Source organism: Nocardioides hungaricus (assembly GCF_054782915.1).
On sequence record NZ_BAAGRO010000035.1, the window covers coordinates 1 to 112329 of the forward strand.

At 70.3% G+C, this 112329-nt stretch carries 109 protein-coding genes and 4 pseudogenes (1 of these 113 only partly in view); 62 read left to right on the top strand and 51 right to left on the bottom strand.

Annotated elements, in window-relative coordinates:
- Positions 1-49: 49 nt before the first annotated feature.
- The 8 genes and pseudogenes from ACYVKX_RS15190 to ACYVKX_RS15225 all read right to left on the bottom strand — a co-directional run.
- A complete protein-coding gene (locus ACYVKX_RS15190) occupies positions 50-718 on the bottom strand; it encodes an IS3 family transposase (protein WP_460833980.1) in 669 nt (222 codons plus the stop codon).
- Complete coding sequence (locus tag ACYVKX_RS15195) at positions 718-1032, bottom strand: transposase (protein ID WP_460833983.1); 315 nt, start codon at positions 1030-1032, stop codon at positions 718-720. Before ACYVKX_RS15195 ends, ACYVKX_RS15190 begins: the two co-directional genes overlap by 1 nt.
- A 39-nt stretch (positions 1033-1071) precedes the next feature.
- Complete coding sequence (locus ACYVKX_RS15200; RefSeq protein WP_460833986.1) at positions 1072-1899, bottom strand: tyrosine-type recombinase/integrase; 828 nt, start codon at positions 1897-1899, stop codon at positions 1072-1074.
- Positions 1899-2816 (bottom strand): tyrosine-type recombinase/integrase, encoded by a 918-nt coding sequence (locus ACYVKX_RS15205; protein WP_460833988.1) that lies wholly within the window; start codon positions 2814-2816, stop codon positions 1899-1901. The genes ACYVKX_RS15200 and ACYVKX_RS15205 overlap by 1 nt, the downstream gene beginning before the upstream one ends.
- The gene (locus tag ACYVKX_RS15210) at positions 2813-4033 is read right to left on the bottom strand and encodes a tyrosine-type recombinase/integrase (protein ID WP_460833990.1); all 1221 of its coding nucleotides are present in this window, start codon (positions 4031-4033) and stop codon (positions 2813-2815) included. Before ACYVKX_RS15210 ends, ACYVKX_RS15205 begins: the two co-directional genes overlap by 4 nt.
- Before the next feature lie 49 nt (positions 4034-4082).
- Positions 4083-4934: a tyrosine-type recombinase/integrase gene (locus tag ACYVKX_RS15215; RefSeq protein ID WP_460833993.1), complete on the bottom strand. Its 852-nt coding sequence runs from the start codon at positions 4932-4934 to the stop codon at positions 4083-4085.
- Positions 4931-6025 carry a tyrosine-type recombinase/integrase gene (locus tag ACYVKX_RS15220; RefSeq protein ID WP_460833995.1) on the bottom strand — a complete coding sequence of 365 codons (1095 nt, stop codon included), beginning with the start codon at positions 6023-6025 and terminating at the stop codon, positions 4931-4933. The genes ACYVKX_RS15215 and ACYVKX_RS15220 overlap by 4 nt, the downstream gene beginning before the upstream one ends.
- A 186-nt stretch (positions 6026-6211) precedes the next feature.
- Positions 6212-7089, bottom strand: a pseudogene (locus ACYVKX_RS15225) (IS3 family transposase); the annotation flags it as partial.
- 59 nt (positions 7090-7148) lie between these two features.
- Between ACYVKX_RS15225 and ACYVKX_RS15230 the strand changes: the two are divergent.
- A complete protein-coding gene (locus ACYVKX_RS15230) occupies positions 7149-9569 on the top strand; it encodes a DEAD/DEAH box helicase (protein WP_460833998.1) in 2421 nt (806 codons plus the stop codon).
- Here ACYVKX_RS15230 and ACYVKX_RS15235 read toward each other — a convergent pair.
- Entirely contained in the window at positions 9530-9889 is a 360-nt protein-coding gene (locus tag ACYVKX_RS15235) for a hypothetical protein (RefSeq protein ID WP_460834000.1), read from the bottom strand. The two genes, ACYVKX_RS15230 and ACYVKX_RS15235, sit on opposite strands and share 40 nt — an antisense overlap.
- Before the next feature lie 116 nt (positions 9890-10005).
- Positions 10006-13521, bottom strand: a complete 3516-nt coding sequence (gene mobF, locus ACYVKX_RS15240) for a MobF family relaxase (protein WP_460834003.1) — start codon at positions 13519-13521, stop codon at positions 10006-10008.
- A gap of 367 nt (positions 13522-13888) precedes the next feature.
- On the opposite strand from mobF, the gene ACYVKX_RS15245 reads away from it, so the two are divergent.
- The 12 genes from ACYVKX_RS15245 to ACYVKX_RS15300 all read left to right on the top strand — a co-directional run bounded on the left by ACYVKX_RS15245 (position 13889) and on the right by ACYVKX_RS15300 (position 24878).
- Positions 13889-14521 carry a hypothetical protein gene (locus ACYVKX_RS15245; protein ID WP_460834005.1) on the top strand — a complete coding sequence of 211 codons (633 nt, stop codon included), beginning with the start codon at positions 13889-13891 and terminating at the stop codon, positions 14519-14521.
- A 248-nt stretch (positions 14522-14769) separates the two neighbouring features.
- The gene (locus tag ACYVKX_RS15250) at positions 14770-15465 is read left to right on the top strand and encodes a hypothetical protein (protein WP_460834007.1); all 696 of its coding nucleotides are present in this window, start codon (positions 14770-14772) and stop codon (positions 15463-15465) included.
- 24 nt (positions 15466-15489) lie between these two features.
- Positions 15490-16161 carry an SAF domain-containing protein gene (locus ACYVKX_RS15255; protein WP_460834009.1) on the top strand — a complete coding sequence of 224 codons (672 nt, stop codon included), beginning with the start codon at positions 15490-15492 and terminating at the stop codon, positions 16159-16161.
- Positions 16161-16928, top strand: a complete 768-nt coding sequence (locus ACYVKX_RS15260; protein ID WP_460834011.1) for a hypothetical protein — start codon at positions 16161-16163, stop codon at positions 16926-16928. Before ACYVKX_RS15255 ends, ACYVKX_RS15260 begins: the two co-directional genes overlap by 1 nt.
- Entirely contained in the window at positions 16925-18451 is a 1527-nt protein-coding gene (locus tag ACYVKX_RS15265; RefSeq protein WP_460834013.1) for a CpaF family protein, read from the top strand. Before ACYVKX_RS15260 ends, ACYVKX_RS15265 begins: the two co-directional genes overlap by 4 nt.
- Positions 18448-19317, top strand: coding sequence for a type II secretion system F family protein (locus tag ACYVKX_RS15270; RefSeq protein ID WP_460834015.1), 870 nt, complete (start codon positions 18448-18450; stop codon positions 19315-19317). Before ACYVKX_RS15265 ends, ACYVKX_RS15270 begins: the two co-directional genes overlap by 4 nt.
- The gene (locus tag ACYVKX_RS15275; RefSeq protein WP_460834018.1) at positions 19314-20219 is read left to right on the top strand and encodes a type II secretion system F family protein; all 906 of its coding nucleotides are present in this window, start codon (positions 19314-19316) and stop codon (positions 20217-20219) included. The genes ACYVKX_RS15270 and ACYVKX_RS15275 overlap by 4 nt, the downstream gene beginning before the upstream one ends.
- A 35-nt stretch (positions 20220-20254) precedes the next feature.
- Positions 20255-20443 carry a hypothetical protein gene (locus ACYVKX_RS15280; RefSeq protein WP_460834021.1) on the top strand — a complete coding sequence of 63 codons (189 nt, stop codon included), beginning with the start codon at positions 20255-20257 and terminating at the stop codon, positions 20441-20443.
- Positions 20415-20831: a TadE family protein gene (locus ACYVKX_RS15285; protein WP_460834023.1), complete on the top strand. Its 417-nt coding sequence runs from the start codon at positions 20415-20417 to the stop codon at positions 20829-20831. Before ACYVKX_RS15280 ends, ACYVKX_RS15285 begins: the two co-directional genes overlap by 29 nt.
- Positions 20828-21265 carry a TadE/TadG family type IV pilus assembly protein gene (locus ACYVKX_RS15290; RefSeq protein ID WP_460834026.1) on the top strand — a complete coding sequence of 146 codons (438 nt, stop codon included), beginning with the start codon at positions 20828-20830 and terminating at the stop codon, positions 21263-21265. The genes ACYVKX_RS15285 and ACYVKX_RS15290 overlap by 4 nt, the downstream gene beginning before the upstream one ends.
- Positions 21262-21699: a TadE/TadG family type IV pilus assembly protein gene (locus ACYVKX_RS15295; protein ID WP_460834028.1), complete on the top strand. Its 438-nt coding sequence runs from the start codon at positions 21262-21264 to the stop codon at positions 21697-21699. The genes ACYVKX_RS15290 and ACYVKX_RS15295 overlap by 4 nt, the downstream gene beginning before the upstream one ends.
- A gap of 182 nt (positions 21700-21881) precedes the next feature.
- Entirely contained in the window at positions 21882-24878 is a 2997-nt protein-coding gene (locus ACYVKX_RS15300; RefSeq protein WP_460834030.1) for a LysM peptidoglycan-binding domain-containing protein, read from the top strand.
- Between the two features lie 269 nt (positions 24879-25147).
- Here ACYVKX_RS15300 and ACYVKX_RS15305 read toward each other — a convergent pair whose 3' ends face one another.
- Both ACYVKX_RS15305 and nicT read right to left on the bottom strand, forming a co-directional pair.
- Complete coding sequence (locus ACYVKX_RS15305) at positions 25148-25333, bottom strand: hypothetical protein (protein WP_460834032.1); 186 nt, start codon at positions 25331-25333, stop codon at positions 25148-25150.
- Positions 25334-25395: 62 nt separating this feature from the next.
- A complete protein-coding gene (gene nicT / locus ACYVKX_RS15310; protein WP_460834035.1) occupies positions 25396-26532 on the bottom strand; it encodes a Nickel transporter NicT in 1137 nt (378 codons plus the stop codon).
- A gap of 401 nt (positions 26533-26933) precedes the next feature.
- Here nicT and ACYVKX_RS15315 point away from each other — a divergent pair, with 401 nt between their 5' ends.
- The 13 genes from ACYVKX_RS15315 to ACYVKX_RS15375 all read left to right on the top strand — a co-directional run bounded on the left by ACYVKX_RS15315 (position 26934) and on the right by ACYVKX_RS15375 (position 38413).
- Entirely contained in the window at positions 26934-27851 is a 918-nt protein-coding gene (locus ACYVKX_RS15315) for a bifunctional DNA primase/polymerase (RefSeq protein ID WP_460834037.1), read from the top strand.
- A 92-nt stretch (positions 27852-27943) separates the two neighbouring features.
- Positions 27944-28237, top strand: a complete 294-nt coding sequence (locus ACYVKX_RS15320) for a hypothetical protein (protein ID WP_460834039.1) — start codon at positions 27944-27946, stop codon at positions 28235-28237.
- 11 nt (positions 28238-28248) lie between these two features.
- Positions 28249-29094, top strand: coding sequence for a hypothetical protein (locus tag ACYVKX_RS15325; RefSeq protein ID WP_460834041.1), 846 nt, complete (start codon positions 28249-28251; stop codon positions 29092-29094).
- The gene (locus ACYVKX_RS15330) at positions 29087-30073 is read left to right on the top strand and encodes a ParB N-terminal domain-containing protein (RefSeq protein WP_460834043.1); all 987 of its coding nucleotides are present in this window, start codon (positions 29087-29089) and stop codon (positions 30071-30073) included. The genes ACYVKX_RS15325 and ACYVKX_RS15330 overlap by 8 nt, the downstream gene beginning before the upstream one ends.
- Position 30074: 1 nt before the next feature.
- Positions 30075-30623, top strand: a complete 549-nt coding sequence (locus ACYVKX_RS15335; RefSeq protein ID WP_460834046.1) for a putative immunity protein — start codon at positions 30075-30077, stop codon at positions 30621-30623.
- A 96-nt stretch (positions 30624-30719) separates the two neighbouring features.
- Complete coding sequence (locus tag ACYVKX_RS15340; protein WP_460834049.1) at positions 30720-31403, top strand: hypothetical protein; 684 nt, start codon at positions 30720-30722, stop codon at positions 31401-31403.
- A gap of 15 nt (positions 31404-31418) precedes the next feature.
- Entirely contained in the window at positions 31419-32660 is a 1242-nt protein-coding gene (locus tag ACYVKX_RS15345; RefSeq protein ID WP_460834051.1) for a M23 family metallopeptidase, read from the top strand.
- The gene (locus tag ACYVKX_RS15350; RefSeq protein ID WP_460834053.1) at positions 32657-32947 is read left to right on the top strand and encodes a DUF6112 family protein; all 291 of its coding nucleotides are present in this window, start codon (positions 32657-32659) and stop codon (positions 32945-32947) included. The genes ACYVKX_RS15345 and ACYVKX_RS15350 overlap by 4 nt, the downstream gene beginning before the upstream one ends.
- A 281-nt stretch (positions 32948-33228) precedes the next feature.
- Positions 33229-33546 (top strand): DUF6112 family protein, encoded by a 318-nt coding sequence (locus ACYVKX_RS15355; protein ID WP_460834055.1) that lies wholly within the window; start codon positions 33229-33231, stop codon positions 33544-33546.
- Between the two features lie 100 nt (positions 33547-33646).
- A complete protein-coding gene (locus tag ACYVKX_RS15360; RefSeq protein ID WP_460834058.1) occupies positions 33647-34936 on the top strand; it encodes a TrbL/VirB6 family protein in 1290 nt (429 codons plus the stop codon).
- A gap of 3 nt (positions 34937-34939) precedes the next feature.
- A complete protein-coding gene (locus ACYVKX_RS15365; protein WP_460834060.1) occupies positions 34940-36415 on the top strand; it encodes an SCO6880 family protein in 1476 nt (491 codons plus the stop codon).
- A 97-nt stretch (positions 36416-36512) separates the two neighbouring features.
- Positions 36513-36926, top strand: coding sequence for a hypothetical protein (locus ACYVKX_RS15370; protein WP_460834062.1), 414 nt, complete (start codon positions 36513-36515; stop codon positions 36924-36926).
- Positions 36923-38413, top strand: coding sequence for a VirB4 family type IV secretion system protein (locus ACYVKX_RS15375; RefSeq protein WP_460834064.1), 1491 nt, complete (start codon positions 36923-36925; stop codon positions 38411-38413). The genes ACYVKX_RS15370 and ACYVKX_RS15375 overlap by 4 nt, the downstream gene beginning before the upstream one ends.
- 161 nt (positions 38414-38574) lie before the next feature.
- Here ACYVKX_RS15375 and ACYVKX_RS15380 read toward each other — a convergent pair whose 3' ends face one another.
- The 6 genes and pseudogenes from ACYVKX_RS15380 to ACYVKX_RS15405 all read right to left on the bottom strand — a co-directional run bounded on the left by ACYVKX_RS15380 (position 38575) and on the right by ACYVKX_RS15405 (position 43630).
- Positions 38575-39093, bottom strand: coding sequence for a hypothetical protein (locus ACYVKX_RS15380; protein ID WP_460834066.1), 519 nt, complete (start codon positions 39091-39093; stop codon positions 38575-38577).
- Positions 39094-39141: 48 nt separating this feature from the next.
- Positions 39142-39612 (bottom strand): annotated as a pseudogene (locus ACYVKX_RS15385) (transglutaminase-like domain-containing protein); the annotation flags it as partial.
- A gap of 18 nt (positions 39613-39630) precedes the next feature.
- Positions 39631-40269, bottom strand: coding sequence for an AAA family ATPase (locus ACYVKX_RS15390; protein ID WP_460834070.1), 639 nt, complete (start codon positions 40267-40269; stop codon positions 39631-39633).
- Positions 40270-40288: 19 nt separating this feature from the next.
- Positions 40289-41839: a hypothetical protein gene (locus ACYVKX_RS15395; protein ID WP_460834073.1), complete on the bottom strand. Its 1551-nt coding sequence runs from the start codon at positions 41837-41839 to the stop codon at positions 40289-40291.
- 299 nt (positions 41840-42138) lie between these two features.
- Positions 42139-42483, bottom strand: a complete 345-nt coding sequence (locus ACYVKX_RS15400) for a helix-turn-helix domain-containing protein (RefSeq protein ID WP_460834075.1) — start codon at positions 42481-42483, stop codon at positions 42139-42141.
- Positions 42484-42529: 46 nt separating this feature from the next.
- A complete protein-coding gene (locus ACYVKX_RS15405; protein WP_460834077.1) occupies positions 42530-43630 on the bottom strand; it encodes a tyrosine-type recombinase/integrase in 1101 nt (366 codons plus the stop codon).
- Between the two features lie 226 nt (positions 43631-43856).
- Here ACYVKX_RS15405 and ACYVKX_RS15410 point away from each other — a divergent pair, with 226 nt between their 5' ends.
- The 3 genes from ACYVKX_RS15410 (at position 43857) to ACYVKX_RS15420 (ending at position 48294) form a co-directional block, all read left to right on the top strand.
- Positions 43857-44573: an ArdC family protein gene (locus tag ACYVKX_RS15410; RefSeq protein ID WP_460834079.1), complete on the top strand. Its 717-nt coding sequence runs from the start codon at positions 43857-43859 to the stop codon at positions 44571-44573.
- 116 nt (positions 44574-44689) lie between these two features.
- Positions 44690-45841 (top strand): tyrosine-type recombinase/integrase, encoded by a 1152-nt coding sequence (locus ACYVKX_RS15415; RefSeq protein ID WP_460834082.1) that lies wholly within the window; start codon positions 44690-44692, stop codon positions 45839-45841.
- A 152-nt stretch (positions 45842-45993) separates the two neighbouring features.
- Positions 45994-48294 carry a tyrosine-type recombinase/integrase gene (locus ACYVKX_RS15420; protein ID WP_460834087.1) on the top strand — a complete coding sequence of 767 codons (2301 nt, stop codon included), beginning with the start codon at positions 45994-45996 and terminating at the stop codon, positions 48292-48294.
- A 228-nt stretch (positions 48295-48522) separates the two neighbouring features.
- Here ACYVKX_RS15420 and ACYVKX_RS15425 read toward each other — a convergent pair whose 3' ends face one another.
- A complete protein-coding gene (locus ACYVKX_RS15425; protein ID WP_460834090.1) occupies positions 48523-48924 on the bottom strand; it encodes a heavy metal-responsive transcriptional regulator in 402 nt (133 codons plus the stop codon).
- 56 nt (positions 48925-48980) lie between these two features.
- On the opposite strand from ACYVKX_RS15425, the gene ACYVKX_RS15430 reads away from it, so the two are divergent.
- The 7 genes and pseudogenes from ACYVKX_RS15430 to ACYVKX_RS15460 all read left to right on the top strand — a co-directional run bounded on the left by ACYVKX_RS15430 (position 48981) and on the right by ACYVKX_RS15460 (position 56177).
- On the top strand, positions 48981-49295 hold the full coding sequence (locus tag ACYVKX_RS15430; RefSeq protein ID WP_460834094.1) for a DF family (seleno)protein: 315 nt from the start codon (positions 48981-48983) through the stop codon (positions 49293-49295).
- Positions 49292-50644: a dihydrolipoyl dehydrogenase family protein gene (locus ACYVKX_RS15435; protein WP_460834098.1), complete on the top strand. Its 1353-nt coding sequence runs from the start codon at positions 49292-49294 to the stop codon at positions 50642-50644. Before ACYVKX_RS15430 ends, ACYVKX_RS15435 begins: the two co-directional genes overlap by 4 nt.
- Before the next feature lie 199 nt (positions 50645-50843).
- Positions 50844-50990 (top strand): annotated as a pseudogene (locus tag ACYVKX_RS15440) (hypothetical protein); the annotation flags it as partial.
- 122 nt (positions 50991-51112) lie between these two features.
- On the top strand, positions 51113-53308 hold the full coding sequence (locus tag ACYVKX_RS15445; RefSeq protein WP_460834102.1) for a heavy metal translocating P-type ATPase: 2196 nt from the start codon (positions 51113-51115) through the stop codon (positions 53306-53308).
- 66 nt (positions 53309-53374) lie between these two features.
- The gene (locus ACYVKX_RS15450; RefSeq protein WP_460834104.1) at positions 53375-53827 is read left to right on the top strand and encodes a hypothetical protein; all 453 of its coding nucleotides are present in this window, start codon (positions 53375-53377) and stop codon (positions 53825-53827) included.
- Positions 53824-54417, top strand: coding sequence for a hypothetical protein (locus tag ACYVKX_RS15455; protein ID WP_460834106.1), 594 nt, complete (start codon positions 53824-53826; stop codon positions 54415-54417). Before ACYVKX_RS15450 ends, ACYVKX_RS15455 begins: the two co-directional genes overlap by 4 nt.
- Positions 54414-56177 (top strand): type IV secretory system conjugative DNA transfer family protein, encoded by a 1764-nt coding sequence (locus ACYVKX_RS15460; protein WP_460834110.1) that lies wholly within the window; start codon positions 54414-54416, stop codon positions 56175-56177. The genes ACYVKX_RS15455 and ACYVKX_RS15460 overlap by 4 nt, the downstream gene beginning before the upstream one ends.
- Positions 56178-56338: 161 nt before the next feature.
- On the opposite strand, the pseudogene ACYVKX_RS15465 reads toward ACYVKX_RS15460, so the two are convergent.
- Positions 56339-56653: pseudogene (locus tag ACYVKX_RS15465) on the bottom strand (DUF1272 domain-containing protein); the annotation flags it as partial.
- On the opposite strand from ACYVKX_RS15465, the gene ACYVKX_RS15470 reads away from it, so the two are divergent.
- The 6 genes from ACYVKX_RS15470 (at position 56540) to ACYVKX_RS15495 (ending at position 60931) form a co-directional block, all read left to right on the top strand.
- Entirely contained in the window at positions 56540-56968 is a 429-nt protein-coding gene (locus tag ACYVKX_RS15470) for a single-stranded DNA-binding protein (protein ID WP_460834113.1), read from the top strand. The pseudogene ACYVKX_RS15465 and the gene ACYVKX_RS15470 overlap by 114 nt on opposite strands.
- 13 nt (positions 56969-56981) lie before the next feature.
- Positions 56982-57584 (top strand): hypothetical protein, encoded by a 603-nt coding sequence (locus ACYVKX_RS15475; protein ID WP_460834117.1) that lies wholly within the window; start codon positions 56982-56984, stop codon positions 57582-57584.
- A gap of 120 nt (positions 57585-57704) precedes the next feature.
- A complete protein-coding gene (locus ACYVKX_RS15480; RefSeq protein ID WP_460834119.1) occupies positions 57705-58001 on the top strand; it encodes a hypothetical protein in 297 nt (98 codons plus the stop codon).
- Entirely contained in the window at positions 58001-59296 is a 1296-nt protein-coding gene (locus tag ACYVKX_RS15485; protein WP_460834123.1) for a hypothetical protein, read from the top strand. Before ACYVKX_RS15480 ends, ACYVKX_RS15485 begins: the two co-directional genes overlap by 1 nt.
- A 34-nt stretch (positions 59297-59330) precedes the next feature.
- Positions 59331-59657: a helix-turn-helix transcriptional regulator gene (locus tag ACYVKX_RS15490; RefSeq protein WP_460834125.1), complete on the top strand. Its 327-nt coding sequence runs from the start codon at positions 59331-59333 to the stop codon at positions 59655-59657.
- Positions 59658-59689: 32 nt separating this feature from the next.
- On the top strand, positions 59690-60931 hold the full coding sequence (locus ACYVKX_RS15495; RefSeq protein ID WP_460834127.1) for a tyrosine-type recombinase/integrase: 1242 nt from the start codon (positions 59690-59692) through the stop codon (positions 60929-60931).
- A gap of 186 nt (positions 60932-61117) precedes the next feature.
- Here the strand turns inward: ACYVKX_RS15495 and ACYVKX_RS15500 are convergent, their stop codons facing one another.
- A complete protein-coding gene (locus tag ACYVKX_RS15500; RefSeq protein WP_460834130.1) occupies positions 61118-62317 on the bottom strand; it encodes a class I SAM-dependent RNA methyltransferase in 1200 nt (399 codons plus the stop codon).
- Positions 62314-64359, bottom strand: a complete 2046-nt coding sequence (locus ACYVKX_RS15505) for an APC family permease (protein ID WP_460834132.1) — start codon at positions 64357-64359, stop codon at positions 62314-62316. The genes ACYVKX_RS15500 and ACYVKX_RS15505 overlap by 4 nt, the downstream gene beginning before the upstream one ends.
- A gap of 47 nt (positions 64360-64406) precedes the next feature.
- Between ACYVKX_RS15505 and ACYVKX_RS15510 the strand changes: the two genes are divergently transcribed.
- On the top strand, positions 64407-65069 hold the full coding sequence (locus ACYVKX_RS15510; protein WP_460834134.1) for a potassium channel family protein: 663 nt from the start codon (positions 64407-64409) through the stop codon (positions 65067-65069).
- A gap of 9 nt (positions 65070-65078) precedes the next feature.
- On the top strand, positions 65079-65750 hold the full coding sequence (locus ACYVKX_RS15515; RefSeq protein ID WP_460834137.1) for a potassium channel family protein: 672 nt from the start codon (positions 65079-65081) through the stop codon (positions 65748-65750).
- Here the strand turns inward: ACYVKX_RS15515 and ACYVKX_RS15520 are convergent.
- From ACYVKX_RS15520 to ACYVKX_RS15530, 3 genes are read right to left on the bottom strand one after another with little or no spacing between them, the layout of a single operon-like run.
- Positions 65733-66449, bottom strand: coding sequence for a DUF3159 domain-containing protein (locus ACYVKX_RS15520; protein WP_460834139.1), 717 nt, complete (start codon positions 66447-66449; stop codon positions 65733-65735). The two genes, ACYVKX_RS15515 and ACYVKX_RS15520, sit on opposite strands and share 18 nt — an antisense overlap.
- On the bottom strand, positions 66446-66814 hold the full coding sequence (locus ACYVKX_RS15525) for an OB-fold nucleic acid binding domain-containing protein (protein ID WP_460834141.1): 369 nt from the start codon (positions 66812-66814) through the stop codon (positions 66446-66448). The genes ACYVKX_RS15520 and ACYVKX_RS15525 overlap by 4 nt, the downstream gene beginning before the upstream one ends.
- A gap of 18 nt (positions 66815-66832) precedes the next feature.
- Complete coding sequence (locus ACYVKX_RS15530) at positions 66833-67465, bottom strand: DUF3710 domain-containing protein (protein ID WP_460834143.1); 633 nt, start codon at positions 67463-67465, stop codon at positions 66833-66835.
- A 121-nt stretch (positions 67466-67586) separates the two neighbouring features.
- Here ACYVKX_RS15530 and ACYVKX_RS15535 point away from each other — a divergent pair, with 121 nt between their 5' ends.
- Together ACYVKX_RS15535 and ACYVKX_RS15540 are read left to right on the top strand one after the other, a co-directional pair.
- Positions 67587-68048 carry a DUF3093 domain-containing protein gene (locus tag ACYVKX_RS15535; protein ID WP_460834145.1) on the top strand — a complete coding sequence of 154 codons (462 nt, stop codon included), beginning with the start codon at positions 67587-67589 and terminating at the stop codon, positions 68046-68048.
- Positions 68049-68070: 22 nt separating this feature from the next.
- Positions 68071-68367: a DUF4235 domain-containing protein gene (locus tag ACYVKX_RS15540; protein WP_460834147.1), complete on the top strand. Its 297-nt coding sequence runs from the start codon at positions 68071-68073 to the stop codon at positions 68365-68367.
- 103 nt (positions 68368-68470) lie between these two features.
- On the opposite strand, the gene ACYVKX_RS15545 is transcribed toward ACYVKX_RS15540, so the two are convergent.
- The 5 genes from ACYVKX_RS15545 to ACYVKX_RS15565 all read right to left on the bottom strand — a co-directional run bounded on the left by ACYVKX_RS15545 (position 68471) and on the right by ACYVKX_RS15565 (position 71898).
- Positions 68471-68836: a hypothetical protein gene (locus tag ACYVKX_RS15545; protein ID WP_460834150.1), complete on the bottom strand. Its 366-nt coding sequence runs from the start codon at positions 68834-68836 to the stop codon at positions 68471-68473.
- Positions 68837-68907: 71 nt separating this feature from the next.
- On the bottom strand, positions 68908-69393 hold the full coding sequence (locus ACYVKX_RS15550) for a hypothetical protein (protein ID WP_460834152.1): 486 nt from the start codon (positions 69391-69393) through the stop codon (positions 68908-68910).
- A 169-nt stretch (positions 69394-69562) separates the two neighbouring features.
- Positions 69563-69856 carry a DUF4193 domain-containing protein gene (locus tag ACYVKX_RS15555; protein WP_460834154.1) on the bottom strand — a complete coding sequence of 98 codons (294 nt, stop codon included), beginning with the start codon at positions 69854-69856 and terminating at the stop codon, positions 69563-69565.
- Between the two features lie 129 nt (positions 69857-69985).
- The gene (locus tag ACYVKX_RS15560) at positions 69986-70819 is read right to left on the bottom strand and encodes an inositol monophosphatase family protein (RefSeq protein WP_460834156.1); all 834 of its coding nucleotides are present in this window, start codon (positions 70817-70819) and stop codon (positions 69986-69988) included.
- On the bottom strand, positions 70816-71898 hold the full coding sequence (locus tag ACYVKX_RS15565) for a ferrochelatase (protein WP_460834158.1): 1083 nt from the start codon (positions 71896-71898) through the stop codon (positions 70816-70818). The genes ACYVKX_RS15560 and ACYVKX_RS15565 overlap by 4 nt, the downstream gene beginning before the upstream one ends.
- A 68-nt stretch (positions 71899-71966) precedes the next feature.
- Between ACYVKX_RS15565 and ACYVKX_RS15570 the strand changes: the two genes are divergently transcribed.
- Both ACYVKX_RS15570 and ACYVKX_RS15575 read left to right on the top strand, forming a co-directional pair.
- Positions 71967-73166 carry an MFS transporter gene (locus ACYVKX_RS15570; protein WP_460834160.1) on the top strand — a complete coding sequence of 400 codons (1200 nt, stop codon included), beginning with the start codon at positions 71967-71969 and terminating at the stop codon, positions 73164-73166.
- On the top strand, positions 73159-74457 hold the full coding sequence (locus ACYVKX_RS15575) for a D-arabinono-1,4-lactone oxidase (RefSeq protein ID WP_460834163.1): 1299 nt from the start codon (positions 73159-73161) through the stop codon (positions 74455-74457). The genes ACYVKX_RS15570 and ACYVKX_RS15575 overlap by 8 nt, the downstream gene beginning before the upstream one ends.
- A 45-nt stretch (positions 74458-74502) precedes the next feature.
- On the opposite strand, the gene ACYVKX_RS15580 is transcribed toward ACYVKX_RS15575, so the two are convergent.
- Positions 74503-75138: a trimeric intracellular cation channel family protein gene (locus ACYVKX_RS15580; RefSeq protein WP_460834165.1), complete on the bottom strand. Its 636-nt coding sequence runs from the start codon at positions 75136-75138 to the stop codon at positions 74503-74505.
- Between the two features lie 121 nt (positions 75139-75259).
- Between ACYVKX_RS15580 and sepH the strand changes: the two genes are divergently transcribed.
- Positions 75260-76183 (top strand): septation protein SepH, encoded by a 924-nt coding sequence (gene sepH / locus ACYVKX_RS15585; protein WP_460834167.1) that lies wholly within the window; start codon positions 75260-75262, stop codon positions 76181-76183.
- On the opposite strand, the gene ACYVKX_RS15590 is transcribed toward sepH, so the two are convergent.
- Positions 76161-76514 (bottom strand): sulfurtransferase, encoded by a 354-nt coding sequence (locus ACYVKX_RS15590; protein WP_460834169.1) that lies wholly within the window; start codon positions 76512-76514, stop codon positions 76161-76163. The two genes, sepH and ACYVKX_RS15590, sit on opposite strands and share 23 nt — an antisense overlap.
- Positions 76412-76993: a rhodanese-like domain-containing protein gene (locus ACYVKX_RS15595; RefSeq protein ID WP_460834172.1), complete on the bottom strand. Its 582-nt coding sequence runs from the start codon at positions 76991-76993 to the stop codon at positions 76412-76414. The genes ACYVKX_RS15590 and ACYVKX_RS15595 overlap by 103 nt, the downstream gene beginning before the upstream one ends.
- Before the next feature lie 16 nt (positions 76994-77009).
- On the opposite strand from ACYVKX_RS15595, the gene ACYVKX_RS15600 reads away from it, so the two are divergent.
- The gene (locus ACYVKX_RS15600) at positions 77010-77672 is read left to right on the top strand and encodes a thymidine kinase (protein ID WP_460834174.1); all 663 of its coding nucleotides are present in this window, start codon (positions 77010-77012) and stop codon (positions 77670-77672) included.
- Between the two features lie 12 nt (positions 77673-77684).
- Here ACYVKX_RS15600 and ACYVKX_RS15605 read toward each other — a convergent pair whose 3' ends face one another.
- From ACYVKX_RS15605 to ACYVKX_RS15620, 4 genes are read right to left on the bottom strand one after another with little or no spacing between them, the layout of a single operon-like run.
- Positions 77685-78809 carry an alkaline phosphatase family protein gene (locus ACYVKX_RS15605; RefSeq protein WP_460834178.1) on the bottom strand — a complete coding sequence of 375 codons (1125 nt, stop codon included), beginning with the start codon at positions 78807-78809 and terminating at the stop codon, positions 77685-77687.
- A gap of 10 nt (positions 78810-78819) precedes the next feature.
- A complete protein-coding gene (locus ACYVKX_RS15610) occupies positions 78820-79383 on the bottom strand; it encodes a DUF5998 family protein (protein ID WP_460834180.1) in 564 nt (187 codons plus the stop codon).
- Positions 79384-79414: 31 nt separating this feature from the next.
- Entirely contained in the window at positions 79415-80038 is a 624-nt protein-coding gene (locus ACYVKX_RS15615) for a sulfotransferase family 2 domain-containing protein (protein WP_460834182.1), read from the bottom strand.
- Positions 80039-80054: 16 nt separating this feature from the next.
- A complete protein-coding gene (locus tag ACYVKX_RS15620) occupies positions 80055-82766 on the bottom strand; it encodes a bifunctional acetate--CoA ligase family protein/GNAT family N-acetyltransferase (protein ID WP_460834184.1) in 2712 nt (903 codons plus the stop codon).
- Between the two features lie 79 nt (positions 82767-82845).
- Here ACYVKX_RS15620 and ACYVKX_RS15625 point away from each other — a divergent pair, with 79 nt between their 5' ends.
- Genes ACYVKX_RS15625 through ACYVKX_RS15640 form a run of 4 tightly spaced genes read left to right on the top strand, consistent with a single transcriptional unit; the run spans position 82846 to position 88309 of the window.
- The gene (locus tag ACYVKX_RS15625; RefSeq protein WP_460834186.1) at positions 82846-85326 is read left to right on the top strand and encodes a DNA gyrase/topoisomerase IV subunit A; all 2481 of its coding nucleotides are present in this window, start codon (positions 82846-82848) and stop codon (positions 85324-85326) included.
- Between the two features lie 4 nt (positions 85327-85330).
- A complete protein-coding gene (locus ACYVKX_RS15630) occupies positions 85331-86041 on the top strand; it encodes an LppX_LprAFG lipoprotein (protein WP_460834188.1) in 711 nt (236 codons plus the stop codon).
- Positions 86038-87792: an MFS transporter gene (locus tag ACYVKX_RS15635; RefSeq protein ID WP_460834191.1), complete on the top strand. Its 1755-nt coding sequence runs from the start codon at positions 86038-86040 to the stop codon at positions 87790-87792. Before ACYVKX_RS15630 ends, ACYVKX_RS15635 begins: the two co-directional genes overlap by 4 nt.
- A 22-nt stretch (positions 87793-87814) precedes the next feature.
- Positions 87815-88309: a beta-class carbonic anhydrase gene (locus ACYVKX_RS15640; RefSeq protein WP_460834194.1), complete on the top strand. Its 495-nt coding sequence runs from the start codon at positions 87815-87817 to the stop codon at positions 88307-88309.
- 9 nt (positions 88310-88318) lie between these two features.
- Here the strand turns inward: ACYVKX_RS15640 and ACYVKX_RS15645 are convergent, their stop codons facing one another.
- Positions 88319-90307 carry a DNA gyrase/topoisomerase IV subunit B gene (locus ACYVKX_RS15645; protein ID WP_460834368.1) on the bottom strand — a complete coding sequence of 663 codons (1989 nt, stop codon included), beginning with the start codon at positions 90305-90307 and terminating at the stop codon, positions 88319-88321.
- A gap of 494 nt (positions 90308-90801) precedes the next feature.
- On the opposite strand from ACYVKX_RS15645, the gene ACYVKX_RS15650 reads away from it, so the two are divergent.
- Both ACYVKX_RS15650 and ACYVKX_RS15655 read left to right on the top strand, forming a co-directional pair.
- Positions 90802-91035 (top strand): DUF7455 domain-containing protein, encoded by a 234-nt coding sequence (locus tag ACYVKX_RS15650; RefSeq protein ID WP_460834197.1) that lies wholly within the window; start codon positions 90802-90804, stop codon positions 91033-91035.
- 78 nt (positions 91036-91113) lie between these two features.
- A complete protein-coding gene (locus ACYVKX_RS15655) occupies positions 91114-91590 on the top strand; it encodes a DUF456 domain-containing protein (protein ID WP_460834200.1) in 477 nt (158 codons plus the stop codon).
- A 9-nt stretch (positions 91591-91599) separates the two neighbouring features.
- Here the strand turns inward: ACYVKX_RS15655 and ACYVKX_RS15660 are convergent, their stop codons facing one another.
- From ACYVKX_RS15660 to ACYVKX_RS15670, 3 genes are all read right to left on the bottom strand, one after another.
- A complete protein-coding gene (locus ACYVKX_RS15660) occupies positions 91600-93045 on the bottom strand; it encodes an RNA polymerase sigma factor (protein ID WP_460834203.1) in 1446 nt (481 codons plus the stop codon).
- Between the two features lie 127 nt (positions 93046-93172).
- Positions 93173-93739, bottom strand: a complete 567-nt coding sequence (locus ACYVKX_RS15665) for an HhH-GPD-type base excision DNA repair protein (protein WP_460834206.1) — start codon at positions 93737-93739, stop codon at positions 93173-93175.
- Between the two features lie 2 nt (positions 93740-93741).
- Entirely contained in the window at positions 93742-94143 is a 402-nt protein-coding gene (locus ACYVKX_RS15670; RefSeq protein ID WP_460834209.1) for a universal stress protein, read from the bottom strand.
- 126 nt (positions 94144-94269) lie between these two features.
- Here ACYVKX_RS15670 and ACYVKX_RS15675 point away from each other — a divergent pair, with 126 nt between their 5' ends.
- On the top strand, positions 94270-94734 hold the full coding sequence (locus tag ACYVKX_RS15675; protein WP_460834211.1) for a hypothetical protein: 465 nt from the start codon (positions 94270-94272) through the stop codon (positions 94732-94734).
- Positions 94735-94896: 162 nt separating this feature from the next.
- On the opposite strand, the gene ACYVKX_RS15680 is transcribed toward ACYVKX_RS15675, so the two are convergent.
- The gene (locus ACYVKX_RS15680; RefSeq protein WP_460834213.1) at positions 94897-96363 is read right to left on the bottom strand and encodes a glutamate--cysteine ligase; all 1467 of its coding nucleotides are present in this window, start codon (positions 96361-96363) and stop codon (positions 94897-94899) included.
- 51 nt (positions 96364-96414) lie between these two features.
- Positions 96415-97329, bottom strand: a complete 915-nt coding sequence (locus ACYVKX_RS15685; protein WP_460834216.1) for a DUF4192 domain-containing protein — start codon at positions 97327-97329, stop codon at positions 96415-96417.
- Positions 97330-97455: 126 nt separating this feature from the next.
- Here ACYVKX_RS15685 and ACYVKX_RS15690 point away from each other — a divergent pair, with 126 nt between their 5' ends.
- Positions 97456-98781, top strand: coding sequence for a DNA polymerase IV (locus ACYVKX_RS15690; RefSeq protein ID WP_460834219.1), 1326 nt, complete (start codon positions 97456-97458; stop codon positions 98779-98781).
- On the opposite strand, the gene ACYVKX_RS15695 is transcribed toward ACYVKX_RS15690, so the two are convergent.
- The 3 genes from ACYVKX_RS15695 to ACYVKX_RS15705 all read right to left on the bottom strand — a co-directional run bounded on the left by ACYVKX_RS15695 (position 98738) and on the right by ACYVKX_RS15705 (position 101233).
- The gene (locus ACYVKX_RS15695; RefSeq protein WP_460834221.1) at positions 98738-99604 is read right to left on the bottom strand and encodes a 5-oxoprolinase subunit C family protein; all 867 of its coding nucleotides are present in this window, start codon (positions 99602-99604) and stop codon (positions 98738-98740) included. The genes ACYVKX_RS15690 and ACYVKX_RS15695 overlap by 44 nt on opposite strands.
- On the bottom strand, positions 99601-100191 hold the full coding sequence (locus tag ACYVKX_RS15700) for a 5-oxoprolinase subunit B family protein (protein ID WP_460834225.1): 591 nt from the start codon (positions 100189-100191) through the stop codon (positions 99601-99603). Before ACYVKX_RS15700 ends, ACYVKX_RS15695 begins: the two co-directional genes overlap by 4 nt.
- A gap of 355 nt (positions 100192-100546) precedes the next feature.
- Entirely contained in the window at positions 100547-101233 is a 687-nt protein-coding gene (locus ACYVKX_RS15705; protein WP_460834230.1) for a LamB/YcsF family protein, read from the bottom strand.
- 24 nt (positions 101234-101257) lie between these two features.
- Here ACYVKX_RS15705 and ACYVKX_RS15710 point away from each other — a divergent pair, with 24 nt between their 5' ends.
- Together ACYVKX_RS15710 and ACYVKX_RS15715 are read left to right on the top strand one after the other, a co-directional pair.
- Entirely contained in the window at positions 101258-103369 is a 2112-nt protein-coding gene (locus tag ACYVKX_RS15710) for a S9 family peptidase (protein WP_460834234.1), read from the top strand.
- Between the two features lie 181 nt (positions 103370-103550).
- The gene (locus tag ACYVKX_RS15715) at positions 103551-104507 is read left to right on the top strand and encodes a sigma-70 family RNA polymerase sigma factor (protein WP_460834236.1); all 957 of its coding nucleotides are present in this window, start codon (positions 103551-103553) and stop codon (positions 104505-104507) included.
- Between the two features lie 156 nt (positions 104508-104663).
- Here ACYVKX_RS15715 and coaE read toward each other — a convergent pair whose 3' ends face one another.
- The 3 genes from coaE to rpsA form a co-directional block, all read right to left on the bottom strand.
- The gene (coaE, locus tag ACYVKX_RS15720; RefSeq protein WP_460834238.1) at positions 104664-105287 is read right to left on the bottom strand and encodes a dephospho-CoA kinase; all 624 of its coding nucleotides are present in this window, start codon (positions 105285-105287) and stop codon (positions 104664-104666) included.
- Positions 105288-105368: 81 nt separating this feature from the next.
- A complete protein-coding gene (locus ACYVKX_RS15725; RefSeq protein ID WP_460834240.1) occupies positions 105369-106955 on the bottom strand; it encodes a sulfatase-like hydrolase/transferase in 1587 nt (528 codons plus the stop codon).
- A gap of 113 nt (positions 106956-107068) precedes the next feature.
- Positions 107069-108535, bottom strand: coding sequence for a 30S ribosomal protein S1 (rpsA, locus tag ACYVKX_RS15730; RefSeq protein ID WP_460834244.1), 1467 nt, complete (start codon positions 108533-108535; stop codon positions 107069-107071).
- Between the two features lie 232 nt (positions 108536-108767).
- On the opposite strand from rpsA, the gene ACYVKX_RS15735 reads away from it, so the two are divergent.
- Positions 108768-109577, top strand: coding sequence for a class I SAM-dependent methyltransferase (locus ACYVKX_RS15735; RefSeq protein WP_460834246.1), 810 nt, complete (start codon positions 108768-108770; stop codon positions 109575-109577).
- A 14-nt stretch (positions 109578-109591) separates the two neighbouring features.
- Here the strand turns inward: ACYVKX_RS15735 and ACYVKX_RS15740 are convergent, their stop codons facing one another.
- Positions 109592-110512: a PorA family protein gene (locus ACYVKX_RS15740; RefSeq protein WP_460834250.1), complete on the bottom strand. Its 921-nt coding sequence runs from the start codon at positions 110510-110512 to the stop codon at positions 109592-109594.
- A gap of 118 nt (positions 110513-110630) precedes the next feature.
- Between ACYVKX_RS15740 and ACYVKX_RS15745 the strand changes: the two genes are divergently transcribed.
- Complete coding sequence (locus ACYVKX_RS15745; RefSeq protein ID WP_460834252.1) at positions 110631-111308, top strand: class I SAM-dependent methyltransferase; 678 nt, start codon at positions 110631-110633, stop codon at positions 111306-111308.
- A gap of 13 nt (positions 111309-111321) precedes the next feature.
- On the opposite strand, the gene ACYVKX_RS15750 is transcribed toward ACYVKX_RS15745, so the two are convergent.
- A protein-coding gene (locus ACYVKX_RS15750; protein ID WP_460834254.1) for an NAD-dependent epimerase/dehydratase family protein crosses the window boundary here: on the bottom strand, positions 111322-112329 show its 3' portion. 33 nt of this gene lie beyond the right edge of the window; only the last 1008 of its 1041 coding nucleotides appear in the window; its start codon lies beyond the right edge, outside the window; it ends in the stop codon at positions 111322-111324.

Below are 112329 nucleotides of genomic sequence, written 5' to 3' on the forward strand. Positions count from 1 at the left end.
CGTCAACCACCACAACCCGGCGTGTCGCTGACCTGGGGAAGCACCCGCTTTAGCCGGTTAAGAGGGAGATCCCGGTGTAGCCCATCGACCTGGTGATGCCGTTCTCGGCCGCGAAGGTGCCGATCTGTTCCGATGCGTATTGCGTGCCTCTGTCGGTGTGGAACACGACCTGGGCGGGCAGTTCACCACGCATGGTTATCGACATCTGCAGTGCGTCCTCGACCAGGTCGGTGCGCATGTGATCGGCGATCGCCCACCCGATCACGCGGCGCGAGTGCGCGTCGATGACGGTGGCCAGATAGAGCCACCCTTCCCAGGTCCGCAGGTATGTGATGTCGCCGACCCAGACGGCGTTAAGGACCCCGGTGTCCCACTGACGCTTGGTTGCATCGGGCGGGTAGGTGTCGCCCGCGTCGCGGTGGGTGGTGGTGCGCCACCGACGCGGGCAGATCCCCCGCAGGCCGAGCTTGCGCATCGTCTTGGCGACCGTCTTGCGGGAGATGACCTCGCCGTCCTCGCGCAGGTCCGCCAGGATCCTCGGCGCTCCAGAGACCTCGTCGGACTCGCCGTGGAACCAGGTGATCTTCTGCTCGATCCGCTCGGTCCGGACCGCCCGTTTCGAAGGCTTGCGTCCCATCCAGGCGTAGTAGCCGGACCGGGAGACCTCGAGCAGTCGAGCCATCCGGGCGATCGTGTAGTTGCTCTTCTCCGCGTGCATCAGTGCGAACGCTTCTCGTTCGTATCCGATGCTTCCTGGGCGAAGAAGAGGGAGGCTTTTTTCAGGAACGCCCGATCCATCTTCAGCTCCGAGTTCTCCTTGCGCAGCCGTGCCAGCTCGGCCCGCTCAGTCTCGCTCAGGGCCTCGTCACCGGCGTCCTGGCGGGACTTGAACAGGTTGACCCACCGGCCCAGCGTCTGCTCCTTGACGCCGAGCTCACGAGCCACCACGGCGACCGGACGACCGGTGTTGATCACCAACTTCACGGCCTCGTCCTTGTACTCAGGAGTGAACTCCCGACGCTGTCTTCCCATGGTGAAGATCCTCTCTTACGAGGTGTCCACCAGACGGGGTCAAAGCCAGATGTCGTTGCCGGCCATCAGGAGCCGCATCGCGGCGGTGTGCCTCAGTGCGTGCATGGTGATGTGCTTGGCCCTCATCGAGGGACAGGTTCGGCTGGCGATGGCCACGTGGTGGGCGAGTCGACGTTCGATGGCGTCGCGGCTGAGGTGCTTGCCGGTGGTGGTGGGGAACTGTGGCGCGCCGGCGTCGTCGCCGACTTCGGCGAGCCATGCTGTCAGCACGGCCTTGGTGGATGGAATCAGCGGCGTCCGCCGTTCCTTGCGTCCCTTGCCGATGGTGTGCACGTGCGCGCCGGCGGTCAGGGTGACGTCGGCACGGGTGAGTCCGGCGACCTCGGAGATCCGCAGTCCGGTCTGCAGGGTCAGGGCGAGCATGGCGTGATCGCGTCGCCCGGTCCAGGTGCTCTGGTCACAGGCAGCCAGTAGGGCGTCGGCCTCTGGGTCGGTGAGGTAGGTCAGGATGTGCCGCTGGGTGCGCTTGGGCGGGATCGCGAGGACCCGTTGGATGCACTCGGCGTGCTCGGGATAGTGCAGGGCGAGGTAGCTGAACAGCGAGTGGATCGCCGCGAGTCGGTTGTTCCGGGTCGCGGCGCTGTTGCCCCGCACGCGTTCCAGGTGGTCCAGGAAGGCGCTGACCAGGGTGGCGTCCAAAGCGTCGATGTCGAGCCTGTTGGGGGCGGTCCCGGTGCGTTCGGCGGTGAACGTCAGCAGGAGGCGGAACGTGGTGCGGTAGGCGGCGATCGTGTTCGGGCTTGCGGCCCGCTGGTGGATCAACCGTTCGGTGAAGTAGGCCTGCAGCGCGGGCGCCAGCGTGGCCATCACCGCACGCCCGCCGGCAGCCGTAGCCGTCCGGCGGCCAGTTCCATCAGCTCTGGGACGGCGGTGAGGTACCAGTAGGTGCCGGCTGGGCTGACGTGCCCCAGGTAGGTGGAGAGCACGGCGATGTGCTCGTCGACGCTGGCGCCTTCGCGCATCCAGCGGATCAGGGTGTGAACAGCCAGACTGTGCCTGAGGTCGTGGGCGCGCGGACGCACGGTCCCGGTGCGGATGCCCATCGTGGTGGTGATCTGCCGCAGCGTCGTGTCTGCCTCGCTGCGGCTGAGCGGGTTGCCACGACTGGACACCAAGAACGTGTCTGCCTGCCGCTGGGGACACAGCCGATCGCGTTGGGGGGCGTAGTGATGCAGCGCAGAGACGGTCGTCGGATGCAGCGGGACGATCCGGGGCCGGTCGAACTTCGCGTGCCGGATGGTGATCACGGCATCGTCGAGGTCGACGTCGCCGTGGCGCAGCCCGATCGCCTCGCCCAGCCGCATCCCGGAGACGGCGAGCAGCCCGAACAGCGCCTGGTAGGTCAGCCCACGCAGGGGTGGGCGGAGCTGCTCGGCGATGTTCAGCAGCGACTCGATCTGCTCGGCGGTCCACAGATACGGCATCGGGCGATGCCGCGGGGCCGGGAACACCCCGGTCGGCGGGATCTGGTGGGAGCTGTCGATGCTGTGCAGGTAGGCGGCGAACTTGCGGGCACAGCCCAGCCGCAGCGCCCAGTACCGCGGCTGTGCGGTCGCGGGCAGCCGTGCCCAGCTGATCGCCAGGTCGCTGGTCAGGGTGTCCGATCCGGCGGTCCGTATGTGCGCGAGAAGGTCGCGGAGCCACACTTCCTCGCGTTCCAGCCGGTATCCCAGGGCGCGGCGCAGCCGCAGGTAGTCGTCGAGCTGGGCGTCCAGGCGGCTCATCGCGGCACCGACCCGGGCCACGGCAGAGCCAGGTCACGAAGCCGTTCGACGTCGACCCGGGCGTAGATCCCGATGCTTTGCAGGTTCTGATGCCGCAGCACCTTGCCGATCTGGATCAGCGGGACACCGGCCTCGACCATCTGGCACGCCATGGTGTGCCGGAGCCGGTGCGCGCCGATCGAGGCGATCCCAGCCCGCCTGCAGGCCCGCCGCACCGTGGAAGACACCGTGCCGGCGTCGATCGGCGCGAACGGCGCCCGGGCCCGCAGGAACAGCTCCCGCTGGTGGCTGGGTGGCCTCCCGCGGCTGAGGTAGCCAGCGATCGAGGCGCCGACATCGGCCGGCAGCGGGAGCCGGTCGGTGCGGCCGCCCTTGCCGTGGATGACCACCTCCCCGGCTCGCCAGTCCAGATCGTCCAGCGTCACCGCCGCCAGCTCGCCGCGCCGCAGGCCCAGCCGCAGCAGGCTGAGGATGATCGCGTGGTCGCGTCGGCCCAGCGCGGTGCGCCGATCACACGAGTCGAGCAACGCCCGCGCCTGAGCCGTGCTGATCCCCTGGGGCAGCGGCGAGCGGCGGCGGCCAGTCACCGCGAGCGCAGCGCCCCCCAGATCGACGCCCAGCCGACCATCCAGGAAGCAGTAGCGCAGGAACGCTCGAAGCCCGGCCACGAAGTTCTGGGCCGCGCTGACCGAAACGCCGCGATCAACCTCGCAAAGCACCGCGGCCGTGACGTCGCTCGCGTCCAACTCGTGCAACTCCCGACCGCAGAGCCCGCCCAGGAACCGGCGGGCGTGCGCGACATACCCGGCGACCGTGCCGATCGCCAAGCCGCGCTCCTCGAGCAGGTACCGCTCGAACAAGGCCAGCAGCGCCTCAGTGTCAGACCCAGGGCGCACCGGAGCGCGAACACCCGCCACGCCAAGGTCTCGGAGCACGTCCAGCAGGCACAGCAACCCCGAACGTGACCACTGTGACCGATGCCGGCCCTGCGCGCGCTGGGCGGCCAGGAACGCCTCGACCCGAGCCTCGTCCAACTGATCAGCGGTCAGTTCCTGGTCCTGCAGCCACCGGCTCAACCGACCCACCTGACGCAGCTGAGGCACCACCGACCGCTGCGTATAGCCGCGGCCCTGGAGCTCCGCCCGGTAGGCATCGGCGAACCCCTCCAACGGCCCCGAAAGCACAACCCCGCTGACCCTGCTCTTCGCCCTGACCATGACGCTCCTCCTTCTCGACGAGAAGGACCACGATGGTCAAGAACCGGCGTTATGCCGACCTACAACAGACAGTTCGGCAAGCAGAGCAACAGATCGGAGCCGAGGTCGGCATAACGAACAGGTCGGCATAATCGTGCAGACGAGGACGTGCCTTGCCGCGGGGAAGGAGACCGGCGGCTTCTCGTACGCGCTTGAACCTGGCCTGGAAGGTCACGTAGATGTACCCGGTCCCGTTGGCGGTCACGAAGACCGGGCCGTGGGGATCGGGGTTGGTGGCGACGCGGGATGGCAGTGCGAGGTACTGCTCCAGCGCCTTCGTCGTTGACGGGTGGATCGGCACCAGCCGTTCAGCGGACTTCGCCGCTTTGATGACCAGCACGTCGTTGACGTGGTCGATGTCGTCAACACGCAGGCTCAGCGCTTCCCCGATCCGCAGCCCCGTGGCGGCGAGCAGCCCGATGGCGGTGCGCAGCGTCGCGGCGATCCGCTCGTCGCTGAACGCGGTGTCGCTGGCGGCGAGCAGTGCGTCGAGGTCGTCTTGGCTGTAGATGAAGGGCACCGCCCGGGGCTTCTTGGCCGGCAACAGCCCGACCGGGATGACTGGGACGTCGACATCGTTCGCGTTCAGGTAGCCGGCGAAGCGCCGCACCAACGACAGCCGTGTGGACCACCACGAGGGGTGCGCATCGGGGTTGAGCCGGGCCCAGGTCACGGCCTCATCGATGGTGAACGTCTGTGTCTGACCGCGGGCTTCGAGCCAGTTGCAGAACAGACCAACCTGCCGCTCGACATCGTTGAGCTGGAACCCCAGCGCCCGGCGCATCACCAGATACTCATTGAGCCGATCACGCAATGTCGTGGGCGTCGGCGCCGTTGCCGGCGTTTTCGCCGGGGTCCTCATCGCGGCACCTGCCCGAACGGGACGACCAGTTCGCGTAACGACCCCAGGTCGACCTTGGCGTAGGTCATCGTGGTGACGGTGTAGACGTGGCCCAGCAACTCTTTGGCTTCGCTCAGCGTGCCGCCCGCGGCCAGCACGTCCATCGCGGCGGTGTGGCGGAGCCGGTGTGCATGGATCGAGTCGATGCCAGCCAAGGCCGACAGCCGGGCGATGACCCCTGAGATTCCCGATGTCGTCATCATCTGGCGCGGCGCCCGCAGACGCACGAACACGGCCCGATCCAGCGCGTCCGGTCGCAACCGTAACCAGGCTTCCAACGCCTGCCCCACATCGACTGGGAGTGGCAGCACGTGTTCGCGGCCCTTGCCGGTGACGCGCAATTGTCCGCTGACCCAGTCGATGTCGCCGAGCATCAGGCGGGCGGCTTCGCCGGCTCGCAGCCCGAGCCGGACCAGGATCAAAACCAGCGCCCGGTCGCGTGCCCCGATCGCCGTGGCCGGATCACAGACTCCGAGTAGCGCCGCAACCTGGTCAGTAGTCACTCCCCGCGGAACTGACCGTTTCGTTCCGGGAGGCTTGAGGATCCCGGCAGTCAGGTCTCGGTCAAGGCGACCGGTGCTCAACGCCCACCGCAGCAGACAACGGACCGAGCCCACGATGTGAGCCCGAGTGACGACACCGTAAAGACGGCCGCGATCAGCGACATACGCGTTGACGACCGACGCGTTGAGCCGCTCCCAGCTCACCGACCCGTCCGCCGCCTTCACAGCGTCGAGGAGACCCGCTGCGTAGTAGCAGTAGGCAGAGATGGACTTCTCCGCCAGCCCCTGCTGAGCCCGCATCCACCCGCACCACTGCGTCACTGCGGCCTGTGCCGGCGCCAGTTGCCATGCGTCGACCTCGGCCGCCCGCAGGTAGCCAGCCTCTGCCAGGAACCGGCGCACGGCGCCCATGCAAGCTTTCACCGAGCCGCACGGAAGCTCGCGGGAGCGCTCCGCGGTCACGAATCGAGCGAGTAGCTCTTCGTCGATTTCACCGACGCCAGCGCCCACCTCCTGCATCCAGGCGCTCAGCCGCTGTGCCACGTTCACGGCCCCGGCCGTAGAACCCGGCGAGTACCCCTTCGCTGCGAACCACCGCCGACATTCGTCCAGCACAGTCGGCGCCGGCGGACCTACCGGCGGCCCCTGGATCCGAACCGGATACGGCCGGGCCGTTGCCGATCTCTTCGTCACGAACCTCACCTCCAGACACTTCGTGTGTCTGAAGCGTGATCACGACGCGAGGACTATGCCGACCTTCCAGGCCGCTGTCCGTCGCTGACCTGCACGATCCTCCGCAACCTCGGCATAGTCCGGAGGTCGGCATAGGACCCAGAGCCGGTCGGGTGCCAGCGGCGCGAAGTTCCGGTCGACCACGTCCAGCGGCTTGAGGATGCGGGGGTCGCTGATCGTGGTCCGCTTGACCTTCCCACGCACGGCACCGGCCAAGCCGAACTCGCCCATGAGCCATTCCACGGTGCACCGCGCGATCGGCGGTGCGCCGACCGGGCGTTCCCGGTTCAGCGTCAGCCAGATCTTCCGGGCGCCGTAGACGCCGTAGTTCGAGGCGTGCGCGGCAGCGATCATCGGCTTCAGCTCCTCATCTCGCAGCTGACGGGGACTGGGCTTGCGGGTCCGGTGCTCGTAGTAGGTCGCAGGGGCGATCTTCGCGCCGAGCTCGGTGAGCACAGCGCAGATCGACTCGACACCCCAACGCAGACCCGGATTGTCGGCATCGCCGTTGCGGACACCGACGTGCTCGTCGATGTAGCGCACGATCAGCGCTGTTGGAGGTGGGGCCGGTCGAGTTCGGCCGCGAAGAAAGCCGAGGCGGATCGCAGGATCGCGTTGGCGCGCTTGAGCTCGGCGTTCTCCCGCTTCAACCGCTTCAGCTCCGCGGACTCCTCCGAGGTCACCCCCGGCCGCTGACCGGCATCGACCTCTGCCTGCCGGCACCACTTGCGCACCGTCTCCGGCGTACCGATCCCGAGCAGCTCGGCGACCTTGCTCATCGCCGCCCACTCCGAGTCGTGATCGGCCCGGATCTCCCTGACCATCCGGACCGCGCGCTCACGCAGCTCGACCGGGTACCTCGTCGTCGTACTCCCTGACATGACTCCATCCTTCCCAAGCAACGGAGTCTCCGGACATCCCGGGGCGGTTCATTCCATTCGTGTCGCACGTCGACGAGACGAGTCTGGGAGAGCTGACCTCGTCGGCAGCAATCGCGATTCACGGCGTCAAGTCCGTGCTCGGGGCTCGCCGCTTCTTCACGGGGGCAAAGAAGAAGACGGTCGGCGCCACCGCCGTCGACTACCTGACGGCGTACCAGCCGCGCGCGCTCGACGCGGGGCTTCCAGCGCTCCTTGACCGGCTCCTTCAAGAGGATCAAGTTCACCCGACTCAGTTGCCGGTGCAGGATGCCTTGGCCGACTGGATCGGGCTGCGTCCGCGCTTGGGCGACCTTGGAGACGATCCTGAGGTCCGCCCCGTCACGATCTTCGGTCAGCTCGCGGACTCCATCGAGACCATCGACGCCGCGCTGCGACGCGAACAGCGCTTCCGTGACGAGGCGAAGGCTGCCGGCGAGGCGGTGCGCAGGATGGAAGTCCGAAAGTTGATGGTCGAGATGCCGGTCGAGCGGCTCAAGGACGCCACCCGCGACCGGCTACGCATCGGCCCCCTGACCGATGCTGGCATCAGGACGATCCAGGCGGTCCTTGACCGTGGCGCCGCGCTGGAGCACCTGCCGGGAATCGGTGCAACCACCGCTTCGCGGATTCGCGGCGCGGCACAGACCCTGTGGCAGACAACGTACGAGGAAATGCCGGTCCGCATCGACATCAAGGCTCGCACGTCCGAGGGGACCGAGTTGCTTCGTCGGCTGGGCGCCTGGGAGGCGATGCGAAAGACGAAGGGCGCGACGCCCGACCTGGCCCTCAAGGACGCTCTTGGCCCGGTGGTCAAGGCGATCGACAAGAAGGTCACCCACCTCGTCGTGTTCGCTGCTGGTCGGACCGTCGCGCAGTTCCAAGAGGCCGCCCACGCCGTCAACCAGCGAGCCGCCCAGGTGTCCGGCAAGGCGACCGGGTCGGCCGCGAAGGACTCGTGGGACGACTTCCTCGCCCGGCCTGCCGACTACTTCGCCATGCTCTCCGAGCTCGGGTTCGTCACCGAGAACGAGGAGAAGGCGCACGGCGATCTGCCGGACGAGATCGTTGAGGCAGTCCGCACCCTCGAACTGAACACGCAGCACCTCAACGCGTCGCTTCGCGGCTACCAGAGCTTCGCCGCTCGCTTCGCCCTCACACAGCGCAAGGTCATCATCGGCGACGAGATGGGCCGGGGGAAGACGGTCGAGGCCATCGCCGTCATGGCCCATCTACGGGCGAAGGGATCTCACCACGCGCTCGTCATCTGTCCCGCCGCTGTCGTGACGAACTGGGTGCGTGAGGTCCAGTCCAAGTCGTCTCTCCGCCCACACAGGGTCCACGGGCCGGGCCGGGATTCAGCGCTGCGCAACTGGGTGCGCAACGGTGGAGTCGCGGTCACCACCTACGACGGGATCGACTATCTCGGGCGCAACCTCCCAGCACACGGCGACTTTGAGGACCTGGCGTGCGTCGTCGTCGACGAAGCCCACTACATCAAGAATCCCGAGGCTCTGCGGTCCAAGCGCACCGCACACTTCATTGGCTTCACCGACTACGCCATCCTCCTGACCGGAACCCCGATGGAGAACCGCATCGAGGAGTTCCACAACCTCGTCGGCTACCTCCGCCCCGACCTCATCGTCGATGCAAACGAGCTTGCGCCGCGACGCTTCCGACGGCAGGTGGCACCCGCCTACCTCCGCCGGAACCAGGAAGACGTCCTGACCGAGCTACCCGAGCTGGTCGAGGTCGACGAGTGGCTCCCCCTGTCGACCAGCGACTCGCGCACCTATCGCGACGCCGTTGCCGCCGGAAACTTCATGGCGATGCGGCAGGCCGCAGTGGCCGACCGTGACTCCGAGAAGATCAAGCGGCTGGTCGAGATCGTCGAGGAAGCCGAGGAGAACAGCCGACGAGTCATCGTCTTCTCCCACTTCCGCAACGTCTTGGATCAGGTCGCGAACGCACTGCCGGGCAAGGTGTTCGGGCCGCTCACAGGCTCGGTGCCAGCGGCTGCGCGCCAGTCCATGGTGGATCAGTTCTCCGCGGCAGCCCACGGAGCCGTTCTCGTCTCGCAGATCGTGGCCGGCGGAGTCGGTCTCAACATCCAAGCCGCCTCGGTCGTGGTGATCGTCGAGCCGCAGCTCAAGCCCACCACCGAATGGCAAGCGATCGCCCGTGCCCGGCGGATGGGACAACTCGAAACCGTCCAGGTCCACCGCCTCCTGTCCGAGGAAGGCGTCGACCAGCGGATCATCGAGATCCTTGCCCGCAAAAAGGAACTGTTCGATGACTTCGCCCGGGTCAGTGAGACCGCAGAGAGCGCCCCCGAGGCGTTCGACATCTCCGAAGCCGAGCTGGCACGCGAGGTCGTTGCGGCCGAGCGCGAGCGTCTCTTCAATCAGGCCAACGGCCTCTCCGGGGACGAAGAGGCTGTTTGACGGAGACGACCCCGGGCCAGCCTCCCAAGTGCGCGTCCCATCATCATCGGGACACTCAAGACGGCCATCCAGGCGAACTTTGCAGCGTTCCAGAAGAACAAGAACACCAGCACGTTGAGGAACCCCCAGCCCGGACGGGTGGCTCCCTGGATGGCGAGGGCGGTCAGGCCGAGGTAGGCCGGCGTCGCGACGAGGGCGACGGGGATGGCCCACTTGAGGCCGCGTGGGGTGCGGAGCCAGTCGACTGCGCGGTTGGTGGGCATGTAGTAGCGGAGGTAGCCGCGGATCGCGGTGCTGAGTTGCCAGAGTGCGATGAGCATGAGGGTCTCCTTCGGGTCGGGCTCATGTCCCTCGGTACGCCCGTCCGCCGACGGAATCCCCGCGGTAACGCCCCTCCTGTGGACTACGCGGCTCAAACCCGGCCCTGTGGGCCCGGCTACGTCAGCGCCCGTCCCACCGTGGCCACGGGCTTTCGGCGCCCCTCCTCCGACTGGAGCGCCTGCTCGGAGATCGCTCGGGCTCGCCGAATCGCTTGTTCGGCGCGGGCAGCGTCGACCTTTTGCGCCACGGTTCGCGGCTCGCCGACGGCGTTGCGCCCCTCCACCTGGTAGCGGTCGCGGTAGGCATCGACCGTCCTGACCTCGTGAAGCCACGCCTGCCGAGCGGGCTCGGTAGTCGGAGGCTCACCGAGGCGCTTCAACCACGGCTCCCCAGACGTCACGGCTTGGTCGACAAGGGTCGTCGCCCGTTGTTCCATCAGGTCGGCGCGTTCGGCAAGGGCCGCCGTCATGTCGTCGCTCATGGCCCCATCGGCTACCGGGATGAGTCCGGCGATCAGCTTCGGTTCGCGGCGTCGCTTGCCGTGCTTGGGATGGGCAGCCTTGTGGAGTCGGCTGATCAGAACGGCGCCGATGTCGTCGGCGTCGTCGAGGAGACGGCGCTGGATGACGGCGGGTAGGAGCCGGTCGATGTCGTGGTGGTTGGCCTCGGCTCGGCGGAGTTCGGCGGTGAGCGGGCCGAAGGAGTCGGAGGTCAGGACGCGTTCGACCTGTTCGGGAGTGAGGCCGCTGTTCTCGATGGTGGTGATCCAGCGGTCGCGTTGGGCGACTGCGGCGATGGTCTCGTACTCGGCAGCGAGCTGTGCGATGGACGACCACCGCTCCTGTTCCTCAACAATCATCTGGTGTGCCGACAGTTCTGCTCCGGAATGGTGGAGCGCGCCGTAGAGCACGGCGCGGGCGGTGACCTCCTCTGGCTCGGGAGGCGCGTGGCCTTCGTCGGGTTGGTCGAGGGCGACGTACGCGACGTTGCTGTCTCGGCCGCGGGTCATGGAGACGTAGAGGTTCTCCCGCGTCGTGCTGCCGGACACGACGACGTGGGAGGTATCGACGGTGATGCCCTGGGCGCGGTGGGCGGTCACGGCGTAGCCGAGGTCGACGTGGTCGGCGACGTACCCCGCCGGCAAAGTGACCGTGCCACCGGTGCTGATGCCGACGCGCTGGACCTGTAGCGAGCCGTCTCGGTGGACCGCGGTGACGCGCCAGCGGTCGCCGTTGCGGACCCAGCCGCCGCGCAGCGTCCGGAGTCGGCGGTCGTTGTGGCGGGTGATGACGAGGTCGCCCTCGGACGCTTGGGTGCCGTCGGCGAGGTTGACCTCGATGTCACCGGTCGGGTGGGCGACGATGCGGTAGGCGCGGGCGCGACGGTTGAGGTGCTTCACGGTCTCGCTCGCCTCGGCGACCAGGATCGAGGTGCGCCCCTCCGTGATGTCGGCGGCCCAGGCGAGGTAGGCGGCGTCCATTATCTCCTCGGTGGTGCCCTCGCGGACGCGGTCGTGGTGGAGGTAGGTGCCGATGGCTTCGTCTCGTCCGAACCGCAGGTCGAGGGACGCGGTCTTCTCCCACTCGTGGGTGAAGCGGTGGACCTCAGTCAGCTCGGGGGTGTCGGGACGGGCGGAGGCCAGCAGTGTGAACGCCCCTCCGGCGTCGACCGACTGGAGCTGCGCCCAGTCGCCGACCAGCAGGACCTTTGCGCCGGCGTCGGCCGCGAGCGCGGTGAGTCGGTCGAGAATCAGAGTGCCGGCGAGGGTGGCCTCGTCGACGATGACGAGTTGGCCCTCGCGAAACTGCGCCCGTCCTCCGTCGTGCTCGTGGAGCCACTTCGCGGTGTTCTCACAGGCGATGCCCAAGTCCTCGGCGAGCACCTGCGCGGCGACAGCGCTCGGCGCGAGGCCGACGACGCTGCCCTTGCCGTGGGCCTTCGTCCAGGCGGTCCTGAGTGCGTGCATCGCAGTGGTCTTCCCAGCGCCAGCAGGGCCGACGAGCAGGTCGATCTGGCGGCCGGACACGGCGATGCCCGCCAGCGTCTCGGACTGCTCGGCAGACAACAGGTGTTCCTTGCGCGTCACCCGCGCGATCACGTCGAGGCTGATCTCGGGGGCCGTCATGTCCTCCGAGCGCTTGAGCAGCCGGTCCTCGGCGGCGAGCAACGTCTCCGAGGTGAACACGACTGAGTGCCGGGGCCGGAAACGGCTGGTGCCGTCAGCCCGTCGGAACGTCTCCGGCACCGTGACCAACTCGGGCGGCGTGATGGTGAGCGACTCCTGCTTGGCGGCGTCGACGATCATCCCGACGACGGCCTCCCGATCCTCGGCACTGGCGAACCGCCAGCCCATCGTCTGCCTGGACGCCTCGGCCCAGAGGTTCCAGTGGCGCCAGGTCGACCGCTTCTCCTCGACCGCTCCGACTACGGAGACGGCCACCTCGCCGATCACGGCGAGGGGAACGTCGTCGGCCCGGAGGGTGGGACGGGCGGTGACCTGCTTCGCCCACTCGACTGCGCCCGTCCCCAGGATCTTCTGCGCCCGTCCTCGCCATTCGGTGGTCAGGTCGAACAGCGAGTGGATCTTCTTCTCGGGGCGTGTGGCGAGCGTGGCTTTCGCGCGCAGTTGGATGATCCGGGCGGGTGACGGGCGGCGCCCGGTGCGCTCGATGTGCTCGGCGATGAGTCGGTCCTTCTCCTTGTCGATGTGGCTGGATCTGCTGGAGAACTCACGGATGAGGGCCTCCGGGATCGGCTCGAGTTCCCAGGCCGGGTTGCGCTCGCTTCCCCGGTCGCGTTGTTCCCACTCGATGCCGAACAGGCGGGTCATGCGGTCGGCGAGCACGGCGTTGTAGTGCTCCGAGATCGGGACGTTCGCCTCGTACATCGGGGTCCCGTCCAGGCTCCGCCAGCGTCCGTCCTCGGTGGTCTTGACCTTGCTGGAGATGACGACGTGCGTGTGGAGTTGCGGGTCACCGAGCCGGGAATCCCAGTGGTCGTACGCCGTGGCCGCCACGCCGATGACGCCGGCTTGCATCACCGCACCGTCTCCGGCGGCGACGCCTCTCCTGGTCGCGACGACTTCGCGCTCCATGAAGTCGAGCACTTCGGCGACAGCATCGTGATGAGCCTGGACGATGAGGGCCTGGGTGCCGGCGTCAGCGACCCCCCAGAGTGCCGAGACGGACTTCGGGACACTGAACGTGTAGTCGTACCCAGCAACCCCGGCGGAGGGCTTCGTCGCCTCCTCCGCCTTGATCTGCTGGACCGCAGCTTCGCGTTGCTCCCCAGCCAAGCGGGGACTCAGGTCGGCGACTCGGGCGGCGACGCGCTCATCGACTGGCGTGAACGTCGGGAAGGCCCTGCCGAGCTTCTCGCCGGTGGCCGGGTCGAGGCCTGCGCCGATCAGCAGTTGGAGCTGCTGCGAGGTCACGATGTCTTCCCGCTTGATTTCGCCACTCCCGAAGGCGTGGAGCGCGGAGCCCATCCACCGTCCGGGCGGGGTGCCCTCTTCGGTGTAGTACCTGGTGACCGGGTTCGGGTCGGCCATGTTGGCATCGCCGCGCACCACACTCTTGAGCAGGTAGTCGTAGCCCCGGCCGGCGTAGATCCTTCGCATCGAGACGGTCATGGACGCACACCTCCTCGGCGTGAAGGTGTGCGAAGAGATTCATAGCCCGCGCTTCGACCCGGGTTGTCCACAGGCCCCGGGCCACAGAGCCCGCCTCGGTCTGCATGACGTGTATGTCGAAAAGGCGGGACGGCGCACGAGGACGGGCGGGTAGAGCCAGTCGCCGCGATGGTCAGCGACGCGCACACCTTCACAGGAGAGTGGCTCCGGCGACGCAGAGCGAAGGAACAGCCACGTGAAATTCGGATCGGCTCAAGACCACGAATGTGACGTACGATACAAACGCGACGCCCTGGTCGGCCCGCCGTCAGGGCCGTCGTACGCGTCTATCTCGGGGTGCTCCCGCGAAGGCGATCAGGACTCGGCCATGACGTACGCACGACACTTCTCGCTTCTGGCGATCGCCGCCGCGACGGCGATCGCAGTGGGAGGTTGTGCCTCCGACGGCCAAGGTTCGTCCGCGACCCCGACCCTCACTTCGACACCAAGTTCGAGCTCGCCGACCCCAACCACGACCGCCCCGACACCGCGGTCCGACAGCGAATTGGCATCACAGGCGGCGTCCGCGCTTGTGGCGAGGTACTACGCCACCGTCGACCGCCTCGGCCAACAACCGGCCGCACCGCTCGCAAGGCTTTCGGGCGTCGCCGCGGGAGTACAGCTCACAGCCCAGCAGACTCTCCTCCGCAGCCAGCGCAAGGCCGCCCAGAGGCAAGTCGGTGACACCACAATCGTCAAACTCGACGTCCAGTCGATCAACCTCGACAACTCAGACCCGGCCGCCGGCAAGATGCCCACGATCCAGATCGATGTCTGCTGGGACGTCAGCGAGGTCGACGTTGTAGACGCGTCTGGCGAGTCCGTCGTCACCAGCAGCCGACCCGACACCGGCTGGACGCGCCTGACCATCGCCAACAATCGCTACGCCGCCGACGCGACGCGGGGCTGGCGTGTGACTACCGGTGAGGACCTCGAGAAGGCGCCATGCGTCACCTCGTGACCCGGATCGTGGCGATCCTGGCCGCCGCCGGAGGACTCGTCGCCATCGGCCAGGCTCCCGCGCAAGCCGACACGGTCTGCCAGCAGACAAACCCCGCCACAGGCCAATGCCTGATCTGGGTAGAGGTGCCCGGTAGCCCGTCGGACCCAGGCAATGGGGGCGACGACGGCCCGCAGGACACTGGCTCGGGTGCCGCCTGCTATTGGGATGGGACGTCTCAGGGAATCAGCAAGCCGCCGCCGGGTCCGGTGCCGTGCAGCACGACGTACGGCTACTGGTCGAACAGCTACCGCTGCTACATCAAGTACGTCGACCCTCAGCCCGGTCCGGGCGACCCGTTCTGGGAGGGTGCGTACCTCGACTACGGCGCCGTCTACCAGTGCTACCAGCCACAGACGGACCTGCTGGTCCTGATCTGGGCCGCAGACCCTCCGCCGAACTCCGGGGACGGGCCGACGCCACGCGAGGTCGCCCAGATCGCGATCGAGCAGATGGATCTCCGGGCTGTCGACATCGGCATCACACCCGAGCCGGGTGAGGGCAGCCTCGGAATCGTGGGTATGCCGGTGTGGATGTGGGCTGCCGACCCCGACCCCCAGAGCGTAGGACCAGTCACCGAGTCCGCCAGCGCGGGCGGGATCACGGTCACCGCCACGGCCAACGTCCGGGAGATCACCTGGGACATGGGCGACGGCACTGAGGTCACCTGCACGACCGCCGGTACGCCGTACAAGGCGTCGTACGGCGACGCGAAGTCGCCGGACTGCGGGCACACCTACGAGAAGGCGAGCTCGAACCAGCCGGACGGGAAGTACACGGTGAGCGCCACCTCCGACTGGGTCATCACCTGGGAGGGGGCGGGCCAGACAGGAACCATCCGGCTCAACGGCCTCACACGATCGGTCGCGATCGCGGTCGGGGAAGCGCAGGTGCTCGTGCAGTAGCGGGCAGCGGAGAGGCGATGAAGCATGAGCGGTACAGCCACCCGGATCGACGGGACTCTCAACCAGGAGGGTCCGGCCGCCACTGCTCTCGCGCCGCCACCAAAACTGCGCCGGCGACCCGCGCTCGTCGCCGCCGCGATCGGTGCCATCTGCGTCGGTGCATTGCTCGCCGCCTGGGCGTGGACTGCGACGACGAACACCCAGGACGTCCTGGTCGCACGCAACGCCATCGAGCGCGGTGCCGTGATCAGGGCCGATGATCTCGCCCGGGTGCGGCTCAGCGCCGACCCTGCTCTGAAGCCGGTCTCGGCGTCGCAGTTGGATCAGGTCGTCGGCCAACGGGCCGCAGTGGACATCGCCGAGGGCGGGATGCTGACGCCCGGCTCCTTCAACTCCGACGTTGTTCCCGGCGAGGGGCAGTCGGTGGTCGGTGTGGCGCTCACCGCGGCGCAGGCTCCCGGCTTCGACCTGCAGTACGGCGACCGTGTGCGAGTCGTCGTCACTCCCGCGCAGGGTGACCAGCTCCCGGCAGGAGCGCCACTGTCCAACGACGCCACCGTGGTCGGCGTGAGCACCTCCGATGAGACCCGGCAGAGGGTGGTGGACCTGCTCGTCTCGAAGGCCGACGCTGCGGTGCTGGCCACGCGGGTCGCGACCGGCAACATCGCGCTGGTCTTGGACTCCAGGGCGCGCTGATGGCTGTCGTCGCGCTCGCGTCTGCGTCCGGGTCGCCGGGGGTCACGACGTCCGCGCTCGGACTGGCGTTGCTGTGGCCCCGCCCGGTCCTGCTCGTCGAGGCCGACCCAACGGGCGGCTCCGGGATGCTGGCCGGCTACTTCCGCGGCACGAGGGAGTACGACGCCGGGCTCATCGAGCTGGCGCTGACCGCGGGCGACATCAGCGACGCGCTCGCTCAGGTCGGCCGTCCCATCGAGGGCACCACGGTCTCGTTCGTGGCCGGCCCTCGCTCCCACATCCAGGCGAGTGCGCTGAGCGATCTGTGGGACCCGCTGGCCGACGTACTGAGCGGGCTGGAGTCGACAGGGCAGGACGTGATCGTCGACGCCGGACGGCTGGGGCTCCACGGGTCACCGCAACCATTGCTCGACGCCGCCGACCTGGCGCTACTCGTCAGCGGTACGACGCTGCCGAACCTGTCCGCCGCGCGGTCGTACGCCGAGACGTTCCAACGGCCCGCGCTCGATTGGCGCCAGTCGGGAGTGTTGCTCGTCGGCGAGGGCCGCCCGTACAGCGCCCGCGACGTCGCAACGACAGTGAACCTGCCGGTCCTCGCCTGCCTGCCCGATGACCCCGGATCGGCAGCGGTGTTCTCACGTGGAGCCCGACCCGCTAAGAAGTTCAACACCGGGCCTCTCGCGCGGGCACTCAACGCGGCGATCGCCTCCATCCACTCGACGATCACCCGCCGGCGCAACGAGCTCCTGAACGGTGCCCGGTCATGACGAAGGACCGCATTCGGGAGACCCCCGGGGACCACGCAAGCCCGCCGGCCGAACTGCCGCTGTTCACCCAACCCGTACCGGCCCCCGCCGAGCAAAGCGCGACCGCCGGCCCGCCGATCTCGGTGGCACACCTGACCAGGGTGAACAACGCCGTCCCTGCGTTGCCCTTTGAGCCCGGTGGGTCACCGACGAGGAACGTGGACTGGTCGCTGGTCTCTGCCCTGCGCGCCCAGGCGTCCGAGCAGCTCAGCCAAGCGGTCTCCGCCGATCGCGGGCGACTCGATAGGATCGCGCAGGAAGAGCTGGGACGCACGATCGTGCTCGACCTCATCGAGGCCACCGTCGCAGACCGTGTCAACACCGGGATGCCTAACCTGACCGTCCTCGATCAGGATGCGTTCGCGCGGGCGGTCTTCGACTCACTGTTCCGGCTCGGCCGACTCCAGCCGCTCGTGGACGACGACCGGGTGGAGAACATCATCATCACCGGCCACGACAACGTCGTCCTCGAACTCACCGACGGCTCCCTGCTCGACGGCCCTGCTGTCGCCGATTCCGACGAAGAGCTGATCGACTTCCTGGTCTTTCTCGCCTCCCGGTCGGAGGTCAATGCCCGCGGGTTCTCTGAAGCGCAGCCCCGTCTGCACCTGCGCCTGGACGGCGGCTCGCGTCTCGCGGCTGCGGCATGGGTGACACCGCGGCCGTCCGTGGTGATCCGCCGACACCGGCTGATGGACATCACCCTCGATCATCTCGTTGCCAGGCAGATGCTCTCGCCCGTTGCCGCCTCGTTCCTGCGCGCTGCCGTGCGGGCCCGCAAGTCCATCGTGATCTCCGGGTCCCAAGGTGCCGGCAAGACGACACTGGTGCGGGCACTGTGCGCAGAGATCGACCCGTTGGAGGCGATCGGCACCTTCGAGACCGAGTACGAGCTGCATCTGCACGAGCTCGGCCGGCACCGGATCGTGCATCCGTGGGAGGCGCGTCCGGGGTCCGGGGAGCGCCGGGCGAACGGGCGTATGGCCGGCGAGTTCACCCTCGACGAGGCACTGGTCGACTCCTTCCGCTTCAATCTCGCCCGCCAGATCGTCGGCGAGGTCCGCGGCAAGGAGGTCTGGGCAATGATCAAGGCGATGGAGTCCGGCACCGGCTCGATCTCCACCACACACGCCTCGGATGCGGTGGCCGCGATCCGCAAGCTGGTCACCTGTGCCATGGAGGCCGGCCCGCACATCACCCATGCGCTCGCCACCAGCAAGCTCGCCTCGACCATCGACGTGATCGTCCACCTTGACCTGCAGACCATCAACCGGGCAGGGCAGTCGACCCGGCGACGCCAGGTGGCCGAGATCATCGCCTTGGAACCTGGCGAGCGCGAGACCGGGTACGCCACCACACACATCTTCGCGCCCGACGGCGACGGCTCGGCGGTCCCCGCGGTCCTGCCGGACGCCTACCGCGCTCTGGCCTCATACGGCTTCGACCTGACCGCGTTCCTCGCCCAACAGGAGGTGCGGTCGTGATCGTCCTCGTCCCTGCCCTCGCTGGCGCCCTTGTCGTCGGTGGCCTGATCGCGCTGGTTGTGGGCCTGCGCCCGTCCCCGGTCGACCAGCGCCCCTCCCGGCCGCGCAAGGTCCCCACGATGACCAAGCAGATCACCAAGCGGGCCCGGAGGCTCCTTCTGGCCGGGTTCGCCACGGGTGTCATGGCGTTCCTCGTCACCGGCTGGGTGCTCGCGCTGCTCGTCGTCCCGGTCGCTTTCGTCGGCCTGCCCGTCCTGCTGTCCGCGTCCTCGGCCGCCCAGCGGATCGCGCGGCTTGAAGCGATGGAGGAATGGACCCGCTCCCTTGCGGGGGTGCTCACAGTCGGCGTCGGGCTGGAGCAGGCTCTGGTAGCCACGTTGCGCTCCACGCCCGCGGCCATAGCACCCGAGGTGACCCGCCTGGTCGCCCGGCTGCGGGCGCGGTGGGCGACGGAGGAGGCGCTACGTACCTTCGCCGACGAGCTCGACGACGCCACGGGCGACCTCGTCGCGGCGAATCTGATCCTCGGCGCCCGCAGGAGGGGCGCAGGACTCGCAAGCGTGCTGGAAGGTCTGGCCGAGTCGGTGGCGGCCGACGTGCGCGCCCGACGTCAGGTAGAGGCCGACCGCGCCAAGCCGCGAGCCACTGCCCGCTGGGTCACCCTGATCAGCATCGGCGTGCTGGTGATACTCGCGGTCTCGGGGACCTATGTGAGGCCGTACCAGAGCCCACTGGGACAGGTCATCCTCCTGGTGCTGCTGTCGGCGTACGTCGCGACGCTCGTGTGGATGAAGCGGATGGCGATCGGACGAACGATGCCGCGGTTCCTCTCCCCCGCCCCCACCGTGCGGGAGGGCACCCTATGACCACGGGCCTGCAGATCGCTCTGCTCGCGGGGGCCTTCCTCGGCCTCGGGGTCGTCCTCCTCATCGCCCGCATCCTGCCAGTCGAGCCGGACCTTGCCGAAGCGCTGTCGCGGCTGACACCCGTCAGCAGGCGGGCGAGCGTGGTCGGCCCGGTCACGGCCGCGAAGGGCAAGGAACGGATCGGGGTGTGGGCGATCAAGGCCCTGCCGCCGGCCATCTGGGTCAAGACCCCCACGCGAGAGCTGGCGCTGCTCCGCATCCCGCTCGCCCGGTTCTACGGCGACAAGATTCTCATGTCACTCGTGGGGCTGGTGATCACGCCGCTGCTGGCGTTCTTCTTCCAGGAGATCGGGCTCGGGCTCCCCGTCGCGATCCCGGCCATCGCCTCGCTCGGCCTGGCCGCCGTCATGTTCTTCCTGCCCAACTACAACGCCGTCGACGACGCACGCAAAGCCCGGCTCGAGTTCTCTCGTGCTCTCGGTGCCTACATCGACCTCGTCGCTCTCGAGCGACACAACGGCTCCGGTGTACGGCAGGCGATGGAATCCGCGGCCGAGGTCGGCGACTCCTGGGTCTTCACCCGGCTCTCCGAAGAACTGACCCGGTCGCGGTGGTCGGGCCAGCCACCGTGGGATGCCCTGCACGCCCTGGCCGACGAGCTCGGGCTGCCCGAGCTCGACGACTTCGCCGACATCATGCGGCTCTCCGGAGAGGAGGGCGCCTCGATCTACACCAACCTGCGTGCCCGCTCGGCCGCCATGCGCACCGCGATGCTCAACGACGAGATCGCCGACGCCAACGCCGTCGGCGAACGCATGACCATCCCCGGCTCCCTGCTCGGCGTCATCTTCATGGCCTTGCTCGTCGCCCCATCCCTGCTGCGGATGTTCAGCAACACCTGACCCCCCAGGGCAACCCCGACAGGAAGGAACCCCCCGTGGACCGACTCATGACAGCGCTGGTCGCGCTGACGTACGGGTTCGAAAGCCGCCTCTCTCGCCGTGACGAACGAGGCTCCGTCACCACCGAGCACGTGCTCTGGGCCGTGGCCGTCATCGCCATCGTCGGCATCGTGGTCGCTGCGATCAAGGCCTACGTTGAAAACCAAGCCGGCAACATCAAGTAGACGGCTCGGTCGTCAACGCAACGAACGAGGCTCGGTCTCGATCGAGCTCGTCATCGTGCTGCCCGCCCTATTCGCGGTGATGTTCCTCGGGATGCAGGCCGCGCTCTTCTACCACGCCCGGACTGTGGCGATCGCCGCCGCGCAGGAAGGCGCGAAGGCCGCCGGCGGCGAGAGCGGTCGGGAGGCCGACGGCGTCGCCGCTGCCTCCTCGTTCATCGTCGAAGCCGGTGGCGACGACGTCCTCCCCGGCGCGAGCGCGACCGCCGACCGCACCGCGACCACCGTCACCGTGACCATTCGCGGGCGCAGCCTCAGCGTGATCCCCGGCTGGAACCCCGTAGTCGTCCAGACCGCCTCCCTGCCCGTCGAGAGGCTGACCGCGCCGTGACGATCTCGCCACGCGTGAGGAACGAGCGCGGGTCCGCGGCGATCGAGGCCGCGGTCGGAGTACCTGCTTTCGTGCTGTTCGTCGGGCTCATTATCTTCGGAGGCCGCACCGCCACCACCCAATCAGCCGTCGAGTCCGCCGCTGCCGAGGCAGCACGCACCGCCTCGATCGCGCGCACCGGTCAACAGGCGCAACAGGACGCCAAGACTGCGGCGCAGTCCAGCCTCACCAACCAGGACATCCGATGCCTCACCGTCACCGTCACGGTTGACGTCTCCGACTTCGCCAAGCCAGTCGGGCAAACCGGCGCTGTCTCCGCGACCGTTGGCTGTCTACTCGACCTGGGGGACCTGTCCGTGCCGGGCGTCCCCGGCAGTCGCCTCATCAAGGCCACCAGTCGCTCACCGCTCGACACGTTCCGGGAGCGCCGATGACGCGAAGAACCCGAGTCCCCGTCCGTGACGAGCGCGGCTCCATCAGCATCTGGCTCGCGGTGTCGAGCCTGGTGATGATGATTCTCGTCGGGCTGGCAGTCGACCTCGGGGGGCAGGTCAACGCCAAACAGCGAGCCCACAACATCGCCGCCGAAGCCGCCCGCACCGGCGGCGAACAGGTGCAGGCCGCGCCCGCGATCACCGGCCAGTACGTCGCCGTCGACGCTATCGCCGCCCGCAACGCGGCCCAGGACTACCTCGCTGCTTCTGGAGTCACCGGGACGGTGACCATCACGGACGGCGACACCATCACGGTCAACGTGACCGACACCTACACCCCGAAGTTCCTGAGCCTCATCGGCATCGGCGACCTCACCGTCACCAGCCAAGCCTCAGCACGCCTGACCCGCAGCCTCGGAGGGAGCGAACAATGACCCCGCCAACCGGTCAGCCCGGATTCCGACAACGACTCCGAGGCCTCGCGGCCACCCTGCTCGTCCTGCTCCTCGTCGCCGGAGTACCGGCCCTCCTCACCACCATCGGAGCCGCGCCGTGGACAGCCGACCTCAGCGAACTGCGGACGCTGCTCACCAGCCCCGACGACGGCACGCTCGCGATGACCCTCATCGCGACAGCCGCCTGGATCGCCTGGACCTTCGTCGCCGTCTCCGTCGTGCTCGAAGTGGTCTCACAAGTGCGGGGCCTGCCCGCCCCGACCCTCCCCGGCCTCGGCACTCCCCAGCGTGCGGTCGGCCAACTCGTGACGGTAGCCGCACTGCTCTTCGTCGCCACACCCACCGTGGTCGCGGCACTCCCGAGCCCACCGGCCCACGCCGCGACAACAGCAACCGCCCACGAGCCCGCCCGACTCGCCGTGGTCGAGGGCCCACCCGCCCTTCCGGACGCGCCTCCCGTCCCACCACGCCAAGACCCGACCTGGGCACCGGTCGAGCCCACGTCGACGATCAACTACACGGTCAAGCGCGGCGACAGCCTGTGGAAGATCGCCGAACGCCTCCTCGGCGACGGCACCCGCTTCCGAGACATCTTCAACCTCAACACCGACGCACTCGACCGACCCGACTTCATCACCCCAGGCACCGTCCTGAAGGTGCCACACGAAGCCACGCACTCCAACCCCAACAGCACAGCCGGCGAATACGTCGTACAGCCCGGTGACACCCTGTCGGCGATCGCCGACGCCCGACTCGGCGACCCAACGCGCTACCCAGAGCTCATCGACGCATCCCGCGACACCGTGCAACCCGACGGAGCAACGCTGACCGACCCCAACCTGATCCGACCCGGCTGGAAGATCACCATCCCCGGACAGGCCAAGCACAAGGCCAAGACCCCCCAGCAGCCCGAAGCACGTCCCAACGACATCGATCCGCCCAAGGACATCGAGCCGCCGGCCGAACCACCCTCAGCCGAACCGACCCCCGAGCCGGCCGAACCACCCTCAGCCGAACCGACCCCCGAGCCGACCGCAACAAGCCGACCGGATCCCGGGACCAACACCGCTGACGATGCAAACGACCAGGACGATGCCGGCGACGAGGCGACCGCGCCCGGTTGGCTGGTAGCCGGCCTGACCGGATCCGGCGCTCTCCTGGCCGGGTTCGTCCTACTCGCCGTGCGCGCCCACCGCAACACCCAACTCCGCTATCGCCGGCCCGGACAAAGCATCGCCCCTCCCCCGGAAGAACTGCGGGCGATCGAGAAGACGGCTCTCGTGTCCGGTGCCCCGCTGACGCAGACCATCGCGAATCTCGACCTCGCACTGAGGCACCTCGCCGGAGAGTGCGCAGACTCAGGACGGCCGTTGCCCCAGCTCGCCACCGCGACACTCGCCAACTCCGCCGTGACCCTGCAACTCGATGAGACCAACACCCTGCCGGCACCATGGACGGGCGCAGGCCGAGAGTGGTCGCTCCCCCTCAGCAACCCCCAACCCGAGCGCAACGACGTGCTCCCGCCCTACCCCTTGCTCGTCAGCGTCGGGCAGGACGACGACGGCCTGCGCCTCGTGAACCTGGAGCACCTCGGCGTCGTATCGCTCGTGGGCGACCCGCAGCACGCCGAGGCACTCGCACGGCACATCGCCGCCGAACTGACGCTCAACCCGTGGTCGACCACCGTCGAGGTCAACGTGATCGGACTCGGCGAAGAATTGGCCGCGCTCGACACCACCCGGCTTCGCCACCACGCCGACGGCGGGCAGATCGTCGCGGGACTCGTGCGCGACGTGACCACATCACTGGAGACCAACTGCGACGACCCCGACCCCTACCGGGCTGTCATCACGACCGGAGACGGGACAGCGCAACTCGCAACCCTCCTCGTCGCACCCCCCTCACGGATCGGGACCGCACTGGTCTCGCTGGCTGCGCCCGCACCCGAGTCGACCGTGTTCGAGCTCAACTACGCAGGGCGGCTACGTGCGCCCGTCCTGGGCCTCGACGTTCAGGCGGCCGGACTGACAAGCGAGGAGGCGACCGCTTGCGCCGCCATCGTCGACCTGACCCGCGAGAGCGCGCCGGTGACGATCCCGTCGTTCGAGCCGGCCGCCGGCGGCTGGCGTGCCCTCGCCGACCAAGCCGGTGCACTGCGCGAGGAACTGACCCACGTTCGCGACGACGGCCCAGCCGGCGACGGCTCGCTGCTTCCCGAGGCAGCCGAGGAGTACGTCGCGACCGCCGCGACCACGGTCGCCGACATCGCAACTCTGGCCCCGGTCGTGTCCGAGCAGATCCGCCGCACACTCGAGGAGGCGGACCCGACGCTCGATGAGGATGTGGCCGACTGGTTCGACGCCGAGGTACCGCGCCCCCGCCTGACTCTGCTCGGCCCCGTGAACGCCGAAGTCTTCGGCGCGGTCAAGCCCGTGATCCTGAAACGCAGACCCTACTTCGTCGAGATCCTCGCCTACCTCGCCTTGCACCCCAACGGAGCGACCGCCAATGAAGTCGCGGATGCGTTCGGCATCGCGGCATCGCGAGCAAGAACGGACGTCAGCTCGCTGCGCGACTGGCTCGGCAGCAATCCACGTACGGAGGCGCCTTACCTTCCAGCCGCCAACGAATCCCCCACATACCTCGAGTCTGGCGTCAAGACCTATCAAGTTCAGGACGTGCTGGTCGATCTCGACCTGTTCCGGCGTCTTCGAGCCCGAGGCGAAGCCCGCGGAGCCGAAGGTATACAGGATCTGACGACGGCCATGTCACTGGTCCACGGCCCGCCGTTCAGTCTGCTGCGGGCGAAGGGCTGGAGTTGGCTCCTCGACACCGAACGAATCCACGAGACAGTCGACTGCGCGATCGTCGACACCGCTCACCTGCTCGTGGTCAATGCGCTCGCCAAGGGCAACATGGGCCTTGCCCGTGAAATTGCCGAGACCGCCTGCAAGGCTGCGCCGTACGACGACATCTGCCGGCTCGACCTGGTGAAGGTCGCCGCGGCCGAGGGCCACGAGGAAGTTGCCGACAAGATGCTCGCCGACAACGTCTTCAACCGCACCGACGACTACCTGCCGCCCATCGACCTGCCCGACCGAACTGCGAAGGTCGTAAAGAACAACGGTTGGGCGGGTCGGCCACGCTCGCGAGATTGAGGGCAACAGAGGCAGCGGAGAAGGAGGGGCAGGCTCCGCTCCACCTGCTCGGCCACCCCGTCAGAGAGCCTCAACTGAGGTTCCGGTGAGGCTCCCAAACGAAACGAAACGACTCTCTGTGCTCGCGCGGGTTTTGATGGCGTTCGTTGGGCAAGGGTCGTCCTCAAGCACGAGGACGGCGACAGATGCAGCAGCACCTCAACAACAAGCCGTAGCGATCAAGATGGGAACGTCCCTGGCGTGATGAGGTTTGCAGGTGCGTCCGATCGTCAGCACCAGAAGAGGCGCACCTGGTCGCGGCTCTCGTAGACGATGCGACCCTCAATGGTTCGAACGTGCCATTCGCCATCGCCGCCGGCAAACTCCTCCGGGCCGGCCCGGACGCGGGCCCGTGCCAAGAGCCCCACGTCGGCCTGGACGTGTTGAAGAGCCGCAGGGTCGAGCTTGCGGAGCATGGGGCAAGTAGTCGCGCTGGACTCAGCCTGCGACTTCAAAGCTTCGCGCATGCAAGGCGCGCCTACTTCTCCTTGACCATTGGTCCAGGGACGGCGGAGCGAACCTGCTGTTCCCACTTGGCCTCGATGCCGAACTTGCGCCACGCGACGAGCGCCGTGGCCCACGCCAGGAGGAAAATGACGACCATCGCGAATCCGACGTAGTCCAGGTTGAGGCCAGCCAGCCACGCCAGCGGGCCCTCGCTGAAATCGAACTGCTCGACCAGCAGCCCCACCAGAACCAGGCTGCCGATACCCAACGCCACGGAGACTGACAAGACCGTGACCGTGAGGTTGTAGAAGACCTTGCGCACGGGCGTGAGGAACGCCCATCCGTAGGCCCGGGTCATCACGACTCCGTCGATCGTATCGAACAGGCTCATGCCTGCGGCGAAGAGCACGGGCATCGTCAAGATGGCGTACCACGGCAATGCGAACGCTGCGGAGCCTGCTGCGAGCACCAGCAAGGCGACCTGTGTAGCGGTATCAAACCCGAGCCCCATCAGCAGCCCGACCGGGTAGAGCTGCCAAGGTCGAGAGACCCGTCGTGTCACCCGGTCCAGCAGGCGCGCGATCAATCCGCGGTTGTGCAGATGCCGTTCCAGCTCCTCCTCGTCGTACTCGCCGTCGCGCATGGCTCGAAGGACCTTCAGGATGCCGTTGACGGCCGCCAGGTTGGCGATGCCGATGAACAGCAGGAAGGCGCCGGCTACGAGACTTCCGATCACGGCAAGGGTGTTCCCAGTCTGCGACTGCTCGTCCTGCATGACGTCGGCGACGCCCCGTACGCCCACAGCGAGCAGCAGGCTGGCCACGAAGACCACAGTCGAGTGCCCCAGGGAGAACCAGAACCCAGTACTGACCGCGGGGGTGCCCTCGCCGACGAGCTTGCGGGTCGTGTTGTCGATCGAGGCGATGTGGTCGGCGTCGAAGGCGTGGCGAGCGCCGAGCAGGTAGGCCGTCACCCCCACGCCGACGCCGAGGACGCCGGTGCTGCCGAGCTGGTATTGCTCGGGAACGACGAGCACCAGCAGCACGCCCCAGCCGACAACATGCAGCAGGAAGACGAAACTGGCCATCGTGGCGATGGAACGCTTCTCGCCGCGGTCGAAGCCTGCCTTCGGTCGGCTCATCGACAACGAACTCTGCAACTGATCCATCGATCCCTCCGCCTGCGCGGTCGCGCTTGTTGCAAATAGTATGCAATAAGACGTGATCGGTTCTGCGCGTCGGGTCACACCACGTCCGACCAAGGTCGCCACCCAAGGCGTACACCGATACCACCGGTGGATGCTGTCGGCTGCGGTGTCGACAGTGCGGCCCTCCCGGCGCGCGACGCTCAGCGGCGTCGAGGCCCCGACATAGCAGTCCTGTCGCTCGTGTCGCGGGGTCCAACTGATGGCTCTCATATCTTGCCGAAGCTTGCCTGACCTCGGGATGGGCGCCGCCCAAACGGTCCATGAACTGCGGAAACTCCGCCTGTGCCTCAAGCGGCCCGTCCTCCTAATGACGCCCTCGGGAGGGGCGCCTTTTGGTGCGCAAGCTGAGGACAGTCGAGAGCATGAACAACTTGCACCAGCAGAGAGCCGCGACAGTCCGGTGGAGTCTTCGGCTCCTCCACAACATCGCCAACGCCCCGGATCTCGTGACAGCTGCGGGACACCTCGGCGCCGGAGGCATCCCGGTCTTGCCGTGCGTCCCCGGCGGCAAGCGTCCGCTGACCCGCCACGGCTTCCAGGACGCCAGCACCGACCCCGCGGTCATCGATTCCTGGTGGATGCAGCACCCGGACGCCAACATCGGTGTCCCGACCGGCGTGATCGGTGGCATCGACGTGGTCGACGTCGACGTCCACCACGACGGCTCTGGGTACGCCGCCTTCGAGCGTGCGCGTCGCGCCGGGTTCGTCGAGGGGTGGGCCTGGCTGGTCCGAACGCCGTCGGGAGGCCTGCACGCCTACTTTCAGCGGTCCTCCGACCGTGTGCAGCGGTCGTGGCAGGTGCCAGGCAAGCACATCGATTTCCGTGGCGATGGCGGCTACATCATCGTCCCGCCCTCTCGGGTGACCGGCGACGACCGCGTACGGCGGAGTTACCGGTCGATCGTGGTCGCCGAGCACCACGACCCCCGGCCGGTCGACGCGGCCGGGCTGCGAGGTTTCCTCGACCCTCCCCGCCAGACGCTCCCGCCGGCGGACATTCCGGCCGTGGGTGCTCGCCCCGACAAGCTCGCCGCGTGGGTGGCGTCGCGTCCCGAGGGTGGCCGCAACGGTGGCCTGTTCTGGGCGGCCTGCCGGATGGCCGAGGCCGGCCACGACCTGAGCACCACGACGTCGCTGCTCGGTGAGGCGGCGTACGCCGCTGGCCTGCCCGAGCGGGAGGCGATGGCGACGATCCGATCGGCGTACCGGATCTCGACTCGGTTGGGGCCGACGGGTGCCCCATGTCCTACGCAGGCGGTCGAGGCGGTGGGCCTGTGAACACGCACCCGCGCTACGAGCGCCGTCTTGACCGTGTCATTCCCGAACCCGCGCCGGCTGGCGATGCCGAGACGTCAGTCGATGCACTCGCCGTGCACCGCGACCCGTCCGCGCCGATCGGTCAGGGCAGGCCCGAGGCTGACCGGTCCCTGCCCAGTGTCGCCTGGGTCCGCCCGAGCGAGATGCCGACCCTGCTCGGCTCGAGGTTCGTACGCCGTGGCATCGACCTCCAGGCCGAGCTGACCCGCCGCGCCCGCCGCGCTCCCGGTGCCGCGATCTCGAAGGCGGGGTTACACCGGATCACCCGGACCTCGATCGCGCGACCTGACACCGCGCCGAGCGTGCCCGGCCCGATCATCACCGACCAGGAAGGACCCGGACTGTGACGACCGAGGCAGTGAGCGAACCCGCCTTCACTACCGCCGAAGGGCTGCGCCTCCTTCTGCTTGATCTCGCCTACGCCGGACGGCGGGCGTGGCAGACCAGCCCGGAGGCGGCCGACCTGATGGCGTACGCGATGACGAAGTACGCCGGGCTGGCACACAAGTACGGCATGGAGCCGACCGAGGCTGCGGCGGCCGCGTTCGAGGTGATGCGGATGCGGTCGACCCGTGTCGCCCAAGACCCGTGGGCGGTCATCACGCACGCGGTCGAGCTGACCCTGATCTACGAGTCGCGCGCCGAAGGTCTGCTGTGCTCGACCGGGCAGGCCCGCAAGACGACCGGCCTCGGATATCACGACGCCGAGAGGTTCGCCGATCGCGACTCCGAGATCGCCGACTACCATCCCGCCTTCCACGTCCACGACGGCGTCGAGGATGTCGACCGACCCGATGTGGATGGTGAGCCGACCAACGCCTTCGTCGCGCTGGCCGATGCGGTCACGTTCTTCGAAGAGCTCGGCTGGAGACACCGCGACGCCCGCCTCGGGTTGGAGTACATCGCCGCGCGCCTCGACCGATGTGGAGATCCGAGAACGGCGTACGCCTCTCTTCGCCGGGACGGCAACGGGCCCGGCTGGCTCGACGTCGATCAGAACGGCTGGCTGACCATGCTCCGGGCACTGCTCGGCGACCCGCACACCGACTACGCCGATACGACGCGCGGGCGCGGCATCCTCCTGCGCCTGTGCTCCGGTGAACACCTCTGCGACCTCTTCCACGACGCCGCGCTCGCAGATGCGATCGAGGCGATCGCACCGGTCCACCGTGCAGCACCACGGGTCGGTGAGAGGCATGTCTGATCGCGGCCACATCGAGCTCGAACGCAGCACCGACTCCATCGTGGTCGGCGAACGGCACAGGCGAGACCCCGGCGACCTCACCGCGCTGATGGACTCCATGACGCGGGTCGGACTACTCCAGCCCGTCACCATCACCCCCGACGGCTACCTGATCTGCGGCTACAGGCGCCTCGAAGCAGCCAAGAAGCTCGGCTGGACGACCTTGCGGGTCTGGGTGAGGTCCGGGATCAGTGACGAACTGACCCGGCTCCTTGCTGAGCGCGACGAGAACACCACCCACATGCCGCTGGCCGTCGACGAGGCAGCCAAGCTCTACGCCGAACTGCGGGTCCTGATCGACGAGGACGCGGACCGTCGCAAGAAGGCGACCCAGTTCGGGGCTGTCGACGGCAGACCCGTAGGTCAGCCCGGTCACGCTGAATCAGCGGGACCGACGACGGGCCCCCTGGGCGAAGCTCGTCGACGCGCGGCGGAGATGGTCACCGGCAAGGCGTCCTACGCCCGGCTGGAGCAGATCCTGGAGATGGAACGCATCGCCGCCGACCGCGACCTGTCGAAAGACCTGCGGACGGTGGCCGAGGACGAGCTCGCCGCGATCCGCAACGGCGGCGCCGTCGACCCGGGGTACCAGCGGGTCAAGGCAGCCCAGCGCCTCGCGGCGCTGATGAAGCCCGGCGACAGCACCGACGTCGACGAAGAGCTCGACGAGGCGCTGCGACGGCAGGCGGCGGACCGACGTCGGCGGATCAAGGAGAACCGCGCCCGCCGTGAGGCCGAGGCCGCCAACCACAAGCGCTCGACCCGGTCGTTCGCGCTGAAGTGGGCCGAACTGGACGGCTGGTCAAAGAAGTACGACGTCGACCAGATCGCCCACGAGGTCAAGCCCGACGACTGGTCGCTGTTCCTGCGCGTCATCGACGAGACCAAGGCGTTTGCCGAGGCCGTCAACCTCGCCCGGGCCGGTTTGGAAGACTGCTGACATGGCATCCGCCCAGACGCTCAGCCTGCCGGACCGACAGGCCGTTGCTACGTGGGCTGCGGACTGCGTCGAGCGCGTCATTGCGTTGTTCGAGGCGGAAGCGCCCGCCGACGGCCGACCGCGCGACGCGATCGCCCGTGCCCGCGCGTTCAGTCGCGGCGAACTCGACGCCGCCAGCCAGATCCGACGGCGTTTCGAGGCCGGGCGCGCCGCCAATGCCGTCACCGGCGCAGCGGCCATCGCGGCTGCCCGCGCGGCCGGACAACTATCCGGGGTTGCGCACATGGGTGCTCATGGCCTCGGCGCCGCCGCGTACGCGCTGAAGGCCGCGAGCCTCGCGTCGCCGGACAAAGCGACCATCACGGGAGCCGAGCTTTCCTGGCAGCTGGACCAGATGACACCCGCCGTACGCGAAGCACTCGGGCGCCTTCCTGCGCTCGGGCAGGACACGGCCGGCCCCTTAGGCACCGGACTGCTGAACTCCGGGGTACTCGCCGTCAACATTCGCGCACTCCAGGACGCGCTACGGCTTCCCGGCTCAGACGCCTGAACTCGAGCCGGGCATCACCCGTCCGCGGCGAGTTCCGAGCGGAGATCGAGTGGCACACCTGAGTCGTGACCACACCGACTCACGAAGGCCACGCCGATGCTCCACCCCACCGCCGCTCCCGCTGACCTCCGCCGACGACGCGTCATCGTCGCCGCGACCGCAGGCGTCCTTCTGCTGATCGCGGCCGTGACGTACGCCGTCCTAGTCGACCGTTCGCCCTTGCCGACACCCGCACCGACCACCACTGCAAACGGCATGGCCGGGGATCCCCCGGTCGAGACGAACACCGTGATCACCGAAATCCCCGCGCTGAAGCCCACATCCGACCCTGAGACCTTCGCCCGTCTGGTCGCCGAGGCGATCTTCGCGTGGGACACCACCACCCTGATCACTCGCACCGACCACGTCGACCAGCTCCTCGCCGTGGCCGACCCGACCGGCGAGTCGAGCCCTGGCCTGGTCGCCGATCTCGACAACTACCTGCCGACCCAGGCCGCCTGGGTCGAACTCGCTACCTACGAAACCCGCCAATGGCTCACCATCGACTCGACGACCACGCCGACCTCGTGGGCAGAAGCCCAAGCGCAGGCAGGCGACAGACTACTGCCCGGCACGACGGCCTACACGATCACCGGGACCCGCAACCGCGCCGGCGTCTGGGAGTCCGAACCAGTGAGCAGCGCCCACCAGGTCGCGTTCACCGTGTTCATCGTCTGCAAGCCGTCCTACCCCCAATGCCGGCTGCTGCGGCTCTCCCGACTCGACGAACCCCTGAACTGAAGGCGGCGACCCGGGATGCGCACCATGCTGGTCGCCGGCGTACTGCTGCTCCTTCTCGCACCCGCTGCGGCGCTGCTGAGCGCGGCAGCGCTACTCAATCCGGCCGCTCAGGCCTCCTGCCTCCCCACCGGCCCGGCCGCCGGCACGGCAACCGGCACGCCGAACCCGGGGGCGACGCCATCGACACCGGTCGGTGAAACCTCGCGGGTCGTGTTCCCGCTCCCGGCCGGGACCTGGGTGCTCACCAGCGGATTCGGGATGAGGACCCACCCGATCACCGGGGTCCGCGCCCTGCACCCCGGCCTCGACCTGGCTGCACCCTCCGGGACCCCGATCTTCGCCGCCGCCGACGGTCGCGTCGTGTTCGCCGGCCCCTCGGCCGGCTACGGCAACCTCATCATGATCGAGCACACCGTGGCCGGACAGCTCGTCGTGACTCGTTACGCCCACATGACCGCGGCGAGCATCCGCGTGAAGACCGGCGACACCGTGAGCGCCGGACAACCCATCGCCGCCGTCGGCGCAGAGGGCTACGCCACCGGACCCCACCTCCAGTTCGAGGTCCGCCCCGGCGGCCGCGACGCCGCCCCCATCGACCCCACGCCGTGGCTCGCCGCACGCGGAGCCATCGACCTCAACACCGGCACCGACACTGGCGCCGAGACTGGGAGTGCTGGGTGTGGCGGACCGGACGGCACAGCCACGCCGTTCAACGGGACCGACCCCTCACAACTCGTCGACGACCCCACCAGCAACGGCAAGATCACCGCCCGCACCGCCGCCATCCTCGCCCAGATCCGCTCCCGATTCCCCGCCACCGCCTGGGCCTGCTGGTCACCACGCCCCGGCACCACCTCCGAACACCCCCTCGGCCGAGCATGCGACGGCACCCTCGGCAACGCCATCGGCGTCGCCGCCACCGGCCCCGCACTCACCCTCGGCTGGCAACTCGCGAACTGGCTCAAGACCAACGCCGAGACCCTCGGCGTGGAATACGTCATCTGGCAAGCCAAGATCTGGTCCCTGGCAAGGACCAGCGAAGGATGGCGCCCCTACGACGGCGGAGGCATGTACAACCCCGCCAGCGTCACCGGCGGCCACTACGACCACGTGCACTTCACCAGCAAGCCGAACACCGTCCCGTCAGTCCAATCCCTAGTCACGGCGCCCAGCTGGCGTGGCGGTCGTCCCCTTACGTCCCGACAGATCGGGGGGGTTCGGCGCAGCGCGTTCTGGGCTGACACCTACGTAGCGTGAAGGTTCCTGCTGCTCCACTCCCGCTCGTCGGGCCGGACTTCGGCGCGGTCGGCGGCTCCAATCAACTGCGCGCCGTCGTCGGCGCCCTGCTGACCTACGGCCTGATCGTTGCCGTGCTGATGGTCGTCATCTGCGCCGCAACATGGGCCATCGGCTCCGCGCAAGGCAGTTGGCAGACCGCCAGCAAGGCCAAGACCGGGCTTTTCGTCGCGCTCGGCGGCGTGATACTCGCCGGCGGGGCGCTGACATGGGCCAACTGGCTGCTCGACCTGGGCGCGACTCTGTGACCGGCGGGCAGATGTCAACCACGCTGGTTCACATCCACTAATGCCGCATCGGCACCCACCGCGGTGTCCGCCGAGCCATAGACCGACACACCCGGCCCTCGGTCAGCTTCTTGCACGTTGATCGGTCATCGTCGTGGCTAGGGCGAGTGACCTGGGAGCCGAGACGGATCGCGGAGCCCAGGCGAGGAACCCGCCGAAACGACGAACCATCCGGCGTCGAGTCCGAAGGGTCCCAGACGAACACCTGAGCAAGTGACCCGCCTATTCGCTCAGGAGGAATCGTGATCCCCATCGCTCGGTCCAGCACGGTCGTGTCGCTGTTGCCGCAGGACATCAGCATCGGCCCGAACTCCAACGGCCTGCCCGGCATCAGCCAGCTCAAGACGATCGTCGGAGCAACGATGACGGTCGGGCTGATCCTCGCCGTACTCGCACTCATCGTGTCCGCGATCGTGTGGGCGCTCGGCGCCAACTCGTCCAACCCGCACCTGGCCGGGCGCGGCAAGACCGGCGTCCTCGTCGGCCTCGGCGCGGCGATCATCACCGGCGCGTCGGTGGCCCTGGTCAACTTCTTCTGGAACGTCGGCCAGTCGGTCTGAACCGGCTGAGCAGAACAGGAACACGACGATGGTCGACGTATGCGCCGTATCTGTCATCTCATCGGTATGCGACACCGCGGGCGAAGCGGCCGGCTCGTTGGTGGCCGCGCCTTTCGACTGGCTCGCCCAAGGCATGGGGAACGCGGCGGGCTGGATGTTCGAGGCGGTCTGGAAGGTCTTCGACTCGACCACGATGGTCGACGTCACCAGCAGCCAGTACACGAAGGTCTACAACGTCCTCTTCGGCGTCGCCGTCTTCGTCATGCTCGGCTTCTTCATGCTCCAAGTCATCGGCGGCATGATCCGACGAGAACCCGCCGCGCTCACGCGGGCCGCACTCGGGTTGGCGAAGTCGATCCTCGGATCCTTTGTCGCCCTTGCGCTCTTGGCGACCGCGCTGGAGGTCACCGACCAGCTCTGCATCGGCATCGTCAACGCCGCCGGAACCAACATGGAGCAGATGGGCAACCGGATCGCGTTGTTGACCAGCGGACTCGCCGGGCTGAACGTCGCCGCCCCCGGCGCGGGCGCGATCCTGACGATCTTCATCGCCGGCCTCGCCATCGGCGCGGCATGCATCGTGTGGATCAGCCTCCTGGTCCGCAAGGCGCTGCTGCTCATCGCGATCGTGTTCGCCCCGATCGCGCTGGCCGGGTCGAGCTGGGACCACACCCGCGGCTGGGTCAGCAAGTGGGCCTCGTTCGTGATCGCGCTCATTCTGTCGAAGGTCGTCTTGGTGGTGATTTTCCTGCTCGCGACCGCGCAGGTCTCCGCACCCATTGACAGCGACATCCAGTCCATCTCTGAACCCATCGCCGGCGTCGTTCTGATGCTGATGGCTGGGTTCGCGCCCTACCTGACCTACAAGGCCATCGCGTTCATGGGCTTCGACATCTACCACGCGATGTCGGCCGAGCAGGAAAGCAAGGCAGCGCTCAACCGACCGGTGCCGATCCCGACGAACCGAGCACCGAGCTCCCAGCCGAGCAAGATCCTCGACGCCGGCAGCGGCGGGAGTAGCGGGAGCGGCAATGGCGGATCGTCGACGCCCTCGGCACCACCGACGGGGTCAGGTCCTTCGACCGGCGCCGCCGGCGCGTCGTCGAGTGGTGGCGGCACCGCAGCTGGCGGTGGCGCGGGTGCGGGTGCTGGTGGCGCGGCTGCGGGCGGGGTTGTTGCCGGTCTGGTGGTGGCGAAGGAGGCCGCGACCGCCGGGGTCCGCACCGGCCAGGCCGTCGGTGACGCGGCCTCGCAACACGTCGACGCCGCCGACCAGACCCCGACCGCTTCGGCCTCTCGGCCAGGTACGCCCGGCACGCCCCGGCCAAGGCCGCTGCCGCCGCAGGTCGCGGACCCGGTTCCCGTCGAGTCCAACGGCAGGGAAGGCTGACCCGTGAGCCACCAGACGACAGCACAGGGCGATCACGAGCTCGCGCCGGTGAAGTTCTCCCGTCTGGCCCGCCGCGGCGTACTTCTCGGCCTGTCCGGGTCGCAGCTGGTCGTGGTCGGCGCCGGTGCGATCGTTCTGGTCGGCGCCCTGTACTCCGGCGGCGGCGCCGCGCTGATGTACGTCGCGCCCGTCCTGCTGACATCCGCCGCGATCGCGTTCGTCGGCATCGGTGGCCGCAAGATCGTCGAGTGGCTCCCGGTCGTCGCCGCCTGGGTGTGGCGCTCGACCGGCGGGCAGCTGCTCTTTCGCAGGCGCATCGTCAAACCCCGGCCCGCAGGCACCCTGTCGCTCCCCGGCGACGCGGCGCGGCTTCGGCAATGGCTGGACCCCGAAACCGGTGCGGTGATGGTCCACGACCCGCACGCCGCGACCATGACCGCAATCGTCGGCGTCACCCACCCCGCGTTCATCCTGCTCGACCCCACCGAGCAGCAACGCCGGGTCACGACCTGGGGCCGCGTGCTCGCCACCGCCTGCCGATCCGGACGCATCGCCTCCTTGCAGGTGATGGAACGGACCCTGCCCGACTCCGGCAAGGGCCTGGCCCGATGGTGGTCCCAGCACGGCCACCACGACGACTCCGGCAATGACTGGACCTCCACGACGTACGGCGAACTCATCGACCGCGCCGGCCCTGCCGGCGAACGACACGCCAGCACCGTGTCCATCTCACTCGACATGAAGACCGCGAGCCGCGCGATCCGCGCCGCCGGTGGCGGCAACCGAGGGGCCGCGGCCGTGCTCCGGCAGGAGATGTCGACCCTGACCGCCGCCCTCCGCGCCGCGGACCTCGCACCGTCGGGCTGGCTGGAACCCGGAGACCTCGCCGTGATCCTGCGCTCGGCGTACGACCCCGTCGTCGCCGGAGCCCTGGAACGCCACGGCGACCTCGGCCGCGACCTCGCCACCGCCGGACCCATCGCCGTGACCGAGAACTGGTCCCGCATGCGCTCGGACTCCGCACACCACTGCGTGCTCTGGATCAGCGAATGGCCACGGTCGCTGGTCTACCCCGGCTTCCTCGCACCCGTCCTGCTCTCCTCCGGCGTACGCCGCACCTTCACGCTGCTCTACACGCCGATGCGAACCGACCAGGCCGCACGCGACATCCGCAAGAAGAAGACCGAGTACATCTCCGACGCCGCCCAACGCCAACGCATCGGCCAGATCGAGGACGCCCAACAGTCCGCCGAATACCACGACGTCCTCCAACAGGAAGCCGACCTCACCGCCGGCCACGGCATCCTCCGCACCACCGGCCTCATCGCCATCAGCGCCCCAGACCCCGACGAGCTCGAACGCGCCGTCGCCGACATCGAGCAGGCGGCGATCCAAGCGTCCTGCGAGACGCGTCGGCTTTGGGGTCAGCAGGCCCAGGCGTTCGCGGCTGCCGCCCTGCCGCTGTGCCGTCCGACCTGACTGATCGAACAGCGACCCGTGCTCGCGGCGGCACCAACAGGCGCTGTGGCGCGGACGTCACACCTTCCTCTCGACCCGACCCGAGAAGGGGGCTCCGATGCCCACGTCTGAAAACCCCGCGGCCGCCGCCGACCAAGCACAGGCCGCGCTACGGGCCCTGGCACACGCAACCCGTTCCGTCGAGGACCCGCGTCAGATCTACTCGGTGCTCGGGTCGCTCACCTCGGCCGTCGCGTCGCTGAGCCAGTCGCTCCACCAAGTCGCCAGGTTCCACGACGGCGCCACCAAGAGCGTGTGGGCGACCGATCATTCACCGAACGGGCGGGCGGCGGCCTACCAGGTGGCATGGGAGCTCCACCGGGCCGGCGAGATGCTCCACCAGATCGGCGAGTGCATCGCCAACGCCCACAACGCCGAGTCCTCCCTCACCTACGTCCACCGCGACTTCCCCGCCACCCCCGCTACCACTGACGCCCCTCACCGGCCGGCCGGCCACGGGCTGTCACGATGAACGGCTGGACCGAGGACCGTGTGCACAGCACGGTCCTGCTGGCCCCTCGCCGCGAACGACGCCGCGACCGACGAGCACGCAGAGCCGCCGCCAAGTCACTGCTCGCCGAGGACTACGAGACCCGCAAGACAGCGTCGAAGGCCAAGGCCGATCAACTCGCCGCGGAACGACGGTCGACGGTCGTGTTGCCGAGGGCGGGCGAGCCCGGACCCGCCGCCCTGCGTACCCCTGGCCGGCTGAGGCTTCCACGACATCAGGACACCTCGGCCACACTCGCGGGCGCCTACCCATTCCTCGCCGAGGGCGGCCTCGGAAGCGACGGCGTGTTCGTGGGCCAGGACCTCTACTCCGGGTCCTCGTTCGTCTACGACCCGTGGGTCCTCTACGCCCGCAGCCTGATCACCGCACCCAACCTCGTCCTCGCCGGCATCGTCGGCTCCGGCAAGTCCGCGCTCGCCAAGAGCCTCTACACCCGCTCGATCCCGTTCGGACGGCGCGTCTACGTGCCCGGCGACCCGAAGGGCGAGCACACCGCTGTCGCCGAAGCGGTCGGCGGGAAGGCGATCGCGCTCGGCCACGGGATGCCAAAACGGCTCAACCCGCTCGACGAGGGACACCGCCCCGCCGGCCTCGACGACGTTCAGTGGGCGGCGCAAGTCACCTCGCGGCGGCGCGATCTGGTCGGCGCGCTCGCCGAGACCGTGCTGGATCGGCGGCTCACACCGTTGGAGCACACCGCGATCGACATCGCCCTGACCGACACCGTCCGCACGGCCGACGTACCGGTCCTCCCGATGGTCGTAGAACGGCTCTTGGCCCCCGACCGGGCAACCGACACCGACGGGCGGATGGCCGAAGACGGGCGCCTGGTCGGACACGCGCTACGGCGACTCGTCGCCGGTGACCTGGCGGGCTTGTTCGACGGCCCGTCCACGGTCCGGTTCGACCCGACCCTGCCGATGATCTCGCTCGACCTGTCGCGGGTGACCGAGAACGCGACCCTCATCTCGGTGCTGATGACCTGCGCCTCGGCATGGATGGAATCAGCCCTACTCGACCCAGCCGGTGGCCAGCGGTGGGTGGTGTACGACGAGGCCTGGCGGATGATGTCGCACCCGGCGCTGCTGCGGCGCATGGATGCCCACTGGCGGCTCGCGCGGCACTACGGGATCGCGAACATGCTGATCTTCCACAAGCTCTCCGACCTCGACAACGTCGGCGACCAAGGCTCCGCGATGCGGGCACTCGCCTCCTCTCTGCTCGCGAACGCCGAGACCCGTGTCGTCTACCGGCAAGAGTCCGACCAGCTCCGCACCACCGCCGCAGCCCTCGGACTCACGGGAACCGAACAGTCACTGCTCCCAACCCTCGGGACCGGGCAAGGGCTGTGGCGGATCAAGCACCGCTCGTTCGTCGTCCAGCATCAACTCCACCCCGCCGAACTGGAGCTCTTCGACACCACCGCCCGCATGAACACCGCCCTGTGACTGTTCGTTGGATTTCTGAAGGTTTCTCGCCGAACTGTCACACGCTCGGCGCCGAAGTGGGGCGTCTACGTGCATGTTCGCTGAACTGCCGGATGGTTGCCAACCACGCGGAGAACTCTGGCCCCGCAGTCAACGACTGCGCGCATGACCTCGATCGGCTTTCAACTGCCGGGAGCTGCGGATGCTGCCGCGATTCGCTTGATGTCCCAGATGTGGTGGTTGGCGTCGTGGCAGTTGTTGCGCGCGATGTCTTCCGCACGCTGGAGTCCACGCGTGGCGTGCTGCAACTCCACGCCTTCATCGACAGCAGCGGTCAGCACATCCGCCCATCGCTCGGCGGCATTGCCCGCCGACCACAGCCCGACTTCGAGCGGGATGGAGGCGTAGCCTCTCGCTTCGCCCAGGGCGTCAGGGTCGTATCCGGCGACGTCGCGTTGCCCTGCCAATCGCGCGGCTTGGATCCGCTCGGACCATTGGCGGAGGTTGTCACCCACGTGGGAGACGTACTCGGCGACCGACCAGCCGTCGAGGCGCTCCTGGCATATCAGGGAGCCAGCCGCTTGGCGAGCGTGTTCCTCGAAGCCCCGCACCCAGCAGATTGCCTCCGGCGGAGTGATCGACCAGCCGAAGTCGCATTCCCGACAAGGTTCGCCGAACAAGGCCGCTCCCCAGAGTTCCACGGCGCCCACCCTAGAGCGGGAGCGTGGTTGGACGTTCGTGCAGTCGGTTCAGGCGCGCAGCGTCGAGAGTTCAGATGGGAGCGGGCATGTGAGGATGTCGTCGGCATCCTGCAGGGCGTTGACGACCTCATCCACGGCGGAGACGTAGAGCCGCGGGTAGTCCCGCTCGCCCTTGTTCTCGTCGATGACGTAGGCAAGCTGCTCAGTCCCGCGCGAGAACTGTGCGTCGATGCCAACCTTGTTGCCGCGTGGGTCTTGCCGGTGCCAGGCACCGTTGAGGTGGACGGCGACAAGGCCGTGGAGGACGTATCCGTCGTCCGGGTCGCCGAGGCGCTGGTAGCAGAGGCCGGCGGGAACTCCTTGACTGCGCAGGATCGCTGCGAGGAGGTTCGACTTGGCGTAGCAGAGGCCGACGCCCTCGGAGAGCACCTGGGATGCGGTGAGGGTGACGCGGTGGTCTTGGGCGTCGTACGCGTGGGCAATCTTGTCGCGGACCCACTCAAACGCGGCCTTGGCGAACTCGGTGTCGCTGGCATGTCAGTCCCGGAGCTCTTTGCCGAGTGCGACCACGTCGGGGTCGTCCGTTTGGATGATCGAGTCGCCACCGAGGTAGTGGGTCGGCGGCTCGGCCAGCAGTGGCAGGGCGGGCTGGCCTTCCGGGGTGGACCTGACTCGCGCGAGGTGTTCGAGAACCTCGTCTACGAGCTCGTCGAGGGGTCGCATCGAATCGACTTTGACGCGGTCGTCGTGCCAGTCGCTGAATCCGCGTTTGCGGGCGACCACGGACTCCCAGGTCGGTTCGGGGAAGCCGTCGATCCCGCGTCGCCTGCTGGCCAATCGGATCTGGTGCTCCTGTTCGTCACTGCAGAACACCTCGACGAACACGATCGCCTGGCCGACCTCGGCCGAGAGCGAGCGCCACTGATCGCGGGCTGGCTCGACATCGTTGACGGCATCGACGACTACGTCGTTGCCGAGCCGGAGTTGCTCCCTGGCGAGGTCTTCGGCGACGACATACGCGGCCAGGCCAGTGGGTTGATCGCGGTCGATGCCTGCGCGCCACATCGCGGCTTCGATCGGATCGACGGACAGGACGGCGCAGCCGAGAGCGCGCGCGACCTCGTTGCCCACAGCACTCTTGCCCGAGCCTGGAAGCCCGGCCATCACGATCAGCATGGGCCCATCTTCTCCTGCCTCATTGGTCGCTCGTGTCCGCGCCACCGCCGGGATGGGTGGTGAGGTCGGGATGCTCGACGGTCGCGAGGTAGCGGGCGGCTCCTTCGACGCTCATGCCGAACAGGTCGCAGATGCGTCGTACGTCGCCGCCCGTGGCGTGGATCTCGTGGAGGATGCGGTCCTCACGCAGGGCCCTGGGTCGGATGGCGCTGTCTTTCCAGGGGGAGGAGTGGCCGCCGGGGACGAGCCGCGGCGCTGTGCGCCGGTTGATCAGCAGGTGCGGGTTGGCGGTGTTGGGCCACGTCCGGTTGCGGTAGTCGAGCCAGGCTGCGAGCCGAGCTCTAACGGGTGCGGCGAGGGGGATGTCGCGGCCGTTGAGGCGGAGTCGACCGTCGACGATGTCAGTCAACTGGAGCTCGCGGACCTCCTTGCCCGTCAGCGCGTGGAAGGTGATCAGCGCGACGGCGAGCGCGGTGGCGGGGTTCGGAGAGTCCAGCTCGGCCCGGATCAGCTCGGTGTCCAGCGGGAGCGGAATGTTGGTGGCGACACGCGTCAGGTCAATGCCGCGCATGGGGTTCGCGAAGACGAGCCGTCGACCCTTGAGAATCCTGAACAGCGACTTCAGCCCGTTCTCGGCGAAGTGCCGATGGCTCGTGTTCTTCGGCAAGCCGGCGAGTGCGGTGAGGATGTCGTCCTGGGTGATCTCGGCGAACGACCGGCGGCCGGCCTCGACCCATGCCTGAACGACTGGGGCGAGGCCCTGGATGTGCAGCTCGACGGTCTCAGGTTCGCGCGGGAACTGGCGGGGCGCCTGTCGGGACCCGCCGAGCATGATCTGCAGCCACAGCTCAAGGTGCTGGCGCATCGTGTCGGGCAGGGCACCGGAGTCGATGAACTTGGCAGTGAAGTAGCACTCGACCCGGGTGGGGACGTCCTCGATCAGGAGCCCGGCTTCGGCGAGAACGTCGATGGTCGAGAAGATCGTGCCGTCGTAGCGGCGCATCGCGACGACGTCGCTGGCGCGGATCAACGCGGTCGGGGTTGGCCGGACGGTCTGCAGCATCCGCAGGGTCTGCATGACGGCGTTACGTTGCCGCACGCTCCAGCCGTACCGGTGGGCGTGGTCCGCGACGATGGCGGCGCAGTAGCGGGTGAGGTCGCTGTCCTCGACAAGAATGCGCTGTCGCAGGACCTCGGGGTCGGGGTCCATGTCGAACAGCGTGAGCTGCTCAGGTGCGTCTTCGTTGAACCGGGTGCCCGGCTGGTGGGGCAGCTGGTTCTTGTTCTTCTGCGACCAGCGGCCGTCCCAGGTGACGTAGGCCGGCAGCTCGCTCACGCGGCGCTTGAAGACCATGTTGGCGAAGAACAGCTGTTGACTGTGCCTGTTCGACCCGGCGACGTCGGGCGCGCGGCCGGGCGCTTGATCGAAGCGCGCGTTCTCCAGGCACAGGCGGCAGACGCCGGTGTCGCTGACGCGGGTGACCCGGCCGCAGTGCTTGCACGTCCCCTTCGGGTAGTGGCCCTGCCACCACCGGCAGGACCAGCAGGTCCAGTTGTGACGGGGGTACACGCCCCAGGCCAGGCAGCCCTTGCAGGCGTCGATGTGCTCGGGGCTTCGGGGGTGGCAGCGGCTGCACAGGCCCTGGCTGAAGTAGTCGGCTCTGTCTCCGCATCGTCGGCAGGGTGGCGAGATGAATGGTCCGCCGGGAAGGCAGTCGTAGCAGAAGTCGACCCGCGGACTGGTCCACGCGACGGGGTTGATCTGGCAGCGGGTGCACTTGGGAGGCAGCCTCAGCGGAGCGTTCGGTCCAGGTCTTGGCATCAGCCCACGTCCAGTCCCATTCGCCGAACCCGAGATGTTCGCGTCGCCTACAGCGGTGGGGTCGAGCGGGGTGTGCCTGGCCGCGGCCGCACGGGCGTCGTGCTCGGACTGCTGTCGGAGGGGTGGTCGTCGCCGTTGACTGCGTCGGCGGCGTGGGGCCGCCGGGCCGCGACCTTGTCGGGCTCAGGGCTCATCAGGTCGTTCATCGTGCAGCCCAACACATCGCACAGCACGTCGAGGTCGTCCAAGCGCATCGTGATCGGGGTGCCGGCCCACCACGATGACATCTTGCCCGCGGAGATCTCGAGGCCGGCGGCGGCGAGCATCCGGCGCAGCTCGGCGGACTTCCAGATCCCTCGCTCGGCGGCCCGCAGCCGCAGATTCCACTGCATCTGCTTCCTCTCTTTCCTCAGCACTTCTTCGGACTGGTCGGGCGGATCAGGGTGTCGGTGGTCCGGTCAGGCGTCGCTGGCCGAAGCGGCTTTCGAGTCGTTCGTTGGCCTGGTCCCAGGCGTGCTGGATGTGGTCGCTGCGGACGTGGATGTAGCCCGAGGTCGTCGCCAGCCACAGGTGGCCCAGGAGTTCCTGGATGGCCTTGAGGTCCATGCCGGCCTCATACAGCGAGGACGCGCAGTAGTGCCGCAGGACGTGCGGGGTCATCCGGCCCGTCCAGGCCGGGAGCCACTGGTCGACCTGGCTGTTCAGCGTCCTGCGGAGGACGTCGGCACGGGCGCGGCGGCAGCGCCCGAGGTCGTGGTCGAGTCGTTCGGAGGGCAGCAACGGCGCGTCGGGGTCTGCCCAGTCAGCGCCGTACTGCGGGCGGACTTCGGCCAGCCACCATTCGATGAGTTGGTCGGCGCCGTTGATGGCCGGGATCAGGCGTGGCTTGGGTCCGCGGCCGCGGCTGCCCTTGCCGAAGCGGACGTGCAGCTTGCCGCATCCGCCGAGGTCTGGACGCCAGTCGCGGATGTCGAGCATCACGGACTCGTTGATCCGCAACCCAAGTCGACGCCACAGCGAGGCTGCGAAGTAGTCCCGAGCCGCCGGGAGGTACTTCCGGGCGTGCGGGACCGATTCACGCCACCCCGTGAAGAGCGCGTCGACCTCCTGATCCGACGGCGGAACCCGCGCATTGCCCAGGGAGGCGCCGGACTGGCGGTTGTACTCGTCGATCGGCTGCTCGACCTGGACTCCGGTCGTGCGGCGGATGTCTCCGGCGTAGCGGTCGATGACGAACTCGTAGAACACCGACAGCGTGCCCGCCTTGCCGGCCCGCGTCGACACGGTGCGCCCGAGGCGCCGCTGATAGGCAAGGAACTGATCGGCGTCCTGGGGCGTCGCTTCCCACAGCGGACGGGTCAGCGATCGGGCGAACTCGATGACGGTGGCGCGGCTATTGCGGATGTGTCCGTCGCTCAGCCCCGCGGCGACCATCGCCAGCGCGTACTGGTCGACCAACTCTTGCTCGAAGTCCTCGACGTCCTGCGGCGTCGCGAGAACGTACGTGGCCGCGCCGCCTGGCAGGACGCGCAGGCTCATCAGGAACTCAGTTCACTGATGTCGGCCATGCGCCGAGAATACGCCCAAACCGTCAGGAAAGGCGACCGATGATCACCAAGTCTCTCAGCGTCCGGGAACCTGCACTACCTGCACGAACGCAAATCACATGCCCAGATCCACGAAACGAACCGCCATGCCTAGAGACAGGCCATATGAACAACAACGCACCGGCGGCACACCTGGCTCCTGAGACAGGAGGCGCGTCATGAGAGTCCCGACCCGTGACCTCGCGGCCCGCGAGGAGAAGCTCGAAGCGCTGCACCAGAAGCTGACCGAGTCGGTGAGCACGCTGGTGACCGGTGAGGACTGGAAGCAGGCGATGGAGTTCGCCGCCCGGTTCCGCTCACGCTCGTTCAACAACACGATGCTGATCGCGGTGCAGCACGCCGCGGCCTATCAGCAGGGCCGGGTGCCCGACCCGATGCCGACCTACATCGCGGGGTTCCGTCAGTGGCAGAGCCTGGGCCGGTCGGTGATGAAAGGCCAGTCGGGGTACGCGATCCTCGCACCCGTCACCGCCCGGTTCGCCTCGTCGAACCCCGGTAACCCGGAGTCGTGGCGTCGCCTGGCCCGTGGGGAGAAGCCCAGCGCCGGGGAGGCGGTCCGCTCGAAGCTGGTGGGCTTGAAGCCGGCGTACGTGTGGGACATCTCCCAGACCGACGGCGAACCGATCCCCGAAGCACCCCAACCGGCGCTGTTGCGCGGCCAGGCACCGGAGGGGTTGTGGGACGGACTGGCTGATCAGATCACCGCCCGCGGTTTCGAGTTGCGGCTGGTCTCCAGCGCGGCCGCGATCGGTGGCGCGAACGGGCTGACCGACTACCTGACCCGCGAGGTGTCGGTGCGGATGGACATGGACGACGCGGCCCAGGTCAAGACACTCGCGCACGACCTATTGATCGCACCAACGGGAAGGTCCTGAGCCGTCAACGGCCGCAACGTGCACGACGACTCGCCGCTGAATCCAGATCTCCACGCGTCTTGAGCTTGTGCGTGCTGCCCTTCGTCGCAACGAACAAGGAGCGGAAGGAGACATGGATGCAGCGTGACGTGACAGGACTGGTCGTCCCGGCCATCGGAGCCGTGGTCAACATCGAGGCGGCACCGGGCACGGTCCTGCTGGATGCCACGGGCGAGCCGATCGAGGAGGTCAGCGAGTTCTTCGCGACGATGTTGGCCTGTGGTGCGAGCGTCAGCTCGCTCCGCTCCTACGGCCTGGCGCTGCTGCGGTGGTGGCGATTCATCGTCGCGATCGACGTGCCTTGGCATGGCGCGACTCGCCTTGAGGCACGCGACTTCGTGTTGTGGATGCGCCTGGTCGGCCCAGCAGGTCGGCAGGGCGGGTACGCGCCCGCGACCATCAACCACGCGCTCGCTGTCATCAAGATGTTCTACGCCGACCGGATCCGCGCTGGCGACGGACCGCTGATCAACCCGGTCCCCGACGCCGACCACCGAGCCGGACGAAGGACGCAGGCACACCACAATCCGATGCAGCCCTTCGCGCCCGGACCGAGGGCTCCGCTGCGGCAGAAGATGCCCGAGCGGATCCCCCGACACCTCCCAGACCGGCTCTTCGACGAGCTCTTCGCGACGCTGCGCTCCGACCGCGACCGAGCACTGCTGGCGTTCTACGTCTCGACCGGTGCCCGCGCCTCGGAGCTGCTCGGCGTCACCGTGGACCTCGTGAACCCAGGCGACCAGCGCATCGGCGTCCACCGAAAGGGGTCGGGACGCTTGCAGTGGCTGCCGGCCTCGGCCGATGCATTCGTGTGGCTCCGGCTCTACGAGCGGCACTCAAATCGACCCGACGGCGAGCAGGCGTTGTGGTTGACCAGGCGCCGCCCGGTGCGTCCCCTGAACTACTCCGCGGCACGACGCATGCTGCAGCGCGCGAACGAGTCGTTGGGCACCGCGTGGACACTCCACGACCTGCGTCACACCGCCGCCCAGCGGATGGTCGAGGACCCGAGCATGTCGCTGAGCGACGTGCAGTGGGTGTTGGGCCACGCCCACATCACCACGACCCAGCTCTACCTGCGTCCGCGGGAGGAAGAGGTCGTCAGCCGGGTGCTCGCCCATCACCGCGACCGTGCCGAACGGCCGACCACACCACCACCGCCGCCGGTGGACGCGGCCGGATACTCAGCCGAGGTGCTGGCGGTGCTGTTCGGCGGGACGCGGCCATGAGAGACCATATCGACGCAGTCGCCCATCTGCAGAGGGCCGGGCGTCCATCGCGCCACGTGCCCGCCAACAACGGGGCCCGACGCCCCAAGGCACCGACCCCGGCGCTGCCGACACCTGCGATCGCCCGACCCACCATCTGGGCCGCCTCCCAGATGAGCTATGAGGAGGTGCTCGACGCGGTCCGCGACCTGGAACTCGCGAACGGCACCACCTCGCCGAAGCAGATCCGCAGCCAGGCGCTGTTCGCGGAAACCCTGCTCGGGTGGCTGCTGAGATTCCCCGGCGAGTCGTGGCAGCAACGGTGGCACGCCTCGGGGGCGAACGCGGCCGGGAAGGAGTGGACCACCTTGGCGACCGAGCCCGATAAACATGGCTACCTCGTCGCTGCGGTGGGCAGGCTACTGCTGCTGGACGCGATCCGTCCCGACTACTCCTGGCTCTACGCCACGCACGCCACCCCCAGACTCTACGAACGGCTGCGGGCGCTGCGTGATCCCGCGGGGTTCGCCCACATCGAGCGCCTGTGCGACGCTGATGTGCGAATGTTGCCGAGCGACCGGGCCCACGCGCTGAACCAGCTCACCAGGATGCTGGTCCACAACGGCGGCACCTTGGCCGACATCACGCTGCCGGACTGCATCGAGGCACACCGAGCACAGGACGGCTATCGTGGCCGATCCCACCCCCGCTGGTACACGCTGCTCCGGGAAGCCGCGATCGTCCCGGCCGACAGCCCGCCAACCATCTTCGCCGCGTCCCGACGAGGGCAACTCACGATCGAGGAGATGGTCGACCGCTACGACGTCGTCTGCCGCCCGATCCGGGACCTGCTCGTCGCCTACCTCTACGAACGCCGAGCCGCGATGGACTACAACTCCATCCGCTACCTCGCAGCCAAACTCGTGCTGCTGTTCTGGCGCGACCTGGAGATCCACGAGCCCGGCATCGACACCCTCCACCTGACCGACGGCGTCGCCCGGCGCTGGAAGACCAGGCTCAGCGGCCCAGTGCTGTACGGCAGCAACCGCGTGGGGAAGAAGCGCGAGGACCCGTACACGGTCCTCATGGCCGTCCGAGCCTTCTACGCCGACCTGTCCCACTGGGCGCTGGAGGACCCGGCCCGGTGGGCCAGATGGGCCGCACCATCGCCGGTGGACTCCCGCGACCTGGCTGGCATGACCAAGATGCTCAAGCGGTCACGGTCACGCACCCACCAGCGCATCCGGGAGTTGGCGCCGCTGCTGCCACGGCTCGTCGACGCAGCCAGCGCCCACAAGACCACGGCCAAGGCTCTGCTCGATGCCGCCGCCGCAACTCCTCCTGGAGAGTGGTTCACCGAGGCAGGGAGCACGCTGCGACGGGCGTCCCTGAGCGACGACGCGAGCAGCGGCCGGAAGGTCAGTCGTGGGCATGTGTACGTCGATGCTCCGGTGCGCAGCGGCACCAGCGCCCGGCCGCAGGACAATCGCAGGAACCTGAGCCTTGAGGCCGACCGGGCGGTCTGGGCTTGGGCGCTGGTCGAGGTCCTGCGTCACACCGGGGCACGGATCGAGGAGGTCCTCGAGATCACCCACCGATCGTTCGTTTCCTACCGGCTGCCGTCGACCGGCGAGGTGGTCCCGATGCTGCAGATCACCCCGTCCAAGACCGACAAGGAACGGCTCTTGGTCATCGGGCCCGAGCTCGCGGTGGCTTTCGCCGAGATCATCTCCCATGTCCGCGGCGACAACGAGCAGCTGCCGCTGGTCAGCCGCTACGACAGTGCCGAACGCGTCCACAGCCCAGAACTCCCGTTCCTGTTCCAGCGGCCGTGGGGCACCGGAAGGATCGCGATGAGCTCGTCGTACGTCGTCAAACTGCTCGACGAGCTGGTCACCACTGCGAAGATCACCAACAGCGACCGCACACCCGCCAAGTTCAGCCCGCACGACTTCCGGAGGATCTTCGCCACCGAGGCCGTCGCATCCGGCCTGCCCGTGCACATCACCGCCAAGATCCTGGGCCACGACTCGATCGCGACGACCCAGACCTACGTCGCTGTCTACGACCAGGACGTGATCGAGCATCACCGTTCCTACATCGCGCGCCGACGGGCACTCCGACCGTCGCAGGAGTACCGCGAGCCCACCGACAGCGAGTGGGACGAGTTCCTCGGCCACTTCGCCCAGCGCAAGCTCGAGCTCGGCACCTGCGGGCGTGCCTACGGCATCGGCTGCCAACACGAACATGCCTGTATCCGCTGCCCGATGCTCCGCCCTGACCCCGACCAGCACCAACGGCTACAGAGCATCATCGCCAGCCTCGAAGAGCGGATCGCCGAGGCCACTCAGCGTGGCTGGCTCGGCGAAGTCGACGGCCTGCGGACCAGCCTCGCCGCAGCCGAGCAGAAGCTCACCCAGATGCAGCGCACCGCAACCAACCTCGGCATGCCCATCTTCCCGCGCCGCAAATGATGTGCCGCGTCAGCCGGCGATCGGGGCTTGCGGGACGCGAGCGCGACTGCGGCTCAGCCGAGTAGCGGGCGTTCCGGACTCGCGGGCCTCCGTCCGACGTAGGTTGCTCCGGTGCCCGGGTGCGCCGAGGAGGAGGCGTCGAGCTACGCCTCGAGAAGGGAACTCGTCGTTCGTGAGTCGAGGGCGTTGACCGCGTCCCGGAAGACGCGTTGACCGGCTCGGGGTCGGCTACTTCGGCGCGGAGAGGATGTGACAGATGTCGGCGTCGGCGCAGTCCGCGGGATCGAGGACTTGGCTGCGTTCGACGAGTGCTTCGAGCTCTGATTCCAGGGCGGCGAGGTGTCTGATGCGTTCCTGGACGTCGGTGAGCTTGTGGTCGATGAGCGCCGCCACGTGCGTGCATGGCGCGGCCCCCTCGTCGCGCAGTTCGATGATGCTGCGGATTTCGGCGAGGGTGAGTCCCGCGGCCTGCGCCAGCCTGATGAAGTGCAGCCGGGTCAGCGTGGAGTGGTCGTAGACGCGGTAGCCGTTGGCGCTGCGCCCCGGTTCGGGCAGGAGCCGCTTGCGCTCGTAGAACCGAAGGGTCTGGCTGGGCACCCCGACCGTGTCGGCGAGCTCTCCGATCAGCATGGCGCAAGTCTAGCGGCTTGACCTTATACCGCAGATCAAGGTTTACCCTCGCGGGCATGGACATCACGTTGTTGTACTTCGATGACTGCCCCAACTGGCAGGTCGCTGACCAGCGTCTTGCGGCCATTGCCGCAGAGCGCATCGACGTCACGGTGACACATCGGCGTGTCGAAACACTGGAGGATGCTGAGCGGGTGGGATTCCGCGGCTCGCCCAGCATCCTCGTCGACGGCGTCGACCTGTTCGCCGAGCCGGGCGCAGAGGTGGGGCTGTCCTGTCGTGTGTACGGCACACCAGATGGCTTGGCCGGGGCGCCCACTACGGACCAACTCCGGGCGGCGCTCACCGTGGTGGACGAAGGCGTGCGATGACCCAGGCGTACGACTTGATTGTGGTCGGCGCGGGCATGGCCGGTGTCGCTGCGGCGAACAAGTGCGCCGCGGCGGGCTGGAACGTCGCGATCGTCGACGTACTGCCGTACGGAGGCACGTGCGCGTTGCGCGGGTGCGACCCGAAGAAGATCCTGCGGCGCGGTGCCGAGATCCTCGACAGCGCCCGACTGCTGCGCGGCAAGGGCATAGATGACGCCGGCCTGTCGATCAACTGGACCGACCTGATCAAGCACAAGCATGGCTTCACCGACCCGGTCCCGCAGAACACGGAGAACCGTCTGTCTCGCAATGGCGTCGACACCCTGCACGGCGAGGCCCGGTTCACCGGCGCGAACACCCTCCAGATCGCCGGCGCCTCGTACGCGGCGACCCACCTCCTGATCGCCACCGGTGCCCGTCCCCGGCCGTTGGACTTCCCGGGACACGAGCACATGATCGACAGCACCGAGTTCATGGACCTGGAGGTGCTGCCCCCGAGGATCCTGTTCGTCGGTGGTGGCTTCATCTCGTTCGAGTTCGCGCACATCGCGGCGCGGGCCGGCAGCGTCGCAACCATCATCGACCGCGGCCCGGTGCCGCTCAAGAGTTTCGACCCCGACCTGGTCGAGCTCCTCATCAGCCGGGGCATCGAGGCAGGGATCGAGATGCAGCGCGCCACGACGGTCACCTCGATCGTGAATACCGAGCGCGGATACCAGGTCACTGGGGAACGATCCGGCGACGCGGTGACCCGGGAGTTCGACCTCGTGGTTCACGGAGCCGGCCGGATCCCCGACGTCGCGGGCCTTGACCTGGACGCGGCCGGGGTCGAGTGGGACGCCCACGGCGTGCGCGTGGCCGGTCACCTGCAGAGCACCACCAACCCTGCCGTCTACGCCGCGGGCGACGCGGCCAACAGCCCCGGCATGCCGCTGACCCCGGTCGCCGTGGCGGAGGCCAAGGTCGCCGCGTCCAACATGCTCAAGGCGACCAAGACAGTCCCCGACTACGCCGGAATCCCCACGGCGGTCTTCACGATCCCCGAGCTCGCCCGGGTGGGGATGCTGGAGCAAGAGGCCCGCGACCAAGGAATCGACATCGACGTCCGGTACCGCGACACCAGCGGCTGGTACTCCAACTACAGGATCGGTGAGACCACCGCGGCGACCAAGATCCTCGTCGAACGATCCAGCGACCGGATCGTCGGAGCCCACCTGCTCGGCCCGGAGTACGCCGAACTGATCAACTTCCTCGGACTCGCGATCAAACTCGACCTGACCACCCGGCAACTGAAGTCGATGACGGCCGCCTACCCCACGGTCGGATCAGACCTCGGCTCGATGCTCTGACCCCGTGGCGCCACGACACAGAACCCCAGACAGAGCACCGAGAGGGTGGTGGGAGTCGCAACGGCGGGTACCCGGTTCGCGGTGTCCAATGGTCTTGGCGTTGCGACGGTTCCCAGCCGTCTGTACGACGCCAGCCACGACGCCACGCGCCATGCACCGACTTGACGCCGAGAGACCTTTCCGAACTGGAGGCAGGACGATGAGAACGCACGAACACTCCGCGGGTCAGCACGATGACCAAGCAGGCCGCGAGGGGACCGCGACCGCGGTCCTCGAGGTCTCTGGGGTCCAGTGGGCGTCCAGCAAGAACGTGGCCGAGGCGGTGCTGTCTCGTCGTCCCGGGGTGCTGTCGGTCGAGGCCAACCCGGTGGCCCAGACCGCCACGGTGACCTATGACCGCAACCGCACGAACGTGGGGAACTGCGGGACTGGGTGCGTGAGTGCGGCTTCCACTGCGCGGGCCAGTCCGTGCCCCACCACGTGTGCGACCCGATGCTCGAGCCGGGACACACCGACCTCGACGGCCAAGCCGCGCACGGCGGGCACGCCGCCTACGAGGGGCACCCGGCTCACGCGAACGCTGCTGCCTCCCCGGTCTCGTCGCCGCATGATGCGATGGGCCACGGCGGACACGGTGCGATGTCGATGGACGACATGGTCCGCGACATGCGCAACCGGTTCCTGGTGGCTCTGCTGCTGGCCGTGCCCGTCTCGCTGTACTCCCCGATGGGCCGCGACATGCTCGGCTTCGACGCGGCGGCCCCGTTCGGGCTGCGCGACGACGTGTTCACCCTGATCCTGTCGCTCCCGGTCATCTTCTACTCCGCGTGGATCTTCTTCGATGGGGCCTGGCGGGCCCTGCGCGCCCGGACCCTGGACATGATGGTGCTGGTCGCGGTGGCCGTCGGCGCCGGCTGGCTCTACTCCCTCGGGATCACCCTCACCGGCGGCGGTGAGGTCTTCTACGAGGCCGCCGTGATGCTGACGGCGTTCGTGCTGCTGGGTCACTGGTTCGAGATGCGTGCCCGGGGCGGCGCGAACGACGCGATCCGCACACTGCTCGACCTGGCGCCGCCGATGGCTGTTGTTCTCCGCGACGGCGAACCGGTCGAGGTCCCGACGGCGGAGGTCCAGGTCGACGAGCTACTCCTGGTGCGGCCCGGCGCGAAGTTCGCCACCGACGGCGTCGTCGAGGAGGGCGACTCGGAGGTCGACGAGTCGATGGTGACGGGCGAGAGCCTGCCGGTGCACAAGGTGCCCGGCGACCCGGTCATCGGCGCCACCGTCAACGCCAGCGGCACGCTCCGGGTGCGTGCCACCAAGGTGGGCGCCGACACTGCCCTGGCCCGGATCGTCGCGCTGGTGCAGCAGGCGCAGAACTCCAAGGCGCCCGGACAGCGACTGGCGGACAAGGCTGCGTTCTGGCTCGTCCTGGTTGCCCTGGTCGGCGGAGTCGGCACCTTCCTGGTCTGGCTGGCGGCGGGTGCAAGTGTGCAGACCGCGTTGCTGTTCGCCATCACCGTCGTGGTGATCACCTGCCCCGACGCCCTCGGCCTGGCCACGCCGACCGCGATCATGGTCGGCTCCGGACTCGGCGCGAAGCGGGGGATCCTGTTCAAGAACGCCACCGCGATCGAAACCTCCGCGCGGATCGACACGGTCGTCTTCGACAAGACCGGCACCCTCACCAAGGGCGAGCCTGAGGTCACCGACGTGGTGCTGGGCGACATCGACCGCGACCGCCTGCTGGCCCTCGCGGGCGCCCTGGAGCGGGAGTCCGAGCACCCGCTCGCCCAGGCGGTCGTGAGCTACGTCGACGCGACCGACGTCCCGCGGCTGCGCGCCACGGGGTTCCGCAACGTCACCGGGATCGGCGCCCTTGCCGAGGTTGACGGCCACAAGGTGGCGATCGGCAACCGTCGCCTCATGGAGTCCGAGGGCATCGCCGTGACCGGCGACCTGGGAGCGCGGCGCGATGAGATCGCCTCCGGCGGCCGGACGGCGGTATTCGTCGCCGTCGACGGCTCGGCTGTCGGCGTGATCGGGATGGCCGACGCAGCCCGCGAGACCTCCCCGGCGACCGTCGCGGCCCTCCACGACGCCGGCATTCGGGTGGCGATGCTCACCGGCGACAACCGGGCAACCGCGGAGCGGATCGCCGCGGAGCTGGGCATCGACACCGTGATCGCCGAAGTGCTGCCCGAGGACAAGGCCCACCAGGTCCAGCAGTTGCAGGCCCAAGGGCGCGTCGTCGCGATGGTCGGTGACGGTGTCAACGACTCGCCCTCGCTGGTGCAGGCCGACGTCGGCATCGCCGTGGGCGCCGGCACCGACGTCGCCATCGAGGCCGCGGACATCGTCCTCATGCGCTCCGACCCGCTCGACGTCCCGGTGGCGTTGACCATCGGGCGCGGCACGCTGCGCAAGATGCGGCAGAACCTCGGCTGGGCCGTCGGCTACAACGCCGTGGCGTTGCCCATCGCGGCCGGCGTCTTCGAGCCCGCCCTCGGACTGGTGCTCCGCCCCGAGGTCGCCGCCCTATCCATGTCCGGGTCCAGCTTCCTGGTGGCCGTCAACGCGCTGCTCCTCAAGCGTCTCCGGCTCCCAGCGCAGGCTGCCGGTGCAGAGCCGGCCAAGCGTGACGAGCTCGAGTCGGTCGGTTGACCGGGCGGCGATCGGCTTACCGCACCGCGCGACTGCTTTCTGGCCGACGCCACACACCTAAGAGACATGACCGGAGACAAGCCCGGCACGTGTCGGGGCTGGTGCAGAAAAGAGCTGGGGCACGTGATGCTCCACGGCCCCGGCCAGCCTGATGCGCGGGCCGACGCGGTTCTGCACCGCGGCATCGCCGAGGTCGAGGCCGAGTCGGTTGCGCTCATGGTCAGCGCCGCCCACGGCCTTGCTACCGACGACTACACCATCCCCTACGTCGCCTCGTGGGCATCGAGTGTCCAGGGCAAGACCCCGGTCGAGGTCGTCCAGGCCACCGCCGAACGGGTCCGTGGCGCTGCGGTCACGATCCTGGACACCCTCGACACCCCGCAGGTCGGTGACGGCAACCCACCCGGACTCGACCGCGAAGCCCTCGCTGCCGGACGGTCGGTTGGCCGGTCGGCTGGCCGGGATGCGGTGTCGGTGCAGCCCGTCGCGCAGCGGGAAGTGGAGACGGTCGGACGATGAGCATGCTTCACACCGGTGCGCCGTACCGACGCGACGACCGGCAGACCATCCGGGTCCCGGTGGTGATGCCGCTGGTCGAGGTCGACGTCGATGAGAACGGGTTTCTGAGCGTCACCCTCGATCACGAGCCGTACTCGGCGCAGGACTCCCTGACCCGCGACGACCTCAAACGAGTCGTCGACGACATCGCCGACGACCTCGGTACGGCGGTCCGGGTCGAGGTTCGCGAAGCCGACCGCTCGGCGTTCACCGACATCGTCACCCCCAGCCACCGAGCGGTGCCCGAGACACCCAGCAAGCCGGCGACGGTCAAGCCCCGTCCTGTCGAGCCGGAGCCCGTGAAGCTGATCCGCGGAATCACCACGAGCGCGGGTGAGGTGACCGGCGACGGGTTCCTGCCGAATGAGGACGTCGCGGTCGCGGTCATCGTGGCCCACCAGACCACCACCACCGACGGCACAGCCCGCCTCCGGCTGCCACCAGCGCTTCTGGAGGCCCACCCCGGGCTGGTGGTGTTCATGGGCAGGGAGTCCGGCACCGTCCTCGTCAGCAGCAGTACCAGCGGCAGCGTCAGCGGCGGGGCCGCGTGAACCCCCGCAGCCAAGGCGTCGACGACGAGCTGGTCAACCTCGGCCTGATCCTCATTGCCGCCATCGGTGTCGTCGCGGCGATCCTGAGACTCGCCGGAACGGTCGCAGCGTTCCTCTCGCGCGCCGAGCAGCCGACCGGCGGCTGGGACGCGGGCCTCCGGGTGCTGGCGCACCCCACCGACCCGACAGGGGCGCTCGGCGCCGACGGACTCCCGGCGTGGGTCTACTGGCTCGTCCTGGCCGTGATGCTCGCCGCGATAGCAGGGCTCGGCCTGGTGGTGTGGCGGCTCATCGCGACGATGCGGCACACCACCTCACAAAACCCGCATCACCTGGCCGGTGTCGCGACCAGTCGCGACGTCCGGGCCGTGACATCCAGCAGAGCGCTACTCGCCAGGGGACGGACGCTGCGACCGTCGTTGGACAAACCCGCCGCCTCCGATATCGGCTACCTGCTCGGCCGATCGCGTGGCCAGAGCGTGTGGGCGTCGGTGGAGGACTCGATGCTCCTCCTCGGACCACCCCGGTCCGGGAAGGGCCTGCACGTGGTAATCAACGCGATCCTCGACGCCCCCGGCGCGGTTATCACCACCGCCACCCGGCCCGACAACATCGCCGCCACCCTCACCGCCCGCCAAGCGCGCGGCCCAGTCGCGGTGTTCGACCCACAACGGCTGGCCGAAGGACTCCCAGCCGGGCTGCGGTGGTCGCCCGTACGCGGCTGCGAAGACCCCCTGACCGCGATGATCCGCGCCACCGGCCTCGCCTCGGCCACCGGCCTCTCCACCGGAGGCGTTGAATCCGGTGGGTTCTGGGAAGGCAAGACCCGCACCGCACTCCAAGCCCTCCTCCACGCCGCAGCCCTCGACCAGAGGTCGCCGCGGGAGTTGTTCGGGTGGACGCTCTCACCCTCAGCGGCAGCCGACGCGGTCGCGATCCTCGCCAGCGACCCCGACGCGGCGCCTGGGTGGGCCGATTCGCTGGAGTCGATGATCCACGCCGACCCCCGTACCCGTGACTCGATCTGGATGGGCGTCTCCCTCGCCCTGTCCTGCCTGGCCGACCCTCGGGTCCTCGACGTCGTCTCACCCCAGCCTGGCGAGCAGTTCGACCCCGTCCAGTTCCTCACCCACAACGGGACTCTCTACCTGCTCGCCACTGGCGCCGGAGCAGGTGCTTCGTGGTCGCTGGTCGCCGCGTTCATCGAAGACCTCGTCGAAACCGCTCGCCACCTCGCCGCCGCCTCACCCGGCGCACGCCTCGACCCGCCCTTGTTGCTGGCGTTGGACGAGATCGGGAACCTCTCCCCGCTCCCGTCGCTGCCCGTGCTCATGGCCGAAGGCGGCGGCACCGGCATCACCACCATGCCGGTCCTCCAGTCACTCTCCCAGGCACGCGACAAGTGGGGCGACCACGCCGCCGGCGCGATCTGGGACGCAAGCATCGTCAAGGTCATCCTCGGCGGCACCTCCTCAGCCAAGGACCTCCAAGACCTCTCCGCTCTCATCGGGGAACGCGACGAGAAGACCGACACCGTCTCGGTCGGCGACTACGGCTCACGCTCCCTGCAACGCTCGATACGCCGGGTTCCGGTCATGCCACCCGAAGTCATCCGGACCCTGCCCTTCGGCACCGCCCTCGTCCTGCTGCGCAGCGCGCCACCTCTGGTCACCGACCTACGCCCCTGGACCGCCCGCAAAGACGCCAGCGAACTCCGGCAACAGCGGACCCAGGTCGAGACCGAACTGCAGCGCCGCTGAACCGCCCTCGGCCTTCCGCGCGTGCGCCGTCGGCTGGCAGCCGGGATTGAACACGCGCGTCGTCGTAGCCGGGGGCTCGTCGACCTTCGCGACCGGACGCCCCGGACGGACGCAGGTTGCCGCCGCAGTTCGGACACACCATCGCCAGCACGTCCCGCGCAGTCGCCACACCAGGTGCACTCGAACGTGCAGATCCACACGTCGTCGGGGTCGACCGCGAGGTCGCGATCGTAGCACTCACAGTTCGGGCGCAACTCCAGCGCGAACGCCAGCTCTATCGAGGCCGACGTACGACCGTCGCACACCTGAGGTCTGAGAGCAGTCGCCAGCAGGGCGGCCGCCCAGACCGTCAGGAGCCAGTGATGACGATTCCCACCCAGATGAGCCTCCAGGGGTTCATCGCCACCGCCCCCGAGCTCACCTTCACCGGCCGCGGGCACGCGAGGTTCTACTGCCGCGTCGGGATCGAGCAGCACCGCAAGGAGACCAACGGCTCCTTCACCAAGCTCGACCCGGTCTACTGCGACCTGGTGCTCTTCGACCGCGCCGCCGAGCGGGCCTACCCGCGGTTCAAGCCGGGCGACCAGATCGTCGCCTCGGGCTACATCCACGAGTACCAGCCCGACGAGAGCAAGCACGCCGAGGTCCGTGAGCAGTTCGTCGCCCGACGGATCGGGCACGACTGCGCCCGCACCCGCTACGTCGTGGACCGCACACCCTCCCAGCAGCCCGACCCACCCACCAACGAGATGACGGTTGTGAACGAGCCCGCCCGGGCCGTCGGGCTCTGACCGGCACCGTGCGATGAGCACCGACCACCGCCAATCGACGCTCCTCGACCTCGACACCAGCGAGTCAGACCGAGGCGAGTACGGCGGTCCCGAGCTGTTCGGGACCGTCGACTACTCCGGCTTCAGCGAGCTTGGTGAGTTGGGTGAGGGCGAGTCGTTGCGGCCGATCAACTGGAACCTGTTGACCGGCGACGAGGCGATGGCCGAGTGGACCGACCTCGACGCCTGGGTGACCTGGCTACGCCTCACCTACGGGCTGCCGCCCACGGTGGTGCCGCCGTACTGGCATCGCCACGACGAACTGGTCTGGGAACTCTCCGCCCTGCACACCCACTGGCTCAACGCCTACCACCCCGATGGCACCCCCTCGGGTCCGATCGGGTGGCACCGCGACTTCGCCGAGGCCCGCAACCGGCTCCGTGAATGGGTCTCTACCGCCGGCTGTCGGCTCGACCGCGACCGACCCACTCGACAGACCACCTGGCCGGGCGAACCGACGCGTGAGAACGGCGCCGAGACCGAGATCGTCGACCGGTACGCCGACTTCCTGCTGTTCGTCCGCGACGACGTCACCGTCCGTCGCGCCATCGAAGACCAAGTCCACGCCGCGTCGTAGCCGGCTCCACAGCGGCACTGCACGCGGCCCTCATCCACAGCCGCACGTCTTCGCCGGCCGTGTTCTGGCCCCACGGCGACACGGTGAAAGACCCGCCCCGTATGCCGAAAGGACATTCTCATGCTGCTTGCCCACGCGCTGACTCTCGCCGAGGCCCGCTCGTACGTCGCCGCCCTTGCGGACGCCGCCCGCACCACCGACGCGTCGATCGAGTACGACCGCGTCCTGCTCCAGATCGACGTCATCCACGGCGATCTCATCCCCGGCATCCATCCCGTCGCCATCACGGACCGTGACGTGCTCTTCGACGTCGCCGAGTCCGCGATCGAGGACCTGGCCGGTCACGGGATCGACATCCTGAGCGTCGAGCTGGTCCTGGACATGCTGTGGGTCGCCCGCGACCTGGACGCCCCCTGATGTACGGCGAGACCAGCGGGATGCTCCGCGACGCCCTCGGTGAACTATTGCGTCAGCACCGCATCCAGCACCGCATCGGCGGCCCCGGACTGCACACCGTCCCCGAGACCACCACCATCGCCGAACGCGCCGCCATCGGGGAACGGATCGCCCGCTACCGCCACAGCGTGCTCACCTGGTGCCACCAAGCCATGCGCGCCACCAGCCCTGACAACCGCAGCGATCCCGCCGGGGAACTGCGTTACCGACTCGACCGCACCCTCGCCGGCGTTCAAGTGCCGCTGCCGACCCTCGACGAGCTCACCACTGAACAGCGGTTCCCGATGGTCGACCTGTGGCGCCAAGCCGCCCGCGCCTGCGCCCTCGGCGAGCACGACTTCGACGCCGGAGTCGGCTACGGCCGACTCTCCAGAGCCCAATCCCTGACCGTCGTCCACGACGCCGCGGACGTCGTACGAGCGTTGGTCAGCCTCGACCGCCGCTACGCAGGAATCCCCGACTGGCAGGCCCTCACCGAACCCGGCAGGCTCGGCCGAGCAGCCGCCACCTGCGCCACCTGGTCCGGAAACCGCGAACCCGACTACACCGTCGACCGGCGCGGCTGGCGCCCCACCCCGACGCTCGTCGAGGAACCTCCGGCTCCGGGAGTCGAGGGTGTCCTCCAGGCCCAGCGCAACCTGCTCATCCACCTGATCAAGTTCCCCGACGCCCAGAGCCTGCGCGTCGTCCTCGACTCCCAACGCATCGTCTCCCTCGAAACCGCAGCCCGCATCGCCCGCGGGGAAGATCCCCAAGCAGCCCGGTGGAACCGGCGGGCCGAGACCTACGAACGGCTCGTCCACCAAACCCGCGACCTCGGCGGCCTCTACGGCAAGGGCGGACCCGCTGCCGGACAAGGCGCCCTCGCCGCCATGCGCGCAGAGAAGCTCCCCGCCGACGCGCTGGCCGAGCCGGACCCGGTCCGACGACTGACGCGCATCAGCGCCGGGATCGACGAACGGATCTGCACCGCCATCGAACTCGGCATCAACGAACGCCTCTACTTCCACCGCGTGGACATACCCGCGATCGAGAACGACCACGGCGAGCTCGTCACGCCTCCACGCCGGGAATGGCAGCCCGTCACCGGCACCGTCCGGACCGACCTGATTGCCACTCTTCGCGGCGACCTGCGGCCCATACCTATCCAACGACAGCCGCCGAAAGGAACCGCGCAAAGTCGCCACGACTTCGAAATCGCGCTGACCCACCGGCCCCCACCGAGAGGAGCGAGCCCAGATGTCCCGTCAATCTGACACCCCGTCCAGCGCCAACACGACCGACGCCGAGTTGGCCCTGGCCGTCGTCGTCCCGCTGCCGCGCGACCCCTTCCTGAACACCGATGACGCCTGCGGATACCTCGGCGTCCCCAAGGCCACGTTGCTGACCTGGAGGGTCCGCCGACCTGGCTATGGCCCACGCGCGGTCAAGGCCGGCGGACGCCTCAAGTACCGACTCTCGGAACTCGATCGCTGGCTTAGGGACCACGAGGAGTCGTTCGCGCTCGGCGAGGACAGCGAAGAGATCGACGCTGCCACGGACGGTGCGGGTCAGGTTCGGACCCGCAACCGTGCCAGCAGGGTCCACGGCGGAGCCCTCCCAGCGACGCAGCCCTGACGGGAGTCGGACATACACGAAAGGAGCCAGAAATGGCCCGGCAGAAAATGGTCGTCGGCACCTACGGCGACATCAACTGCACTCAGCGTGCCAACGGGACGTGGCTGGCGCGCGCCCGCTACTGCGATGTTGACGGAGTCGTCCGCGAGTACCGCAAGAGCGGCGAGACCAAGGGCAAAGCGAGGACCAACCTCAAAGCATTCTTCGTCGAGCACACCGGCACATTCGGCGATGGCGCCATCGCTCCCGACGACACGGTTCAGGAACTGCTCGACCTCTGGTTCGCCAAGATGGAGAAGGCAGGCAGCCCGACCGCCGAAACGCTGGCGGCCTACAGGCACCACCTGCGCTGGGTGCTCGATACTGACAAGACAGAGCACCCTCTCGGGGCCTACCAATTGCGGCACGTCCGCCCGGTGATCATCCAGGCGGCGCTGGACAGCGCCGAAGTGTCGGCCGACATGCGCAAGAAGATCCGCAGCGTCCTCGTGAGGGCCTTCAACCTGGCGATCTTCCATGAAGCTCTCAACGGTAACCCTGCCTCGGCCGTCCCCTCGGTTCCAGTGCCCCGGGAGAAGAAGAAGTCCATCCCCGTCGAGGACCTGGATGACGTACGCGCCGCCATCCGGGAGTGGGCCAATGCCGAGCGGCGCAACGGTCCCAAGAGTGTCGACCTCCCAGACATCGTCGACCTGCTGATCGCTACCGGCATGCGGATCGGAGAGGTGCTCGCGCTGCGCTGGTCCGACATCGACTTGACCGCCCCACCCGCGCGGCGCGACGACGAGACGTGGTTCCCGTGGCTGATGGTCAACGGTCAGATCACCTCCAAGGGAAAGCGGGTCAACTACGGCAAGACGCACGCCGCGATCCGCCCCGTTGCGCTCCCCGACTGGGCCGTTGCCCTTTTGCTCCGACGCAAGGTGGAGCAGCCGCCGAACGACATCGACGCGGTCTTCGCCAGTCGCAACGGAACCTGGCACTTCCCCGGCAACGTTCAGAGCCGGCTGTGGCACATCCGCCAGCTCGATGAGTACGCCGACATCGCCGCGCTCCGCGACGTCTCGCCCCACTCGTTCCGGCGGACGGTGGCGACCGAGATCGACGAGGTATATGACGCCGAGGCTGCCAGGGACCAGCTTGGCCACACCTCCAAGACGGTCACCGAGAGACACTACATCAACCGCCGCCTCGTGGTGCCCGACTACCGGGCAGCGACCGAGCGGCTGGCGCCCAGGAGCGATTCCCCGGACGATTCGGCAATCGGGCTCTGAGAGCCCGTCTGACCCTCCGAACTGCCCCCATGGAGCCCACTTCGCCCTGCGCGGTCGCTGACGGGCCGTTCTCCCGTTCTCAGGGGGTCGCCACGCTCGTTGCCGGGGCGGTCAAGAACTCAAAGTGCGCCCAAAGTGCGCCCTAAGCCCCGTATTTCGAGGTCGGCACCAACACCGCGTTTTGCATCACCGCAGGTCAGATGCGCTTTTCGTCAGCAATGCGACGCATTCGACGTGGTGCGTCATCGGGAAGATGTCGAAGGCCTGCAGGGAGCGCAGGTGGTAGCCGAACTTCTGGAACGTCGCCACGTCGCGGGCCAGGGCGGCCGGATCGCAGGCGACGTAGGCGATCGCGCGCGGGGACCGCTCGACGACCTGCTCCACCACCAGCGCGCGGGCACCCTCGCGGGGCGGGTCGAGCACGACCAGGTCCACCGAGGAGTACGCCGGCGGCAGCGGTGAGGCCAGCACCCGGTCCACCGCGCCGCACTCGACGGCGACGCCGGGAAGCCCGGCCAGGTTGGTGCGCGCGTGCCTCGACGCGGTCCGGTCGGCCTCGACCGACAGCACCCGCCCGCTCGGCCCCACGGCCTCGGCGAGGAAGCGGGCGAAGAGCCCGACGCCGGAGTACAGGTCGAGCACCACCTCGCCCGGCCTGGGCCGCAGCACGTCCAGCACCGCGGACACCAGCGCCCGCGGCGCGCCGGGGTGCACCTGCCAGAAGCCGTCGGCCTCGACGGCGAAGGACCGCTCGCCGTACGGCGGCACGGTGACCCGCTCGCTGACGACGGTTCCGGGGGCGACCGCGTGCCGGTCGAGCGTGGTGCCGGCGCGGTGGACCGCGCGGGCGTCGTGCCGGGTGATCAGGCAGTCCTCGACGGGGACCACCTCGTGGGACCGGTGCTTGCGCAGCCCGCGCCGGCCGCCGGGGCCGGTCGCCCACTGGATGCGCGTGCGGTAGCGGAGGCCCGCCTGGTTGCCGGGCACCGGCTCGACCTCGGCAGGCACCGACGTGTCCGCCAGCCTGCTGAGCTGCTCGCGCACGACCGCGGCCTTGAGCTCGCGCTGGCGCGGCAGCGCGACGTGCTGGAGGTCGCAGCCCCCGCAGAGCCCCGGTCCGGCGTACGGGCAGGGCGGGGCGACCCGATCGCCGGATGCCTCCAGTACCTCGACGGCGTCCCCGCGCCAGAACCGGTCGCCGTCGGTGCCCTCGGTGATCTCGACGACCACCCGCTCCCCCGGGATCGCATGCCGGACGAAGACGACCCGCTCCTCGTGACGCACCACGCAGTGTCCGCCGTGGGCGACCGGCCCGACGACCGCCTCGAACCGCTCCCCGACCCGGGAGCCGCCCCGGGCCCGGCGCGGCCGCGGCCGGCGCCTCATCGCCGGATCTGCCGGTCGTTCTCGCGCCGCTCGGGCACGTGGCCGGTGCGCAGCCCGGGCCGCAGCCACATGCCGTCGCGCTCCTCGCGCTCGCGGACGAGCTGGGAGGACCGCAGCTGGTAGGGCACCGACGTCACCATCACGCCCGGCGCGAACAGCAGCCGGCCCTTGAGCCGCAGCGCGGTCTGGTTGTGCAGCAGCTGCTCCCACCAGCGCCCGACGACGTACTCGGGGATGTAGACCGCGACGACGCCGCGCGGGTTGGCCCGCCGGATCTCGAGTGCGTAGTCGACGATCGGGCGCACCAGCTCGCGGTACGGCGAGTGCAGGATCTTGAGGGGCACGCCGGTGTTGCGCTCGTCCCACTCCTCCAGCAGCCGCTGCGTGGCGGCGGGGTCGGTCGAGACGTAGACGCCCTCGAGCACGTTCGGCCGGCCCGCCTTGGCGAACGCCAGCGCCCGCAGGGTCGGCTTGTGCAGCTTGGAGACCAGCACGATCGCGTGCACCCGGGTCGGGAGGACCTTGTCCTCCTCGTCGGCGGCGAGCTCGGCCTCGACGTTGTCGTAGTGCCGGCGGATGCCGCGCATGATCACGAAGAACACGATCATCGCGAGGATCGTGATCCAGGCCCCCGCGAGGAACTTGGTGATGAGCACGATCACCAGCACGACCGCGGTCATGCTGAGCCCGACCGTGTTGATCAGCCGGGACCGGAACATCCCGCGGCGTACGGCGGGGTCGCGCTCGGTCCGCAGCGCCCTGGTCCAGTGCCGGATCATGCCGAGCTGGCTGAGGTTGAACGACACGAAGACGCCGACGATGTAGAGCTGGATCAGCCGGGTCGGCTCGGCGTCGAAGGCGGCGATCAGCACGATCGCCATCACCGCGAGGAAGACGATGCCGTTGCTGTAGGCGAGCCGGTCGCCGCGCGAGCCGAGCGCACGGGGCGCGTAGCCGTCCTTGGCGAGGATCGAGCCGAGCACCGGGAAGCCGTTGAAGGCGGTGTTCGCCGCCAGCACCAGGATGACGCCCGTGACAGTGACGACCAGGTAGAAGCCCGGCCGGAAGTCCTGGAAGAGCGCGTCGGCGATCTGGGCGATCGCGGTGTGCTGGTCGTAGCCGGCCGGCAGCGGCGCGCCGTCGCGGGTCAGCCGGTCGAGGTCGTCGGGGTCGACGAGCTGGAGGCCCATCTGCCTGGCGAGCACGATCACGCTCAGCATCATCGAGATCGCGATCAGGCCGAGCAGCAGCAGCGTGGTGGCGGCGTTCCGGCTCTTCGGCCTCCGGAACGCCGGCACGCCGTTCGAGATCGCCTCGACGCCGGTCAGCGCCGCGCAGCCGGACGAGAACGCGCGGGCCAGCAGGAACAGCAGCGCGAACGTCGTCATCGAGTCGCCGTAGCCGGGCGTCGGCGCCATCTCGAACGACGCGCTCTCGACACTCGGCAGGTCGCCGGTCGCGAGCCGGTAGAGCCCGAACGCGGCCATCCCGAGGATCGCGACCATGAAGGCGTAGGTCGGGAACGCGAAGAACGACCCGGACTCGCGGATGCCGCGCAGGTTCGTCGCCATCAGCAGCACCACCGCGACCGCCGCGACCGTGACCTCGTGCCCGGACAGCGCCGGGATCGCGGACGCGGCGTACTGCGCGCCCGAGGAGATCGACACCGCGACGGTGAGCACGTAGTCGACCAGCAGCGCGCTGGCGACCGTGGTGCCCGCCGTACGCCCGAGGTTGACGGTGGCGACCTCGTAGTCGCCACCGCCGCTGGGGTAGGCGTGCACCGTCTGGCGGTACGACGCCACGACGGCCGCCATCACCAGCGCGACCGCGATGCCGATCTTCCAGGACCAGACGTAGGCCGAGGCTCCCGCCAGCGACAGCATGATGAAGACCTCGTCCGGCGCGTAGGCGACCGACGAGAGCGCGTCGCTGGCGAAGACCGGCAGCGCGATCCGCTTCGAGAGGAGCGTCTCGCCCAGCTGGGAGCTGCGCAGCTTGCGTCCCAGCAGGATCCGCTTCGATACGTCGCCGACGCCCACGACGGGAAACGTTAGACCCTCCGAGGTGTTCCGGTAGCGTTCGCGTCGTGCACGTCGTGATCATGGGTTGCGGACGCGTCGGCTCGACGCTGGCGCGGAGCCTGGAGGACCGCAACCACACGGTGTCGGTCATCGACAGCGAGCCGGACGCGTTCCGGCGGCTGGGCCCGGGCTTCAACGGCGACAAGGTCACCGGCTACGGCTTCGACCAGGAGGTCCTGGAGAAGGCCGGCATCCGGCGCGCCGACGCGTTCGCCGCGGTCTCCAGCGGCGACAACTCCAACATCATCGCCGCGCGGGTCGCGCGGGAGACGTTCGGCATCCAGCAGGTCGTCGCCCGCATCTACGACCCCGGCCGCGCCGAGGTCTACCAGCGGCTCGGCATCACCACGGTCGCGACCGTCAAGTGGACCGCCGACCAGGTGCTCCGCCGGCTGCTGCCCGCCGGCGCCGAGCCCGACTACCGCGACCCGTCGGGCACGATCCGGCTCGACCAGGTGCCGATCACCGAGAGGTGGATCGGCCACCGCACGGTCGACTTCCAGCAGCAGTCCAAGAGCCGGATCGCGTGGATCGACCGGCTCGGCGAGGGCATGCTGCCCGCCCGCGACAGCGTGATCCAGGAGGGCGACCTCCTGCATCTGGTGATGCGCGAGGAGAACGCCGCGCACGCCTACCGGGTCATCGACGCCGGACCGGACGAGAGCTGAGGGGACGACATGCGAGTCGCCATCGCCGGCGCCGGAGCCGTCGGCCGCTCCATCGCCCGCGAGCTGATCCAGAACGGGCACGAGGTGCTGCTCGTCGACAAGAGCCCCTCCTCGATCCGCCCCGAGCGGGTGCCGGACGCCGAGTGGCTGCTCGCCGACTCCTGCGAGATGTCCTCGCTCGAGGAGGCCCGCCTCGACCAGTGCGACGTCGTCATCGCCGCGACCGGCGACGACAAGGTCAACCTGGTGACCTCGCTGCTGGCCAAGACCGAGTTCGGCGTGCCGCGCACGGTCGCCCGGGTCAACCACCCCAACAACGAGTGGCTGTTCACCGAGGCCTGGGGCGTGGACGTCAACGTCTCGACCCCGCGGATCATGTCCGCGCTGGTCGAGGAGGCGGTGACCGTCGGCGACCTGGTCCGGCTGTTCACCTTCCGCCAGGGCAACGCCAACCTGGTCGAGATGACGCTGCCCGCGGACTCGCCCTACGTCGGCAAGCCCGCCGGGCTGATCCCGTTCCCCGAGAACTGCGCGCTGGTGACGATCCTGCGCGACGGCCAGGTCTACGTCCCCGACGCCGAGCAGCCGGTCGAGGCCGGCGACGAGCTGCTGTTCGTCGTACCCGCCGACGTCGAGGAGGACCTCGAGCGCCTCCTCGCCCCGTCAGCCCACGGAGGGTGACTCGACCGGGGTCCTGTTGCGGGCGAGCACCCAGGCCATCGCGGCGAGGGCGGCGAGCTGGAGCGGCCAGCCCATCGCGATCTTGAGGACGCCGAGCGCGGCGATCGCGGAGTCGGGGTCCATCGCCCCGCCCTTGGCGGCGAGCCAGATCGGCGCCTGCGCGAGCACGCGGAGCAGGCACGGGATCGCGAGCAGCCAGGTGAGTACGGCGCACAGGCGCACGATCTGCCGGTCCCGGTGCCACGCGGTCGCGTCGCCGGTGACGCTGCCGACCACGAAGCCGACCAGCGGCCAGCCGACCAGGCAGGTCAGCACCAGCACCACCGTGTAGACGCTGTTGTAGATCAGGCCGGGCAGGAAGTAGGCCAGCGCCTGGTCGTTCTCGCTGCCGCCGCGGCTGGCTGCGATCCGGATGAACAGCCAGCCGACGCCGATGCCGAACAGCGCGTTGAGGCAGAACTGCACCGTGGAGCGCTGCGCCAGCCGCACCACGAGCAGCACCACCGCGACCGCGACGCTGGCGAGCAGCGCGTAGCGCAGCTCCTTCGTGGACAGCCACAGCACGGTGAAGACGATCGTCGGCACCGCGGCCTCGACCATGCCCCGCCGGCCGCCGAGCGCGCGCGAGATCTGCGCCCGGACGACCGCCTCGACACTGTCCACCGTGGCGCCGGCGGTGCCGGCCCGCTGCTCGGTCACGGCATCAGCTCATAGCGCGGGTTGTACATGATCCGCTGGCCGTCGTGGCGGCCGATCCGCCCCTGGATCTCCAGCGACCGGCCGGGGACGACGCCGGCGATCTGCCGGCGGCCGAGCCAGACGACCGTGATCGAGCCGGTGCCGTCGTACAGCTCGGCCTCCAGGGCCGGTACGCCGCCGCGCGGGCGGAGCGTCACCGTGCGCAGCGTGCCGCGCAGCCGCACCCGCTCCCGGTCGGCGGCGCCGCCGATCCGGTCGATGCCGGCGTCGTCGGCGGCGAAGGTACGGCGCAGGTCGCGCGCGTGCTGGTCGTCGGGGCTCGCCCACCGGCTGATGGTGCGGCGCAGCCGGCTCTTCTCGGCCATCCGGGCTCCCAGGATCGCTCAGCCGCGCGGGGGCAGGGTGACGGTCAGCTCCGCGCCGGCAGGCATCGCCTGGCTGCCGCGGCGCACCGCGATGCCGGCGATCAGGTCCTCCCAGGGGCCGGCGGCCCCGGGCTCGGCCGCGGGCCTGCCGAGCAGCGTCGCCCGGAGCATCCAGCGGGGGCCGTTGACGCCGATGATCCGCGAGACCTGGGTGCCGGTGCGCCCGTCGGCGGCCTTGACCGTGAGCCGGCCGTGGACCTCGGTGCCGAAGCGGCCCTCCTCCTCGGACGCGGTGCCGCCGCGCTGGGCGAAGTCGGCGGCCAGCCGCGGCCGCACCTCGCCCCACAGGTCGCCGTGGCGCGGGGCGGCGAAGGCCCGGACCTCGACCGCGCCCTCCTCGCCCGCCAGCAGCACGGACCGGACCTGCTCGGTCTGCTCGTCGACCTGGACGCGGAGCTCGACGCCCTCGACGGGCGGGATCAGCAGCGCGCCCAGGTCCATCCGGGACATCGCGTCGTCGTGGCTGAGGTCGTCCACGTCGTACGGGCCGGTCGTCCACCCGGGCTCGGCGGCGGTCTCCACCTCACCGGTCGGCTCACCGGGCGACTCGGCGGCCGGCTCGGCCTCGGCGGACTTGCGACGGAACTTCACGAGCTACTCCTCGGTGGGGACGGACGGGGACCTGAGGCCCCCGGTAGAACCGTAGCCCCCGGCGCCACGTCGCCGGACCCTACCGGCCGGGCCGGGGAGCGCCAATGGAAGGATTCACCCCGTGACACCGACCCCTGCCTATGTCGAGCGCCTCGGCGTCCCGCTGCGCTGGTGGGTGCAGGGCACCATGTTCGTCGCCACCTTGGCGCTCGCGGTGCTGGTGGCGCTGCCGGCGCTGGGCGCGTGGATCGTGACGCTGGTGGCGCTGGGCCTGCTGGCTCTCCTGTTCCTGAGCTACGGCGGCGCGCGGGTCGTCGTCGCGGACGGCGTTCTCCGCGCCGGCAGGGCGCGGATCGGCGTCGAGCACCTCGGCGCGGCGGTCGCCCTGGACGCCGAGCAGGCCTACCGGGCGGCCGGCGTCGAGGCGGACGCCCGGGCGTACCTGCTGATCCGGCCCTACCTCAAGCGCGCGGTCAAGGTCGAGATCATCGACCCGGCCGACCCGGCGCCGTACTGGCTGATCGCGACCCGCCACCCCGAGGAGCTCGCGCAGGCCCTGACGGTGCCGACCCGTCGACCCTGACCCGGCTGGGTACTGTTCGGCCATGGCCAAGGATTCCTCGAAGATCTGGAGCGTCTTCTCGCTCGTGTCCGCGCTCGGCGCCGCGGCGCTCGCGAAGAAGGGCCTGGACAGGGCGTGGACGGTCGCGACCGGCAAGAAGCCGCCGGAGAACCCCGCCGACCCCGACGTCGACACCTGGGAGGCGGTCAGCTGGGCGATCGCCAGCGGCGTCGCCGTCGGCCTGGCCCGGATGCTCGCGCAGCGCCGCGCCGCGTCGTACTACGCACGCTCGACCGGTCACCTGCCGCCCGACCTCCGCAGGGACGGCCAGCGGGCCTGACCTGCGGGGATTCACCCTCGCTTCCAGTCTCAGGAGACCCGTCCGGTACCGAGTCCGACCGGCCCGATCTGGACACTAAGAGGTTCCGCCAGCAGGCGATCACCTACTGGCGGGACCTCTGCCTCAGGTCGGCGAACATGCCTTCCTCGTGCGTGGGTGCATGCGGCACTCCCGCAAGGAAGACGGTGCTCGCGAAGGCCACGGTCACACGGCCCTGCTTCTCCTGCCAGCCCGCGACGATCGCGGCCCCCGCCTTGGGGTCCTGTCCGCTGAGCGGGACCACCCGCGCGACCTCGACGGTAGAGGTGTCCTTGGCCTTCGAGATGACCTCGCAGCTCGGCGAGACCACCATCACGGCATGCCACGGTTCACCGGTATTCGTGGTGAGTGGAGAGCCTGTAGCTGACTGCGCCGGGGTATGGAACAGGTCGCCGTAGCGGAACGGGCGCTCGGCGTCGTCGGGCGCCACCCAGTACTCTCCCGGCGGTGGGTACCACGCGTCACTGGGCGACGCCAGCGCGCCACCACCAGGAGCAGAGGTCACGCGTCGAAGTTGAGCTCGTCGTAGTCGCCGGTCTCGTCGACGGGTCCAGCCTCGGCCACCAGCTCACCGCGAGTGATCGCCTCACCGTGCTCACCATGAGTCAGGCGGAGGGGAAAGGCGGCCGCAAACTCAGCGATCGCCTGCCACGACGCGTCCAGGCCGGGCGCTACCCGGTCGAGCGTCTCCGAGGGAATGGCGACGCCACTACGCGCGGCAGCCAGGATGAGCGGCACCGTCGTCTCGAACTCACGCTCGCGCTGGTCGGCCGCTGCGATGCGCGCGTTCATCGCTCGCATCCGAGCCGGCGGCACCAGAACGGCATCGACGGCGTTGTAGCGAGTGATGGCTACACACTGGCCCACGCGCACACGCTCAAGTGCGTCCTTCGTCTTCTCGTGAAGGTCGGTACTGGAGACGATGGCATCAGGACGCACGCCGATAGCAGCTGTCGCCTCGAACTGCTCTGTCGCCTGAATGGTCATCGCCCTGTCCCCGTCTCTCCGCTCCGATCTAGAGCGTACGTCCCCAAGGGAAAAGTTGGACAGTATGTTGCGCAACTTTTGTTGGCTTGTCGTGCCGATCCAGTGACCTGGACACGCACCGCTGTCGTGGCCGCACCCGCCAGGTCCGGACTTGCGGCCTTCGCCTCGCTCAGGCCGCGCAGTCGCGGCAGATCATCTTCTTCTGGTCGGCGAGCTGGCTGCGGTGGTGCACCAGGAAGCAGCTCATGCAGGTGAACTCGTCCTCCTGCTTCGGCTTCACCTCGACGGCCAGCTCCTCGTGCGAGAGATCGGCGCCGGGCAGCTCGAACGCCTCGGCGGCCTCGGCCTCGTCCTCGTCGACCTTGCCGGAGTTCTTGTCGTGACGGCGCGCCTTGAGCTCCTCGATGCTCTCCTCGGACTGCTCGTCCTCGTTCTTCCGCGGTGCGTCGTAGTCGGTCGCCATCGGTCTCTCCACTCCCCTGCTGCTGCATGCTCGCGCGTCGTCGTCGTCGGCGCCAGATTGTGCACCATTCCCGATCGGATCCGCACACCCGTTCCACGACGCGCTGCGTGAACATCCGGTGAAGGGCCGCTATTCCTCCGATCCGAGGGCGAATCCGGCCGCTCGGACGGCGGCCAGCAGGTCGTCGAAGCCGTGAGCGGGACCACACACGACCATCGGCGTGCCGCCCACGCCCGGATGCACCTCGAAGCGCGCTCCCGCGATCCGGGCGATCAGCCCGCCGGCGGCGTGGTCCCAGAGGTTGACGCCCTCCTCGACGTACCCGTCGACGGCGCCCTCGGCGACGTGGCACAGGTCCAGCGCGCACGAGCCGAGGCGGCGTACGTCGCGCACCTCGGTCACCAGCCGCGCGACCGCCCGGCCCTGGAGCCGGCGGATCTCGCGGTCGTAGTTGAAGCCGGTGCCGATCAGCCGCAGCGGCAGCGGGGCCGGCGCGGCGACCTCGATCGGCGCGCCGTCGCGGGTGGCGACCGCCGGGCCGTGCTCGTCGGCGAGGTGCCCGACGTACTCGACTCCGGTGGCCGCGTTCAGGACCACGCCGGCCACCGCCTCGCTCCCCCGGTCGGTGGCGCGCTCGACCGCGACGGAGACGGCGTACTGCGGCAGCCCGTAGAGGAAGTTGACGGTCCCGTCGATCGGGTCGACCACCCAGCGCAGCCCGGTGGTGCCGGGGACGTCGGCGCCCTCCTCGCCGAGGATCGCGTCGTCGGGGCGCACCGCCGAGATGCGGGCGCGGATCAGGGCCTCGCTGGCGCGGTCGGCCTCGGTGACGACGTCGACGTCGCTGGACTTGGTGGCCGCGACCGTGACGTGGCCGCGGCGCCGTTCGCGGACCAGGGCCGCGGCGTCTCGGGCCACCTCGAGCGCGAGGCCGGCGAGCTCGGCGTTGGCGGGGCTTCTCATGCGCCGGCCAGGGCCGGGCGGTCGCCGCGCGGGTTGGGGCAGCAGCCGGCCGGGCAGCGGTCCCAGCAGGGCGGGTGGGCGCCGACGCTGGCGCGGGCCGCCTCCTCGCCGCGCTCGACGGCGGCGCGTTCGAGCAGCAGGTCGCGGACGGCCGCGACGAACCGCGGGTCGACGCCGGCGGTCGCCGCGCGCGTCGCCGGGAGGCCGAGCCGCCGGGCGGTCGCGAGCGCCTCGGTGTCGAGGTCGTAGACGACCTCCATGTGGTCGGACACGAACCCGATGGGCACCAGTACGACACCCGGCACCCCGTCGGCGTGCAGGGCCTCCAGGTGGTCGTTGACGTCCGGCTCGAGCCACGGGACGTGCGGGGGGCCGGAGCGCGAGCAGTAGACCAGCGCGCGCCGGTGCCGGCGGCCGGTCTCCTGCCGGACCCGCTCGACGATCTCCTCGGCGACGCCGAGGTGCTGGAGCACGTAGGCGCCGCCCTCCGGTCCGCTGCCAGCGTTCATCGTCTCCGGGATCGAGTGCGTGACGAAGGAGAGGTGCGCGCTCTCGCGGATCTCGTCGGGCAGCTCGGCCAGCGCGGCCAGGGTCGCGTCGACCAGCGGCTCCACGAAGCCGGGGTGGTTGAAGTAGAGGCGCAGCTTGTCCAGCTGCGGCGCATCCGGCACGTCCCGGACCGCGTCGAGGAGGTTCTCGCGGTACTGCCGGCAGGAGGAGTACGACGAGTACGCGCTCGTGACGAAGCACGCCGCGCGGCGTACCCCGTCGGCGGCCATCCGCCGGACCGTGTCGGCGAGGTAGGGGTCCCAGTTGCGGTTGCCCCAGTAGACCGGCAGGCCGATCCCGGCCCCGGCGAGGTCCTCGCGCAGCGCGGCGAGGAAGGCGCGGTTCTGGTCGTTGATCGGCGACCTCCCGCCGAAGCCGAAGTAGTGCTGGCCGACCTCCTCCAGCCGCTCCCGCGGGATGCCGCGGCCGCGGGTGACGTTCTCGAGGAACGGCACGACGTCCTCGGGCGCCTCCGGGCCGCCGAACGACACCAGCAGGAGCGCGTCGTAGGGCCGGGGATCGGGGGTCATGCCCCTCATCGTAGGGAGGGGTGGCTACGGATTGGTGGGCGGTCGGCGGGCGGCCCTAGGCTCGCCTGGTGCTCTCGTCGTACCGCCGGATCCTGGGCCATCCCGGCGCGATGCGGTTCTCGCTGTCCGGGCTCGTGGCCCGGCTGCCGATCTCGATGGTCGGCCTCGGCATCGTGCTGCTGGTCTCCGCGGCGACGGGCAGGTACGGCGTGGCCGGAGCCGTGTCGGCGGCGTACATGGTCGCGAACGCCGCCCTCGCGATCCCCCAGGGCCGCTGGCTCGACCGGTTCGGCCAGGGGACGGTGCTGTCGGCGCTGAGCCTGGCGTTCGGCGCGTTCGTCTCGCTGCTCGTGGTGGCGGTCCAGGCCGACTGGCCGATCGCGACCGCCTACGTCTTCGCGGCGCTTGCCGGCTCGGTGCTCCCCCAGGTCGGGTCCAGCGTGCGCGCCCGGTGGTCCCACGTGCTCGACCAGCCGGCCGAGGTGCAGACGGCGTACGCCCTGGAGGCCGTGCTCGACGAGGCGGTGTTCATCCTCGGCCCGATCGTGGTGACGGTGCTCGCGACCGCTTGGCACCCGGTCGCCGGGATCGCGGTCGCGCTGGTCGCCTGCGTCGCCGGCACCCTCTACCTCGCGAGCCAGCGCGGCACCGAGCCCCCGGCGCAGTCGCGGGCCGCCGCGTCCGGCCCGCGAGCGGCGATGCCGTGGCGGACGGTGGTCCCGCTCGCGGTCGTGTGCGCCGCGCTCGGCGTGCTGTTCGGCGCGGCCGAGGTGACCACGGTGGCCTTCGCCGAGGAGCAGGGCCATCGGGCGCTGGCCGGCGTGCTGCTCGCGCTGTGGGCGCTCGGCAGCCTGACCGCCGGCGTGATCAGCGGTGCCGTGCACTGGCGCCGCGGCCCGTCCTACCGGGTCCGCTGGGGAGCGCTCGCGATGGCCTGCGCGATGGTGCCGCTGTCCTTCGTCGGCTCGCTGCCGCTGATGGGGCTCACGCTGCTCGTGGCCGGCTTCGCGATCGCGCCGACGATGATCGCCTCGATGTCGCTGACCGAGGCGGTCGTGCCGTCCGGACGGCTCACCGAGGGCATGGCGATCATGCAGACCGGGCTGGTAGCGGGCGTCGCCCCCGGCGCCACCCTGAGCGGCCTCGTCGTCGACCACCAGGGTGCCTCGGCGGCGTACCTGGTGTCGCTCGTGGCGGGCGTGGTCGCGGCCCTGGCCGCCCTGGCGATCCCGCGGCAGAAGGCGGGCGTACCCTCCTCGCGTGACTGAGTGGCGGAACTGGTCGGGCCTCGAGTCGGCCCGACCGGCGCGGGTGGAGGAGCCTGCCGACCCGGCCGCGATCGTGGCGGCGGTGGAGCGGGCGCGCGCCGAGGGGTCGACGGTGAAGATGGTCGGCACCGGGCACAGCTTCACCGCGATCTCCGCACCGGAGCACACCATGCTCCGGCCGACCCACCTCGGCGGCATCCTCTCGGTCGACCGCGACGCGATGACGGTCACCGCGCTGGCCGGCACCCGGCTCGAGGCGCTCAACGCCGGTCTCGAGGCGCTGGGCCTGAGCCTGCACAACATGGGCGACATCGCCGAGCAGACCCTGGCCGGCGCCACCTCGACCGGCACCCACGGCACCGGCGGCGTCGCCGCCTCGCTGTCGGCGCAGCTCTGCGGGCTCGAGTTGGTCACCGGGACCGGCGAGGTGGTCGCGGCAAGCGAGGCCGAGAACCCGGAGCTACTGGAGTTCGCGCGCGTCGGCCTCGGCGCGCTCGGCGTACTCACCAGGCTGACGTTCCGCGTCGAGCCGCTGTTCGCGCTCGAGGCCGACGAGCGGGCGATGTCCTGGGACGAGGCGCTGGCGACCTTCGACGAGCGGATGGCCGACCACCACCACGTCGACACCTACTGGTTCCCGCACACCGACCGGATGTTCACGAAGACCAACGACCGCCTCGACGACCTGGACATCCGGCCGCTCCCGCGGCTGCGCGAGTGGTTCGACGACGAGTTCGTGTCGAACACGCTCTGGGGCGCGATCAACCACGTCGCGAACGCCGTCCCCTCGATCATCCGGCCCCTCAACCAGGTCACCGGGCGGCTGCTGACCCCGCGGACCTACAGCGACGTCGCGCACAAGGTGTTCACCTCGCCGCGCGACGTGGTCTTCCGCGAGATGGAGTACGCCGTCCCGCGCGAGGCCGGCCTCACCGCGCTCCGCGAGGCCCGGGCCGCGCTCGACCGGTCCGGCCTGCGGATCGCGTTCCCGGTCGAGATCCGGGTGACCCCGGCCGACGACATCCCGCTGTCGACCTCGTCGGGCCGCGACTCCCTCTACCTGGCCTTCCACACCCACCGCGACGCCGACCACCTGGAGTACTTCGCGCTGCTCGAGCCGATCATGCGCGCCCACGACGGCCGCCCCCACTGGGGCAAGGTGCACACCCGCACCGCGGCCGACCTCGCACCGGCGTACCCCCGCTTCGCGGAGTTCCTGGCCCTGCGCGACCGGCTCGACCCCGACCGCGTCTTCGCCAACCCCTACCTCCGCCGCGTCCTCGGCGACTGACGCCGAGTCGGCGCAGTCTCAGCTGAGACTGCGCCGACTCGGCACTCAGACGGAGGCCGGACCCGTGGGGATGGGGGCCTGCCAGTGCCGCCAGATGGCGACCAGCCGCCACACGGTGCACAACCCACCGCCCGCGAAGGCGATGACCAGGGTGGGCAGCGAGGTGTGGGCACCGGCGACGACCACGACCGCGCCGGCCAGCGCCGGCGTCGCGTAGAGCTCGCCACGGAAGACCGCCGGCACGCGGCCGGCAAGGAGATCGCGGAGCATGCCGCCGCCGATGCCGGTGACCATGCCCATCAGCGCCGCCGGCAGTACGCCGAGACCGTAGTCGAGCGCCTTGAGAGCACCGGTCACGCAGAACAGCCCGAGGCCGAACGCGTCGAGCACGTTGATCGAGCGCTCGGCCCTCCCGATCGCCGGGTGGAAGTAGAAGGCGAGCAACCCGGCGGTGACCGGGGCGATCAGGTAGCGCCAGTCCTGGAGCGCCGCGGGCGGGGTCGCGTCGATGAGGACGTCGCGGAGGAAGCCGCCCCCGAGCCCCGTCGTACCGGCCAGGACGAGGACGCCGAACACGTCGAGGCCCTTGCGGACCGCGACCAGTGCGCCGGAGATCGCGAACACGAAGATGCCCACGAGGTCGAAGACGACGAGGGTCGCGGAGGGATCGGAGGTCGACACGAGGGGAGGCTAACCCTCGCGCTCCGCGGCGCGCGGCCGCGCTCCCGGCCTCGGGACCCGCGCTGGCGTAGGCTCGGCGCACCGCAGGCAACGAAACGATGGGACAGGAGCAGGACCCACCATGGCGCACCTCACGCTCGCCGGAGTGAGCGATGACGGGAGGCGCCTGCGCCTGGTCGACGAGGACGGGGCCGAGCACACCGTCGAGATCGACGCCCGCCTCCGCGCCGCCCTGGGAGACCAGCCCTCCCGCCGATTGGAGACCACGATGGACAACGCAAGTGCCCTCCGGCCGCGCGACATCCAGGCCCGCATCCGCGCGGGCGAGACGCCCGAGGCGGTGGCACAGGCGGCCCAGACGTCCGTGGACAAGATCATGGCCTTCGCGGCACCGGTGCTGGCGGAGCGGCAGCACGTCGCGGAGCGCGCCCAGCGGTCGTCGGTACGCCGCAGCGAGGGCTCGGCGCCGCACGGCGCCCGCACCCTCGGCGACGCCGTCGCCACCCACCTGCGCGGGCTCAACGTCGACCCGGAGAGCGTCGAGTGGGACTCCTGGCGCCGCGAGGACGGCCGCTGGTCGATGACCGCGGGGTTCAGCGCGACCGACCGCTCCGGCACCGCCGAGCTCACCTTCGACGCCCCCGGCAACTACGTGACCCTCGACAACGACGACGCCCGCTGGCTGGTGGGCGAGTCCGTCGCGTCGGCGGCGGTCCAGCGCGACGACCTGCGCCGGGCCCGCGAGCGCCGGCTCACCTCCGTCCAGGACGACGAGCTGCCCCTAGGCGGAGAGTCCGACGACCCCGGCGACCTCGGCGCCGACGCCATCGACCTGGTCTCGGACCAGCCGCTCGAGGCGTTCCTCGACGACGAGCCGCCGACCGAGCCCGAGCTCGTCGAGCAGGAGGCCGAGCTCCGCGACGAGGCCGAGGACGCCGCCGCCGAGGACCACCACGAGGCGCCCACCCGCCGTCCGGTGAAGAAGACCCGCGGCCGGGCGTCGGTCCCGAGCTGGGACGAGATCATGTTCGGCGGGAAGGACTGACCGGCCGGTCCGGATCGGCGATCCAGCCCGACCAGCTGCCCGGGTAGAGCGCCGCCCGGATCCCGGCCACCTCCAGCGCGATGATGTCGTGCACGGCGGTGACGCCCGACCCGCAGTAGACGGCGACGTCCTCGTCCCCCGACACGCCCGCGGCGGCGTACAGCGCACGGAGCTCGTCGGCCGATCGGAACCGCCCGTCGGCGCGCAGGTTGGTCGACGTCGGCACGTTCACCGCGCCCGGGATGTGCCCGGCCACCGGGTCGACCGGCTCGACCTCGCCGCGGTAGCGCTCGGGCGCCCGCGCGTCCACGAGCACGGGTACGCCGAGCACCCCCTCGGCCTCGACCAGCGGCATGCCGCCCGGGCGGGCCGTGAAGTCGCCGCGGTCCCTCTCGGCGGTCGAGCCCGTCGAGACCCGGCGTGCACCGCTCCCCCGGCCCCGACCCACGCCGGCCAGGCGCCGTCGAGCACCCGGACGTCGGGGTGGCCGTGGTAGCGCAGCAGCCACCAGGCCCGGCCGGCGGCGAGGCCGGACCAGTCGTCGTAGACGACCACCGGGCGGTCGTCGCGGACGCGGGCGCGCCGCATCGCCGCCTCGAAGTCCGCAGTGGCGGGCAGCGGGTGGCGGCCGCCCGCGCCCGGCGGCGCGGCCAGGTCGGCGTCCAGGTCGACGTACGCCGCCCCCGGGACGTGGCCCCGCTCGTACTCCCCGCGGCCGCCCGGCCCGCCCAGCCGGTAGCGGACGTCGAGGACGGTCACGGTGCCGAGCGATCCGTGCAGCTCGGCGGCGGAGATCAGCGGGGAGCCCATGAGAGGATTCTGCCCCGTGGCTGAACTGCACTTCTTCACCGGCACCATGGACTCCGGCAAGAGCACGCTGGCGCTCCAGACCAACCACAACCACGCGGCCCGCGGGCTGGTCGGCCGGCTGTTCACCACCCACGACCGAGCCGGCGAGGCGAAGCTCTCCAGCCGCCTCGGCCTCACCCACGACGCGCTCGAGGTCACGCCCGACCTCGACTTCTGGCGCTACGTCGTCGACGCGCTCACCCACGGCGGGCGGATCGACTACCTCGTGTGCGACGAGGCGCAGTTCTACGGTCGCGCGCAGGTCGACCAGCTCGCCAAGATCGTCGACGAGCTGCAGATCGACGTGTTCGCGTTCGGCATCCTCACCGACTTCCGCACCTCGCTCTTCGAGGGCAGCGCCCGGCTGGTCGAGCTCGCCGACCGGATGCACGTGCTCCAGGTCGAGGCGCTGTGCTGGTGCGGCAAGCGCGCCACCCACAACGCCCGCACCGAGAACGGCGTGATGGTCGTCGAGGGCGAGGTGATCGTCGTCGGCGACGTCGACGCGGTCGACCAGCCGCCGCCCGGCCCCGACGACATCGCCTACGAGGTGCTCTGCCGCCAGCACCACCGGCGCCGGCTCACCGCCGCCCGCGCCAAGGCGGTCTCGCTGGCGCCCGAGCCGCTCCCGTTCGGCTGACGGCCCGCCCGCTCAGCTCACCAGCAGCGGGACCACCATCTCGTCGGGGGTGAGCGACCCGTGCAGCCCGACGAGGGTGGCCTCGTAGGGGAAGTCGACCGAGGAGAGCACGGCCAGGTCGTCGTGGGCGGCGACGACGACGTCGCCGAGGCGCGGCAGTACGGCGGGCGCGACCGGGCCGAACCAGCCGCGGTCGACGGCCTGGGCGCGGGTGAGCACGGTGGCGTGCCGCCCGAGCACGGCCGACCAGGCCGCGGCCACGTCGTCGACCGCGCCGCGATGGCAGTAGAGGTGGCGGAAGCGGGCCTCGCCGCCGAGCAGTGCGATCCCGGACCGGAGCTCGGGATGCTCGTCGACGTCGATCCGGGAGGCCGGCGAGGAGTCGACCATGCCGTGGTCGGCGACCACGACCAGCCGCACCGAGGGCGGCAGCGTCTCGCGGAGCTGCTCGGCCTCGGCGTCCACCATCGCGAGCTGCTGGAGCCACTGGTGGGAGGCGACGCCGTACCGGTGCCCGGTCCAGTCGAGGTCGGCGTCGTAGAGGTAGGTCAGCGACGCCGGCTCGCGGGACGCGGCGACGGCCGCGGCGATCCGCTCGCCGACCCTGTCCGCGCCCACGTAGTCCGCCCCGCGGTGCGCTGCGGTCGTGAGCCCGGAGCCCTCGAACTCACGCTTGTTCACCACCGTCACGGTCGCGCCGAGCTCGCGCAGCCGCGTGAACGCGGTCGGGTGCGGCTGCCACTCGACCGGGTCGACGTCCTGGTCCCACAGCAGCGCGTTGAGCAGCTTGTCCGTCCCGGGCACCCGCGAGGTGAACCCGACGAGCCCGTGCGCGCCGGGGGGCAGCCCGGTGCCGAACGACGTCAGGCTGGTCGCCGTCGTCGACGGCACGCCCGCGGTCGCGGTCGCCCGCTCGGTCAGCTGCGCGGCGAGGAACGGCGCCGCGTGCGCGTGCCTCTCCAGCAGGCGGGCGCCCAGGCCGTCGACCAGGAAGACGACGTACGACGAGGCGCCCGGCAGGTCCAGACCCGGCCCGGAGGCGGGGGGATCGAGCGGCAGGCCCAGCGCGGCGCCCACCGCGGGCACGACGTCGCCGAGCGACCTCGAGCCGTAGGCCGGCTCGAGGAACTGCGTCATCAGGTGGGGCTCACTGCGTCCGGGAGGAGAGCGACTCCGCGAACGCCAGCAGCCGGGCCACCGCCTCGGTGCCGTCGGCCGCGGCCGAGACGCGCAGCGAGAAGTCGTCGGCGGCGAGCACGCCGGTGTAGCCGTGGTCGGCGTCGCAGTCGGGGTCCGCGCAGCCGGCCGGCTCGAGGTCGACCCGGCTCACCCCGCCCCACCCGATCGTCACGACAGCCTCGGCGGGCCGGCTCGGGCCGGACGCCGGGTTGGCGATCATCCGGGTCACCACGACCGACTTCACCGAGGACAGCGAGATCGCCTCGGTCGAGGTCGAGGTGTAGGGCTCGGGCAGCAGGTCGTCGCCCTCGTGCTCGTCGGTGTGCGCGAGGATCAGCCGGCCCGGCGTCAGCACCACCACGGACAGGCGGCGACGCACCTTGTCGCGCTCGAAGGTCGGCTCGTGGTGGACGAAGAACGACACCACGTCCTCGCCGGCGACGGCCGCGTCCACGCCCTCGCCGACCACGTCCGGGTAGTACCCGGTCCGGTCGATCGCGTCCCTGAGCTCCGGGGTCCTGCTGCTCGGCATGCCGCCAGTCTGTCACGCATCGCGGCCGCACTCAGAAGGAGTAGTCGAAGGTGTGGATGTCCCTCGCGAAGAGGGTCGCCACGCGGTCGCGCATCGGGTCGGTGTAGACCTCGCGGTAGTCGGGGCGCGCCCGGTCGACGTTCACGCTCCTCGGCGGCTCCCACGGGAGGTCGAGCCGCGCGAACACCGCCCGCAGGTCGGCCTCGAGCGACTCCTGCCGGCCCACGAAGTCCGCGCGCCGGGTCCTGCTGGTGAGGTAGCGGACCTGCGGGGTGCGCAGCCGGGGCCAGCGCTGCGGGCCCTCCAGCACGAACGCCTCGAAGTCCATGCCGCTCTCGGCCACGCCCTTGATGAACCGGTTGCGCCGGAGGAACGCCTCCGCGCCCGAGCCGCCCTGGGCCGCGCGCTCCTTGAACCGGTCGACCATCCGGAACCACGACAACATCCGCGCCCACGGGTTCCGCACGAAGCCGACGGTCCAGTACGCCGCCAGGCCCGGCTCGGCCGCGAGGATCTGCGTCAGCGTCGCGTGCCGGTCGAGGCCGGGCACCTGTCGCGCGTCGTCGAAGACCTCGGCGAACCGGTTGTCGATGGTCGACCCGCCGGTCTTCTGCACGTGCACGAAGAGCAGCCGGTGGGCGTCGGAGATGACCATGCGCGGATCCTACGGATCACTGGGGCAGGGTGTCCCCGGCCGGGGTCGCGAGGCGGCGTACGAACCAGTCCGAGCGGGGGTCGCTGACCGGGTCGACGCGCGCGGCCGCGGTCAGCACGGTCGCGCCGTCGGCGCCGGCGAGTACCAGCGACAGCTCCAGCGAGCTGACCTGGGGCAGGTCGTTCTGGAGCTGGGCGACCCGCTGGATCAGCCGCTCCACCTCGGCGACGTCGACGACCTCGCTGCCGCGGTAGCCGAAGAGCATCGGCGCGGACTTGATCTCGCGGACCATCGAGGCGGCGTCGCGCTCCCCCAGCGGCGGGATCCGGTACGCCTTGTCGGCGAGCAGCTCGGTCAGCGGGCCGGCGATGCCGAACGAGACGACCGGACCGAACAGCGGGTCCTCGATGCTGCGGATCGCGACCGGGACGCCGGGCCGGGCGTTCTTCTGCACGACGAACCCGGCGCGCTCCGGCTCGGTGATGATCGCCGTCAGCGACTCCCACGCGTCGCGCATCCCCTCGGCGGTGTCGATGTTGCGCCACACGTGCGCCAGGTCCGGCCGCTCGCGCAGGTGCTCGGCGGTCGCCTTGAGCACCACGTCCCAGCCGAGCGCCGCGCCCGTGGCCTCGGCCTCCTCGCGGGAGGCGACCGGTCGCGTCTGCCAGAGCTCGACGCCGTACGCCGCCAGGAGGGTCGTCAGCGCGTCGGCGTCGAGGTCCACGCCCCCGGGGTGCGCCGAGAGCAGCTCGTTGACTAGCCGCTTCGCGGCCGCGGCGTCCACCTCGGCCGGGTCGGCGGCCGTGCCGTCGGGGGCGCGTAGCCACACGGCGTAGTCGACGACCCGGGCGAGCGCACGCACCGCGGCCTCCACCCCGGGGTAGGACGGGACCGAGCCGCGACCGGCGGTCGACCCGGCGACGTCGGGGACGCGGAGGAGCTCGGGCACGCCCTCGGCCCCCAGGAAGGACGAGACGAGCGGCTTGTCGGACTGCTCGCCGACCGCGGCCAGCACGTTGGCGACGTCCTCGCCCGAGACGTTGATCGGCGGCACGTAGACCGCGACGACCGAGTCGATCTCGGGGTCGTCGATGGCGGCGTCGAGCGCGTCCTCGAACTCCTCGGCGCCGGCGTCCGTGCCGAGCGCGGTGGACTTGTTGACGACCAGGCCGACCGCCGCGGCGGCGTCCGCCGCGAGCAGCCCGAGCGCGTCGGAGTTGCCGACGATCGCGACCCGGCGGCCGCGCGGCAGCGGCTGGTGCGCCAGCAGCTGGGCGACGTCGAACATCTCCTCCAGGGTGTCCACCTGGATCACGCCCGCCTGCCGGAACATCGCGTCGACGGCGGCCGGCGGCGCCGCGATCTGGCGCACCGCGTGGCCCATCGGGACGCCCTGCGTCGTACGTCCCGAGCGGACCGCGATGATCGGCTTGCGCAGCGAGACCCGGCGCGCGATCCGGGAGAACTTGCGCGGGTTGCCGATCGACTCCAGGTAGAGCAGGACGACCTCGGTGGACTCGTCCTCCTCCCAGTACTGGAGCAGGTCATTGCCCGAGACGTCGGCCCGGTTGCCCGCGCTGACGAACGTCGAGAGGCCGAGACCGCGGTTGTAGACCTTCTCCAGGATCGCGGTGCCGAGCGCGCCGGACTGGCAGAAGAACCCGGCCCGGCCGCGCGGCGGCATCAGCGGCGAGAGCGACGCGTTGAGCGACACGTCGGCCTGGGTGTTGATGATGCCGAGCGCGTTGGGGCCGATCAGCCGCAGCCCGTAGGAGCGCGAGAGCCCGACCAGCTTGCGCTGCCGGACCCGGCCCTCCTCGCCGGTCTCGGCGAAGCCCGACGAGATCACGACCAGCCCGTGCACGCCCTTGGCGGCGCAGTCGAGCACGACGTCCTGCACCGACTCCGCCGGCACCGCGACGATCGCGACGTCGACGTCGTCGGGGATGTCGCCGACGGTCTTGTACGTCGGCAGGCCGCTCACCGCGTTGGCGCTGGGGTTCACCGCGTAGACGCGCCCCGAGAAGTCGCCCATCACCAGGTTGCGCACCAGCGCCTGCCCGATGGTCTCCTGGCGGCGGCTCGCGCCGATCACGGCGACCGAGCGGGGCTTGAAGAACTTCTCGATGGACGCGGCCTCGGCCCGGTGCTCGCGGCCCATCATCACGCCGATCGCGGTGTCGGTCGGGTCGATGGAGAACTCGAGTTGGAGGACGCCCTCCTCGTACTCGCTCACCACCCGATAGCCCGCGTCGCGGAAGGTCTGGATCATCCGGCTGTTGTCCGGCAGCACCTCGGCCACGAACCGGTCCACGCCGCGCTCCCGGCCGGCCTGGGCGAGGTGCTCGAGCAGCAGCTGCCCGATCCCGCGGCCCTGGTGCCGATCCTCCACGAGGAACGCCACCTCGGCCTCGCCCGGCTTGACGACGTCGTACCGCCCGACGGCGATGATCCGGCCCTGGAGCGTCATCACGAACGCCACCCGGTCGACGTGGTCGACGGTGGTGAACCGCGCGACGTCGCGGTCGGAGAGCGTCGGCATCGGCGAGAAGAACCGGTAGTACTTCGACTGGTCGGAGACCCGGGCGTAGAACTCGACGAACACATCCTTGTCGTCGGGCCGGATCGGCCGGATGTGGGCGGTGCGGCCGTCGCGGAGCAGGACGTCGGCCTCCCAGTGCCTGGGGGGCGCGCCCACATCCGGTGCTGCGTCGGTGGACTCGCTCACGCCCCGAAATCTAGCGGCTGTCGGCGAAGACGGCGTGCCCGCAGCGTTTCGGTCGGTGCGGGTTGAGAGGATCACAGGCATGGCACGGCGGACGACGAAGAACGACCTTCCCGACGACTTCGAGGAGCACATCCTCGACACCGACATCAAGCAGGAGATGGAGTCGTCGTTCCTCGAGTACGCCTACTCGGTCATCTACTCCCGCGCGCTGCCGGACGCCCGCGACGGCCTCAAGCCGGTCCAGCGGCGCATCCTCTACACGCTGAACGACATGGGGATCCGGCCCGACCGCGGCCACGTCAAGTGCGCCCGGGTCGTCGGCGAGGTGATGGGCCGGCTGCACCCGCACGGCGACGGCGCGATCTACGACGCCCTGGTGCGCCTGGCGCAGCCCTGGGCGATGCGGCTGCCGATGGTCGACGGGCACGGCAACTTCGGCTCCCCCGGCGGCGACGACCCGCCGGCGGCGATGCGCTACACCGAGTGCAGGATGGCGCCGCCGGCCGTCGCGATGACCGCCTCGATCGACGAGGACACCGTCGACTTCCGCCCCAACTACGACTCCCGGGAGCTCGAGCCGAGCGTGCTCCCCGCGGCGATCCCCCACCTCGTCGTCAACGGTACGACGGGCATCGCGGTCGGCATGGCCACCAACTGCGCCCCGCACAACCTGGTCGAGGTCGTCCAGGCGCTGCGGCACCTGATCACCCACCCGGACGCCTCGCTCGACGACCTGATGCGGTTCGTCCCCGGGCCGGACCTGCCCACCGGCGGCAAGATCGTCGGGCTGGAGGGCGTCCGCGACGCCTACGAGACCGGCCGCGGCACGTTCCGGATGCGCGCCACCGCCCGCGTGGAGAGCGTCACCAACCGCCGCAAGGGCATCGTCATCACCGAGCTCCCCTACGGTGTCGGCACCGAGAAGGTCATCGAGCGGATCAAGACGCTCGTGCAGGGCAAGAAGCTCCAGGGCATCTCGGACATCAAGGACCTCACCGACCGCGAGCACGGGCTGCGCCTGGTCGTCGAGGTCAAGAACGGCTTCGTGCCGGAGGCGCTGCTCGAACAGCTCTACCGGCAGACCCCGATGGAGGACACCTTCGGCATCAACGCCGTCGCCCTGGTCGACGGCCAGCCCCGCACGCTCTCGCTCAAGGAGATGCTCCAGGTCTTCCTCGACCACCGCTTCGAGGTGGTCCGCCGGCGCTCGGTCTTCCGCCGCACGAAGGCCGCCGACCGGCTGCACCTGGTCGAGGGCCTGCTGATCGCGATCCTCGACATCGACGAGGTGATCCAGCTGATCCGCTCCAGCGACAACGCCGCGGCCGCCAGGGAGCGGCTGATCTCGGTCTTCGACCTGACCGAGATCCAGGCCGACTACATCCTCGACATGCCGCTGCGCCGGCTCACCAAGTTCTCGCGCATCGAGCTGGAGAAGGAGCAGGACGAGCTGCGCCGCACCATCGAGGAGCTCGACGCGATCATCGAGGACGAGGGGCTGCGCTGGCGGGTCGTCTCCGACGAGCTCGCCGAGGTCGCGAAGACCTACGGCACCCCACGGCGGACGGTGCTGCTGGAGTCCGCCGGCGCACCGGTCACCGCGGCCGCCGTACCGCTGGAGGTCGCCGACGACCCCTGCCTCGTCTACCTCTCCTCGACCGGCCTGCTGGCCCGCACCGCGAGCGCCGAGCGGCCCGGCACCGGGGGCGGGCGGGCCAGCCACGACGTGGTCGTGTCGGCGGTCCGCGCGACCGCGCGCGGCGAGGTCGGCGGCCTCACCAGCCGTGGCCGGCTGGTCAAGGTCGGGGTCCTCGAGCTGCCCCAGCTGCCCGACACCGCGAACGACCCGCACCTCGCCGGCGGCCTGCCGGTCAGCGAGATCCTGCCGCTGGAGCCCGGCGAGCGGCTGCTCGCGCTCTGCACGCTCGCCACCGACGGCCCGGGCGTCGCGCTCGGCACCCGGCAGGGCGTCGTGAAGCGGGTCAACCCCGAGGTGCTCGGCAGGGACGAGTGGGAGGTGATCCGGCTCGACGACGGCGACGAGGTCGTCGGCGCCGTGGAGCTGGCCACCGGCGCCGAGACACTGTGCTTCATCACCTCCGACGCCCAACTGCTGCACTTCGGTGCCGACGCGGTCCGCCCCCAGGGGCGCTCGGGTGGCGGCGTCGCCGGCGTCCGCGTCACCGGCGGCGAGCGGGTCGTCTTCTTCGGCGCGATCGACCCCGACGCACCCGAGGACTCGGTCGTGGTGACCGCGTCCGGCTCGTCGACCGCGCTGCCCGGCACCGAGCCGGGCTCGCTCAAGGTCACGCCGTTCGCGGAGTACCCCGCCAAGGGCCGCGCCACCGGCGGCGTCCGCTGCCACCGGTTCCTCAAGGGCGAGGACGCGCTCGTCCTCGCCTGGGCAGGTACGGCGCCGGCGCGGGCGGCCGCGGCCAGCGGCGCCCCCGTGGAGCTGCCCCCGGCCACGGGCCGGCGAGACGGCTCCGGCACTCCCGGGAGCCAGCCGATCGCGGCCTGCGCCGGGCCGGTGGCGGCCCGGGTGCGTGTGGAAGGCTGACCCCGTGCTCCCCTCCCGCCTGCTCTCAGCCCTGAAGACGACCCTGGCCGCCGGCGTACTGCTCCTCGCCGCGACCGCGTGCAGCGGCGACGACGGCGGCTCCGACGAGCGGGCTCCGGAGGACGTGCTCGCCGCCGCCAAGGCCACGCTCGACGAGACCAGCGGCGTCAACCTGACGCTGAGCACCGACAACCTCCCCGACGGCGTCACCGGCGTCGAGCAGGCCGAGGGCGTCGGCACCCGCGCGCCGGCGTTCGACGGCACGGTCACGGTCAACCTGTCCGGGCAGCCCTTCGAGGTGCCGGTGGTCGCGGTCGACGGCAAGGTCTACGCGCAGCTCCCGCTGACGTCGGGCTGGCAGGACATCGACCCGGCCGACTACGGCGCCCCCGACCCGGCGCAGCTGATGGACCCCGACGCCGGCTTCTCCTCGCTGCTCGCCGCGACCTCCGGCCCCGAGCGGGGCGAGAGCGTCCGCGGGGGCGAGGACAACAGCGAGGTCCTCACCGAGTACTCCGGCACCGTCTCCGGCGAGGTGATGAAGAACGTCATCCCGACCGCGTCCGGCGACTTCGACGTGGTCTACACGATCACCGACGACGACCAACTGCGCGCCGCCCGCCTCACCGGCGTGTTCTACAAGGACTCCGACCCGATGAGCTACACGGTGACCTTCGAGGACTACGGCACCGACCAGGACATCACCGCGCCATGACGCGCTCGCCGCGATGGCTGCTCGGACTCGCCGCAGTCGCCGTGGCCTTCGCGGCGGCGGACACCTACGTCGTCGTGCTGGCGCTGCCGGACATGATGGCCGGCTCGGGCATCCCCGTGGACCAGCTCCAGCGGGCGGCGCCGATCGTCTCCGGCTTCCTGCTCGGGTACGTCGCCATGCTGCCGCTCATCGGCCGGATCGCCGACCTCCGGGGCCGGGTGCCGGTGCTCGTCGCCGCGCTCGTGGTGTTCGCCGTCGGCTCGCTGGTTACCACGCTCGCCTACGACATGCCCTCGATGGTCACCGGGCGGTTCCTCCAGGGCGTCGGCGGCGGCGGGCTCGTGCCGGCCACGCTCGCACTCGTCGCCGACCTCTACCCCGCCGAGCGTCGTGGCGTGCCGCTCGGCGTCGTCTCCGCCGTCCAGGAGATCGGCAGCGTGGTCGGCCCGCTCTTCGGCGCGCTCGTGCTCGCCGTCGCCGACTGGCGGGCGATCTTCCTGATCAACCTGGCGGTCGGTCTGGTCCTGGCCGCCGCCATCCGGGCCGTCACGGTGGTCGAGCCCGTCGAGACCCCCGCCGCCCACGCCCGGCCCCCTGTCGACTGGATCGGCCTGCTGCTCGGCCTCGTCGCGCTCGTGGCCGGCGCCCTGGTCTGCGTCCAGCCGTCGCAGCTGATGCGCGACCTGACGTGGGGGCGGCTGTTCGTCCCGATCGCCGGCGACGGTCGCTGGCTGACCCCGCTCGGAGTCGCCGCGATCGCCGCCTTCGTGCTGCTCGTCGCCCGCTGCTGCACCGCGCGGCGGCCACTGCTCGACGTCCGCTCGTGGATCGCCACCCTGCGGGAGGCGGACCTGCTGGGCGCGCTGCTGCTCGCGATCGCGCTCTCCGGGGTGATCCTGGCGTTCGCGACCGCGGACCCGAAGGTCCAGGTCTTCTCCGACCAGGGGCTCTGGTACCTCCTCGGCGGCGCGATCGCGGCCGTCGCCTTCGCGCTCCACCTGCGCCGGGCCGAGGCGCCGCTGGTGCCGGCCGGCGCGCTGCGGCGTACCCCCGCCTGGGGCGCGATGCTGGTCAGCCTCTTCGTCGGCGCCGCCCTCATCGCCGCGCTCATCGACATCCCGCTGTTCGCGCGGACCACGGTCTACCCGGGCTCGCAGCTGATGGCGGCGCTCGTGCTCGTGCGGTTCCTGGTCGCGCTGCCGGTCGGCGCCGTCGTCGGCGGCTGGCTGACCCGGACCCTCCCCGCCGGCGTCGTCACGGCGATCGGCATGGGCTGCGCCGCGGCCGGCTTCCTCTGGATGGCGACGTGGGACCTGGAGAGCCTGGAGAGCCCGCTGGCGACCGCTCCCCTGCTGCTCGGCGGCCTCGGGTTCGGCCTCGCGCTCGCACCGGTGAACGCCGCCGTGCTGGCCAGCACCGACGACGACGTGCACGGCCTGGCCAGCGCGTTCGTGGTGGTCTCCCGGATGGTCGGCATGCTGGTCGGCATCTCGGCGCTCACCACCATCGGCCTGCGCCGCTACTACGCCGAGCAGGCCGACCTGCCGCCCGCGCGCGAGGTCTGCGTCGACTCGACCCGGTGCGCGGAGTTCACCCGCCTGCTCAAGACCGCCGGGATCGCCCAGGAGCAGACGGTGTTCACCGGTGCCGCGATCTGCGCGGTCGTGGCCGGCGTACTCGCCCTGCTGCTGTTCCGCGGCGCCGCCACCCGCGCCGTCTCGGCCGGCGACCTGCTGCGCGCGGGCCGGTGAGCGTCCGATACCGTCGCGGACCGTGGACGGCTTCGACGACCTGCTCGCCGCCAACCGTGGGTTCGCGGCCTCCTTCGACCTCGCCGGCTTCGACGGCGTCGCCCATGCCGGCGTCGCCATCGTGACCTGCATGGACTCCCGGATCGACCCGCTCGGCATGCTCGGCCTCAGGCCCGGCGACGCCAAGATCTTCCGCAACCCCGGCGGCCGGGTGACCCCCCAGGCGCTGGAGGCGCTGGTGCTCGGCGTCCACCTGCTCAACGTCGAGCGGATCCTGGTCGTCCCCCACACCCGCTGCGCGGTCGCCAGCAGCACCGAGGCCGAGCTCCGCGAGCGGGTCGCCGCCTCGGCCGGCCGGGACGCCTCCTGGCAGCCGTTCCACGTCGTCGGCGACCAGGAGGCCGCCCTGCGCGAGGACGTGCAGAAGGTCCGCTCCCACCCCCTCATCCCCGGCTCGGTGCAGGTCGGCGGCTTCCTCTACGACGTCGACACCGGCCTGCTCGAGCAGCTCCTCTGACCCGTTGGGTCAGGCGTCGAGCGCCTCCACGTCGACCTCGTAGGCGCCCTGCACGATGAACTCCTTGCGCGGGGCGACGTCGGATCCCATCAGCAGCTCGAAGATCCCGGTCGCGCTCTCGGTGTCGTCGACGGTGAGCCGGCGCAGGGTGCGGTGACGCGGGTCCATGGTCGTCTCGGCCAGCTGGTCGGCGTCCATCTCGCCGAGGCCCTTGTAGCGCTGGACCGGCTCCTTCCACTTCACGTTCTTCTTCTTCAGGTCGGCCAGCCTGCGCTGCAGCTCGGCGTCGGAGTAGGTGTAGACGTACTTCTCCTGGCCCTTCCTCGGGTTGGAGATCTCGATGCGGTGCAGCGGCGGTACGGCGGAGTAGACGCGGCCGTCCGAGATCAGGTCGGGCATGTACTTGAAGAACAGCGTCGCCAGCAGGCAGCGGATGTGCGCGCCGTCGGAGTCGGCGTCGGCCATGAAGATGATCCGGCCGTACCGGCGCGCCTCGAGCTCGAAGGTCCGACCGGAGCCGGCGCCCACGACCTGGATGATCGAGGCGCACTCGGCGTTCTTGAGCATGTCGCCCACGGACGCCTTCTGGACGTTGAGGATCTTGCCGCGGATCGGCAGCAGCGCCTGGAACTCGGAGTTGCGGGCGAGCTTGGCGGTGCCGAGCGCCGAGTCGCCCTCGACGATGAACAGCTCGGTCCTGTCGTTGTCCACCGCGCGGCAGTCGGCCAGCTTCGAGGGCAGCGCCGAGGACTCCAGCGCGTTCTTCCGGCGCTGGGTCTCCTTGTGCTGGCGCGCGGCGACGCGGGTCTTGGCGGCGCCGGCGACCTTCTCCATGACCAGCTTCGCCTGGGCCTTCTCGGCCCGCTTGGTGGAGGTCAGGAACCTCTTGAGCTCGGCCGACACCACCCGGCGTACGACGGTGCGCACGGCCGGCGTGCCGAGGATCTCCTTGGTCTGGCCCTCGAACTGCGGCTCGGCCAGGCGCACGGTCACGACCGCGGTCAGGCCCTCGAGCACGTCGTCCTTGACCACGTCGTCGTCGTTGACCTTGAGCACCTTCGTGGCGCGCATCGCGTCGTTGAAGGTCTTGGTGACGGCGCTCTCGAAGCCGCCGACATGGGTGCCGCCCTTGGGCGTCGCGATCACGTTCACGAACGAGCGCAGCACGGTCTCGTAGCCGGTGCCCCAGCGGACGGCGACGTCGACCTGGAGCTCGCGCTCGACGTCCTGCGGGGTCATGTGGCCCTTGTCGTCGAGCAGCGGCACCGTCTCGGTGAACGTCTCGACGCCCTGAAGCCGGACGATGTCGGTCACCGGCTCGTCGGGGGCGAGGAACTCGGCGAACTCGGCGATGCCGCCGTCGTGGCGGAACTTCTCCTCGCGCGGGGTCTCGCCGCGCAGGTCGCGGATCACCAGCTCGAGGCCCGGCACGATGAACGACGTCTGTCGGGCTCGGCCGATCAGCTCGTCGTAGCCGAACTCGGCGTCCTTGGTGAAGATCCGCCGGTCCGGCCAGAACCGGATCCGGGTGCCGCTCCTCCCCTTCGCGACCCGGCCGCCCTTGCGGGTCAGGCCGGACCTCGGCTCGAACGGCGCGGCCGGGCCCTCCCCCGCGAACACGCCCGGCGTGCCGTGGCGGAAGGACAGGCCCTGCTCGGCCGGCGAGCGCCGGACGTCGATGTCCATCCGGGCCGACAGCGCGTTCACGACCGAGAGGCCGACGCCGTGCAGGCCGCCGGTGGCGACGTACGACCCGCCGCCGAACTTGCCGCCGGCGTGCAGCTTGGTCGCCACGACCTCGACGCCGGGGAGCCCGGTCTTGGGCTCCTTGTCGGTCGGGATGCCGCGGCCGTCGTCGTGCACCTCGGCGGAGCCGTCCGGGTGCAGCGTCACCTCGACGCACCCGGCGGCGCCGGCGAGCGCCTCGTCCACGCCGTTGTCGATGATCTCCCACAGGCAGTGCATGAGGCCGCGGGTGTCGGTCGAGCCGATGTACATCCCGGGACGCTTGCGCACCGCCTCCAGCCCCTCGAGGACGAGGAGGTGTGCCGCGTTGTACGTGTTGTCGATCGTGGGCTCCTGCTGTGCGAAGTCCGATGGCTGGCTCGGACCGAATCTACCTGCGACACGCCGGACGCCGATGAAGGCTCGCCCTGGCGAGGCCGGGGCTACCGTGGGCAGCACTTCCCACAGCACGACCTGGCACCGTCCGGCAGCACCAGCGCAGCAGCACGAGCACCACCACGGTGGTCACGATGTGGACACGATCGGCGCTCGGGAGCCCCGATTCCGCAGCGAGAGCACCCGCACCCGCGTCACACTCAGGAGAGATCGTCGTTCTCCCCACACGGGCCGCCCACTGCATGGAAAGCGGTCCGAGAGGGAAGAGAGCACGTGATTGGATGAGGTGTCCGGCGCCACGCACGACCGGGAATCTTGGCACCCGCCAGTACGTTGGGCCAGACACCGAGGCGAGAAGAAATGAGGCAGATGTGACCACTGCAGTTGCCCCCAGCACCGCCGCGCTGAGCGCTGCGGACCGTTGTGACCGGTGCGGAGCCCAGGCCTACCTGCGCGTGGAGCTCCAGTCGGGTGGTGAGCTGCTCTTCTGCGCCCACCACGCCCGCGAGCACGGGGACAAGCTCAAGGAGATCGCCGCCAGCGTCGTCGACGAGACCCACAAGCTCTCGAGCACCCCGGCCAGCGCTCCCGCCGACGAGCGCTGACCGGCCCAGCTTCCGCCGAGGCCCCGGACATCGGTCCGGGGCCTCGGTGCATCCGGCCGGCGTCGGTAGGGTTCCTCCGTGTCCCTGACCGAGGTCCTCGTCGCCGTCGTGATCGCGGTCGGCATCGTCGGCATCGTGGTGCCGATCCTCCCCGGCTCGGTGCTCGTGGTCGGCGGCATCCTGGTCTGGGCGATCGTCACGGGCGGTACGCCGGCCTGGCTGGTCTTCGGGGTCGCGACCGCGTTCGTCGTGGTCGGCGCCGTCGTGAAGTACCTCGTCCCCGGCCGCCGGCTCCAGGCGGCCGGCATCCCCGCCTCGACCCAGTGGAGCGGCGTCGCCCTGGGCGTGGTCGGCTTCTTCGTGATCCCGGTCGTCGGGCTGTTCGTCGGCTTCGTGGCCGGCGTCTACCTCGCCGAGCTGCGCCGGGTCGGCTCCCCCCGGGCGTGGCCGTCGACGGTCCACTCGCTCAAGGCGGTCGGCTGGAGCATCGTCATCGAGCTGGTCTTCGCGCTGCTGGCGACCTGGACGTGGGTCGCGGGAGTCGTCCTCACCTGAGCGGACAGGTCAGTCGAGGTAGTCGCGGAGGACCTGCGAGCGCGACGGGTGCCGCAGCTTCGACATGGTCTTGGACTCGATCTGGCGGATGCGCTCGCGGGTGACGCCGTACACCTTGCCGATCTCGTCGAGCGTCTTCGGCTGGCCGTCGGTGAGGCCGAACCGCATGCTCACCACGCCCGCCTCGCGCTCCGAGAGCGTGTCGAGGACGGCGTGCAGCTGCTCCTGGAGCAGCGTGAACGACACGGCGTCGGCCGGAACGATCGCCTCGGAGTCCTCGATGAGGTCGCCGAACTCGGAGTCGCCGTCCTCGCCGAGCGGGGTGTGCAGCGAGATCGGCTCGCGGCCGTACTTCTGGACCTCGATGACCTTCTCGGGGGTCATGTCGAGCTCCTTGGCCAGCTCCTCCGGCGTGGGCTCGCGGCCCAGGTCCTGGAGCATCTGGCGCTGGACGCGGGCCAGCTTGTTGATGACCTCGACCATGTGCACCGGGATGCGGATGGTGCGGGCCTGGTCGGCCATGGCGCGGGTGATCGCCTGCCGGATCCACCAGGTGGCGTACGTCGAGAACTTGTAGCCCTTGGTGTAGTCGAACTTCTCGACCGCCCGGATCAGGCCGAGGTTGCCCTCCTGGATCAGGTCCAGGAACAGCATGCCGCGACCGGTGTAGCGCTTGGCGAGCGAGACGACGAGGCGGAGGTTGGCCTCGAGCAGGTGGTTCTTGGCGCGGCGGCCGTCCTCGGCGATCCACTCCAGCTCCTCGAGGAGCTTCGCGGAGGTCTTGCCGCCCTTGCCGAGCTTCTCCTCCGAGAACAGGCCGGCCTCGATCCGCTTGGCGAGCTCGACCTCCATCTCCGCGTTGAGCAGCGGGACCTTGCCGATCTGCTTGAGGTAGTCCTTGACCGGGTCGGCGGTCGCACCGGCGACCATGACCTGCTGCTCGGGCTCGTCGGTGTCGTCGGCCGCGGAGACGACGAACGACGCCTCCTTCTCGTCCTCCTCGATCGAGGGGTCGGAGGCGACGTCCTTCTCGAACTGCTCGTCGGGCAGGTCGGGCAGCACCTTCTTGCCGTCGGGGCCGACCGCGACCTCGGCCTCGGCGGGCGTCGCCTCGGCGGCCCTCTTCGCCGGGGCCGGTGTCCTCCTGGCCGGCGCGGTGGCCTTCTTGGCCGCCGTCTTCTTGGTGGCGGTCCTGGCCGTGGTCGTCTGCCGCGCGGAGGTCGCGGCGACGGCGCGGGTGGTCGCCGGGATCCGGACCGAGATGCCCAGGGCGCTCAGATGGGCGAGCAGGGCCTTGAGATGCCGTGGCTCCACGGCCGCGTCCGCGCCGGCCTGCCGGACCTCCTCGGGGGTGATGCTGCCCGTGGGGGTGCCTCGCTCGATGAGGGCCACGACGGCAGGGTGCGAAAGCACGTCGGCAGGGAGCAACTTGCGCGCGTTCGAGGACACGAACACCTCTCGTGAAACGACGGTCGAACCAGATCAAGGGCGCGGCCCATCCCGGTGTCGTCAAGAGCCGCGAGAGTCATTCTTGCACGGGCACCCTGAGATCCAGGCAGGTGCCCCGATCCGGGAGACCGGTCTAGGCGTTCGCCCGGGCTGCCGTCTTCTGCTGCTTCTTGTAGTCGCGCACCTTCTGCAGCGACGCCTCGTCCACGACGTCGGCCACCGAGCGGTAGCCCTCCTCGGCGTAGGCGCCCACGGCTGCCGCCCAACCTTCGGGCCGTACGCCGAGCTGCTTGGCCAGCAGCGCCACGAAAATCTGTGCCTTCTGCCTGCCGAACCCGGGCAGCTCCATCACCCGGGCGAGCAGCTCCCTGCCGGTCGTCGCCTCGGTCCACAGGCGCTCGGCGCGGCCGTCGTACCTCTCCTCGACCATGCGGGCCAGCTCCTGGAGGCGGGTCGCCATCGACCCCGGGAACCGGTGGATCGCCGGCGTCGTGCTGCACAGCGCGGCGAACTCGACCGGGTCGGCCGCGGCGATCCGCGCCGGCGCCAGAGTGCCGAACCGGTCCAGGACCTTCGCCGGGCCGCGGAACGCGTGCTCCATCGGGTACTGCTGGTCGAGCATCATCCCGACGAGCAGCGCGAACGGGTCGTCGGTGAGGACCTGGTCGGCGACGGCGTCGCCGGTGATGTGGACGGCCACCGTCAGTCGGCCTTGACCGCCAGCACGGGGCAGTGGGCGTCGAGCAGGACGCGCTGGGCGTTGCTGCCGAGGATCAGCTTGCCGACCGGCGAACGGCGGCGCAGGCCGATCACGATGAGCTCGGCCTCGTTGGCCTCGGCGATGCTGATCAGGTCCTCGGCCGGCTCGAACCCGCGGACCAGCTGGCGCACGTCGAACTCGACGCCGGCTCCCTCGAGCTTCTGCCTCACCGCGTCCATGTCGCGGTCGGCCTGGGTCGAGGTGTTGCCATCGAACTCGCTGCCGCCGCGGTGGGAGTTCACGACGACGAGCTTGGCGTTGCGCAGCCTGGCCTCGTCGACGGCCTTGTTGAGCGCGGCCTCCCCCTCCGGCTTGGGCACGTAGCCCACCACGACGGTCCCCATCGATGCCTCCAGATCCGAGTTCGGACGAGTGCTGCGGTCGCTCTGCACGCTATCCGATCGGCGCGCCGGGCGGCAGCCTGTGGACGGACTCCTACCCCGAACCGGCCGACGGGGAACGCTGGAGCCATGACCGTCCGCACCCTGGCCACCTCGGAGGGCGTCTCGGAGCCCCTCCCCCGAGCACTCGCCGCCGTGCTGCGGCGCGCGACCCTCGACCACCTCCGCGCGGAGTGCCGGCGCGGCTACCCGCCGCTGCTCCACGTCGGCTTCCCCGGCGGCCACGAGGAGGTGTTCGCGCTGCGACCCGGCGATCCGTCCGACCACGCCATCCGCGCCGACGTGCTGGCGGCGATGCTGCAGCGCGTGCGCCGGGTCGCGGGCGCCGTACCCCTCGTCTGGCTGACGCGCGCCGGCCCGCTCGACCTGCAGGACGTCGACGCCGCCTGGCTGTCCTCCGCGCGCACCGCCGCGGGCGAGGCGGGCATCGGGCTCACCATGGTCGTCGTCACCAAGCGCGGGTGGTTCGACCCGCGCAGCGGGGTGCGCCGGGAGTGGAAGCGGCTGCGCGATCGCTCCGGCGGCAACCGCTAAAGAGGTTGCGCCGGTAGGGGGCGCCGTCGCGAGCGTCGCGAGGGGCCTGCGCTGGCAAGGCGCGGTCGCGAAGGCCCTGTGGATCCATCGTCGAGCGGCCGCAACGCGGCCAGGGTGCGTCCATCGCGGCGCGCAGCAGGCGATCACCTACCGGCGGGACCTCTAATCCCAGGTGTGGACCGGCTCGTTGGTGTGCATCCGCTCGCGGTAGTCGCGCAGCGTCTCCCGCAGCGCGTCGAGCCGGGGCTGCCCGCGCCGGGCCGCGTGCATCCGGCGGACGAACCACTCCGCGCCGTTCACGCCGGTCAGGCAGCGCTGCTCGATGATGCCGAGCAGCCGGTCGGCCTCCTCGCCCGAGGCGCCCCACGCCGTGAGGCCCTCGTGGGCCAGCGGGAGCAGCCGGCGCAGGACCAGCTCGGTGGCGCGGACCTGGCCGACGCCGGGCCAGTAGACGTGCGCGTCGATCCCCTGCCGGGCGGCGACGTGGAAGTTCTCCTCGGCGGCGCTGAACGACATCTGCGACCACAGCGGTCGCTCGCTCTCGGCGAGGGTCCGCACGAGGCCGAAGTAGAACGCCGCGTTCGCGATCGTGTCCGCCACCGTCGGCCCGGCGGCGAGCAGCCGGTTCTCGACGCGCAGGTGCGGGATGCCGTGGGCGATGTCGTAGACCGGGCGGTTCCAGCGGTAGATCGTGCCGTTGTGCAGCCGCAGCTCGGGCAGCGCCGGAGTGTCGCCGCGCTCGAGCACCTCGAGCGGGTCCTCGTCGTCGGTGACCGGCAGCAGCGCCGGGAAGAACCGGACGTTCTCCTCGAACAGGTCGAAGACCGAGGTGATCCACCGCTCCCCGAACCACACCCGCGGCCGCACGCCCTGCGCCTTGAGCTCCTCGCTGCGGGTGTCGGTGGCCTGCTCGAACAGCGGGATCCGGGTCTCGCGCCAGAGCTCCTTGCCGAGGAGGTACGGCGCGTTGGCGGCGAGCGCGACCTGGACCGCGGCGATCGCCTGGGAGGCGTTCCAGTACTCGGCGAACTGATCGGGCGAGGTCTGCACGTGGAACTGGGTGCTGGTGCAGGCTGCCTCGGGCACGATGGAGTCCGCGGTCGTGCGGAGGCGCTCGGCGCCGTCGATCGAGATCGTGATGTCCTCGCCGCGGGCGTTGAGGATCTGCTCGCTGAGCAGCTTGTAGCGCGGGTTCGCGCTGAGCGAGTCCGGGCCCATGTGCCCCTCGGCGAGCGTCGGCAGGATGCCGATCATCACCATGTGGGCGCCAACCCTGGCCGACCTCTCCTCCGCGTCGTTGAGGCTGCGCCGCAGGTCGTCCTCGAACGTGGTCAGCCCGCCCTCGCGGATCTTGGCCGGCGGGACGTTGATCTCGATGTTGAACTGGCCGAGCTCGGTCTGGAAGTCCGGGTCGGCGATCGCCTCGAGCGCCTCGGCGTTCTTCAGCGCCGGGTCGCCGCGGTCGTCGACCAGGTTGAGCTCGACCTCGAGCCCGGTCATCGGGTCGTCGGTGTCGAAGCGGGCCTCGCGCAGCATCCGGGCGAACACGTCGAGGTTGCGCCGCACCTTCTCGCGGTGACGCGTGCGGTCGGCGCGGGAGAACTCCTGAGCTTCCACCTCTTCGCCCATGGCGAGACTGTAGGGCCTGGGCGGGCGCCGGGGCACGGCCCCGGTCCGCGCTCACCGGACCTCCTCCCAGGCCGCGGGCGGCACCGCTTCGGCGAGCACCCGGGCGACGAGCTGTCCGAGCGGATGGCCGGTGTCGACCTCGAGGCAGCGGTCGAGCGCGCACCACGCCAGCGCACCGTGTCCCGCCTGCCACGCCGCGAGCGCCAGCAGGGCGGCCGGGGCGGGCACGAGCGGGTCGGGGGCGCGGCGTACGACGTCGGTCCAGAAGGCGACGTGCGCAGGCGCCGTCCGCCGGCTCAGCCCGCACCAGGCCGCGTCGCGCAGGTGCGGGTCGAGCAGCGCACGCAGCAGCGCCGCCACCTCGGCGTCGCCGGGTGGCGAGCCGGCGGTGACCAGGCCGGTGATCCACCCCGGGTCGGGCGGGTCCCCGGAGAGCCCGGCGAGCGCCGCCACGACGCCCGCGACCCGGTCGGGCTGGCGGGCGACCTCCGCGCGCAGCTCGGCGCGGGAGCCGTGCAGCACCCGCCCGTCGAGCACGGCGCGGGCGCTGAACGGGTGCGCGGCCAGGTCGTAGGGCACGCCGGGTCCCCGGTCCCCGGCGGGCCACCACCGCTCGCCGTCGGCACGCAGCACGTCGAGCACCTCCACCCCGGCCCGGGAGAACTCGCCGGACAGGCACCGGGCCGCCCGGCGGGCCAGCCGGGCGTCGCCGGTGTAGACGACGAACAGCACCTGCGGGACCCGGTGGCGCAGCACCGGGTCGAGCAGGCAGTCGACGACGCCGGGCAGCTGCGAGGGTCCGGGCGGCAGGTCCACCCGGGCGTGGAACGGGTAGCCGGCGCCGAAGGTCAGCATCGCGACGGACTCGGTCGGCACGAACCCGAGGGCCACGGGGACGACGGCCAGCACGTCCTCGGGGGTGCGCGCGGTGAAGGTCAGCGGGGGCTGGGAGGTGGGTGCGGTCATGCCACGACGGTCCCCGGACGGACGGACATCCGGGGCGGCGACCGGACCGGGCTGTGGGGAGACGTGCGGGAAGGTCCGCCTGTGGAGGATCCGCGGGCCGTCGGCGCCGGGAGGTACCGTGCGCGCGTGCGAGCGGTTGCGTCGGTCCTCCACCTGGACCTGGACGCGTTCTTCGCGGCGGTCGAGCAGCGCGACAAGCCGTCCCTGCGCGGGAAGCCGGTCGTCGTCGGCGGGGTCGGCGGCCGCGGTGTGGTGGCGACGGCGTCGTACGAGGCGCGGGCGTTCGGCGTCCGCTCGGCCATGTCGACGCGGGAGGCGCGGGCGCGGTGCCCGCACGCGGCGTTCCTGACCGGCCGGTTCCACGCCTACCGCGAGACCAGCAAGCGGGTCATGGACCTGCTCCGGGCGGCCTCGCCACTCGTCGAGCCGCTGTCGCTGGACGAGGCGTTCGTGGACCTGGCCGCCGCGGACCTGCCCGACCTGGAGGTGGCGACCGTGACGGCGTACGCCGAGCAGCTGCGCGCCCGGGTGGTCGAGGTGACCGGGGGGCTGACCGCGTCGGTCGGCCTCGCCACTTCGAAGTTCGTCGCCAAGGTGGCCAGCGACCTCGACAAGCCCGACGGCCTCGTGGTGGTCCCGCCCGGCACCGAGCGCGACCTGCTGCGGCCCATGGACGTGCGGGTCATCCCCAGCGTCGGTCCGGCCACCGCCGAGCGGCTGCGCCGCGTGGGGATCCACACGGTGGCCGAGCTCGAGACCGCCGGTGAGGAGGAGCTGGTGCGCCTGCTCGGCCGGGCCAACGGCACCTGGCTCTTCCACCTCGCCCGTGCCGAGGACGACCGCCCGGTGGTCCCGGAGCGCGAGGCGAAGTCGGTGAGCGCCGAGGGTACCTACGACACCGACCTCACCGACCGGTTGCTGATGGAGAGCCTGCTGACCCGCCAGGCGAACGACGTCGCCGGCCGGCTGGCCAAGCACGGCCTGTCCGGCCGCACGATCTCGATCAAGGTGCGGCTGCACGACTTCACCACGCTGAGCCGCTCGACCACGCTCGGCTCCCCCACCGACAGCGCCGCCGTCATCGCCCGGCTCGCACGGGCGCTGCTCGCCGATCTCGACACCTCCGGTGGCGTGCGCCTGCTCGGCGTCGGCGTCTCCGGCCTCGCCGACTGGGTGCAGGAGGACCTCTTCGGCGACGCCACCGAGGACGAGGAGTCCGAGCCGCTGCCCGAGGTCGAGGTCCCGCACCACTCCCGCCGCACCTGGGCGCCCGGGATGGACGTCGAGCACACCGGGCACGGCCGCGGCTGGGTGTGGGGCGCCGGCCGCGGCGTGGTGACCGTGCGCTTCGAGACGGCCGAGTCCCCCGCCGGGCCGGTGCGGTCCTTCCGGGAGGACGACCCCGACCTCAGCGCGTGGCGGCCGCCGGAGCCGGCCGAGGACGCAGGCTGAACCGCACGGCGTCCCCCGGCCGCAGCTGCGCGCACTGCCAGAGGTCGTCGGCCTCCACGACGCCGATCACCGGGTAGCCGCCGGTCGGCGGGTGGTCGGCGAGGAGCACCACCGGCTGCCCGTTCGGCGGCACCTGCACCGCGCCGAGGACCATGCCCTCCGAGGCCAGCTCTGTGTCCCGGGTACGCCGGAGGGCCGGCCCCTCCAGGCGGAGCCCGACCCGGTTGGAGTCGGCGTCAACCGCCCAGGCCGCGGCGCAGAGCACGTCGAGCGCGTCGGCGGCGAACCAGTCGTCACGGGGGCCGGGCACCAGCCGCAGGTCTCCGGGCCGCGGCGTGCGCGGAGTGTCGACCGGCCGCGGCTCCCCCGGCGGGCCGACCGGCAGCGTCGTCCCGGCCTCGACCCGCGGCGGGCCGACCCACGCGAGCGTGTCGGTCGAGCGCGAGCCGAGCACCGGCGGCACGTCGATCCCGCCGGCGACGGCGACGTAGGAGCGCACCCCGGCCACGGGGGTGCCCAGGCGCAGGACCGCGCCGGCCGGCAGCCACTCGGGCCGCGCGTGGCCGCGCGGGGTCCCGTCGACGGTGACCGGCGCCGGGGCGCCGGTCACCGCGACCCAGCACCCGGTGTCGCTCCGGATCGTCAGCCCGCCGAGCAGCACCTCCAGCACAGCGGTGGCCGCGTCGTTGCCGACGAGCCGGTTCGCGAGCGCCGCCGCGGGCGGGTCGAGCGCGCCCGCCCGCGGCACGCCGAGGTGCGCGAGCCCGGTCCGGCCGCGGTCCTGGACGGTGACGAGTGGACCGGTCTCGACGATCGTGATCATCGCGCCACGAACCGCACGCGCGTGCCGGGCGCCAGCAGCGCCGGCCGCTCCCGGTCCTGGTCCCACAGCACCGCGTCGGTGCGGCCGAGCAGCCGCCAGCCGCCCGGCGACGGCGTCGGGTAGACACCGCACCAGGTCCCCGCGAGGCCGACCGACCCGGCCCGCACCCGGGGCCGCGGCGACTCCAGCCGGGGTACGGCGCGGTCGTCGGGCAGCCCGGCCAGGTAGGAGAATCCGGGCGCGAACCCACAGAACTCGGCGACGTACTCGATCTCCGTGTGCCGCCGCACCACGCCGTCGACGTCGGTGCCCCACGCGGACGCGACGAAGGCGAGGTCCGGGCCGTCGTAGGCGACCGGGATCTCGACCAGGTCGCCCGCCGGCGATGTTGCGGTTGGTGACCAATCCGCAAGGGTCGCCGACACGGCCGACAGGTCGGTGACGCCGTCGAAGAGCACCGTCTCGGCGGCCGGCACGATCTCCTCGGCGGCGACCCGGCCGCGGGCCCAGGTGGCCAGCGCGAGCGCGGTCGCGGCGTCGCCGACCTCGGCGAGGGCCGCGCGCGAGCCGACCGGGCGGAGCTCCATGGGCGCCAGTCTGGCGGCTGCCGCGGCGGAAATGGGTGAAGGCCCCCCGGTGGTATGAGCACCAGGGGGCCTTCGGCTCTGACCGGAAACGGTGACGCCCGGTCGATCCGACCCTCGCTCCGACCCCGCCGTCCCCGTCACCGGGCCGACGCCGCGAGTTGCCTCGCGGAGCGGATCCTCGCTCCTGTCCGATCCCCGATCCCGCCTTGCGGCGGTCTCGGTAGGCAGAGTTCTACGTGGCGCGGGTCACACCCCGCAAGGGCCTCCCGGGAACCCACAGTCTTGTCCACAGCAGGTGCGCCCTCATCCACCACACGAGTGCACAGTGCACAGGGACCGGTCCAGACCTGTGGACTCAGCCGAACGGGCGGAGCTCCAGCCCCGCGTCCTCCAGTGCCCGGCGTACGGCGGTCGCGTGCTCGACCGCGCCCGGCGAGTCGCCGTGCAGGCAGAGCGAGTCGACGGTCCCGGCCAGCGCGAGCGCCTGGGCGACGATCGCGTCCTCGGTCTCGACCAGGGCGCCCGGCTGCGAGCGCGGCACCAGCCGGCCGTCCACGGTGTACCCGCGGTCCGGGAACCCCTCGCGGAACACGCCCCGGCCGGCCTCCCGCGCCCGGGTCAGCAGCACGCCGGGCAGGCCGAGCAGGGGCAGGCCGCCGGATCCCGCGAGGACCGCCGCGGCCTGCTCCTCGTCGTCGAGGACCCGGTGGTAGAGCGCGCCGTGCGGCTTGAGGTACCGGACCGTCGTACCGGCCTCGCGCGCGAGCGTCGCGAGGATCCCGACCTGGTCGGCGACCTGCTCGCGGAGCACCTCGAAGGGGACGTCGCGGGCCACGCGGCCGAAGCCCTCCCGGTCGGCGTAGGACACCTGCGCCCCCACCGCGACCCCGCGCTCGGCGGCCTCGGCGCACACCGCGCGCATGATCGCGGGCGTGCCCGCGTGGTAGCCGCAGGCGACGTTCGCGCTGGTCACGACCGCGAGCAGCGCCGCGTCGTCGGTGACCTCCTCGCCGAGGTCGGCGTTCAGGTCGATGCGCGCCATGGGCACGACGCTATCGTCGCCGCCATGCAGCCCCCTATCGCCGACCGGCGACCGACCAGCGCCGAGATCCACGGCCGGACCCGCACCGACGACTACGAGTGGCTGCGCGAGAAGGACTCGCCGGACGTCACGGCGTATCTGGAGGCCGAGAACGCCTACACGCAGGAGCGCACCGCCCACCTGGCCGGCCTGCGACAGACGATCTTCGAGGAGATCAAAGCCCGCACCCGCGAGACCGACCTCTCCGTGCCCACCCGCAACCGCGACTACTGGTACTACGGGCGCTCCTTCGAAGGCAGGGAGTACGGCGCCAGCTGCCGCGTCCCCGTCACCGATCCGGACGACTGGACGCCGCCGCAGCCGGCGGAGGACACCGCGCCCGACCGGCCCGCGCTGCCCGGCGAGCAGGTGCTGCTCGACCTGAACGCGCTGGCCGACGGGCACGAGTACTTCTCGCTCGGCGGGTCGTCGGTCAGCCCGGACACGAGCCTGCTCGCCTACTCCACCGACGTGGTCGGCGACGAGCGGTACACGATCCGGGTCGTGGACCTCGCGACCGGCGAACTGCTCGGCGATGAGATCGCCGGCGTCCTCGGCGGCGCGACCTGGGAGCGCGACAGCGGCGCCTTCTACTACACGACCGTCGACGAGACCTGGCGCGCCGACAAGATCTGGCGGCACCGGCTCGGCACCCCCCAGGCCGACGACGAGCTGGTCCACCACGAGGAGGACGGCCGGTTCTGGGTCGGCGTCGGCCGCACCCGCAGCGACCGGTTCATCGTGGTCGCCAGCGGCTCCAAGACGACCTCGGAGTACCGCTTCCTCGACGCCGACTCCCCCGACCTCGGGCTCCGGCTGTTCTCCGAGCGGCGCGAGGGCGTGGAGTACTCCCTCGACCACGCCGCCCTCGCCGGCGAGGACGTGTTCCTCGTCCTGCACAACCACACCGGCGCCGACTTCGAGCTGGCGACCGCGCCGGTGGCGCCGACCCCGCCGGAGGACTGGGCGCCGCTGATCGCCCACGACCCCTCCGTACGCCTCGAGGACGTAGACGCCTTCGCCGGCCACCTCGTCGTGCACCAGCGCAGCGACGGGCTCACCCAGCTGCGGATCCTCGAGCTCGGGCCGGACGGCGTGGGCGACGACTACCTCGTCGAGTTCGACCACGAGGTCTACACGGTCGGGTCGGCCGGCAACCCGGGCTTCCACCAGCCTGTGGTGCGGCTCGGCTACACGACGATGGCGGTGCCCTCGTCGGTCTACGACTACGACGTCCGCACCCGCGAGCTCACGCTGCTGCGGCAGGCGCCGGTGCTCGGCGGCTACGACGCGGGAGACTACGAGGAGCACCGGGTCTGGGCGACCGCGCCCGACGGCGAGCGGGTGCCGGTCTCGCTGGTCGCCCGCCGGGGCCGCACCGGGCCGGTGCCCCTCCTGCTCTACGGGTACGGCGCCTACGAGACCTCGATCGACCCGTACTTCTCGATCGCGCGGCTCTCCCTGCTCGACCGCGGCGGCGCCTTCGCGATCGCGCACGTGCGCGGCGGCGGCGAGATGGGGCGCCGGTGGTACGACGGCGGCAAGCTGCTCGCCAAGCAGAGCTCCTTCTCCGACTTCGTCGCCTGCGCGCGCCACCTCGTCGACACCGGCTGGACGACCCCGGACGTGCTGGTCGCCGAGGGTGCCAGCGCCGGCGGCCTGCTCATGGGCGCGGTCGCCAACCAGGCGCCGGAACTGTTCGCCGGTGTCGTCGCGGGCGTGCCGTTCGTGGACGCGCTGACGACGATGCTGGACGCGACGCTGCCGCTGACCGTGACCGAGTACGACGAGTGGGGCAACCCCGAGGCGGACGCCGAGGTCTACGAGTACCTGGCGTCGTACGCGCCGTACGACAACGTCGGTGCCGTCGACTACCCGCCGATCCTGGCGGAGACCTCGCTCCACGACACCCGGGTGCTCTACGTCGAGCCCGCCAAGTGGGTGGCCCGGCTGCGGGCGACGGCGACCGGGCGGCGGGACTTCCTGCTGCGGACCGAGATGGCGGCCGGGCACGGCGGCGTGTCCGGGCGGTACAAGTCGTGGCACGACCGGGCGTTCTCGCTCGCGTGGATGCTCGACCGGATGGGACTGGCCTGAGCGTCGGCCTGAGATTTCTCTGAAAGTTGCTCCGGGAGGCAACTCGGCGGGCCGCTCACACGTCGTTCCGGGTACCTGGTCCCCGAGGTTTGGCCAGGGAATCCGCTGGTCACCGGGGACGTTGTACAGCACGTGTGGCGGCGCAGCGGCGCCGTCCACCGGGAGAAGAGGAGGGCGTCCCATGGCAACACGTACTGCACCCGGCCGGACCCGCGAGATCGAGGGCCGCGACAGCGTCGGCCTGTACCTCGACGAGATCGCCCGCAACCCCCTCCTCGACGCCGCCGCCGAGGTGGAGCTCTCCAAGACGATCGAGGCCGGCCTGATGGCCGAGCACCTCCTCGCGGAGGGCCGCGTGGGCCGGCGCAAGGGCGGAGCCCCGATGACGGCCACGCAGGAGGAGCTGGAGTGGCTGGCCGAGGAGGGCCGCAAGGCCGTCGACACGTTCATCACCGCCAACCTGCGCCTGGTCGTCTCGATCGCGCGGAAGTACGGGCGGGCGCAGATGCCGATGCTCGACCTGATCCAGGAGGGCAACACCGGCCTGATCCGGGCGGTCGAGAAGTTCGACTACACCAAGGGCTACAAGTTCTCGACCTACGCGACGTGGTGGGTCCGCCAGGCGATCACCCGCGGCATCGCGCAGCAGGCCCGCGTCGTACGCCTCCCCGTGCACGTCGTCGAGGAGCTCAACCAGGTCGGCGGCGCACGCCGCACCCTGGAGCGGCAGCTGGGCCGCGACCCCGAGCCGCAGGAGATCGCCGCCGAGCTCGGCATGGATGTCGACCGGGTCCTCGACCTGATGGCGTGGGGCCGCGAGCACGTCTCGCTGGACACCCCCGTCGACGAGGACGGCGACACCTCGCTGGGCGACCTGATGGCCCAGGAGTCCTCGCCGGGCCCGGACCTCACCGTCCTCGACGTCGAGGCGCGCGAGCGGCTCAACGCCCTGGTCGGCCAGCTCGACGAGCGCGCCGCGGACATCATCCGCTCCCGCTACGGCCTGGTCGACGGCCGCCAGCACAAGCTCGCCGACATCGGCGCCAAGCACGGCATCTCCGCCGAGCGGGTCCGCCAGCTCGAGCGCGAGGCCCTGCAGAAGCTGCGCCGCCTCGGCGACCCGGACCTCGCCGCCTGACCCGCTGCCCGGATCTGGCCCGGTCCATCCCAGACCGCTCGACCCGCTCGTCCCCTCAACGAGCGGGTCGAGACCATTTTCCGGGCTGTCGGGATCCCCGGCTGACCGGGGATCCCTGACGTTGTCAGGGGTTGCAACGGCCGACAACCTCAGGTTTCACCGGCTGACCGGGGATCCCTGCGCCCCACCTCCCGTCAGAGCGACGAGCTCGGCGTAGACCTCCTCGACGCGGGCACGGAGGTCGGCGCGGGTGCCGGTGTTGACGATCAGGTGGGTGGCGATGGCTCGGCGCTGGTCGGGGGGCGCCTGGGCGGCGATGCGGGACTCGGCGTCGGTGCGGGTCCAGCCGCGGTCGCGGAGCATCCGCTCGACCTGGAGCTCGACCGGCGTCTCGACGACGATGACGGCGTCGAAGGTGTCGGCCCGGCCGGACTCGGCGAGCAGCGGGATGTCGTGGACGACGAGGCCGTCCTCCGGGGCGGCGGCCTCCAACTCGGCGTACCGCTCGAAGACCAGCGGGTGCACGATCCCCTCGAGCCGCTTGCGCAGCGCCTCGTCGTTGAACACGATCCGGGCGAGCCGGGGCCGGTCCAAGTCGCCGGACGACGTCAGGATCTCGGGCCCGAACGCCTCGACCACCTGCGCCAGGCCGGGCGTGCCCTTCTCCACCACCTCGCGGGCGAGCTGGTCGCCGTCGATGACGGTCGCGCCCAGCTCGGCCAGGATCGTGGAGACGGTGCTCTTGCCCGAGGCGATGCCCCCGGTCAGTCCGACGCGCATGCGGACAGGCTAGAGGTCGCCCGTCGGCATCCGTGGTCGGGCGTACGCCGGCCTTCTCCGCCGGCCGTGCGTCGAATCGAGCTACGCGGCGAGCGTCGTGCGCTGGATGTGTCGGAGCCGCTTCCTGAGCCGCTTGAACTGCCGCCGCTGCTGCGGCGTCATCCGCCTCGGGCGGAAGGCGAGGTTGCGGCGCTCGAGCGGATCCTTCTTCAGGTCGTACATCTCCCACTGCTCCGGCTTCTTGCCGGAGGCGTCGTAGTAGCGCGCCAGCTTCCAGCGCCGCTCCCGGATCGCGACGATCCGGTTCGGCGCCGGGACGTAGGGGCCGCGGGCCTGGCCGGACTGCCAGTCGTCGAAGGTGAAGACCACGTGGTCCTGCGTCGGGCGCGGATCCCGGGCGAGCACATGGCGCGAGTAGTCGATCCCGGCCCAGTCCCGGCTGCGCGCCTCCGCCGGCGCGTCCACCAGACTGGCCAGCGTCGGGAGCAGGTCGACGTGCGAGACCAGCTTGTACGACGTCCGCTTCTCCGGGAACAGCTCGGGGTTGGAGAAGACCAGCGGCATGTGGATGGTCTCCTCGTAGGCGTTGAAGCTCTTCTGCCGCATGTTGTGGGCCAGCGCCATCTCGCCGTGGTCGGAGGTCCGGACGACGAGCGTGTCGGCGAGCCGGCCGGTGTCCTCGAGCGCGTCCAGGATCGCGACCAGGTGGCTGTCGGCCAGCTTGAGCAGGTTGCCGTAGAAGTTCACGTAGTTCAGCTTCGTCTCCCGCGTGGGGAGCGGCCCGGAGGCGCCGAACAGCTTCGCGAACTGCGCCTGGCACCTCGGCTTGGTGGACAGGTCCTCGTCGTAGGTCACCGGCAGCCCGATGTCGCCCTCGAGCCAGCTCGGGTCGTACCCCGCCTCGATGTACTTCGGCGTGGTCTGGTTCGGCGGCCCCGGGTAGAACAGCACGTCGTGCGGGTTGACCAGCGACACGACCAGGCACCACGGCCGGGTCGCGTCCGCGCGATCGTTGATGAACTTCAAGACGCCCTCGGCACCGTCCTCGGCGTCGCCGTCGGCGTTCAGGTAGCGGCCGTCGTGGTCGACGACGCCGCCACCGGCCTCGCTGATGTCCTGGTTGGCACCGCCGTCCGGCGAGTTCCAGCGGGTGAACCCGTAGCGCGCCAGGTCCTCGGGCGACCAGTCGCTGCCACCGGCCACCGGCTTGGACAGATGCCACTTGCCCTTGTAGACGACCTCGTAGCCGGCCGCCGACATCACCGTGGCGAGGTTGGTCAGGTCGGGCGAGAGCTCGACCTGCGGATAGTCCTCGGCCGGCATGTCCAGCTCGAGGGTGTACTTCACGCCGTGCTGCGCCGGGTAGAGCCCGGTGAACAGCGTCGCCCGCGACGGCGAGCACATCGCGGTGTTGGAGAAGGCGTTCTCGAAGCTGACGCCGTTCTCCTTGAGCCGGGTCAGGCCGGGGAGGTTCTCCTGCTCCCAGCCGGCCGGGAAGTGCCTGGTCCGACGCTGCTGGTCGGTGATGAAGATCAAGATGTTCTTCCCGGCGGCCGACCCGGGCGCCGCAGCGGCGGCCCCGGCCGCCTGGTCCGGCAGGGCCGCGCCCACCGCGATCGCGGGCGGCGTCGCCGCCGCGGTCTCCAACAGTCGTCGTCTGGTGATCACGTCTCGCACCCTAGGACGCGGCACGCCGTCCCGGGGCGGAAACCGACCACGGAAAAGGGGGGTTGACCCGCACCGTGGTGCGGATCAACCCCCCTTCCCGGGAGGAAGCAGGCTCAGTTGCTGCCGGTCAGCTTCTCCCGCAGCGCCTGGAGCGCCTCGTCGGAGGCCAGCGAGCCGCTGGTGTCGGGCGCCGCGGCGGCCGAGGAGTACGACGTGGCCTCGCCGGCCTCGACCTCGGCCTTGGCGGCCTCGGCCTGCTGCTTGACGTGGGCCTCCCAGCGGGCGTGCGCCTTGGCGTACTGGTCCTCCCAGATCGCGCGCTGCTCGTCGAAGCCCTCGAGCCACTCGCCGGTCTCCGGGTCGAAGCCCTCGGGGTAGACGTAGTTGCCCTGCTCGTCGTAGGTGGCCGTCATGCCGTACAGCGTCGGGTCGAAGTCCTCGACGTCGGCCGCGGTCGCGGTCTCGTTGGCCTGCTTGAGCGACAGCGAGATCCGGCGACGCTCGAGGTCGATGTCGATGATCTTGACCATGACGTCGTCGTTGACCTGGACCACCTGCTCGGGGATCTCGACGTGCCGCTCGGCGAGCTCGGAGATGTGCACCAGGCCCTCGATGCCCTCCTCGACGCGGACGAACGCGCCGAACGGCACCAGCTTGGTGACCTTGCCCGGGACGATCTGGCCGATCTGGTGGGTGCGGGCGAAGTGCTGCCACGGGTCCTCCTGCGTCGCCTTCAGCGACAGGGAGACCCGCTCGCGGTCCATGTCCACGTCGAGGACCTCGACGGTGACCTCGTCGCCGACGGCGACGACCTCGGAGGGGTGGTCGATGTGCTTCCAGGAGAGCTCCGAGACGTGGACGAGACCGTCGACGCCGCCGAGGTCCACGAACGCGCCGAAGTTGACGATCGAGGACACGACGCCCTTGCGGATCTGGCCCTTCTGGAGCTGGGTGAGGAAGCCGTGGCGGACCTCGGACTGGGTCTGCTCGAGCCACGCGCGACGCGACAGGACGACGTTGTTGCGGTTCTTGTCGAGCTCGATGATCTTCGCCTCGAGCGTCTGGCCGACGTACGGCTGCAGGTCGCGGACGCGGCGCATCTCAACGAGGGAGGCCGGCAGGAAGCCGCGCAGGCCGATGTCGAGGATCAGGCCGCCCTTGACGACCTCGATGACGGTGCCCTCGACGACGCCGTCCTCCTCCTTGACCTGCTCGATGGTGCCCCAGGCGCGCTCGTACTGGGCGCGCTTCTTGGACAGGATCAGGCGGCCTTCCTTGTCCTCCTTCTGGAGGACCAGGGCCTCGACCTTGTCGCCGACCTCGACGACCTCGTTGGGGTCGACGTCGTGCTTGATCGACAGCTCACGCGAGGGGATGACGCCCTCGGTCTTGTAGCCGATGTCGAGCAGGACCTCGTCCCGGTCGACCTTGACGATGGTGCCATCCACGATGTCGCCGTCGTTGAAGTACTTGATGGTCTCGTCGATCGCGGCGAGGAAGTCCTCCTCCGACCCGATGTCGTTGACCGCGACCTGCGGCGCATCGGTGATGTCGGGGAGGGTCGAGATGCTGCTCGTCATAAGGGAGGTGTGTCCTTGGATGGATGGAGTCGTGCGGGCACGTCGAAAGCCTCGTTTCACTACCGAACCCATCCGGACCAGCTGGCGGTGGTGAGATAGCGAGCACGGATCCGCTCTGTCTGGGACCTGGGCAGACCTCCGGCGCAACCTAGAGCCTACGCGGGGCGCGCGAGGTACGTCCAACCGCCGTCGCCAGTCGGACGTCGGGTGGATGCGGGCTACGCTCGCGCCCGTGGAGAACCATCCCCCGGTGCGGGTCGAGCGCCGGCCGGTGAGCGAGGAGGAGTCCCGCCGGGCCAACGGCCCGGACTGGGACCGCTACGCCGACGAGTACCAGGCCACCCACGGCGAGTTCCTCGGCGACGTCGGCTTCGTGTGGGGCCCCGAGGGCCTGACCGAGCAGGAGGCCGGCGTACTCGGGGACCTCGCCGGCAGGGACGTGCTCGAGGTCGGGTCGGGCGCCGGGCAGTGCTCGCGCTGGATCCGCTCCCGGGGCGGCCGGGCCTACGGGCTGGACCTCTCGCACCGCCAGCTCCAGCACTCGCTGCGCATCGACGCGGACTCGGGCATCGCCGTCCCGTCGGTGCTCGGCACCGCGACCGCGCTGCCGTTCGCCGACGACAGCTTCGACGTCGTGTTCTCGTCCTTCGGGGCGCTGCAGTTCGTCGGCGAGCTCGGCGTGGCGGTCGCGGAGACAGCTCGCGTGCTGCGCCGGGGCGGCCGCTACGCCTTCTCGATCACCCACCCCACCCGGTGGATGTTCCCCGACGACCCCTCCGAGGAGGGGCTGGTGGCGAGCCAGTCCTACTGGGACCGGACGCCGTACGTCGAGGTCGACGACGCCACGGGTGTCGTGTCGTACGTCGAGCACCACCGCACGCTCGGCGACTGGGTCGCGCTGCTGGCCGGCCACGGCTTCGTGATCACCGACCTGCTCGAGCCGGAGTGGCCCGCGGACCACGACCGGGTCTGGGGCGGCTGGTCCGCGACCCGCGGACGGCTCACCCCCGGGACCGCGGTCTTCGGCTGCCGGCTCGGCTGACGCCGTACCGGAGGTCAGGCGTCGGCGAGCTCCTTCTCCCGCTCCGACGCGGAGCCGTTGCGGCGGGCGCCGAGGAGCAGCACGCCGCCGGCGACCACGCAGAGGCCGCCGCCGACGAAGCCGACGACCGGGAGCCAGAACGTCACGATGCTCAGCAGCAGCATGTTCGCCTTGGCGTCGTCCGCGAACGCCTGCTGCTGGTCCTCGGTGAAGCCGATCTTGAGGTCGAGCACCTGGGTGCCGTCCTCGAGGTAGCGCTGCTGGTCCTGGGTCTGCTCCTGGATGGCGCCGGTCTTGGGCTCGACCCAGATCTCGATCGTGTTGTCGTAGGTGCCCGGGGTGCCCTGGGCGATCTCGATCGGCGCGTTGCCGATCGTGATCGTGTAGACGTAGACGTCCACGCCGAGCAGGCTGTCGGTGCGGGTGTAGACCGCCGGCCAGACCTGGCCGGTGGCGTCGTCCCAGTAGTCGTAGTCCTTCTTCTCCGAGTCGAAGGGCCACTTGTTGACCAGGCCCTCGTGCGGAACGGCGTCGGCGGGGAGCCCCGCGAAGTCGGCCACGGCCTCGGCGGTGACGCGGTCGGTCGCGAACACGTCGGTGTCGGCGCTGACCAGCCGTGGGTCCTTGCCGTCGACGCAGTCGGGGGCGTCGTCGATGTCGATGACGACGCAGGAGGTCTGGACCCACACGGCGACGTCGTCGGTGGAGGCGTTGGAGTCGGTCTTGGTGATGCTCTGGACCTTGACCGGGTTCTCGACCAGCTCGCCGGTCTCGACGTCGATCTTCTTGACGACGCCGTCGAGGCTGGTGAACTGCTCGACGTCGAGCGGGGTCTTCTTCACCACGCCCGGAGCCCACGTGGTCGCGATGATGCCCGCGACGAGCAGGAACGCGCCGAGCCCGAGCAGCACGAAACCGAAGACCTTGCGCTTCACTGACGCCTCCCAAGCATCCGTTAGGTTGCGCGCACGCTAGCACTACTCGCGGGTATCAGTGCGGCATCCGTCACACCCGTGACCGAAAATTGTCCGGGCGCCCGGATACAGTCCGACCGTGAGCGAGCGTCCCACCGGAGACGAGCTGCCGAGGATCTACCGCAACCGCTTCGACGAGCGCGATCTCGCCAGCAAGCGGGTCCTGTGGCGGGTGCTCGTCGACGACGTCTTCCAGCGCTACGTCCCGGAGCACGGCACCGTGGTCGACCTCGGCGCCGGGAGCTGCGAGTTCGTGAACGCCGTCCGGGCGGGCCGGCGCGTCGCCGTCGACCTCAACCCCGACACCGCCGCGCACGCCGAGGCCGGGGTCGAGGTGCTGACCACCCGATCCGACCAGCTCGGCGACCTCGCCGACGGCGCCGTCGACACCGTGTTCACCTCGAACTTCTTCGAGCACCTGCCGACCAAGGCCGAGCTGATGGCCACCCTCGCCGAGTGCCGACGGATCACCCGCCCCGGTGGCCGCCTCGTGGTGCTGATGCCGAACATCCGCCATCTGGGCGGCCGGTACTGGGACTACCTCGACCACCACCTGCCGCTCACCGACCGCAGCCTCGCCGAGGCGCTGGAGCTCTCCGGCTTCGACGTCGAGGAGCGGATCGGCCGGTTCCTGCCCTACACCGTGAAGGACGCCCGGTTCGAGGTCCGCCCGTTCATGGTGCGCGGCTACTTGCGCTGCCGCCCGGCGTGGTGGATCCTCGGCAGGCAGATGCTCGTGGTGGGCCGCCGGCGCTGAGCCGGTATCAGATTCAGATCAGGCCGTCCGCCATCGCCTGCGCCACCCACGGGACGACGACGTCGAGCATCTCGTCCAGCGAGGTGGCCGCGGTGAAGCCGAGCACCTGCGTGGCCTTGGAGACGTCGGGGACCCGGCGCTGGACGTCGTGCTCGAACGGCTCGTCGTTCACCACCGCGAACGGCCGCTCGGGTCCGTGGACCTTGCGCCAGATCGCCTCGGCGAGCTCGAGCACCGTCGTCGACTCGGCCGTCGAGAGGTTGAAGTCCTCGTTGAGCGCGGCGTCGGACTCCATCGCGGTCACGATGCCGCGCGCCAGGTCCGCGCCGTAGGTGTAGTGCCGCACCTGCAGACCGTCGCCGAGCACGTGCAGCGGGTCCTGCCCCTTGAGCACCTTCTGGATCAGGTCGGGGACCACGTGGCTCATCGCGAGCCTGATGTTGCCGCTGGGGATCTCCACGTCGCCGAGGGCGCGCCCCTCCCCCACGCCGACGCAGTTGAACGGCCGCACGATCGTGTAGGGCAGCCGGTACTGGTCCCAGGCGGCGCGGGCGAAGTACTCCACCGCGAGCTTCTGGAAGCCGTAGGACGACAGCGGCGGCGGGACCTCGCGCTCGTCGCCCTCCTTCGACGGCCAGCGGTCGGTCGACTCGAACACCATCGAGGAGCTGAGGTAGGTGACCTTCCTCAGCCGGCCGCCTGCCAACGCCCTGATCGCGGTGTCGCAGGTGGCGGCGGTGATCCGCTCGTTGGCCGCGAGCAGGTCGTAGGGGTAGGCGTGGAAGTAGGAGATGCCGCCGATGAGCGCGGCGCCCGCGACCAGGTGGTCGCAGTCGGCGATCAGCTCCGCCATCAGATCCAGGTCGCGCACGTCGCCCTCGACGAAGCGGTACGCCGGGTGGCCGTCGTAGGACTTCGCCACCGGGCCGTACTTCGAGTAGTCGTCGACGCCGGTCACCGAGTACCCGCGCCGGAGCAGCTCCTCCACGACGTACCCGCCGATGAAGCCCGCCGACCCGGT

Bases quoted from the DNA above. Each gene is read 5' to 3' on its own strand.
- ACYVKX_RS15190 (WP_460833980.1), bottom strand. From the start codon at position 718: ATGCACGCGGAGAAGAGCAACTACACGATCGCCCGGATGGCTCGACTG.
- ACYVKX_RS15195 (WP_460833983.1), bottom strand. From the start codon at position 1,032: ATGGGAAGACAGCGTCGGGAGTTCACTCCTGAGTACAAGGACGAGGCC.
- ACYVKX_RS15200 (WP_460833986.1), bottom strand. From the start codon at position 1,899: ATGGCCACGCTGGCGCCCGCGCTGCAGGCCTACTTCACCGAACGGTTG.
- ACYVKX_RS15205 (WP_460833988.1), bottom strand. From the start codon at position 2,816: ATGAGCCGCCTGGACGCCCAGCTCGACGACTACCTGCGGCTGCGCCGC.
- ACYVKX_RS15210 (WP_460833990.1), bottom strand. From the start codon at position 4,033: ATGGTCAGGGCGAAGAGCAGGGTCAGCGGGGTTGTGCTTTCGGGGCCG.
- ACYVKX_RS15215 (WP_460833993.1), bottom strand. From the start codon at position 4,934: ATGAGGACCCCGGCGAAAACGCCGGCAACGGCGCCGACGCCCACGACA.
- ACYVKX_RS15235 (WP_460834000.1), bottom strand. From the start codon at position 9,889: ATGCTCATCGCACTCTGGCAACTCAGCACCGCGATCCGCGGCTACCTC.
- mobF (WP_460834003.1), bottom strand. From the start codon at position 13,521: ATGACCGTCTCGATGCGAAGGATCTACGCCGGCCGGGGCTACGACTAC.
- ACYVKX_RS15245 (WP_460834005.1), top strand. From the start codon at position 13,889: ATGACGTACGCACGACACTTCTCGCTTCTGGCGATCGCCGCCGCGACG.
- ACYVKX_RS15255 (WP_460834009.1), top strand. From the start codon at position 15,490: ATGAGCGGTACAGCCACCCGGATCGACGGGACTCTCAACCAGGAGGGT.
- ACYVKX_RS15260 (WP_460834011.1), top strand. From the start codon at position 16,161: ATGGCTGTCGTCGCGCTCGCGTCTGCGTCCGGGTCGCCGGGGGTCACG.
- ACYVKX_RS15265 (WP_460834013.1), top strand. From the start codon at position 16,925: ATGACGAAGGACCGCATTCGGGAGACCCCCGGGGACCACGCAAGCCCG.
- ACYVKX_RS15275 (WP_460834018.1), top strand. From the start codon at position 19,314: ATGACCACGGGCCTGCAGATCGCTCTGCTCGCGGGGGCCTTCCTCGGC.
- ACYVKX_RS15295 (WP_460834028.1), top strand. From the start codon at position 21,262: ATGACGCGAAGAACCCGAGTCCCCGTCCGTGACGAGCGCGGCTCCATC.
- ACYVKX_RS15300 (WP_460834030.1), top strand. From the start codon at position 21,882: ATGACCCTCATCGCGACAGCCGCCTGGATCGCCTGGACCTTCGTCGCC.
- ACYVKX_RS15305 (WP_460834032.1), bottom strand. From the start codon at position 25,333: ATGCTCCGCAAGCTCGACCCTGCGGCTCTTCAACACGTCCAGGCCGAC.
- nicT (WP_460834035.1), bottom strand. From the start codon at position 26,532: ATGGATCAGTTGCAGAGTTCGTTGTCGATGAGCCGACCGAAGGCAGGC.
- ACYVKX_RS15315 (WP_460834037.1), top strand. From the start codon at position 26,934: ATGAACAACTTGCACCAGCAGAGAGCCGCGACAGTCCGGTGGAGTCTT.
- ACYVKX_RS15330 (WP_460834043.1), top strand. From the start codon at position 29,087: ATGTCTGATCGCGGCCACATCGAGCTCGAACGCAGCACCGACTCCATC.
- ACYVKX_RS15335 (WP_460834046.1), top strand. From the start codon at position 30,075: ATGGCATCCGCCCAGACGCTCAGCCTGCCGGACCGACAGGCCGTTGCT.
- ACYVKX_RS15340 (WP_460834049.1), top strand. From the start codon at position 30,720: ATGCTCCACCCCACCGCCGCTCCCGCTGACCTCCGCCGACGACGCGTC.
- ACYVKX_RS15345 (WP_460834051.1), top strand. From the start codon at position 31,419: ATGCGCACCATGCTGGTCGCCGGCGTACTGCTGCTCCTTCTCGCACCC.
- ACYVKX_RS15370 (WP_460834062.1), top strand. From the start codon at position 36,513: ATGCCCACGTCTGAAAACCCCGCGGCCGCCGCCGACCAAGCACAGGCC.
- ACYVKX_RS15375 (WP_460834064.1), top strand. From the start codon at position 36,923: ATGAACGGCTGGACCGAGGACCGTGTGCACAGCACGGTCCTGCTGGCC.
- ACYVKX_RS15390 (WP_460834070.1), bottom strand. From the start codon at position 40,269: ATGCTGATCGTGATGGCCGGGCTTCCAGGCTCGGGCAAGAGTGCTGTG.
- ACYVKX_RS15400 (WP_460834075.1), bottom strand. From the start codon at position 42,483: ATGCAGTGGAATCTGCGGCTGCGGGCCGCCGAGCGAGGGATCTGGAAG.
- ACYVKX_RS15405 (WP_460834077.1), bottom strand. From the start codon at position 43,630: ATGAGCCTGCGCGTCCTGCCAGGCGGCGCGGCCACGTACGTTCTCGCG.
- ACYVKX_RS15410 (WP_460834079.1), top strand. From the start codon at position 43,857: ATGAGAGTCCCGACCCGTGACCTCGCGGCCCGCGAGGAGAAGCTCGAA.
- ACYVKX_RS15415 (WP_460834082.1), top strand. From the start codon at position 44,690: ATGCAGCGTGACGTGACAGGACTGGTCGTCCCGGCCATCGGAGCCGTG.
- ACYVKX_RS15420 (WP_460834087.1), top strand. From the start codon at position 45,994: ATGAGCTATGAGGAGGTGCTCGACGCGGTCCGCGACCTGGAACTCGCG.
- ACYVKX_RS15425 (WP_460834090.1), bottom strand. From the start codon at position 48,924: ATGCTGATCGGAGAGCTCGCCGACACGGTCGGGGTGCCCAGCCAGACC.
- ACYVKX_RS15430 (WP_460834094.1), top strand. From the start codon at position 48,981: ATGGACATCACGTTGTTGTACTTCGATGACTGCCCCAACTGGCAGGTC.
- ACYVKX_RS15435 (WP_460834098.1), top strand. From the start codon at position 49,292: ATGACCCAGGCGTACGACTTGATTGTGGTCGGCGCGGGCATGGCCGGT.
- ACYVKX_RS15450 (WP_460834104.1), top strand. From the start codon at position 53,375: ATGACCGGAGACAAGCCCGGCACGTGTCGGGGCTGGTGCAGAAAAGAG.
- ACYVKX_RS15455 (WP_460834106.1), top strand. From the start codon at position 53,824: ATGAGCATGCTTCACACCGGTGCGCCGTACCGACGCGACGACCGGCAG.
- ACYVKX_RS15470 (WP_460834113.1), top strand. From the start codon at position 56,540: ATGACGATTCCCACCCAGATGAGCCTCCAGGGGTTCATCGCCACCGCC.
- ACYVKX_RS15475 (WP_460834117.1), top strand. From the start codon at position 56,982: ATGAGCACCGACCACCGCCAATCGACGCTCCTCGACCTCGACACCAGC.
- ACYVKX_RS15480 (WP_460834119.1), top strand. From the start codon at position 57,705: ATGCTGCTTGCCCACGCGCTGACTCTCGCCGAGGCCCGCTCGTACGTC.
- ACYVKX_RS15485 (WP_460834123.1), top strand. From the start codon at position 58,001: ATGTACGGCGAGACCAGCGGGATGCTCCGCGACGCCCTCGGTGAACTA.
- ACYVKX_RS15495 (WP_460834127.1), top strand. From the start codon at position 59,690: ATGGCCCGGCAGAAAATGGTCGTCGGCACCTACGGCGACATCAACTGC.
- ACYVKX_RS15500 (WP_460834130.1), bottom strand. From the start codon at position 62,317: ATGAGGCGCCGGCCGCGGCCGCGCCGGGCCCGGGGCGGCTCCCGGGTC.
- ACYVKX_RS15515 (WP_460834137.1), top strand. From the start codon at position 65,079: ATGCGAGTCGCCATCGCCGGCGCCGGAGCCGTCGGCCGCTCCATCGCC.
- ACYVKX_RS15525 (WP_460834141.1), bottom strand. From the start codon at position 66,814: ATGGCCGAGAAGAGCCGGCTGCGCCGCACCATCAGCCGGTGGGCGAGC.
- ACYVKX_RS15540 (WP_460834147.1), top strand. From the start codon at position 68,071: ATGGCCAAGGATTCCTCGAAGATCTGGAGCGTCTTCTCGCTCGTGTCC.
- ACYVKX_RS15550 (WP_460834152.1), bottom strand. From the start codon at position 69,393: ATGACCATTCAGGCGACAGAGCAGTTCGAGGCGACAGCTGCTATCGGC.
- ACYVKX_RS15555 (WP_460834154.1), bottom strand. From the start codon at position 69,856: ATGGCGACCGACTACGACGCACCGCGGAAGAACGAGGACGAGCAGTCC.
- ACYVKX_RS15560 (WP_460834156.1), bottom strand. From the start codon at position 70,819: ATGAGAAGCCCCGCCAACGCCGAGCTCGCCGGCCTCGCGCTCGAGGTG.
- ACYVKX_RS15565 (WP_460834158.1), bottom strand. From the start codon at position 71,898: ATGACCCCCGATCCCCGGCCCTACGACGCGCTCCTGCTGGTGTCGTTC.
- sepH (WP_460834167.1), top strand. From the start codon at position 75,260: ATGGCGCACCTCACGCTCGCCGGAGTGAGCGATGACGGGAGGCGCCTG.
- ACYVKX_RS15595 (WP_460834172.1), bottom strand. From the start codon at position 76,993: ATGGGCTCCCCGCTGATCTCCGCCGCCGAGCTGCACGGATCGCTCGGC.
- ACYVKX_RS15605 (WP_460834178.1), bottom strand. From the start codon at position 78,809: ATGACGCAGTTCCTCGAGCCGGCCTACGGCTCGAGGTCGCTCGGCGAC.
- ACYVKX_RS15610 (WP_460834180.1), bottom strand. From the start codon at position 79,383: ATGCCGAGCAGCAGGACCCCGGAGCTCAGGGACGCGATCGACCGGACC.
- ACYVKX_RS15615 (WP_460834182.1), bottom strand. From the start codon at position 80,038: ATGGTCATCTCCGACGCCCACCGGCTGCTCTTCGTGCACGTGCAGAAG.
- ACYVKX_RS15625 (WP_460834186.1), top strand. From the start codon at position 82,846: ATGGCACGGCGGACGACGAAGAACGACCTTCCCGACGACTTCGAGGAG.
- ACYVKX_RS15635 (WP_460834191.1), top strand. From the start codon at position 86,038: ATGACGCGCTCGCCGCGATGGCTGCTCGGACTCGCCGCAGTCGCCGTG.
- ACYVKX_RS15645 (WP_460834368.1), bottom strand. From the start codon at position 90,307: ATGTACATCGGCTCGACCGACACCCGCGGCCTCATGCACTGCCTGTGG.
- ACYVKX_RS15670 (WP_460834209.1), bottom strand. From the start codon at position 94,143: ATGGGGACCGTCGTGGTGGGCTACGTGCCCAAGCCGGAGGGGGAGGCC.
- ACYVKX_RS15675 (WP_460834211.1), top strand. From the start codon at position 94,270: ATGACCGTCCGCACCCTGGCCACCTCGGAGGGCGTCTCGGAGCCCCTC.
- ACYVKX_RS15680 (WP_460834213.1), bottom strand. From the start codon at position 96,363: ATGGGCGAAGAGGTGGAAGCTCAGGAGTTCTCCCGCGCCGACCGCACG.
- ACYVKX_RS15685 (WP_460834216.1), bottom strand. From the start codon at position 97,329: ATGACCGCACCCACCTCCCAGCCCCCGCTGACCTTCACCGCGCGCACC.
- ACYVKX_RS15695 (WP_460834221.1), bottom strand. From the start codon at position 99,604: ATGATCACGATCGTCGAGACCGGTCCACTCGTCACCGTCCAGGACCGC.
- ACYVKX_RS15700 (WP_460834225.1), bottom strand. From the start codon at position 100,191: ATGGAGCTCCGCCCGGTCGGCTCGCGCGCGGCCCTCGCCGAGGTCGGC.
- ACYVKX_RS15705 (WP_460834230.1), bottom strand. From the start codon at position 101,233: ATGGCGCGCATCGACCTGAACGCCGACCTCGGCGAGGAGGTCACCGAC.
- ACYVKX_RS15710 (WP_460834234.1), top strand. From the start codon at position 101,258: ATGCAGCCCCCTATCGCCGACCGGCGACCGACCAGCGCCGAGATCCAC.
- ACYVKX_RS15715 (WP_460834236.1), top strand. From the start codon at position 103,551: ATGGCAACACGTACTGCACCCGGCCGGACCCGCGAGATCGAGGGCCGC.
- coaE (WP_460834238.1), bottom strand. From the start codon at position 105,287: ATGCGCGTCGGACTGACCGGGGGCATCGCCTCGGGCAAGAGCACCGTC.
- rpsA (WP_460834244.1), bottom strand. From the start codon at position 108,535: ATGACGAGCAGCATCTCGACCCTCCCCGACATCACCGATGCGCCGCAG.